The following is a 112446-nucleotide window of genomic DNA, read 5'->3' as shown; positions in this document are numbered from 1 at the left end:
ACCGTGCAGGGGCCCGCGAGCCCCGCGAGCCGCAGCGCCTCGCCCGGACGGGGCGCCGGGAAATCCGGCGCGGCGAACCAGCCCAGCCGCTCCTCCGCCAGGACCGTCCCGCCAGGGCCAGCCTCGTCCTCCGTCCGGAGGATCACCGCGTCGTAGCCGCCCTCGCCGGAGGGTCCGAACGCCGCCGCGAGGTCGCGCGACGGCACGATCCGCACCTCCGTGACGAGCCCGGCCCGATCCAGCCCCAGGCGCCGCAGCAGCGCCGGCAGGTCGGGACCGGCGACGTGGTCGCTGATCCCGAGGCTGAGTCGCGCCGGCACCGCCGTCGCCGCCTCGGCCACGGCGCTGTCATGGGCGTCCAGGAGGCGCCGGGCCGCCGGCAGGAACAGCGCGCCCTGGCGGGTCAGGTCCACATGTCGCGGCGTCCGGTCCAGGAGGCGCGTGCCGAGCCGGTCCTCCAGCCGCTTCAGGCGCAGGCTGATCGCCGCCTGCGACGTCGCCAGCGCTTCGGCGGCCCGCGTGAAGCTGCCGAGATCGACCACGCGGACGAAGGCCAGGACGCCTTCCAGGTCGAGCGGACGCTCCGACATCATATCGCGCCGTTATCGTAGATATCGGATGCGATATGTCGCTGTTATCGTGGCGGCGTGCAAGGCTCAACTCCTCGTCAGGAGTGACCCATGCTGATCGCCCGCTACCGGCACCGTCTGCCGGCCGACTACGCCATGGACAGGATCCGCGCGCGCGTAGCCGCCCGCGCACCCGCCTGGGACGCGGTGCCCGGCCTCGTCTTCAAGGCTTTGACGATCGAGGACCGGGCGCGCGGCGCGGCCGACAACGCCTACAGCTCCCTCTATCTGTGGCAGGATGCCGGCGCCGCCGCCGCCTTCCTGGCCGGCGCCGGGTTCCGCGCCGTGATCGAGAGTTTCGGCCGGCCGCGCATCGAGACGTGGCTGGCCGTCGCCGTCGAGTTCGGCCAGGGCGGCGCGGCAGGCACCCTCTCGGAAGAGACGCGACTCGTCGCGCCCGCGGAGGATCTCGCCGCCCTGCGCGACGACGAGCGGGGACGCGGGCGCGACCTTGCGGCCGAGCGCGACGTCCTCGCGACCGTGGCCGGGCTCGACCCCGACGGGTGGCGGCTCACCCGCTTCATCCTCCGCGCCGAGCCGGCCGCCGGGCCGTCCGGGACCGCGATCGCCCATCTCGCCGCGCCGGGCCTCGCCGCGGCGCGCGGCCGCTGACCGTTGCCTGCCGAGGAGCTGAAGCCATGCCTCTGACCCGCATCTCCCTGCGCGCCGGGACGACTGAGACTTACCGGGCCGCCCTCGTCGCGGGCGTCTACGACGCCATGCGCGAGACCTTCGCGGTGCCGGAGGGCGACCTGTTCGCCCTCGTCCACCAGCACGACCCGTCGGATTTCGCCTACGGCCCCGACTATCTAGGGGTCCGGCGCAGCGACCGGCTCGTGATCGTTCAGATCACCGCCAACGCCACGCGCGGCACCGCGCAGAAGCGCGCCTTCTACGCCGCCGTGGCGCGCAATCTCGCGCGCGATCCCGGCGTGGCGCCGGCGGACGTCTTCATCAACCTCGTCGAGGTCAGCCCGGAGAACTGGTCGTTCGGGGACGGGCTGATGCAGTACGGGCCGCCGGAGCCGTGAGGCGGGCGAAGCCGGCCCGCCGCGGGAGCGGTGCGGCGATGGCAGCCGCGATCCGGGCTTGACCGTTTCGGGGTCCACGTACAGGTCCGGTGCCCGAAACGGCTCTAGGATCGCATGGCTCCCACCGCAAACCTCGCCCTGATCAACCTGTTCATCGGAGACATCCAGGGCGGCCTCGGACCCTTCCTCGGGACTTGGCTGGCACAATCGGCCTCGTGGAGCCCGGCCCGGGTCGGCTTCGTCATCACCCTGGTCGGATTCGGCACGCTGTTCCTGAGCGGTCCGTTCGGCGCCCTGGTGGACCGGTTCCCGCGTCCGCGCCTGCTGATCGCGCTGGCCTGCGGCGCGATCCTGGTGGGAACGCTGCTGCTCCTGCCGGCCCGCAGCTTCCCGGCGGTGCTGGGCGCGCAGCTCCTCGCCGCGGCCGGGGGAACCCTGCTGCTGCCGGCCGTCGCGTCGCTGACCCTGGGGATCGTCGGCAAGGACCGGTTCCCCGCGCAGCAGGGGCGCAATCAGGCCTTCAACCACGTCGGCATCCTGATCGCGGCGGGCGGCATCAGCCTCGGCACCGGCTATTTCGGCCCCGCGATCGCCTTCTGGGTGCTCGGCGGCATGGCGCTGGCGGCGATCGTCGCGACGGTGACGACGCCGGCCGGGGCCTGGAACCGCCGCCGGGCCGTCGGCTGGAAGGAGGACGATTCGGACGAGCCGGAGCGGAGCGGCATTCGCCAAGTCCTGGGCAATCGCCGCCTGCTGGTGCTGACCGTGGCGCTGACCCTGTTCAATCTCGGGAACGGCGGCATGCTCTCGCTGCTCGGCCAGAAGCTGGTCGCGACCGCGGCCGACGCGACCACCTGGACGGCGCGCTACGTCATGGTGGCCCAGCTGGTGATGGTCCCGGTGGCGCTGTTCGCCGGATCGCTCGCCGACAAGCGCGGCCGCCGCCAGCTGCTCATGGTCGCCTTCGCGGTCCTGCCGGTGCGGGCACTCCTGTCCGGCCTGATCGACGATCCGGTCTGGCTGATCGCCGCCGAGGTGCTGGACGGCGTCGCCTCGGGCATCGTCGGGGTGGCCGTGCCGGTGGTGGTCGCGGATCTGACCTGGGGATCGGGCCGGACACAGACGGCGCTCGGCAGCGTCAACGCCGTGCAGGGCGTCGGCGGGGCGCTGTCGGGCTGGTACGGCGGCCTGTCCTACGGGCTGTTCGGCTGGGCCGGCGCCTTCCTGGCCCTCGGCGTGCCGGCGCTCGTCGCCCTGGCGCTGGTGATCTGGCTCGACGCCACGCCCGAGCCCGGCCGGCGCCGCCGCCGGCGCGAGCGGCGCAGCGCCGCCGCTCAGGGAGCCTGAACCGGCCGCCCGAGCGCGGGCTCGCATCGACCCGTCTGCGCGCCACCCGCGCTGACGGCGGAGGACCGAACGTACGGCGCTCCGGAACGCGAAAGCCCGGCCGGGGGCCGGGCTTCGGGACGGTGACGCGGCTGAGGGTCAGCCGATATGCGGGCTGCCCGTGGCGGCGGGGAAGCGGTCGGCCAGGGCGCGGCGCAGCTTCTCGAGCGCGCGGTTCTCGATCTGGCGGACGCGCTCCTTGGAGATGCCGAGCCGCTGGCCCAGGGCTTCCAGGGTCGCCTGATCCTCGGCGAGGCGACGCTCGCGCAGGATGCGCAGCTCGCGCTCCGACAGGACGGTCAGGGCCTGCTGGAGCCAGCTGAGCCGGCGCTCGCCGTCGACCGTGGCGCTCACGGTCTCGTCCGGCAGGTCGGCGCCGTCGACCAGGAAGTCCATCCGCTCCGAGGAGGCGTCGCTGTCCTCGCCCACGGGGGCGTTGAGCGACATGTCGGGACCGGACAGGCGTGCGTCCATCAGCGCGACGTCGTCCCGGGAGACGCCGATGGCGCTGGCGATGCGGCGATGGATCTCGTCGCCGACATGCTCCTCGGTCGATTGCATCAGCCGGGCACGCAGCCGGCGCAGGTTGAAGAACAGGGCCTTCTGCGCCGAGGACGTGCCGCCGCGCACGATCGACCAGTTGCGCAGGATGTAGTCCTGGATCGAGGCGCGGATCCACCACGTCGCGTAGGTGGAGAAGCGGACGTCCCGCTCGGGCTCGAACCGGGCGGCGGCCTCCATCAGGCCGACATGCCCTTCCTGGACGAGGTCGGCCATCGGCAGGCCGTAGTGACGAAAACGCCCCGCCAGGGCGATGACGAGGCGCATATGGGCCGAGATCAGACGGTGGAGGGCCCGCTCGTCGCGCTCGTCCTTCCAGCGGACGGCGAGGCCGCGCTCTTCTTCCCGGGCCAGGAAGGGTGCCTCCATGGCAGTCCGTATGAACTGCCGTCGAATTCCCGCGATCTCAGCCATCCGCCTGCCTCTTGTTGTCGAGTGCTGTTGCGGCGTCGAGCCGATAGCCCGACGCGCAGGCGTCACCGGGAGGCGACGCCAGGCAACCGACAACGGAAGGCAAAACGCGAAAGTTCCGTCCCGATGCCCCACAATGCGACAACCGGGCGGCCACGAATTCGTGTTCTGTCCCGATCACATGGGATCCGGCGCCGCGCCGTCCAGCCCGGACGGCCCGGAACGACCGTGCCGGCGCGGGGAAACTGACTGCGCGAGGCACAAAAAACCCGGCCGCGGGGGCCGGGTTCGGTGTCGTCGGCGGTGCGGCGCGCCTCAGGCGGCCTCCTCCTGGATGTCGTCGCCCTCGCTGTCCCCGTCGGCCTCGGCCTCGGGCTCCGCCTCGCTCTTCGCCCGGCGGGGCGACTTCGCGAGGCTCTGCTCGATCAGCTTCAGGGCCTCGGTCTCGGTGATGCGGTTCACCGACGAGATCTCGCGCACGATCCGGTCCAGCGCGGCCTCGTAGAGCTGGCGCTCGGAGTAGGACTGTTCCGGCTGGGCTTCGGACCGGAAGAGGTCGCGCACGACCTCGGTGACGGCGAGCAGGTCGCCCGAGTTGATCTTGGCCTCGTATTCCTGCGCGCGGCGCGACCACATGGTGCGCTTGATCCGGGCGCGGCCGGTCAGCAGGTCGAGCGCCTTCTTGACCAGCTCCGGCTCGGCGAGCTTGCGCATGCCGACGCTGTTAGCCTTCGCGGTGGGGACGCGCAGGACCATCTTGTCCTTCTCGAACGATACGACGAACAGCTCAAGCTTGTAGCCGGCGATCTCCTGCTCCTCGATCGCGGTGATGCGACCGACGCCGTGGGCCGGATACACGACAGCCTCGCCGGTCTTGAAGCCCTGCCGGCCTGCGGTCGTCGTCTTCTTGGCTGTGGTCATGCGAGAAGGGCCTCCACTGGCGCGCAGCGTTCGGCGCCGCGCGAAACCGTGTTCTTCCGGGCGGGACACCCGGTCTGCCTCGCCGCTCCCGGACCCGGCGCGATGCGCGCGAATCCGGGCGTTCCCCGGCGCGACCGTGCAAACGCCTGGCCCGTCCGCCGAAGTCGCCTTCAGCGGTCGGGCGCGTACTACTCCTAACCCACGAAATTCGAAGGTGTTTCAGCTGGAGGGAGCACGTCAGGCGCGAGCGACGGCAGGCGGATTGTGTACCACAATCCGGCGCGCAGATCAAAGCATCCCTGAAGACGCACGCGCGGACCAAGCGCGGCGCCAAAGAGTTTTACACTGGTGCGGCGGAGCAGGAATGACCTGGCCGCGTATCAGGGCTTCGTATGACGCAGCCCGGCCGCGGGGTTCAGCGGCGGGACGGGCTCGGCAGATCTTCCCGCACTCTGGGAAGCAGGCCGCGGGCCGCTGTCCGAACCTGCGGAGACGGCCCGGGTTCAGTCGCCGGAGCCGGGGTTGGGCGAGAAATGCGCCTCCAGTTTCCCGGTCTTGCCGTCCCACTCCTTGGCGTCGGCCGGCGCTTCCTTCTTCTGCGTGATGTTCGGCCAGGACTTGGCGTAGTCGGCGTTCAGCTTCAGCCACGTGTCGAGATTCGACTCGGTGTCCGGCTTGATCGCCTCGGCGGGGCATTCCGGCTCGCAGACGCCGCAATCGATGCACTCGTCCGGGTGGATGACGAGCATGTTCTCGCCTTCGTAGAAGCAATCCACCGGACAGACCTCGACGCAGTCCGTGTACTTGCACTTGATGCAATTGTCGGTGACGACGTAGGTCATCGGATGTCTTCGTCCTAAAACTCGACTTGGCCCGGGCGGAGCCTGGGGACGGCCCGCGCGCCCGGAGGGTGCTGCGAGGGGAACGCCGGTGAGATCCGGCACGGAGCCGGGCCTCGGAGGCCCACGGCTCTAGACGCTGCCTCCCGGGCTGACAAGCGTGCGGGCGCCGCATGGGGCTGCGTCGGGTCGCTCGCGCGGCCGCTGTGGCGCGGCCTCATCACTCGGAAGGCCCGTCCGGCCGGGTCTCGACCGGCAGGGTTCCGCCGGACAGGTCGTCGTAGAGCAGCCGCGCCTCCGGGGCGGGGCCGCGGCGCAGGCCGAGACCGAGCACCCGCACCGCCAGGGTGGCGTGCGGCGCCGCCACCGTCACCACGTCGCCGATGCCGATCGCCTTCGCGGGGTTCTCGGCCCGGCTGCCGTTCACCCGCACGAAGCCGTCGGAGGCCAGCCGCGCCGCGAGCGAGCGGGTCCGCGCGAACCGCGCGAACCACAGCCACTTGTCGAGGCGCTGCCGATCCTCCCGCATCCGCCGCGGGTCAGCGCTTCCCGCCGTCGCCGGCTTCGAGCTGCGCCTTCAGGGCCGCGAGCTTGGCGAAGGGCGAATCCGGATCGGGTGCCCGCTCGCGCCGCGGCGGCCGCTGGTCGGGCCGCGGGCCGGACTGGCGCTGCTCGGCGTTGCGCTGGTCGTCGCGGCGCTCCGGCCGGCCGCCCTCGAAGCGCTCGCGGCGCGGGCCGCGATCCCGGCCGGGGCGCGGGCCGCCCTCNCGGGGCTTCGTCGGCCGCTGGTGCGTGCTCACCGGCGGCCTCGCCGCCCTCGGCGGCCGGGGCCTCGTCGCCGACCGGCTCGGCGGCGTCCGCCTGCGCGGCGACGGCCTCGTCGGACGACGCCTCGGCGGCGGCGGCGGCCGGCGCGGTGGCGGCGGCCGGGACGAGCGGCACGGTGATGGCCGGGCCGGGGCGCGCCTCGGAATTGTAGCCGAGCGACTTCAGGATCGAGGCGAAATCCTCGCCCGAGCAGCCGACCAGCGAGGTCATGCCGACGGTGGCCACGAAGCCGTCGCCGTCGGCGGTGCCGTCCGGCGGGGCGCCGGGCGTGGTGCCGGGGCGGTAGGCGATGGCCGGGCGGATCAGGTCGGCGAGCCGCTCCAGGATGTCGACGCGCACGGCCCGCTCGCCGCTGACCCGGAAGCCGGCGGCGCGGTAGAGGCCCTTGGCGATCTCGCGGTCGACCTTGATCGAGGTGCGGCCGGAGCCGGCGAGATGCGCGATCTCGTCGAGGCCGCGCTGGTCGAGGCCGCCGTTGCGCAGGGCCCAGAGCTGGGCCGCGAGCGTGCGGGGCGCCGGCTTCAGCAGGGCCGGCAGGAAGATGTGGTAGGCGCCGAACCGGACGCCGTGGCGGCGCAGGGCCCCGCGGCCGTCCTGATCGAGGCTGCGCATCTCGTGCGCCACCTTCGAGCGCTCCAGCACGCCGAGCGCCTCGACCACCTGGTAGCCGATCCCCTTGGCGAGACCGGTCAGGTCGGCCGCGGTCTCGATCTCCATGAGCGGCCCGAGCAGGCGCACGATATAGGCCTTCAGCCACGCGTCGAGGCGCGCCTCGACCTTCTCGCGGTGCGCGCCGGTCAGGCTGTCGTCGGCCAGCAGGCGGATCTGCGGGGCGAAGAGCTTCTCGCCGGGGGTGAGCTTGGCGACGGGTGCGCCGGTCCAGCGAATCGTGCCGTCATGCGACAGCACGAGGGTCGAATCGGCGGTCGCGGCGAATCGATCGGCCCGCGCCTCGATCTCGCCCGCGAGCGCTTTCTCGGCGGCGCTCCTCAGGGTCTTGGCCTCGTGCCCCTCGGCGCTGGCATCGGGAACGAACAGGAATCCGTGAAGGTGGCCGACATGCTGACCCTCGACGGTGACGTCACCGTCGGCGGTGATCTGGGCTTCGAGCATCGTGTTCTCTCTCAGGCGCCGCATCAGGACGCTTGTGCGCCGGTCGACGAAGCGGCTCGCGAGGCGTTCGTGCAGGGCGTCGGACAGCCTGTCCTCTACCCGACGCGTCTCGCCCTGCCAATGTTCTGGGTCGCGCAGCCAGTCGGGACGGTTTGCAACGAACGTCCAGGTGCGTCCCTGAGCGATCCGGCGGGACAGCGTGTCGATGTCGCCGTCGGTCCGGTCGATCATCGCGACCTGCTCGGCGAACCACGTGTCGGGGATGCGCCCGGCCATGCCCTTCATGAGGAATCGGTAGAGCTGCGCCACCAGGTCGGCGTGCACCTGCGGGTGGACCTTGCGGTAATCCGGCACGCCGCAGACGTCCCAGAGCCGGCGCACGCCGGCCGGGTTCCGGGCGAGGTCGCGGATGTCGTCCTCCTTCATGAGGATCTCGAGGGCCTGCTGGTCCTCGCCCATGGGGGCGCGGGTCAGGCCCGATTCGCGCGGGTGCTCGTCGAGGCTCGCCTGCAGCCCCTCCAGGCTGCCGAAGCTCAGATCCGGATTGCGCCATTGCAGGATGCGCAGGGGATCGAAGTCGTGGCTCTCCAGCCGCTCCACCAGCTCGGCCTCGAAGGGCGGGCAGCGGCCGGTGGAGCCGAAGGTCCCGTCCGAGAGGTGTCGCCCGGCGCGGCCGGCGATCTGGCCCATCTCGGCGGGGGTGAGCTTGCGGAAGCGGGTGCCGTCGTACTTCCAGTTGGCCGCGAACGCGACGTGATCGACGTCGAGGTTGAGGCCCATGCCGACCGCGTCGGTGGCGACGAGGTAGTCGACGTCCCCCGCCTGGTACATCTCGACCTGGGCGTTGCGGGTCCGCGGCGACAGGGCGCCCAGCACGACCGCGGCGCCGCCGCGCTGGCGGCGGATCAGCTCGGCGATGGCGTAGACCTCCTCGGCCGAGAACGCCACGATTGCGGTCCGCCGGGGCAGGCGCGACAGCCGCTTCTCCCCCGCGAAGGTGAGCTGCGACAGCCGCGGCCGGGTCGTGGTGTGGACGTTCGGGATCAGGCTCTGGACCAGCGGCAGCACGGTCGAGGAGCCGATCAGCAGGGTCTCCTCCCGGCCGCGCACGTAGAGCAGGCGGTCGGTGAAGACGTGGCCGCGGTCCATGTCGGCGGCGAGCTGGATCTCGTCGATGGCGACGAAGGCGACGTCGATGTCGCGGGGCATCGCCTCGATGGTGCAGATCCAGTAGCGCGGCCGGTCCGGCTTGATCTTCTCCTCGCCGGTGACGAGCGCGACCTTCTCGGGGCCCACCTTGGCGACGACGCGCAGGTAGACTTCCCGGGCGAGCAGCCGCAGGGGCAGCCCGATCATGCCGGTCGGGTGGGCGAGCATCCGCTCGATGGCGAGGTGGGTCTTGCCGGTGTTGGTCGGCCCGAGGACCGCGGTGACACCGCGGGCGCGGGCCTCGCGGGACAGCGAGCGGCTGGGCGTGGGGCGGAGCAGCGCGTCGATGGTCGGCGGTTCCTTCGAGCGGGAAGGCCGTCGCGGCGCCGTTGGGGCGCGGGCGGGGAGGCGGGTTCGACCGGCCGGTCGCGTCAGGGACGGTAGGGCCGGACCGATCCTCCCTCATATGGGATGCCGCCGCCCCCAGGTCCAACCTGCGGCGTGATCATCGGGTAGATGTCGATCTGCGTCGTCGGCGTGCCCGGCTGCGGCGCGAGGTCGGCGCAGAGCGTGTCGGGGGTCGCGACGAGGGGGCCGCGGCGGGGCGGCCTGTTCTCGACGACCTCGGCCGACGAGAAGGCGTCGCCGCCGCAGCCCGGATCGGCGGTCCCCGCGCTCAGGGATTGCGCGGCGGCCGGGCCGGCGAGCGCGGCCAGGGCGAGGACGATTCGGAGTACGGACGGGCGCATCCGCGCATTATCGCCGGGAACGTGAAGATTCCCTCCACCGCCCGGCGGCGGGTCGCCGGATCCGACGCGACGATCCCGGCCCGCGGTCACGGCGCGGGCCGCATCGAGCGACGCGTCGAACTGAAGCGCCGCTCAGTCCACACCCTCGACCAGCACCACCTCGCCGATCCCCGCCGGACGGCGCTTGGCCACGGCGGCCTGATATTCCGGCGAGAAGTAGTAGGCGCGCGCCGCCTCGTAGGACTCGAATTCCAGCACGACGTTGCGCGGACGGCCCTCGCCCTCCAGCGCCTCGCAGCGGCCGCCGCGCACCAGCGGCGTGCAGCCGTACTTGCGCATGGCCTCGGAGGCCATGGCGGCGTAATCCTTGTAGGTGTCCGGGTCGGTGACCGTCATCCGGACGATGATGTAGCCCTTCGGCACTCGCTGACCTCCTTGCGCGGCTGCCGCGCCGCGCCGAGGTGCCGGGAAACCGGCCGCCGGTCAAACGCCTCCGCGCGCCGCTACTGCCCGGGCAGGCTCGCCTGCGCGACGCTGTTGCGGGGGGCGCCGGCCGTCCCGGTCGTGGCCGGATTGCCGCTCTGGCTCCAGCGCGTCGCCTCGATGATGTTGGTGCCGATCGTGGTGAGCACCGAGATGCGCAGCGGGATCAGGACGCGCGTCCCCTCGACGGGGGCGAGCCAGACCGACATCTCCCGGTTCTCTTCCATGAACTTCACCCCGGGCCGGTCCGGGCGGTGGCCCGCGACGGCCTGGTAGCGGGCGTTGCAGACCAGCACCGGGCCGGCATAGCCGGGCTTCTGGACCGGGCGGGTCTCGGCGTAGCTCAGCACTACGTTGAAGCGGGTCGCGCCGTCGAAGACCGGCAGCGTCCGGTTGCAATTCTCCGGATCGAGGGGCTCGCCCCGTCCCTGGGTCGGCATGAGCAGCGCGCTCACCGGATCGATGATGCCGCGCTTGTTGGCCGGGGTGACCGGCACGCGGTCCTGCATGTCGACGAGCGGCGGCGTGATCTCGGCCTGGACCACGTTGCCGTGCGCCAGGGCCATGCGCACCGCGATGCCGGAGCTCGCCGTCTGGGTCGCGATGGCGAAGGCGCCGGGCTGCGGCGCGGCCGAGAAGCTTCCCGAGGCCCGGGCGGAGCCCTTGCCGCCGGTGATCGCGCCGACGAGGCCGGTGAGCACGGCCGACACGTCCATCAGGTAGCGGTCGCGGTCGAAGGAGCCGGCGAGGCGCGCCGTGCCGATCGGGAGGCCGGCGAGGTTGATGCCGTAATCGACTGCCACGGTCGCGGCGGCGGGTGCGGCCCGCTTGCCGCGCGAGGCGCGCGCCCCGGCATCGGTCGGGGCCGCCAGGGCCGCGACCGCGAGGAGGCTGCCCGCGAGGCGCCCGGCGGCGTGCTTCGTCAACGGCTTGATCATCCGACGGACTGGCGTGGCGCTCATGATCCGGATCGCATCCCAGGGCGGGCGGACCGAGACACGCGCTCGAACACACCCTCTCGAACACACCCGCTCGCCGGCATCCTCTGCGACGCACGGAGCGGGGCGAGGCACCTTCCTGCAGGTGGAAGAAGGCTATATCCCGGCATCGTGGTTAACAGATCGTTGGGCGCCCGGAGCCCCGCCTCCGTCCGCCGGCACCTTGACGCGCCGCGCCTTCGTCGCCTATAGGCTCGCGCCTTCAACAGGACTCCGCCGGACCTGGAACACGCAATGGGCGCCGCCCGCTGCGACGAAGATCGCGCCGGCCGCGATCGGGTCTTCACCGGGCGGAACGAGACGGGATCGTTTTTTATCATGGCGCGCCGCTGCGAACTCACCGGCAAGGCCGTTCAGGTCGGCCACCTCGTGAGCCACTCGAACCGCAAGACCAAGTGCCGGTTCCTGCCGAACCTGTGCAACGTTACCCTCCAGTCCGACGCGCTGGGCAAGCGCGTCCGCCTGCGGGTCACCGCGCACGCCCTGCGCTCGGTGGAGCACCGCGGCGGCCTCGACGCCTTCCTGATCAAGGCCGGCGAGGGCGACCTGTCGCAGACCGCCCGCCTCCTGAAGCGCGAGATCCACAAGAAGCTCTCCGAGGCTCCGGCCGCCGCGGCCTGAATCGTCGGGCTTCACCGTTCCTGACCGGATGGTTTCAACCGCCGTGGCCATGAAGGCCGCGGCGGTTTTGCGCTTGTCTGCGGCAGACAGGCCGGTCCGGGCAATCCAGAGCCCGGCCGCAGGCGGCCGTCAATTTCCGGCTGATGCCCCCGCGCCGTCTTTGCGAGCGGAGCGAAGCAATCCGGGCCGCGCCACGTCGACAAGCCCCGCGCTGCCCTGGGTCACCTCGCCGCGCCCGTGATGACGGAGGGGCTTCGACGTCCGAGTCGCGAACACGAACCGTGTGGCGATTCGGCCCGGAGCTGCCGGCTCCCGCGACACGGATCCTCTATCGCGCGCGGCAAGGCGGGACCTGATTACCGCCGGCCGCCCGCCGCGCGCAGCATCCGGCCCGTCGGAGCCGATTCTCCGTTCTCCTCGAACAGCTCGGCCAGCTTCTCGGTCATCGCCCCGCCGAGCTCCTCGGCGTCGATGATCGTCACGGCGCGGCGGTAGTACCGGGTCACGTCGTGGCCGATGCCGATGGCGAGCAGCTCCACGGGCGAGCGCGTCTCGATCTCCTCGATCATCCAGCGCAGGTGCCGCTCCAGGTAGTTGCCGGCATTCACCGACAGGGTCGAGTCGTCCACCGGCGCGCCGTCGGAGATCACCATCAGGATCTTGCGCTGCTCCGGCCGGCCGAGCAGGCGCTTGTGCGCCCAGTCGAGCGCCTCGCCGTCGATGTTCTCCTTGAGCAGCCCCTCGCGCATCATCAGCCCGAGGTTCTTGCGCGCCCGCCGCCAGGGGGCGTCGGCCGCCTTGTAGACGATGTGGCGCAGGTCGTTCAGGCGGCCGGGATTCGGCGGCTTGCCGGCGGCGAGCCACGCCTCGCGGCTCTGGCCGCCCTTCCAGGCCCGGGTGGTGAAGCCCAGGATCTCGACCTTCACGCCGCAGCGCTCCAGCGTCCGCGCCAGGATGTCGGCGCAGGTCGCCGCCACGGTGATCGGCCGGCCGCGCATCGAGCCCGAATTGTCGAGGAGCAGCGTGACGACCGTGTCGCGGAAATTCGTGTCCTTCTCCTGCTTGAAGGAGAGGGGCTGGTACGGGTCGATGACCACGCGCACGAGCCGCGCCGGGTCGAGCTGACCCTCCTCCAGGTCGAAGTCCCAGGCGCGGTTCTGCTGCGCGAGGAGGCGCCGCTGCAGCCGGTTGGCGAGCCGGCCGACCACGCCCTGCAGGTGCGAGAGCTGCTTGTCGAGGTAGGAGCGCAGGCGCGACAGCTCGTCGGCGTCGCACAGCTCCTCGGCGTGGATGACCTCGTCGAAGCGCGGGTTGAACACCCGGTACTCGGGGCCGCGCGCCTCGTTGCCCTGCCGCTGCGGCGGGCGGGACGCCTCCGAGGCCTCCTCGGATTCCGCGTCCTCGGCCTCCTCGGGCAGCTCACCCGAGGGGGCGTCGGCGGATTCCTGGGCGCCGTCCTCGATCTCGTCGGAGGCCTCCTCGGACGTCTCGATCTCGGCGCGCTCGCCCTGGCTCTTCTCCTCCGAATCGCCCTCGCTGGGGTTCTGCTCGTCGTCCTGGGCGTCGTTCTCGTCGTCGTTCTCGTCGTCCTCGGCGTCGAACGGCGTCTCGTCCGACATGTCGAGGGAGGTGAGGAGGTCGCGCACCGAGCGGGCGAACTTGCGCTGGTCCTCGATCGAGCCGAGCAGGCCGTCGAGGTTCGGGCCGGCCTTGGCCTCGATATGCTCGCGCCACAGCTCGACGATCTTGGTGGCGGCCTCGGGCGGCTTCTGGCCGGTCAGGCGCTCGCGCACCATCAGGGCGACGGCGTCCTCCATCGGGGCGTCGGCCCGGTCGGTGATGGTCTCGTACTTGCCGCCGCGGTGGTAGCGGTCCTCCAGCATCGCCGAGATGTTGCTGGCGACGCCCGCCATCCGGCGCGAGCCGATCGCCTCGACCCGGGCCTGCTCGACCGCGTCGTAGACCGCCCGGGCGGCGGCGTTCTCGGGGGCGAGGCGGCGGTGGACGGCCACGTCGTGGCAGCCGAGGCGTAGCGCCATGGCGTCGGCGTTGCCGCGCAGCACCGCGACGTCCTGCGCCGAGAGCTTGCGCGGCGGCTCGGGGAGGCGGGCCTTGTCGCCGGTCAGCGCCGGCCGGTCGGTGGCGTAGGTGACCTCGACCTCGGAGCGCCGGGCGATGGCGCGCAGGCACCCGGCCACCGAGCGCTTGAGGGGCTCGGCCACGGGTTCGCGGCGCTCGCCGGGCTTGCGGTTGGAGATGGACATCAGCGCTACCGGTCGTCCTCGAACGCGAAGGGGCGGTTCAGGATCTCGTCCCAGCTGTAGGGACAGTCCGCGGGCAGGGTTTGGGGCGAGCGCTTCATCTCGCGGGCGGCTCGGATTCGACCGACCCGGTAGCCTTCGTTGACGGCTTCGGCGATGCGCGACTTGAGACCTGGATTTTTGCGCACCTGCCTGTCGATCCGCACGCGCTGTTCCGCAATCGTCAGCGACCAGCTTCGGCTGCGCCGCTCGGGCTGATGATCCCATTTGAGGGCATGGGCCAGAAGCACCTCGATCGCGCTCTCGAGCTTATCGTACTGCTCCGAACCCACGTCGCTCAGCTCCTCGGCGATGTTCTCGAGGTCGAGCGCGTCTACCCGGCCGGCGCGGAGCAGCGCCACCTGCTCCTGAACCCAGGTGTAGAGATCGTCCGCGTAGCGCGTCCGTACCCGTGCGTGCGCAGTCGCCGGGGCGTCCTCGCGCGTCGGGGTCGGATGCGCCACGGGCTCCTCCACGCGGGTCAGCTCAGCGCGACGTTCACCGCGCTCTCGGGCAGCTCCTTGCCGAAGGCGCGCTGGTAGAACTCGGCCACCAGAGTCCGCTCCAGCTCGTCGCACTTGTTGAGGAAGGTCACCCGGAAGGCGAAGCCGATATCCTTGAAGATGTCGGCGTTCTCGGCCCAGGTGATCACCGTGCGCGGGCTCATGACGGTGGAGAGGTCGCCGTTCATGAACGCGTTGCGGGTGAGATCCGCCACGCGCACCATCCGGTTGACGATGTCGCGGCCCTGGTCGCCCCGGTAATGGGTCGCCTTCGAGAGCACGATGTCGACCTCGCGGTCGTGCGGCAGGTAGTTCAGCGTCGTCACGATCGACCAGCGGTCCATCTGGCCCTGATTGATCTGCTGGGTGCCGTGATAGAGGCCCGACGTGTCGCCGAGGCCCACCGTGTTGGCGGTGGCGAACAGCCGGAAGGCCGGGTGGGGCCGGATCACGCGCTTCTGGTCGAGAAGCGTCAGCCGCCCCGACAATTCCAGCACCCGCTGGATCACGAACATCACGTCCGGACGGCCGGCATCGTACTCGTCGAACACGAGCGCGACGTTGTTCTGCAGCGCCCAGGGCAGGATGCCGTCCTGGAAGGCCGTGACCTGCTTGCCGTCCTGCAGGACGATGGCGTCCTTGCCGACGAGGTCGATGCGCGAGACGTGGCTGTCGAGGTTGATCCGGATGCACGGCCAGTTCAGCCGGGCGGCGACCTGCTCGATATGGGTCGACTTGCCGGTGCCGTGATAGCCGGTGACCATCACGCGGCGGTTGCGGGCGAAGCCGGCCAGGATCGCGAGCGTCGTCTCCCGGTCGAAGATGTAGTCCGGGTCGACGTCCGGCACGTGCTCCTCGGGCTCGGCGAAGGCCGGGACCTTGAGGTCGAGGTCGATGCCGAAGACATCGCGGACGGCGACGGTGCGGTCGGGGAGCCGGGCGGGCGTATCGTCAGAGAGCATTCGGAACCTCGTGAGGCGCGGGCGCTCCACTCCCAAACAGTGAAGCATCCGCGCGGAAGAACGTCGAGCCGGGCCTCCGCGGCGGGGCGGAGCCATCCTTAGACGGCGGCGCGCGCGCGCGCCACCGACCGGCATGGATCCCATATAGGGCCGCCCCGCCCGGTTTTCCCTATCCTGGGTGCGAACCGGCGTGCATCCTTCGTGCCGCTCAGCAGAGCCCGGCCGCGCGGAGCACGTCGTGGGCGCGGATGATGTCGCGCAGGCGCTCCTCGAACGACCGGTCGCCGCCGTTCGCGTCGGGGTGGAAGCGCTTCACCAGCACCTTGTACTGCGCCTTGATGGCGGCCGAATCCGCGCCCTCCTCGAGGCCCATCACGTCGAGGGCCCGGCGCACCGTGGCCGAGTGTCTGGGCTTGCGCGGCTCCTCGGGCTGGCGGGCGCGCCGGCGCGCGTCGCCGACGCCCTCGCCGCGCAGGATCCCGAGCGGGTCGACGTAGGCCCAGTCGCGGACCGGCTCGTCGGCGGGCTTGGCCTCGCCGGTGCGGTTCACGCCCATCGCCCAGGTCGGGCGATGCCCGATGATCGCGTCCTTCTGGTAGGCCTGCACGGCGGCGTCGTTCATGCCGTCGAAGTAGTTGTAGGTCGCGTTGTAGGCGCGGACATGGTCGATGCAGAAGCGCCAGTACTGACCCTCCGCCTTCCGCCCCTTCGGCGCCCGGTACAGGCCCGGATGGCTGCAGCCCGGGCTCTCGCAGCCGGCCTCGGCCGCCGCCTTCGGCTCGTCGCAGGACGGTTTGATCCGGATGCTGTCGAACAGGCGCGAGTTGAGATCCATGACGGGCCGATTATGAGGGGGCGGACCTGAGACACAAGGGCGCCGGGCCTGATGACGCATGCGCGGGATCGGGCTTGACGGCGCCCACGAACACGACGTGAGGGCACGATGGCGGACGGTGCGGGCGCGGGCGGCACCCTGCGGGACTGGATGGAGGCGCGGCTGCGGGAGCAGCTCGCGCCGGCGCGGCTCGACGTGATCGACGAGTCGCATCTGCATGCCGGCCACGCCGGGGCGCGGCCGGGGGGCGAGACCCACTACCGGCTCGACATCGTCGCGTCGGCGTTCGAGGGCAAGAGCCGCGTCGAGCGGCACCGCTTGGTGAACGCGCTGCTCGACGACGCGTTCAAGCGGGGCCTGCACGCCCTGGCGCTCCATGCCAGGACGCCGGCCGAGGCGGCCTGAGGCCGACGCGCGGGTCGACGGTGCGCCGCACCGGGCCGCTCCGACGGCGCGCGGTGAGCGGGACGGGAAGCACGGGAAAGATATGGTGATGGGGCCGCCGATCCGCACCTGCCCGATCGTCGGCGCCGCGCCGGATGCCGGGGCGCCGCGCGCCGTCAACACCCTGCCGGGGAGGCCGCCATGTCCCTGCGGGTGACGCCGCGCATCGCCATCGACGAGGACGAGATCGACCTGTCCTTCATGCGCGCCTCCGGCGCCGGCGGCCAGAACGTCAACAAGGTCGAGACCGCGGTCCAGCTCCGCTGGGCGGCGCTGGCGTCACCCGCCATCGACGAGCGGGTGAAGGCCAATCTCGTGCGGCTCGCCGGGCGGCGGATGACCAAGGACGGCGTGCTCGTCCTCGCCGGGCAGCGGCACCGGACGCAGGAGCGCAACCGGGCCGACGTGCTGCAGCGGCTGGTCGATCTCGTGGCGGAGGCGGCCAAGCCGCCGCCGCCGGTCCGCCGGCCGACGAAGCCCACCCGGGGCTCGCAGGAGCGGCGCATCGGCGCGAAGAAGAGCCGCGCCGCGATCAAGCAGGGCCGGGGCAGCGTGCGGGATTCCGACGGCTGACCCAACTCTCGCTCGGTCCGGGCCTCATCCGGGCCTCAGTGGATCGCGTCGATGACCTCGGCCTTCGGGCTGGCATCGGGCGCCGGCGACGAGCCGGCGACCAGGGTGCTGCCCGGCTTGGCGACGGTGAGGGCGATCGCGATCAGGGCCAGGATGGCGGCCAGAGCCGCCGGGAACAGGAAGGCCGATTCGCCGTAGCGCATGTCGAGCAGTCCGCCCACGACCGCGCCGGTGCTGAGCCCGGCCCAGAGCGGCGCCTGGATCCAGAAGGAGGGCGCCACCGTGCCGAGCAGCAGGTTGGCGCAGCCCGTGCCGAAACGCACCACGGCGCCGGTGACGTAGGTGAGCGCCAGCGAGCGGCCGCCTTCGTCCTGCAGCGTCGCGTTCTGGAGGCCCAGCGCCAGGACGATCGGATAGGCGTGCAGCGGGTAGGCGAAGGTGCCCCAGGGCATCAGCAGGCCGCCGGCGAGCAGCAGGGCCTGGAGCGTCAGCAGCACGGCGAGGCGCCAGCGCCCGACCCAGGCGGCGATCAGCGTCCCCAGGAAGGCGCCGAAGCAGAACATGCAGATCGTGCTGGCGACGCGGCTGACGTTCTCCCAGTCGCCGTTGGCCACCGCCACGCCGAAGCGGGTGGTGTTGCCCGACATGAACGACATGAAGAGCTGCGAGAATTCCAGGAAGCCGATGGAATCGGCGCAGCCCGCGAGCGCCGCCAGGGCGATCGCGAAGGGGATGCGGGTTCGCGGATCGGCCGGAAAGGACTTGTCGGCCGGCGGTTCGGGCTTCCGTTCCGGTGCTGCACCGCCTGTCCGACTTCCATATTCCGCCATGCTGATCCCCCGATCGAGCCGCCGCGCCCAGCCGCGGTCGACTGACAATGGACGAATAGCGGGGCGGTTTCATGCGGATGTGCGCCGCAACACAACGACGCGCCCGGGCACCGGCCGTCCACCCTCGCGGCGGACTTCGGCGGGATCCGCCGTCAGGATCTTCAGTCCCGACGCCGCGGCCGTCGCCGCGAGATGGGCCTCCGCGTGGGCGTAGCGGCCGTCATGGCCCAGGACGGAGCCGGGCCCGTCGTGGGATTGCACCGTGACGGCGCCGAGCCCGCCCGGCCGCAGGACCCGCCCCATCCCCGTCAGGAACGACGCGAGATCCGCGACGTAGATCAGGACGTCCGCGGCGAGGCAGAGATCGGCCGAGGCCTCCGGCAGGTCGGCCAGGGTAGCGGTGAGGTCGCCTTCGATCAGGCGGTCGTAGAGCGGCCGGTCCCGCCAGGTCTTGGCCCGCGCCAGCGCCAGCATCCCGCGGGAGAGGTCGATGCCGGTGAGATGGTCGACCCGGTCGCGCACGACTTCGCCCATCAGCCCCGTGCCGCAGCCGAGATCGAGGGCGACCGCGAAGCGCTCCGGGACGCCCGGCAGGGCGTCGCGGACGAGTTGCGGGCCGACATAGCCCAGGCCCTCCACGAGATGGCGCTCGAAGCGCGGCGCGTAGTCGTCGAACAGGGCCCGGACATAGGCCGGCGACAGGACCGGGAGCGGGTCGCCGCCGCCCAGGCGGACGAGATGGGCGCGCACGCCCAGCCCGTCCTCGGGGTCGATCTCGAGGGCGCGGGCATAGGCGCGCGCCGCCGCGGCGCGGAGGGCCGGATCGGTGCCGGCGGCGGCCAGGCCAGGCCGGCGCGTAGCGCGGGGCGCGCTCCAGGACCTGCTCGGCGAGGTCGGCGGCGCCCGCGTGGTCGCCGTCGGCGAGGCAGGCCTCGGCGTAGCGGTAGCGGCGGTCGGCGAGGAGGTCGCCGGAACTGAGCTGCGAGGCCATGCGTCTGTCGGGGCGGGGGCGCCTATATACCGGGGCCACCGGCGGACTCCACCGGCAGCACGGACCCGATGCCGATACGCGCCAGCGATCTCCTCACCCTGACCCGCGAGGGTCTCTACTGCCCCCTCGGGCGCTTCCACGTCGACCCGACCTGGCCGGTCGAGCGCGCGCTGATCACCCACGGGCACGCCGACCACGCCCGCGCGGGCCACGGCCAGGTGCTGGCCACGCCCGAGACCCTGCGCATCATGGCGGTGCGCTACGGCGCGGATTTCTGCCGCCAGCGGCAGGAGGCGCAGCTCGGCGCGGCGCTCCGCGTCGGCGACGTCACCGTGCGCTTCGCCCCGGCCGGCCACGTCCTCGGCTCGGCGCAGATCGCCATCGAGCGGGACGGGGCCCGCGTCGTGGTCTCGGGCGACTACAAGCGCGCCGCGGACCCGACCTGCCTGCCCTTCGAGGTGGTGCCCTGCGACGTGTTCATCACCGAGGCGACCTTCGGCCTGCCGGTCTTCACCCACCCCGACACGCGCGGCGAGGTCCGCAAGCTCCTCGAATCGGTCAGGCTGTTCCCGGAGCGCGCCCACATCGTGGGGGCCTACGCGCTCGGCAAGGCGCAGCGGGTGATGGCGCTCCTGCGCGAGGAGGGCTGGGACCGCCCGATCCACCTGCACGGCGCCATGGAGAAGCTGACGGCGCTGTACAAGGAGGAGGGCGTACCGCTGGGCGACACGCCGAAGGTCGCGGCCGCCGAGCGCAAGGACCTGCACGGGGCGATCGTGCTCTGCCCGCCCTCGTCGATCCAGGACCTGTGGTCCCGCAAATTCCCCGACCCGGTGACCTGCTTCGCCTCCGGCTGGATGCGGGTTCGCGCTCGCGCCCGCCAGAAGGGCGTCGAGCTGCCGCTGGTGATCTCCGACCATTCCGACTGGCCGGACCTGTGCCGCACCATCCGCGACACCGGCGCCGGGGAGGTCTGGGTGACCCATGGCCAGGAGGACGCGCTGGTTCACTGGTGCGGGACGCAGGGCATCCGGGCGAAGCCGCTCCACCTGCTCGGCTACGGCGATGACGGCGAGGTCGAGACGGGCTCAGAAGCGGGCTCAGAGGCCGGCTCCGGGGCGGGCTCCGATGCGGAGGCGGCGGCGTGAACGACTTCGCACATCTCCTCGACCGCCTCGCCTACGAGCCGCGTCGCAACGCCAAGCTGCGGATGCTCCAGGACTACTTCGCGCGCACGCCCGACCCCGAGCGCGGCTACGCGCTGGGCGCCATGACCGGCACGCTGAGCTTCCGCGAGGCCAAGCCGGCCCTGATCCGCGGCCTGGTGGAGGAGCGGATCGACCCGGTCCTGTTCCGGCTGTCGCACAATTACGTCGGCGACCTCGCGGAGACGACGGCGCTGATCTGGCCGGGACCGGCGGAGGCGCCGCGCGAGCCGGGCCCCGGCCACAACAACCCGCCGCCGCACGTCCCGACCCTGGCCGAGGTCGTGGAGACGCTGGCGACCATCCCCAAGCGCGAGCTGCCCCGCCACCTCGCGGAGTGGCTCGACGCCCTCGACGAGACCGGGCGCTGGGCGCTCCTGAAGCTCGTCACCGGCAACCTGCGGGTCGGCGTGTCGGCGCGGCTCGCCAAGACCGCGGTCGGCGCGCTGGGGGACCACGACGCCGACGCCGTCGAGGAGGTCTGGCACGGGCTGACACCGCCCTTCGAGACCTTGTTCGCCTGGGTCGAGGGCCGGGCCGAGCGGCCCGAGACCCTGAACCCGGCGCCGTTCCGGCCGCCGATGCTGTCGCACCCGATCGAGGAGGAGGCCGACCTCGAGAAGCTGGAGGCCGGGGCCTTCTCGGCCGAGTGGAAGTGGGACGGCATCCGCGTCCAGCTCGTCGGCGGTCTCGACCGGGCCGGCCATCAGGTCGGGAAGGTCTATTCCCGCACCGGCGAGGACATCACCGGCGCGTTCCCGGACCTGGCCGAGGCCATCAGCTTCACGGGATCCCTCGACGGCGAGCTGCTGATCCTGCGCGAGCGGCGCGTGCAGAGCTTCAACGTGCTCCAGCAGCGCCTGAACCGGAAGGCCGTGACGGGCAAGCTCCTGGAGGAGTTCCCGGCCCACGTGCGGGCCTACGACCTGCTCACCCTGGAGGGCGACGACCTGCGCGGGGAGCCCTTCGCGGTCCGGCGGCAGAGGCTGGAGGCCCTGGTCACCCGCCTCGACCACGCGCGGATCGACATCTCGCCGCTCGTGCCCTTCGCGGATTGGGAGGCCCTGGCGGCCGCCCGGGCGGATCCGGCCTCGGTGGGGGCCGGCGCGGATGCGGACGCCATCGAGGGCGTCATGCTCAAGCGCCTCAACAGCCCCTACCTGCCGGGCCGGCCCAAGGGACCGTGGTGGAAGTGGAAGCGCGAGCCGCACATCGTCGACGCCGTGATGATGTACGCCCAGCGCGGGCACGGGAAGCGCTCGTCCTTCTACTCGGACTACACGTTCGGCGTCTGGCGCGAGGCGCCCGAGGGCGGGGACGAGCTGGTGCCGGTGGGCAAGGCCTATCACGGCTTCACCGACGCCGAGCTCGCCAAGCTCGACCGCTACGTCCGCAACAACACCACAAAGCGCTTCGGACCGGTGCGCGAGGTCGCCCACGGGCGCGAGGCCGGGCTCGTGCTCGAGATCGCCTTCGAGGGCGTGCAGCGCTCGACCCGGCACAAGTCGGGGGTGGCGATGCGCTTCCCCCGGGTCAGCCGCATCCGCTGGGACAAGCCGCCCGCGGAGGCCGACCGGATCGACGTGCTGGAACGGATCCTCGCCCGCGGCGAGCGCGAGATCGCGCCGGGCGCGGCCCTGATGGAGAAGACCGCATGAGGCAGGGACACGGCAGGATTGGGCCGGTCGAGGCGCTCGCCTCCGGCGCGGTGGAGCGCCACGCGAGCGGGCGCCTCACCATCGCGACCCCGGGTCCGGGCTTCACGGATTTCACCGCCGCGGTGGCGCAGTTCGTGCGCGCCAGCGGCGTCCGGGACGGTCTCGTCACGGTGTTCTGCCGGCACACCTCGGCCTCGCTCACCATCCAGGAGAATGCCGATCCCGACGTCCAGACCGACCTGATGACCGCGCTGGACGGGTTCGCCCCCCGGAATGCCGGCTACGTCCACGGCGCCGAGGGGCCGGACGACATGCCGGCCCATATCCGCACCCTGGTCACCGATTCGGCCCTGACGATCCCGCTTGTCGGCGGGGCGCTGGCGCTCGGCACGTGGCAGGGGATCTACCTGATCGAGCACCGCGACCGGCCGCACCGGCGGGAGATCGTGCTGAGCGTCCTCGGGGCGTGACGCGTTCGCCGGCGTCGCGCGCGCCGGCCCGGCAACACGCGGTCACACACCGTCGGTTAACCATAGTGGGCCCTTATCGGTCTCCGTCGGATCGGGGACCGTGCCGCTCCGGCGAACGGAGACCCCGATGGGCCTTTTCACCGCGCTCTCGAACTCGATTTCCGGCGCCTCGGCGCAGTCGCTGGCCCTGAACAATATCTCGGGGAACATCGCCAACACCCAGACGGTGGGCTTCAAGTCCACCGAGACGCGGTTCGCCGACATGCTGGCCGAGACCGGCGACAGCACGCAGCTGGCCGGGGGCGTGCTTCCGAGCACGCGCAACAGCCTCAACATCCAGGGCACGATGCAGTCGACCGGCGTGGCGACCAACCTCGCGATCTCGGGCAACGGCTACTTCGTCGTCAAGAAGAACACCGGGACGCCGGACAGCCCGGCCTTCGCCGGCGATACCGGCTACACGCGGCGCGGCGACTTCGCGCCGGACGCCAGCGGCTACCTCTCCAACGGCGCGGGTTACTACCTGTTCGCCGGCCCCGCGGCGACGACCCCCGTGCAGGTTCCGACCGGGGCGAGCACCCTGGCGAGCCTCGCGGTCTCGCCCGCCGGCACCCTCACGGGCACCGCCGCGGACGGCAGCACCGTGCCCCTCGGCACGCTGCAGCTGGCGCAGTTCGGCATGCAGGACAACCTCGCCTCGCTCGACGGCGGCACCTACGTGGCCACCGGCCAGTCGGGGACGCCGACCTACGGCCTCAACGGCGCGACCATCACGGCCGGCTCGGTGGAGCAGTCGAATGCCGGGATCTCGGACCAGTTCTCGAAGATGATCGAGACCCAGCAGGCCTACACGGCCAACACCAAGGTCATGAGCACGACCGACCAGATGCTCCAGGACGCCATCGCGATGTACACCTGAGGCGCCCCCGTCACAGGATCTTCAGCGGGTCCTTCTCGGGCGGGGGCGGCGCCACGTCGGCGCGGTTCCACCAGCCGCCGCCCAGGGCCACGAACAGGGCGGCGGTGTCGGCGTACTGGGTGGCGCGCGCCGCCGCCGAGGTCACCAGCGCCGAGAGGTAGCCCTGCTGCGCGATCAGCACCTGCGAGGAGGTGATCGCCCCGGCCGTGTACTGCTTGCGGATCAGCGCGAGGCTCTGATTCGTAGCGCTCACCGCCGCGTCGGCGGCCGCGACCGCCTTCGCGTCGGCCTGGAGCGCGCGCAAAGCGTCCGCGACGTTCTGGAAGGCGGTGATCACCGTCGCCTTGTACTGCGCCTGCGCCTCCGTCAGCGTTTCCTCGGCGGCGCGCTGGCGCCGGAACAGGGTGCCGGCATCGAAGATCGGCGCCGTCGCCTGCCCGATGATCGTGAAGAACGCCGCGCCCGGGCTGGTCACCTGCGCGATCCGCGTGGCGCTGGCGCCGCCCGTGGCGGTCAGGCTGAACTGCGGCAGGCGGTTCGCCACCGCGACGCCGACATTGGCGCTCGCCTGCTGCACCAGGGCCTCCGCCGCCTTCACGTCGGGCCGCTGCTGCACGAGCCGCGAGGGCAGGCTCACCGGGAGCCGGGTCGGCAGGCGCAGGGCGGCGAGGTCGAAGGTCTCGGAGACCTCGTCGGAGGGCAGGCGCCCCGCCAGCGCGGTGAGCAGGTTGCGCTGCTGCGCGAGCGCCTTCTCCAGCGGCGGCAGCAGCTGCTGCGACAGCGCCAGCGCCGCCTGCTGCTGAACCACGTCGGCCCCGGCGATCTGACCCAGCGACAGCTGCTTGTTGTAGAGCTGCAGCACCTCGGTCTGCGCCTGGATCACCTTGCGGGTCGCGTCGATCTGCGCGCGCAGGGACGCCTCCTGGATCGCGGCGGCGACGACGTTGGCGGTGAGGCTCAGGTAGGCCGCCTCCAGCTGGAAGCGCTGGTTCTCGGTGGTGGCCTCCAGGGACTCGATCTGGCGGCGATTCCCGCCGAACACGTCCGGATTGTACGAGACCACCGCCTGCGGCGTGGACAGGCTGTAGAGGTACTGGTTCTGGTTGTTGAGCGGCGATTGCAGGTCGAGGCCGGGCGCCAGGGCTCCCTGGATCTGCGGCGTCGCGGTCAGGCTCGGATAGAGGGTGCCCTTCTGGGCCAGCACGTTCTGCTGCGCCACCCGCAGCGAGGCCTGCGCCGCCTCCAGCGTGGGGTTGTTGGCGAGCGCCTGCTCCACGAGGCGGTTCAGCGCCTTCGCGTGAAACAGCGTCCACCACTGGCCGGGGATGTCGGCGCCGGACACGAAGCTCTGGTCGGCCGAGCCGCCCTGCCGGGTCCGGATCTTGTCGGCCGCGGAGGGGTTCTGCAGCGGTTCCTTGGTGTAGCGGCCGACCGGCGGGGCCTCGGGCGGCACGTAGTTCGGGCCGACCGCGCAGGCCGACAGGCCGAGGGAAGCCGCCAGCCACGCGGTCGCCCGTCCGCACCGTCTCGGCGCAAAGCTCACCATCCCGCCCCCGAAAACCTCACCTCGGTAGAGCGGCGCGACCCGCTGCCAAGTCAATCCGACCGTCCCCAGATGGCGCGCGCGGCGCGGTCCTTGTGGCGCCCCTGCAACGGGCGGCACGCCGGCCCGCGCGATCCTGAGCCGGCTCACGCGGCGGCCCGGTGCGCGGGCCGCGCCTGGGCGTCCGGGTTCGGGCGGCGTCGGGAGAACAGGGAGATCAGCACCGGGACGATCACGAGGATCAGGTTCGGTGCCAGGATGATGCCGCCCACCACCACGAGCGCCAGCGGCTTCTGCACCTGCGAGCCGATGCCGGTGGAGACCGCGGCCGGCAGCAGGCCGACGCAGGCCGCCACGCAGGTCATCATCACCGGGCGCATGCGCACCACGGCGGCGTGCCAGACCGCCTCCTGCCGCTTCCAGCCCTCGTCGAGCAGCTGGTTGTAGTAGGCGAGCAGGATCACGCCCTCCATGGTCGAGATCCCGAACAGCGCGATGAAGCCGATCGCCGCCGAGATCGAGAACGGCGTGCCGGTCAGCGCCAGGGCGAAGATGCCGCCGATCATCGCCATCGGGATGACCGAGAGGGTCAGCAGCATGTCGGCCACCGACGAGAAGTTGATGTAGAGGAGCAGGGCGATCAGCAGCAGCGTGATCGGTACCACGAGGCTCAGCCGGGCGGCCGCCTCCTTCAGGTTGGTGAACTGACCGACCCATTCCAGCCGGTAGCCCGGCGGCAGGTCGACCGCGTCGGCGACCTTGCGCTGGGCCTCGAGCACGGCGCTGCCGAGGTCGCGGCCGCGGACCGAGAACTTCACCGGGATGTAGCGCTGCTGGTCCTCGCGGTAGATGAACGAGGCGCCGGAGACGAGATCGACGTCGGCGATCTCGGAGAGCGGCACCTGGATCACGCCGCCGTTGGGGTTCTGGGCGCCGACCGCGATGTTGCGGATGCCGGCGAGCGAGGAGCGGTACTCCTTGGCGAGGCGGACCCGCATCGGGAAGTGCCGGTCGGAGCCGTACTCGTAGAGGTCGCCCGCCGTCTGGCCGCCGATCGCCGCCTGGATCGTGGTGTTCACGTCGCCGATCGACAGGCCGTAGCGCGCCGCCTTGTGGCGGTCGACGTCGATCCGCACCGTCGGCTGGCCGAGGGATTCGAACACCGACAGGTCGGTGACGCCCTGGACGGTGGCGAGCGCGGCCTTCACGGCGTTGGCGGTCTTGGTGAGCTGCGCGAGGTCGTTGCCGTAGATCTTGACCGAGTTCTCGCCCTTCACGCCCGAGGCGGCCTCCTGGACGTTGTCCTCGATATACTGCGAGAAGTTGAACTCGATGCCGGGGAATTCGGCCTCCAGCTTCTTGCTGAGGTCCTGGATCAGCGTCTCCTTGTCGAGCCCCTTGCGCCACTGGTCGATCGGCTTGAGCGGCGCCAGGATCTCGACGTTGAAGAAGCCGGTGGCGTCGGTGCCGTCGTTCGGGCGGCCCTGGTGCGACAGGACGGTGGTGACCTCCGGGACCTCCTGGAAGATCTTGCGCATGCGCTGGACGTAGGCGTTGCCGGCCTCCAGCGAGATCGAGGACGGCATCGTCCCGCGCACGTAGAGGTTGCCCTCCTCGAGCCGCGGCAGGAACTCGAGGCCGAGATTACGGGCCGTGAGACCCGAGACCAGCAGCACCGCCAGCATCACGGCGATCGCCAGGACGCGGTTGCGCAGGCCGAAGCGCAGAGCCGCCTCGTGGCCGACGCGCAGCACCCGCACGATCAGGGTATCGCGCTCCTCGAGCTTCTTCGGGAGCATCAGGGCCGAGAGCGCGGGCGAGACCGTGAAGGTCGCGAGCAGGCCGCCGAGCAGCGCGTACGCGTAGGTCTTGGCCATCGGGCCGAAGATGTGGCCCTCGACGCCGGTCATCGTGAACAGCGGCAGGAAGCCGACGATGATGATCGTCGCCGAGAAGAAGATCGCCCGGTTCACCTCGCGGCCGGCGACCGCGATGGTGCCGAGCCGGCCCGTCAGGCCGCCGGGCGGGGCCTCGCCCTTCACGTGGTCGGGCTCGGCGATGTGGCGGAACACGTTCTCCACCATGATCACGGTCGCGTCGACGATCAGGCCGAAATCGATCGCGCCGAGCGACAGGAGGTTGGCCGAGTCGCCGCGCACCACCAGGATCAGGATCGCGAAGCCGAGCGCGAACGGGATCGTGGCCGCCACGATGATCGCGCTGGTGAGCGAGCCGAGGAACAGCCACTGCACCACGAAGACCAGCACCACGCCGAAAACGAGGTTGTGCATCACCGTGTGGGTGGTGGTGTGGATCAGGCCCGAGCGGTCGTAGATCCGCTCGATCTTCACGTCGGGCGGCAGGATCGTGGAGCTGTTGATCTTGTCGATCTCGGCCTCGACCCGCTCCAGCGTCGGCAGGCTCTTGCCGCCGCGGGTCATGAGCACGATGCCCTCGACGATGTCGGGCTGGTTGTCGTGGCCGACGATGCCGAGCCGCGGGGCGTTCGACACGCGCACCTCCGCCACGTCCCGCACCAGCACCGGGGTGCCGTTGACGAGGCTGATCATCGTGTCGCGGATGTCGTCCATGTCGCGGATCAGGCCGATGCCGCGCACCACCGCCGATTGCTGCCCGACGTTCAGCGTCTGGCCGCCGACGTTGATCGAGGCGTTGTTCAGCGCGTTGGTCAGCTGCACCAGGGTCAGGCCCTGGGCCTGGAGGCGGTTCAGGTCGACCGCGACCTCGTACTCCTTGGCCTTGCCGCCGAAGGCGGTGACGTCGACGACGCCGGGGATCGCCTTGAACCGGCGCTGCAGCACCCAGTCCTGCAGGGTCTTCATGTCCATGGGCGAGTAGCCCGCCGGGCCGACGAGCTTGTAGCGCATGATCTCGCCCACCGGGCTCGTCGGCGAGATCTGCGGCGTGGCGCCGTTGGGCAGCGTCGGGGCCTGCGACAGGCGGTTGAGCACCCGCTGCAGCGCCTGCTCGTACGTGTACTCGTAGTTGAACTGGACCTTCACGTCCGAGAGGCCGAACAGCGAGATCGTCCGGACCACCTGGGCGTTCGGGATGCCGGCGAGCGCCACCTCCAGGGGGATGGTGATGTAGCGCTCGATCTCGTCGGCCGACTGGCCCGGATTCTGGGTGATCACGTCGACGAGCGGGGGGACCGGATCCGGGTAGGCCTCGATGTTGAGCTGCGTGTAGGCGCCGTAGCCGACGCCGAGCATCACGACGAACAGCAGCACCACCAGCACGCGCTGGCGCAGCGAGAAGGCGATCAGGGCGTTCATCGGACCGGATCCCCGCTCAGGACGCCTTGTCGCCGGTGGCCGCCCGGTCGATGAACAGGGCCCCCCGGGTGACGACCTGCTCGCCCGCGCGCAGGCCCTGGACGACCTGGGCGTTGTCGCCGTTGATCAGGCCGAGCTTGATGTCGCGCGCCTCGACGGCGCCGTCAGGCCGGGCCACCCAGACGTGGGTGCGGTCGCCCTCGTACACGATGGCGGCCACCGGCACGCTCGGGCTCGGCTCGCCCTTGCCGGTGATGATCGTGTAGGTGGCGAACATCTCCGGGCGCAGCACCCGGTCCGGGTTGTCGACCTCGCTGCGCACGGCGAGCCGCCGAGTCGCCGGGTCGAGGCTGGAGGCCATGTAATTCACCCGGGCCTTGAACACCCGCGCGCCGAAGCCCGCCACCTTCGCCTCGACCTCCTGGCCGATGCGGATCTTCGGGATCTCGCTCTCGCGGACGTTGGCCACGAGCCAGACCGTCGACAGGTCGCCGATCACGAAGACGGGGTCGCTGGAGGCCGAGAGAAACTGCCCGATGCCGACCTTGCGCTGGACGATCGTGCCGGCGATCGGCGCGCGGATCTGCGTCTCGGCGCTCATCGTGCCCTTCTTCTCGAAGGCGGCGATCTCGGCGTCGGTCTTGCCCAGCATGCGCAGGCGGTTCTTCACCGCGTCGAGGGCGGCCTCGGCGGTCTTCAGGTCGCTCTGGGCGGCGATGACGTCGTTCTGGGCCGACTGGTAGTCCTTCAGCGCCGTCGCGTGGGCCTGGAACAGCTCCTGCTGGCGCTGCGCGATGGTCTGGTCGAGCTTCAGGAGCGCCTGCTGCTTCTGGAGGTTGTTCACCGCCGCCTGGTAGTCGTTCTGCGCCTGGACCATGTCGGTGGCCTCGAGCGTCAGCAGCACGTCGCCGGCCTTCACGTCGTCGCCGGCGCGGACCAGGACCTTCGTCACCCGGCCGGCATAGGGCGAGACCACCGGGACGTTGTCGTCGTCGTTGAGGGCGATCCGCCCCTCGGCCGACCCTTCGGGCCGGAACACGAGGTTGGCGACCGGCAGGATCTCGAAGGCGGCGCGCTGCTCCTTGGAGGGCCGGAACACCCGCTCCACCGGGCCGGCCTTCTCCGCGTCGATGCCCGGGTCGGGGTTGCCGGAGGCGAACAGCCCGGTCAGGGCCGCGACGAGCTGCGCGGCCGTCTCGCGGGTCCGGTCGGGAAACGCGAAGGCGGCGCCGAGGGCGGCCGCGAGCAGGGCGACGATGACCAGGAGGCCGGGCCACCGGCGCCGGCGCGCGGGCACGGCGACGGCCTCGTCCTGGTCCAGCGGATTTCGGGCGTCCATGAGGATGATCTTCTAGGTCCGGACCGAGAGTCCGGGCTGCGTGACGAGAGTACGGTTCGGGCCCGGACGACGCCTACATCAATGCGATCGCTGGTGCTTTTCTATGGCGCGCCGCGGGAAGATTCTGGCGGTACCGCGTGCCTAGAGCAAAGCTTGTCAGACAGGCAATCGACCCGGCGCCCCAGTCGCGAAACCGTGTGGCCCCGTCTTCCTTTGACGGGATTTGTTACAATATGACAACGCTCGTGGGTCCAGGCCCGCCCGATCCCGCACCTGTCACCGAAGAACCCGTCATGTCCGATACGAGCAACGCTTCCGCCCCGGCCGCATCCGGCTCCGCCGCCGGCAAGATCCCGGTCACCGTGCTCACCGGCTATCTCGGCGCGGGCAAGACCACGCTCCTCAACCGGATCCTCACCGAGAACCACGGCAAGCGCTACGCCGTGATCGTCAACGAGTTCGGCGAGATCGGCATCGACAACGACCTCGTGGTCGGCGCCGACGAGGAAGTGTTCGAGATGAACAACGGCTGCGTGTGCTGCACCGTGCGCGGCGACCTGATCCGGATCATGGACGGGCTGGTCAAGCGCCGGGGCAAGTTCGACGCGATCATCGTCGAGACCACCGGCCTCGCCGACCCGGCCCCCGTGGCCCAGACCTTCTTCGTCGACCAGGATGTCGGCGAGGCGGCCCGGCTCGACGCCGTGGTGACGGTGGCCGACGCCAAGTGGCTGTCCGACCGCCTGAAGGACGCGCCGGAGGCGAAGAACCAGATCGCCTTCGCGGACGTGATCCTGCTCAACAAGAGCGACCTCGTCTCCCCGGCCGACCTGGACCGGGTCGAGGCCGAGATCCGCACGATCAACCCGCTGGCCAAGCTCCACCGCACGCAGAACTGCGCGGTGCCCCTCGACGCCGTGCTGGAGCGCAACGCCTTCGACCTCGACCGCATCCTCGACGTCGAGCCCGACTTCCTGGAGGCGGGGCACCACCACCACCACGATTCCGACATCCGGTCGATCTCGGCGAAGATCGAGGGCGAGGTCGACCCGGACAAGTTCATGCCCTGGATCTCGAACCTGACCCAGTCGCAGGGGCCGGACATCCTGCGGTGCAAGGGGATCGTGGCCTTCCCGAACGAGCCGAAGCGCTTCGTCTTCCAGGGCGTGCACATGATCCTCGACGGCGACGTGCAGGGCGACTGGGGCAGCGACGAGAAGCGCGTCTCGCGGGTGGTGTTCATCGGGCGCAACCTCGATCCGGCGGCGATCAAGGAGGGGTTCGAGGCCTGCCGCGCCTGACGTGACGGGCCGCCCCGCCGGAGCGCCGCCCGCGGCACGGTCCGCACCACGGTCCGCACGGCGGGCCGCGGCGCGCCCCGCCGCGAAGGCGATTCTCAACGTTTGACTGGCATCACGGCCGGTGCGGGCCCGCGTAACCGGCCCGTGGAGCCCGCGTATCCATGGCCCACACCGCAGCGCCCGCAGGCCCGGCCTCGTCCGGGTTCGCGGGCGGAATCCCGCTCATCGCGGCTGTCGAAGGGCTGGCCAAGGCCCTGTTCGCGGCCTTCATCTTCTTCGCCTGCTTCGCCTTCTCCGAGACGTCGCCCTACGACGCCGTCGCGGTCCCCACGATCCTGCTCTGGCTCTGCCTCGGCGTGCGGCTGCACCGCGGGGCGGTGCCCCTGGTGGCGCTCCTCCTGCTCTACCTCGCGGCCATCGTCACCGCGCTGCTGCCCTACCTGAACGAGGAGTTCCCGGTCACCTGGACCGTGCAGCTGATCTATCTCTCGATCACCTGCATCTTCTTCGCCATGTTCTTCGCGGACGACACGCACGCCCGGATGGAGCTGGCGCTCAAGGCCTACACGGCGAGCTGCGTGTTCTCGGCGGCTCTGGGCATCGTCGGCTACCTGCAATGGCTCGGGATCGAGGACCTGTTCTACAAGTACGACCGGGCCTCGGGCACCTTCCAGGACCCGAACGTCTTCGGCTCGTTCCTGACGCTCGGCGCCCTCTACCTGATGCACGGCCTGCTCACCGGCTCCACCCGCCGGCCGCTCGTGTCCCTCGCCGGCCTGCTGATCGTCGTGGCCGGCATCTTCCTGTCGTTCTCGCGCGGCTCCTGGGGCGGGAGCGTCGTGGCGGTGCTCCTGATGGTGGGATCGGTCTATGCCGGCAGCACCTCCCCGCGCCTGCGCCGCCGCATCGTGCTGCTGACCCTCGCGACGGTCGTCCTCGGCACCGTGGCGGTGATCGGGCTGCTCTCGGTCGACCATGTGCACAAGATGTTCGAGACCCGGGCAGCCCTGACCCAGGACTACGATCAGGGCGAGACCGGCCGGTTCGGCAACCAGATCCGCGGCTTCGCGATGCTGCTCGAGCGGCCGTTCGGGATGGGGCCGATGCACTGGCGGCTGACCTTCGGGCTCGAGCCGCACAATTCCTATATCGGCTCCTTCGCCAATGGCGGCTGGCTCGGGGGCGCGGTGTTCATCGGCCTCGTGGTAACGACCGGCCTCGTCGGGTTCCGGCTCCTGGCGCGGCCGTCGCCGTTCCGGGCGCATGCCCAGATCGTCTGGCCGGCGCTCCTGATGTTCTTCCTGCAGGCGGTCCAGATCGACATCGAGAAATGGCGCCACGTCTACATGATGCTGGGCATGGTCTGGGCGCTGGAGGCCGCGCGGCTGCGCGCGGGCACGCCGCGGGGGCGCGCTTGAAACACGGCGCTAGGCGCGGCATCGCTCGGCCGCGGCCGAGCTGCCGATCCGCACCCGGAGACGGTACGTGAATGCACAGCCGGACAACGAGGGCGACCGGCTCGCGGCCCTCGAGGCCCTCGCGATCCTCGGGACCCCGTCGGAGCCGCATTTCGAGGCCGTCTGCCGGACGGCCCGCCGCCTGTTCGGCGTGCGCACCGCGTTCGTGGCCCTCCTCGACGACACGCACCAGTGGCTCAAGACCCCCTGCGCCGAGGTGCCGACCACGCTCCGGCGGGAGGAGACCTTCTGCCAGCACACGATCCGCAGCGACGCCCTCGTGGTCGTCCCCGATGCCCGGCTCGACCCGCGCTTCCGCGACCTGACCATCGCCGCCGCACCGGACGGGATCCGGTTCTACGCGGGGATCGCGCTGAGCCTCCAGCCGGGTCTGCGGATCGGCACCCTGTGCCTCGCCGATCCCGAGCCCCGCTTCGATTTCTCCCCCGAGGAGGCGGCCGCCCTCCGCGACCTCGCCGCGGTCGTCGTGGCGCATCTGCGCCTCGCGGAGGCCAATGTCCGGCGCGACCGGGAGATCGCGCAGGCGGCGATCCGCGAGGCGGTCATCCGGGAGCAGCACCGGGAGATCAACGCGCGGGCCCGCGCCCAGGAGGCGGCGAACCACCAGCTCACCATGGCCGAGCAGCTCGCCAGCGTCGGGAACTGGCGCATCGAGCTCGGGGAGGGGCAGACGGTCTGGTCGGCCAGCCTCTACGCCATCGCGGGCCGTGATCCCGCGACCCCGCCGCCGCACCGCGACGCCTTCGCGCAGATCTACCATCCCGACGACCGCGCCCGGCTCGAGGCGATCGTGGCCGACGCGATCGCCCGCCGGACCCGGTTCGACTTCGAGGCCCGGCTGCTGCGGCCGGACGGCGAACTCCGCGACGTGGTCGTGCGCGGCATGGCCCGGGGGGAGGGGGCGGGCGCCGGCCTCTTCGGCGTGCTGATCGACGTGACCGAGCGACGGCGCGCCGAGGACGAGGTGCGCCGCAGCGAGCTGCGCTACCGGGGCCTCGCCGAGGCTCTGCCGCTCCTGGTCTGGACCATGCGGGTCGGGGACGGTCAGGCGACCTACGTCAACGCGCAGTTCCAGTCCTATTACGGGCCGATCGGGCCCGAGCGCGCGGAGCGCCTCGTCCGGAACCACCCGGAGGATGCCGCCGCCATGGAGGCGGCCTGGATCCGGGCGGTCGAGACCGGCACGGGGTATAGCGGCCAGTGGCGGATCCGGCGTCACGACGGCGTCTACCGGTGGCACAAGCTCTCGCTGATCCCGATCCGCCTCGATCCGGCGGACGGCGCGGTGGCGGAGTGGCTCGGGACCGCGCTCGACGTCGACGACATCGTCACGGCGCGGCTCGCCGTCGAGGAGGCGCGCGGCCTGCTGGACATCGCCCTCGACGCCGCGGAGGCCGGCACCTGGGACTGGGACATGCGCACGGGGCTCGCCGTGCTCAGCCCGGAAAGCGCGCGGATGCACGGGCTGCCGGAGACCGGCGCCGCCCACACGGTCTCGGCCTCCGCGTGGACGGCGCTGATCGATCCCGACGACGTCGCCGATGTCTGGACCGAGATCCGGCGGGCGGTCGAGTCCGGCACCCCCTACGCGGCCGAGTTCCGGGTCGGCCGGCGCTGGCTCTACGCGCGCGGCCGGACGCTCTCCAGCGCCGACGGCCAGCCGCAGCGCATGGTCGGCCTCCACCTCGACATCACCGAGCGCAAGGCGGTCGAGGCGGCCCTGCGCACCGCCACGCGGGACGCCGAGGCGGCCCGCGCCGAGGCGGAGCGAGCCAGCGCGGCCAAGAGCGAGTTCCTCGCCGCCATGAGCCACGAGATCCGCACGCCGCTCAACGGCATCCTCGGCTACGCCGAGCTGCTCCTCGACGGCGCCGCGATCCAGAACGAGGACCGGCGCCGCCTGGAGCTGATCCAGAGTTCCGGCGCGGCCCTGCTCACGGTCGTCAACGACATCCTCGACTTCTCGAAGATCGAGGCGGGCGAGCTGACCCTCGACCCGGTCACCTTCCCGCTGGTCCCGATCGTCGACGGCACGGTCTCGATCGTGCGGGGAAGCGCGCTCCGCAGCGGCCTCGCCATCGAGGCCCGGATCGACCCGGCCCTGCCCACCTTCGTGGTCGGCGATGCCGGACGCCTGCGTCAGGTGCTGCTCAACCTGCTGAACAACGCCGTGAAGTTCACGCCCGCGGGCTCGGTCACGGTGACCGTGGAGCGGGAGGGCGACGGCGTCGCTCCCGACGGCCGTGCCGGCGACGCGGTCCGGTTCTCCGTGGTCGACACCGGCATCGGCATCGCGCCGGCGCACCAGGATCGGCTGTTCAAGCGGTTCAGCCAGGTCGACGGCTCGATCAGCCGGCGCTTCGGCGGCACCGGCCTCGGTCTCGCGATCTCCCGGCATCTCGTGACGCTCATGGGCGGCGAGATCGGCGTCGAGAGCCGCGAGGGGGCGGGCTCGACCTTCTGGTTCCGGCTGGTACTGCCCCGCGGCGAGCCGGGTGCCGAGGCCTCGGGCGCCGCGGCCGATGCGGGCGCGACGCTGCGGCCGCCGGCGGCGGCTCCGACCGCCGGCAATGTCCGGGTCGCGCCGCTGCGGCTGCTCCTCGTCGAGGACGTGCCGCTCAACCAGGAACTCGCCTGCGCGGTGCTCGAATCCCAGGGCTACGCGGTGGATGTCGCCGGGGACGGCGCCGAGGCGATCACGGCGGTCGGGTCGTCGGTCGCGGCCGGCCGCGCCTACGATCTCGTGCTGATGGACGTCCAGATGCCCCGCGTCGACGGGCTCACTGCCACGCGCCGCATCCGCGCCCTTGCGCCGCCCGCCTGCGACATCCCGATCGTGGCCATGACCGCCAACGTCCTGCCGACGCAGATCGAGGAGCTGCGCGAGGCCGGGATGGACGATCATGTCGGTAAGCCGTTCCGGCGCGCCGACCTCTTCGCCACGATCAGCCGCTGGACGGCCCCGGGCGCGCGGCGGCCGGCCCGGGCCGAGGAGCCGCGCCGCCTGCCGCAGGTGGATTCGGCCGTCCTCGACGCGGCGGTGCTCACCGAGATGGAGGCGAGCTTCGGCGCCGACCGCGTCGGGGCGCTGCTCGATCTCCTGGCGAACGAATTGTCCGAGCGGTTCCGGCCGAGCGAGACCGATCGCCTCCAGATCGCCCACGACGCGCACGCGCTGGTGGCGGCGGCCGGGCTGCTGGGCTTCGTCGGCCTGTCGAGCCTGTGCCGCGAGGTCGAGGCCGCCGCCCATGCGGGCGCCGACCTGATGCCGCTGATCCGCCGCCTGGAGATCCAGCGGGCGACCGCGCTCCGCGCCATCCGCCAGCTGCGCGCGGCGTGAACCTGCGCGCGGTATGGAGGACACTTTCCGTCATCACGTGCGGGGCGAAGTGACCCAGGGCCGCGCGACGTGCGCGATCGTGGCGCGGCCCTGGATCGCTTCGCTGCGCTCGCGAGGACGGCGGCCCCGGAGCAATCAGTCGGGAACAGACTCCCCTGGCTCCTCCGCCAGCGGGTCGCCGGTCCAGGTCGTCGCGAAGGCGGCGAGCTCCCGCGCGTCGGCGAAGGCCGCCACGGTGACCTCGCGCGCGGCCGGCTCCGCCCCCGGATAGGGTGCGAGCAGGACGCGCACCCGGGTGAGCCGGCCGCTGGGGGCCTTCTCGGCGATCCAGGCCTGCGCCTCCGGCGTGAAGCGCTCCGGGCCGTCGAGGGCCCGGGCGTCGGTGCGCAGCACGACCACGTAGGTGCCGAGGCTCGGGTCGGCTTCCTGAACCGCCTTGACGATGTCGATCACGGGTTTTCCGCGAAGTCGTTGAGCTGGACCTGGGCCTGCGCCGCGGTGAAGTTCGGGATGTCGGCGAAGATCTCCTCGCCGTGGGCGGCCACGGCCTTCTTGAAGGCGTCGACCGACTCGAAGGTCAGCAGGGCCATGACCTGGAACGGGGCGGCGCCGCCGTCCGGCGTGCCGGCGCCCTTGACGACCTTCGCGTCGTGCAGGCCCAGGGACGACCAGCGCTCGCGCACCAGCGGCATGTGGTGGCCGAGATAGTAGCCCATGTCGAAGCTCGGGCCGGCCGGGTACATCACGCTTACCAGGATCATCGCGTTTCCTTCCTGTGTCGCGCCCGGCGAGCCCGGGCGCCCGTCCGCGGTTCGCGCGGCGACGGTCAGTGCAGCTTCACCCGCGGCTCGGTGCGCCGCGTGAGCGCGCGGGCGAGGGTATCGAGGGCCGTCTTGGCCGTGCCGTGCAGCGCCCGCTCGTGCATCTTGTAGAGGGAGCGGTACATCATCCGGGCGAACAGGCCGGCGATGAGCATGTTCTTGCCGCGGACGAAGCCCATCAGGCTGCCCACGGTCGAGTACTCGCCGAGGGAGACCAGCGAGCCGAAATCCTTGTACCGGAACGGCTTCAGCGGCTTGCCGTCGATCTTCGCCTGGATCTGGCCGATCAGGTGGCTCGCCTGCTGGTGAGCCGCCTGGGCGCGGGGCGGCACCGGCGTGTCGGAGCCGGCCTCGACCAGGTAGGCGCAGTCGCCGATGGCGAAGATGTCGGGGTCGCGGGTGGTCTGCAGCGTCGGCGTCACCACCAGCTGGTTGGTCCGCGTCGTCTCCAGGCCGCCGATACCCTGCAGGAAGGGCGGCGCCTTAACGCCCGCCGCCCAGACGACCAGCTCGGACGGGATGAAGGTGCCGTCCGCGAGTTGCACCCCGTCGGCGCGCACCTCGGTGACCCGCGCCTTCACGCGCACGTCGACGCCGATCTTGTTGAGGAGCTGCATCACCTCCGCCGAGAGGCGCTGCGGCACCGCCGGCAGGATCCGGTCGGCGGCCTCGACCAGGGTGATGCGGATGTCCTTGCCCGGGTCGATCTTGTCGAGCCCGGTGGAGACGACGTGGCGCAGGGTCCGGTGAAGCTCGGCGGCGAGTTCCGTCCCGGTCGCGCCCGCGCCGATCACCGTGACGTGGAGCTGGCCCGGCCGGACCGGGCCGACCTGCGTGTGCGCCCGCAGCGAGGCGTTCACGAGGCGCTGATGGAAGCGCACCGCCTGATCCTGGGTGTCGAGGGCGATGGCGTGCTCGGCGACGCCGGGCGTGCCGAAATCGTTGGTGGTGGAGCCCACCGCCATCACCAACGTGTCGTAGGGGACGGCGCGCTCGGGCGTGACCTCGCGCCCTTCCGCGTCGTAGCTCGCGGCGAGCTGGATCGTGCGCGCCTCCCGGTCGAGCCCGGTCATGCGCCCGATCCGGTAGCGGAAGCCGTGCATGTGGGCGTGGTGCAGGTAATCCACCGCGTGGTGGCCGACGTCGAGGCTGCCGGCCGCCACCTCGTGGAGCAGCGGCTTCCAGATATGCGTCCGGGCGCGATCCACGAGGGTGATGTGCGCGCGCTTGCCGCGCCCGAGCTTGTCGCCGAGCTTCGTCACCAGCTGGAGTCCGGCGGCGCCGCCGCCGACCACCACGATACGATGCAGGCCGGACTCGTTCTCGACGGATGCCATCGACTCTCTTTCTTCCCCCGGACCGGGATTAATCGCCGGCCTCCTTACACGGCCTGCGTTGCCGAATTCCACATCGCCGGCCGCGACCCCGGGTCACGAGTGCGACGTCGCGCGTGCGGCGGGGCGCACGGGGAGGCCCGTCACGCCGGCGGAGCGCCCGGCTGACGCAACGGGTGTGCCTCCGCGACCGCCGGCAGGGCGAGGCAGGCCTCGGCGATTCGCGCGACCGTCGGGTAGGCCGCCGTGTCGATGCCGAAGATGCCCGTCCCGACCCAGAGGCTGACGAGGCAGAGGTCGGCGTGGCTCACCGAATCGCCCTGGCAGAACCGGCCCGTCCCCGGCTCGGCGGAGAGGCGCGCCTCCAGGGTCCTGAGGCCGGTCTCGAAGGCGTTGCGCAGGAAATCCAGCATCCGCTCCCGCGGCAGGCCGTAATGCTCCATCAGGAAGGTGCGCACCCGGGGCACGTAGAGCGGGTGGGTGTCGCACGCCACCACCTGCGCCAGCGAGCGGGCCCGGGCCCGGGCCCGGGGCTCCTCCGGCAGGAGCCGCACGCCGCCCCGCGTCTCTTCCAGGTAGTCCAGGATCGCCAGCGACTGGGTGAGCGGCGGCCCGTCGCCGTCGAACAGGGCCGGCACGGCGCCCTGCGGGTTGATCTTGCGGAACTCCGGCCTGTGCTGGTCCCCCGCGTCGAGGTCGATGAAGGTCTCCTCGTACGCGATGCCCTTCATCTTCAGCGCGATCCGCACGCGGAAGGCCGCGGCCGAGCGCCAATTGCCGTACATGTGCATGGGTCAGCGGTCTCCGACGGGGTCGCACGAGCACAGCCGAGTTTGCCGCGGGCCGCAAGAGGGGCGCGTCCGTCCGGGGGCGACAAGCGGTCCCGCCGAGCCCATATCGGTCTCCCACCCCGGAGAGCCCGCACGATGGCCGATCAGACCGACGCCCGCCGCTTCATCCCCCTGAACATCGCGGTCCTGACCGTCTCCGACACGCGCCGTCCGGAGGACGACCGCTCGGGCGACACCCTGACCCAGCGCCTCACCGAGGCGGGGCACAATCTGGCGGCCCGGTCGATCGTCCCGGACGAGATCCCGGCGATCCGCGAGCGGGTGGAGGCGTGGCTGCGCGATCCCGGCGTCGACGTGGTGATCACCACCGGCGGCACCGGCTTCACCGGCCGCGACGTCACCCCCGAGGCGCTGGAGCCGCTGTTCGAGAAGCGCATGGACGGCTTCTCGGCCGTGTTCCACCGGATCTCGTACGACAAGATCGGGACCTCGACCCTGCAATCCCGCGCCACCGCGGGGGTCGCGCGGGCGACCTACGTGTTCGTGCTGCCGGGCTCGCCCGGCGCCTGCCGGGACGCGTGGGACGGGATCCTGGCCCAGCAGCTCGACTACCGGCACCGGCCCTGCAACTTCGTGGAGATCATGCCGCGCCTCGACGAGCACCTGCGGCGCGGCGCGAGCCTCACCGTGTGAGGCGGCGCTAGGCCAAGGTCCCCTCCTTCCGGCGCAGGACCGAGTGCTTGCGACCGTAGAAGAAGTACACGACGAGGCCGATCGCCATCCAGATCACCAGCCGCAGCCACGTGTCGAGGGGCAGGCCGATCATCAGGAGCAGGCAGGACAGGATGCCGAGGATCGGCACGATCGGCACGGCCGGCGCGCGGAACGGCCGTTCCATGTGGCGCTCGGCCCGCCGCAGGTAGAGCACCGAGCCGCAGACGAGGATGAAGGCGGCGAGCGTGCCGATGCTCACCATCTCGCCGAGGATGTGGATCGGTACCAGGGCCGCCACCACGGCGACCGCGGCCCCGATGAGCGCCTGGCTGCGATACGGCGTCTGGTAGGTCGGGTGGACGTGGGAGAACATCTTCGGCAGCAGGCCGTCCTGGGCCATGGTGAAGAAGATCCGGCTCTGACCGTAGAGCAGGACGAGGATCACCGTCGTCAGCCCCGTCAGCGCCCCGAGCTTGATCAGGAGGGCGAACCAGCCGATGCCGATCGCGTCGACGCCCTTGGCGATCGGGTCCGGGACGTTCAGGTCCTTGTAGGGCACCAGCCCGGTGAGCACGGCGGCGACGAGCACGTACAGGATCGTGCAGACCGCCAGCGAGCCGAGGATGCCGATGGGCATGTCCTTCTGGGGGCGGCGGGCCTCCTGCGCGGCGGTCGAGACGGCGTCGAAGCCGATGAAGGCGAAGAACACCACGCCCGCGCCGCGCAGGACGCCGCTGTAGCCGAAATGCCCGAAGGTCCCGTCATTGTCCGGGATCAGCGGGCTCCAGTTCGCGGTGTCGACATGGCCCCAGCCCAGGATGATGAAGGCGACGACGACGGTGAGCTTCACCGCGACCATGACGTTGTTGAAGCGCGCCGATTCCTTCGTGCCCCGCATCAGCAGGATCGTGATCAGGGCCACGATCAGCACCGCCGGCAGATTAAGCAGCGCGGTCCCGCCGCCGTCGATCGGCGTGCCCGGCGCGTTGGCGAACTGCGCCGGAATCACGATGCCCACATTCTTCAGGATGCTGGTCACGTAGCCCGACCAGCCGACCGCCACGGTGGCGGCGCCCATGGCGTATTCGAGGATCAAGTCCCAGCCGATCAGCCACGCGAAGAACTCGCCCAGCGTCGCGTAGGTGTAGGTGTAGCTCGAGCCGGCGACCGGGATCAGCGCGGCCATCTCAGAGTAGCAGAGGCCGACGAAGGCGCAGGCGATGCCGCCGAGCACGAAGGACAGCATGATCCCCGGCCCGGCATACTGGGCCGCGGCAGTGCCGGTCAGGACGAAGATGCCGGCGCCGATGATCGCCCCGATGCCCATCGCGGTGATCGAGAGGGCGCCGAGCGATTTCGACAGCTGCTGCTCGCCCTCGCCGCTCTCGACGATGTCGTCGACCGACTTGCGCCCCATCAGGCCCGACGAATCCATGGCACCATCCTTCCAGGGCGGGGTGGGTCAGCGCGCGGTCACACGAAGGGGGCGGCGACGTTCCTGCCGCGCTTCCCGTGTTGTAGAGGCGAATCGACCGACAACAACGTGAGCCGGTGCAAGATTCTGCCGGGCACGACTCCTCCGGTCAGGCGCGTTCGATCCGCGCGATCAACGGCCTGACCTTGAGGCGGCCCGCGAACGCGCCCTCGGCGCGCAGGGCCTCGCGCCGGACGACGTCGCCGGCCCGGGCCTGCCGGGCGCCCGCGACGGTCTCAACGCGCCTGACGAGGCGGCCGAGCCAGCTCCCGGCCGGGCGGTGCAGGCGGCCGAGCGCCGTCTCCGGCCGCGCCGTCCCGACGAAGCGGTCGAGGGTGCGGATCCAGCCCTCGGCCGGGACGTCGCCGGCCTCCAGGCACAGGATCCAGTCCCGCCGGGCCGCCGCCGCGCCCGCGGCGTAGGGATTGCCGTCCCGGTGCAGCACGAGGGTCGCGCCCGTGGCCTCCGCGACGGCCGCCACGGCCTCGCTGTCCCGGCCCGCCACGATCACCGCGTCGCCGACGAGGCCGCCGGCCACGCCCGAGACGAGCACGCTGAGCGTGTCGGCCAGGCGATCGATCGCGTCCGGATCGGCCGGGTCGGCCAGATAGGTCACGGCGGAGAGCATGAGCGCGCGCATAGACGATTCTGCGGCGCCGTAAACCGCCCCGCCGCCTCAGGGCGGACGCGCCGCTGCCCGGACGGGCTGCAGAACCGGATTTGCCTGAAAAAGAGGCGGTTGCCGACGGCCTGTTCGCTCTATGTTCTGGTCTGGGCCCGGAAAGGAGACGAGTCGTCATGGAGGACACGCGCGACGGGACCGCGCCCGGGGTCGTGACGCGACTCGGCCCGAGCGCCGCGCATCCGGCCGCCCGGCGCGGGCGCGGCGCGACGGCGAACCCGACGGGCCGGTACGAACTCGCCCGGCGCGAGGCGTTCCACGACGAGACCTGGGTCGCGGACGCTCCGGCGCCCCTGCGCACGCGGGTCACGCCGGAGCGGTCCGCCCGGATCATCGCTCGCAACAGCTCGCCCGACATCCCCTTTGACCGGTCGATCAACCCGTATCGGGGCTGCGAGCACGGCTGCATCTACTGTTACGCGCGCCCCACCCATGCCTGGCTCGGACTGTCGCCGGGGCTCGACTTCGAGTCGCGGATCTTCACCAAGCCCGATGCCGCCCGGCTCCTCGGTCGCGAGATCGCCGCGCCGGGCTACCGGCCCGAAACGATCGCCCTCGGCACCGCCACGGATCCCTATCAGCCGGTCGAGCGGGAGCACCGGCTCACCCGCGCGGTGCTGGAGGTGCTGCGGGAGGCCCGCCATCCCGTCAGCATCACCACCAAATCGGACCTCGTGCTGCGCGATCTCGACCTCCTGGCCGAGATGGCGGCGGACAACCTGGTGCTGGCGGCGATCTCGCTGCCGACGCTGGACCCCGCTCTCGCCCGCCGCCTCGACCCGCGGGCGCCGCGACCGGACAAGCGCCTCGCGGCGATGCGGGCGCTGAGTGCGGCGGGTGTACCTGTCATGGTCAACGTCTCGCCGATCATCCCCGGCCTGACCGATCACGAGATTGAATCGATCCTGGCCGAGGCGCGGGCGCACGGGGCGAGCCGCATCGGCCACGCGCTGCTGCGCCTCCCGGGCGAAGTCGCCGACCTCGTGGCGGATTGGTTCGCCGAGCACTATCCCGAACGGAGGGCGCGGGCCTTCGCACTCCTGCGGGAGAGCCGGGGTGGCCGTGAGAACGACCCGCGCTTCGGCCACCGCTTCCGCGGAGAGGGGGCTTACGCGGCGATGATCGGCCAACGGGTCCGGCTCGCCGGCACCCGGCTCGGTTTCGCCTTCGGGCGGATCGCGCTGAACCGCGACGCCTTCCACAAGCCGGGCACACAGCTGGCGCTGTTCTGATACGCGATTGACGGGGTGCCGCCGGCGCGTGCGGTACCGGACCTGCGCGATATCAGCCTCTCGTGAAGAGATGGAAACTGCTGAGTGAGATCGGAGCGGCAGGCGATTCAGTTATATGTAGTATCGATCTGAGTGACACTAAGTGTTGTGTCAGACCTGGCCGCCTCGCGACCGCCTGATCGCGAAAAACGAGATTGACTTCAGTGCTGATGCGGCTTCAAATGGGCGCGCGAGCGTGAAGTTTTTATCAGAACTACATTGCCTAGTTGGACGATTTCACAATTTATAGAAATTCGGGACCTGTCCATGTGCGATCTTCCGCCTGGTATCCTCGATCGGATCTTCGGTTCTGTTATCCCGACGGTGAGCGGCTTTCCGCGCCCGTCTCGCGTCGGGACGCGGCCCGATATCCGTGGGACGCCGTGTCGGTATCCGCGCGCCGCGGTCGATCGCGGGCGCGCCACGCTCTGCCTCCGTGCCTGAACCCGCCGCTGACGGCGCCCAGCCTTCCTTGAGGCCTGGGCTGCCGGAATCCCGGCTTCCCGGGCCGGCGAGACAACCTTCCCGTGCGACGACCAAGCTCGGATCGACGGCGAGCCCGCGACGTCGTGCCCTCCGCGCGCCGGGTCGGTCCCGCTTCGGGCTTCGACATGGCCCTGATCGTTCCCGGACCGCGCGCCGACGCGGCCGAGCCCGCGGTCACCACCGCCTCGAACCTTCCGTGTCACCCCGACTCCCCGTCGATCGAGGTCGACCGGTCCCCTGCTCGATCCGGGCAGCCTCGCGGCCGGCTTCACCCCTCGACGCACCGCGAACAGAAATCCCGACCCTCATGCTGCATCTTCCGCGTCTGTCGATCGGCACGATCCTGTGCGCGATCCTGTTCTCCCTCAGCGCCATGCTGCTGGCCGCGGGCGCCCGGACGGCGCTGGATGCCCGCGCGCAGGAGCGTGAGAGCCGCCGCGTGGTCGCGCTCACGGAAGGCAGCCGGATTCTCCTCGAGGTCCTGCTCGCCGTGCGCCTCGAGCGGGCGCGGACCCTGCAGGCGCTGATCGCCGCGGACAGGATCCCGCCCGCCGACGCGGCCCTGATCGCCCGACAGCGCGCGACCCGGACCGAACGGCTGGAGGCTCTCCTGACCCTGGTGCGCGCGATCGACACCGCCGCGGTGGCGAAGACGGTCGATCCGCTCCGACGCGCGCACGAGGCTGTCACCGGCCTGTCCTCGCGGATCGACGCGGCCCTCTCGGTCCCGATCGCGGAGCGCGCCGCCGCGACCGCGGAGGTCGCCGCGACGGCCTTCCAGGATCTGCTCGACGCGCTCACGGCGGCCAGCGGGGCCGTCGACGGCGCGATCCCGCGCCGCGACGCGGCGCTGGCCCGCGCCCTGGACATCAAGCGCGCCGCTTGGCTCACGCGGGTCGCGATCGGCGGCAACGTGGCGCGGGCCGAGACGGCCGTGACGCGGGGCGTGGGCTGGTCCGAGGCGGAGCGCCTCGCCGAGGCCGAGGAGCGCGGGCGCGTCGCGGCGAACTGGGCGAACCTCGTCGATCACATGGACGACACGGTGCCGAAGGCGGTCCAGGAAGCCTTTCGGAGGGTCGGTGCCAGCAACTTCGAGGGCGCGGTCGCGGCGCGGCGGCAGGCCCTGCGGACGGCCCTGAGCCAGAGCAAGCTGCCGAGCATCGCGCTTCAGGAATTGCGCGACCGCAACACGCGGGAGGTCAACACCGTCGCCGACCTCGCGCAGGCGGCCCTGAACGCGATGGTCGCCCGCGCGCAGGCGCTCGCCGCGGAGGCGGGGGTGACGCTGCTCCACACCGGCCTGTTCCTGGCCGCGTCGGTGCTGCTCGCCGGTGCCGGCGCCGCCATCGTCGTCCGCCGCGTGCTCGGGCCGCTGCGGGCCATGATCCGGGCGATGCGGGCGCTCGCCTCCGGTGACGTCGCCGTGGAGATCCCGGCCCGCGCGCGGCGGGACGAGATCGGCGCGATGGCGGCGGCCGTGCAGGTCTTCCGGGACAACCTCGTCCGCGCCCGGGCCCTGGAGGCGGACGCGGCCGAGGCGGCGCGCGCCGCGGAGGCGCAGCGCCGGACCATGACGCACGCGATGGCGCAGGCCTTCGAGGCGGCGGTGGCCGGCATCGTCGGGAAGGTCTCCGCCGCCGCGTCCGAACTGCAGACCACGGCCTGGCAGATGACCACGACCGCCCAGGAGACCGCCAGCCGGTCCGATACCGTGGCCGCCGCCGCCGAGGAGGCCTCCGCCGGTGTCAGGACCGTGGCCGCCGCGGTGGAGGAACTCGGCACCTCCGTCCAGGAGATCGGGCGGCAGGTCCAGGGCTCGTCCGAACTGGCCCGGAGCGCGGTCGGAGAGGCCGATCAGACGGCCGCCCTGGTGGCGGCGCTCAACGCGTCGGTCGCCCGGGTCGACGCCGTCGTCGAGCTGATCGCCGGCATCGCGGCGCAGACGAACCTGCTGGCGCTCAACGCCACGATCGAGGCGGCGCGGGCCGGCGAGGCCGGGCGCGGCTTCGCGGTGGTCGCCGCCGAGGTCAAGGAACTCGCCGCCCAGACCGGACGCGCCACCGACGAGATTGGCCGGCAGATCGGCGAGATCCGGACCGTGACCGGTCAGGCGGTGCAGGCGATCGGCACGATCACCGGCCGCATCGGCGAGATCAGCACCGTGGCCGCCGCCATCGCGGCGGCGGTGGAGCAGCAGGGGACGGCCACGCAGGAGATCGTCCGCAACGTCGTCCAGGCCAATGCCGGTACCCAGGAGGTGACCGGCAACATCGCCGGCGTGGCCGAGGCGGCCGATCAGACCGGGCGCGCGGCCGACCACGTGCTCACGGCCGCCACCGCGCTCACGCGTCAGTCGGAGGAGCTCGCCGCAGAAGTCGAGCGCTTCCTGACGGGTCTCCGGGCCGCCTGAGCCGTCGCCCGGCTCAGTCGAAGCCGCGGGTGAAGCTCAGCCGGTGGTGCGGGCTGCGCCCCAGCTGCGTCAGGCCGGCGCGGTGGAGGGCCGTGCCGTAGCCGACATTGCGCTCCCAGCCGTAGCCGGGGTGGCGCCGGGCGAGGCGCCGCATCAGCTGGTCCCGGAGCACCTTGGCGACGATCGAGGCGGCGGCGATCTGCGGCACGACGCGGTCGCCGCCGACGACGGCGCGACCCGGGAGGCCGGGCAGGGCGTCGCGCCCGTCGACCAGCACGGGCGCGGCGAGGCCGAGCCGCGCCACCGCCCGCGCCATGGCGTCGTGGGTCGCGCCGCGGATGTTGATCCGGTCGATCAGGGCGCGCGACCCCGCCGCCACCGCGACCCGCGCGTGGGCGCGGATCAGCGGCGCCAGCCGGTCCCGCACGGGCTCGGGGACGCGTTTGCTGTCGTCGAGGGAAGCGAGCAGGTCCGCCGGGATCGCCGCCGGATCGAACCAGACGGCGGCCACCACGACGGGGCCGCAGAGCGCGCCGCGCCCGACCTCGTCGCAGCCGATCGCCGTCGGATAGGTGGCGGCCCGGGCGGGATCGAAGGGCGGCCGGGCCGCGATGGTCCGGCCGCCGGCGGGCGCACCGGCCGGCGACTTGGCCGGCGACTTGGCGGGCGTACCGACCGGCGGCTTGGCGGGCGGCTTGGCGGGCGATCTGGCGGGCGGCATGGCGCCGTCCTGCCATTCCGCGCCGTCGCCGTCACCCGTCAGGCGGCGTCCCGGGTGCTCCGGGCACCGCCATGTGCCTCGACGATGTTGCCGAAGAACTGCCGGGCGCTCACGTCCCAGCCGCAGCGCAGGGCCTCGGCCCGGCACTCGGCGCGCGACAGGCGCAGCGCCGCCAGCGCGGCGACCCGCAGATCCAGATCGAGGATCCCGACCCGGGTGCCGCCGACGACGTCGTTGGGGCCCGGGACCGGGAAGGCCGCCACCGGAAGGCCGCTCGCCAGGGCCTCCAGGAGCACGATGCCGAACGTGTCGGTGAGGCTCGGGAAGACGAAGACGTCGCAGGCCGCGTAGACCGCCGAGAGGTCCGCGCCGGTGCGGGTGCCGAGGAAGCGGGCCTCCGGCGCGAGCGCCTGCAGCCGCGCGCGGTCCGGCCCGTCGCCCACCACCACCTTCGTGCCGGGCAGATCGAGGCTGAGGAAGGCCGCGACGTTCTTCTCGACCGCCAGCCGCCCGACATAGAGGAACAGCGGCCCCGGCAGGCCGGCGAGCTCCGCCGGCCGGGGCGTCCCGGGCTCGGCCGGCCGGAACCGCTCCGTGTCCACGCCCCGGGTCCAGCGCATCAGCCGGCCGAAGCCCCGCGCCGCGAGCTCGCCCTGAAGCGAGGCCGTGCTGACCATCGTGCCCCGGGCGGCGCCGTGGAACCGGCGCAGATACGCGTAGGACCACGCCTCCGGCACCGGGGCCCGGGCGGCGAGGTATTCCGGGAAGCGCGTGTGGTAGCTCGTCGTGAATGGCAGGTCGTGGGCCAGGCAGTGCCGGCGCGCCGCGAGGCCCACCGGACCCTCGGTGGCGATGTGAACGTGGCTCGGCCGCTCGGCCCGCCAGCGCGCCGCCACCCGCTCGCGCCCGGCATAGGCGAGGCGGATCTCGGGGTAGCCCGGCAGCGGCAGCGAGCGGAAATCGGCCACCGTGAGCAGGGCCGTGCCGAAGCCGTGCTCCGGCGCGCGCCGGACCATCTGCTCGAGGGAGCGCACGACGCCGTTCACCTGGGGGTGCCACGCGTCGCTGGCGATCAGGAGCTTCACGGCGGCGCCCTCACGCCACCGCACGCCGGCCCGGCAGGGGCTGCGGCACGACCTCGGCCGCCTGCGCCCGCAGGAGGCTCGGATAGTGCAGCACCTCGATCCGGCCGTCGTAGTGCTCCACGAGACCGGTGCAGGATTCCACCCAATCGCCGGTGTTGAGGTAGCGCAGGTCGCCGATCGGCCGGTCCGCGGCGTGGTGGATGTGGCCGCAGATCACCCCGTCGGCGCCCTGGCGGCGGGCCTCCTCGGCCAGGATCGTCTCGAACCGGCCGATGAAGCTCACGGCGTTCTTCACGCGCAGCTTCGCCCAGGCGGAGAGCGACCAGTAGGACAGGCCGAGGCGCCGCCGCACCTTGTTGATCAGCGTGTTGAGGGAGAGGGCCAGCGTGTAGGCGCCGTCCCCCAGATGGGCGAGCCACGGCGAGTGGCGCACCACCATGTCGAACTGGTCGCCGTGGATGACGAGGTAACGTTTGCCGTCGGCCGCCTCGTGGATCGCGGTCTCGGCCAGCTCGATGCCGCCGAAGCTCGTCCCCACGTAGTCGCGCAGGAACTCGTCGTGGTTGCCGGGCAGGTAGACGATCCGCGCGCCCTTGCGGACCTTGCGCAGGAGCTTCTGCACCACGTCGTTGTGCTCCTGCGGCCAGTACCATCCGGAGCGCAGCTGCCAGCCGTCCACGATGTCGCCGACGAGGTAGATCGTGTCGGCGTCGTAATCCTTCAGGAACGACAACAGCAGGCCGGCCTGGCAGCCGCGCGTGCCGAGATGCAGGTCGGACAGGAACAGCGTCCGCACGCGGACCGGCATCTCCTCAACCTCGGCCACGGCACCCTCTCCCGGCGGCTGAACGGTGACGGGATCCAGAGCGGGATCCCATCTCAGTTTGATGACGCGGGTTTCGGAGGGAGCGGCCGGAAAGGCGGTGCGCTGCGGCGAAGGCTCTCAACCGGAGCTCGACTTCGTTGCGGCGCACAAAAAATTTTTTTGCCAAGTTCCGGAAGTTTTTCCGGTTTTCCTTTCGAGCACGGCCGCCTCATAATACCAGGAACCGGCGGCTCGGCACGAGTTCGGCCGGACCTTGACAGGAAGGCGGCGAGGACGGCCCTGAGGCCGTAGGGCGGGACGGCATTTCGGAGGCGACCGGCACGCGGGGGCGTGCCGCGACGCGAGCGGCGTGAGGCCGCCTGCCGCTCCGCGGAGGCCCCCCGATCACGGCAGAGGATGGCGTTCGAGGGGGTGCGGCGCGAGCCGCTTTCGACGGCGCCGGACCGACTCCCTGACGACGCTTGGACAACCCGGCGCGGGTTCACGCTCGCGCGCAAAGGACTTTTCGGAGGAAACATCATGGCCGCAACCCGGCGCCCCGGTCGCAACCACCTCTTCATCCCGGGCCCCACCAACATCCCGGAGCGCGTCCTGCGCGCCATGCACGTGCCGTCGGAGGATCACCGCTCGCCGAGCTTCCCCGAGCTGGTGAAGCCGCTGCTGCAGGACTCCAAGATGGTGTTCGGCTCGACCAACGGGACGGTGATCCTGTTCCCGTCCTCGGGCACCGGCATCTGGGAATCGGCCCTGTCCAACACCCTGTGCCGCGGCGACAAGGTGCTCACCGCCCGCTACGGCCAGTTCAGCCACCTCTGGGTCGACATGGCCCAGCGCCTCGGCCTCGACGTGATCGTCCAGGACGAGGAGTGGGGCGCCGGCGCCGATCCGCAGAAGATCGAGGAGGCCCTGCGGGCCGACAAGGAGCACGCCATCAAGGCCGTGATGGTCGTCCACAACGAGACCGCCACGGGCGTCACCAGCGACATCGGCGCGGTGCGCAAGGCGATCGACGCCGCCGGCCACCCGGCGCTGCTGTTCGTGGACGGCATCTCGTCGATCGGCTCGCTGCCGTTCTACATGGACGACTGGAAGGTCGATTGCGCCATCGCGGGCTCGCAGAAGGGCTTCATGCTGCCGGCCGGCCTCGGCCTGATCTGCATCAGCCCGAAGGCGCTCAAGATCGCCGAGGGCGGCACCGGCCGCAACGACCGGCTGGGCCACGCCTACTTCGCCTGGAAGGACCAGCTGGCCGCCAACGCCACCGGCTACTTCCCCTACACCCCCGTCCTGCCGCTGCTCTACGGCCTGCGCGAGGCCCTGGCGATCGTGAAGGAGGAGGGGCTCGAGAACGTCTACCACCGCCACCACGTGCTCGCCGAGGCGACCCGCCAGGCCGTGGCGGCCTGGGGCCTCAAGCCCTGCGCCAAGGAGCCGAAGTGGAACTCCGACACGGTCACGGCGATCGTGGTGCCGGAGGGCGCCGACGCCGCCAAGGTGATCACCCACGCCTACGAGCGTTACAACCTCTCCCTGGGCGCCGGCCTGTCGAAAGTCGCCGGCAAGGTGTTCCGCATCGGTCACCTGGGCGACCTGAACGAGCTGTCGCTGCTGGGCGCCATCGCGGGCGCCGAGATGGCCATGATCGATTGCGGCATCAAGGTCACGCCGGGCTCGGGCGTCGCCGCCGCCTCCAGCTACCTGCGCGAGAATCCGCTGCATAAGGCGTAATCTGCGCACGCGATCGGGGCGGGACCGGGTTGCCGGGCCCGCCCCGACGCGCAAGTAAGAACAAGACTATCGAGGAAACCGCCCGTCGTCCGAGAGGGGTTCTATGACCAAGAAGATCGTGTTCCTGGATCGTGAATCCCTCGATGCCAGGGTCCGACCGTTCAACTTCCCGCACGAATACGTCGAGCACGAGTCGACCTGGACGCCGGAAGAGATCGTCTCCCGCCTCCAGGGGGCGGAGATCGCGCTGATCAACAAGGTCCCGATGCGGGCCGAGACGCTGAAGCAGCTCCCCGACCTGAAGCTGATCGCGGTCGCCGCCACCGGCACCGACGTGGTCGACAAGGCCCAGGCGAAGGCGCAAGGGGTCACGGTCGTCAACATCCGCAACTACGCGTTCAACACCGTGCCGGAGCACGTGGTCGGGCTGATGTTCGCCCTGCGCCGGGCGATCGTGCCCTACGCCAACTCGGTGCGGCGCGGCGACTGGGCGAAGTCCAAGCAGTTCTGCTACTTCGACTACCCGATCTACGACATCGCCGGCTCGACGCTGGGCATCGTCGGCTACGGGGCGCTCGGCAAGTCGATCGCTAAGCGCGCCGAGGCGCTGGGCATGAAGGTCATCGCCTACGACGTGTTCCCGCAGGACGGGCTCGTCGATTTCGAGACGATCCTCGCGCAGTCCGACGTGATCACGCTGCACGTGCCGCTGACCCCCGACACCAAGGGGATGATCGGCGCGGCCGAGCTCAAGAAGATGAAGAAGAGCGCCATCCTCATCAACACGGCCCGGGGCGGGCTCGTGGACGAGGCGGCCCTTCTCGAAGCGCTCAAGGACGGCACCATCGCGGGCGCCGGCTTCGACGTGGTGGCGCAGGAACCGCCCAAGGACGGCAACATCCTGTGCGAGGCCGATCTGCCGAACCTGATCGTCACGCCGCACGTCGCCTGGGCGAGCAAGGAGGCGATGCAGATCCTGGCCGACCAGCTCGTCGACAACGTCGAGGCCTTCGTGGCGGGCAAGCCGCAGAACGTGGTCGAGTAGGCGCGACAGGCCTCTTCTCCCGCACGGGAGAGAGGGCGCGCCGCGCCGAATAAACCATCTGAAAGCTCGGGCGGACGACGACGCGAATGGGTCGCTCGGTGCGACCGCCCTTTGAAAGCAAGACGATAGCGCCGCAGGGCGCGACAGAAAGGTCCGAAACGTGACGAAGAAGCTGCTGTTCCTGTTCGACACCGACGCCGTGCCGAACGTGTTCGACACGGTCGTCGGCTACGACGGCGGCGCGGATCACATCACCGGCTACGGCGGCGTGAACCCCGACAATGTCGGCGCGCTGGTCGACGGCACGATCTACACCCGCGGCGGCTCCGAGAAGAAGTCGACGGCGATCTTCGTCGGCGGCGGCAGCATGGCGGCCGGCGAAGAGCTGTTCACCGCGGTCAAGAAGCGGTTCTTCGGCCCGTTCCGGGTCTCGGTGATGCTCGACTCCAACGGCTCCAACACCACGGCCGCCGCGGGCGTCGCCCTGGTGGCCAAGGCCGCGGGCTCGCTCCAGGGCAAGAAGGCCGTCGTGCTGGCCGGCACCGGCCCGGTCGGCATGCGCTCGGCCGCGCTCCTCGCCGGCGAGGGTGCCGAGGTCACCATCGCGGGCCGCGCCCTCGACAAGACCCAGGCCGCCGCGGACCAGATCAACAAGCGCTTCAAGGTCAACGTGAAGGCCGCCGCGACCCCCGACGAGGCCTCCCGCGTCGCCCTGGTGAAGGGCACGAACCTCGTGTTCACCGCCGGCGCCATCGGCGTCGAGCTGCTGCCGGAAGCGGCCTGGGCACAGGAATCGTCGATCGAGTTCGTCGCCGACTACAACGCCCAGCCCCCGACCGGCATCGGCGGCATCGACGTGATGGACAAGGGCAAGGAGCGCAACGGCAAGCAGGCCTTCGGCGCCCTCGGCATCGGCGGCCTGAAGCTCAAGCTGCACCGCGCCTGCGTCGGCCAGCTCTTCGAGAGCACCGACAAGGTGCTCGATGCCGAGGAGATCTACGCCCTCGCCAAGACGATGGCCTGAGGAGGTGCCGGTGACCGAGACGCATCGCCCCGAGACCGACAGCATCGAGACGTTCCTGACGGAGCTGGCGAGTGCCGCCCCGACCCCCGGGGGCGGCGGCGCGGCGGCGATCTCCGGCGCCATGGGCGCGGCGCTGGTCTCGATGGTCTGCAACCTCACCATCGGCAAGAAGAAGTACGTCGAGGTCGAGGCCGAGCTGAAGGAGGTCCTGGCCAAGTCCGAGGGCCTGCGGGTCGTCCTCACCGGCATGATCGGCGAGGACGTGCAGGCCTTCGACGCCGTGATGGGTGCCTACGGCCTGCCGAAGACCACCGACGACGAGAAGGCCGCGCGTGCGGAAAAAATCCAGGCGGCGCTCAAGACCGCCTGCGACGTCCCGCTCGCCTGCTGCCGGGCCTGCCGCGCGGTGATCGACCTCGCGGCGATCACCGCCGACAAGGGCAACCTCAACGTCGTGTCGGATGCCGGTGTGGCGGTGCTCTCGGCCTATGCCGGGCTGCGCAGCGCGGCTCTCAACGTGTACGTGAACGCCAAGGGCCTGGAGGACCGGGACTTCGCCGACGAGCGCCTGAAGGAGCTGGAGGAGCTGCTCGGCGAGGCCGGCGCGCTGACCGAGAAGATCTACGGGGTCGTGAAGGCCAAGGTGAACTGAACCGGCGACGTCCGTCCTCTCTCGCAGAGGAAGGGCGCGCGCCCGCTGGGGCAGCGCCAAGCTTAACAGCGGGTTCGGTTTGATGACGTCGACACCGCCGTCTTTGCGAGCGAAGCGAAGCAATCCAGTCGGCGCCGCGATCTCAGAGGTCGCGCTGCCCTGAGGCACTGCCCTGCGCCCGTGATGACGGAGCGGGCGCCTCAAACGAAGCGTTCGGACGAAAACCCTATCGGTTCAACAATTGAGGCCGGGTGCATCACGCCCCGGCCTCGTTGTTTTTCTGTATGGTGCATCGCAATATCGAATACGAGCTGTGCTGCGACCGCGAAAAAGTCGCGATCAATCAGGAGCTTAAAAAATTTGACGGGCGTAATCTTTCGACTCAACTAAAGTGATGGCGTCAACGGCGGCAACGAACCGCGGAGGAGGCGCCGAATGGACGTCCACGAGTATCAGGCCAAGGAGCTGCTCGCGAGCTTCGGCGTGGCCGTCCCGAAAGGCGCCATCGCGTTCAGCCCGGACCAGGCGGTCTACGCGGCCACCGAGCTCGGCGGCTCGTTCTGGGCCGTGAAGGCGCAGATCCACGCGGGCGCCCGCGGCAAGGCCGGCGGCATCAAGCTGTGCCGGACCTACAACGAGGTCCGCGACGCCGCGAAGGATCTGCTGGGCAAGCGCCTCGTCACGCACCAGACCGGCCCCGAGGGCAAGCCGGTGCAGCGGGTCTACGTCGAGACCGCCGACCCGTTCGAGCGCGAGCTCTACCTCGGCTACGTGCTGGACCGGAAGGCCGAGCGCGTCCGGGTCATCGCCAGCCAGCGCGGCGGCATGGACATCGAGGAGATCGCCGCCAAGGAGCCGGATTCGCTCATCCAGGTGGTGGTCGAGCCGGCGGTCGGCCTGCAGCAGTTCCAGGCGCGGGAGATCGCCTTCCAGCTCGGGCTCAACATCAAGCAGGTCTCGGCCGCGGTGAAGACGATCATGAACGCCTACCGGGCGTTCCGCGACTGCGACGGCACCATGCTGGAGATCAACCCGCTCGTCGTCACCAAGGACGACCGGGTGCTGGCGCTCGATGCCAAGATGAGCTTCGACGACAACGCGATGTTCCGCCGGCCGGGCATCGCCGACATGCACGACCCGTCGCAGGGCGATCCCCGCGAGGCCCAGGCCGCCGAGCACAACCTCAGCTACATTGGCCTCGAGGGCGAGATCGGCTGCATCGTCAACGGCGCCGGGCTGGCCATGGCCACGATGGACATGATCAAGCACGCGGGCGGCGAGCCGGCGAATTTCCTGGATGTCGGCGGCGGCGCGTCCCCTGAGCGGGTGGCCACGGCCTTCCGGCTGGTCCTGTCGGACCGCAACGTGAAGGCGATCCTCGTCAACATCTTCGCGGGCATCAACCGCTGCGACTGGGTCGCCGAGGGCGTCGTCCAGGCCGCCCGCGAGGTGAAGATCGACGTGCCGCTGGTGGTCCGGCTCGCGGGCACCAACGTCGAGGCGGGCAAGAAGATCCTGGCGGAGAGCGGCCTGGATCTCATCACCGCCGACACCCTGGCGGAAGCGGCCAAGAAGGCGGTCGACGCCTGCGCCGCCGCCAAGGGCCACCACGACACGACGCAGCACTGAGAGGGGAGACCGCGCCAATGAGCATCCTCATCGACGAGACCACCCCGATCATCGTCCAGGGCATCACGGGCGACAAGGGCACCTTCCACGCCAAGGAGATGCTCGACTACGGCACGAACGTCGTCGGCGGCGTCACCCCCGGCAAGGGCGGCCGCACCCATCTCGGCCTGCCGGTGTTCAACACCGTCAAGGAGGCGGTGGCGGCCACAGGCGCCACGACCTCGATCACCTTCGTGGCGCCGCCCTTCGCGGCGGACGCCATCATGGAGGCGGCCGATGCCGGCCTGCGGCTGGTCTGCTCGATCACCGACGGCATCCCGGCCCAGGACATGATGCGGGTGAAGCGCTACCTCTACCGCTACCCCAAGGAGCGGCGGACCATGGTGGTCGGCCCGAACTGTGCCGGCATCATCTCGCCCGGCAAGGCGATGCTCGGCATCATGCCCGGCCACATCTACCTCCCGGGCAATGTCGGGGTGATCTCGCGCTCGGGCACGCTGGGCTACGAGGCCGCCTCCCAGCTCAAGGAGCTGGGTCTCGGCATCTCGACCTCGGTGGGCATCGGCGGCGACCCGATCAACGGCTCGTCGTTCCTCGACCACCTCGCCCTGTTCGAGACCGATCCGGACACCGACGCGGTGCTGATGATCGGCGAGATCGGCGGCCCGCAGGAGGCCGAGGCCTCGGCCTGGATCCGCGAGAACATGTCAAAGCCGGTGATCGGCTTCGTCGCCGGTCTCACGGCCCCCAAGGGCCGGCGGATGGGCCATGCCGGCGCGATCATCTCGGCGGCCGGCGACAGCGCCGCCGAGAAGGCCGAGATCATGCGCTCCTACGGGCTGACCGTGGCGCCGGACCCGGGCTCCTTCGGGCAGACCGTGGCCGACGTGCTGGCCCGGGCGGCGTAGCCGCAGCCAGCCTGCCGCACAGTCTCGGAATGCGGCGCGGTTCCGTCTCTCGTGGGGGAGAGGGACAGGGTGAGGGATCGGGTCCTTCCGGAGACAGCGCGGTCCATCGGCGTACCGGCGGCGCGCTCGATCCTGAACCATCGCGTCCCTCACCCCGACCCTCTCCCCCACGGGAGAGGGGGCTCGTCGCGCTGGGCACCGGCCGATGCGCGGACCTCCCGAGCCGGCGGTGACGACGCTTCGCGCTGAACATCCTCCAAGAAAACCATGCGCCACGAGGTGGCCCGATGACCCGCACCCTTCACGCAACCCCCAGTCTCGTCGACGCCACGGCCTTCGCGCCGCCGGTGATCGTCGGCACGTCGTCGGAGCAGGCGCTGGATATCCTGTTCCAGGCTTTGCTCGACGTCGCCCGCCGGCACGACCCCGACCTCGAGGCGGTCCTGCACGGCACGGCCGACATCTCGCGCTTCTCCCCGCAGATGCTCGCGCGCGCGCTGCAGGTGCAGGGCATCTGGTTCCAGCTGATCTCCATCGCCGAGCAGAACGCCGCGATGCGCCGCCGCCGCCACGTGGAGCGCACGGAGGGGCGGGCCGCGCTCGGCGGCTCCTTCGCCAAGGTGTTTTCCGACGCGCGCAAGCAGGGCGTGCCCCCTGAAAAAATCCAGGCGCTGCTCAGCGACCTGCGCATCCGCCCGACGCTGACCGCCCACCCCACCGAGGGCAAGCGGGTCACGGTGCTGGAGAAGTTCCGCCGGATCTACCTCGTGCTGCGCGAGCTGGAGATGCCGCGCTGGACCGACCGCGAGCGCAACGGGCTCATGAACGAGCTGCGCGACCAGATCGAGCTGGTCTGGATGACGGGCGAGCTGCACCTGGAGAAGGCCACCGTCGAGCGGGAGGTGGCCTGGGGGCTGCACTTCTTCGACGAGACCCTGTTCGAGATGCTGCCCGAGACCCTGGAGACCCTGCACGAGGCCCTCGCCGAGACCTATCCGGGCACCGACTTCAAGGTGCCGCCGTTCTTCCAGTTCGGCTCGTGGATCGGCGGCGACCGGGACGGCAACCCCTACGTCACGGCCACGGTCACCCGGCAGACCCTGCACCGCAACGCGCTGGCCTCGCTCACCCGCTACCGCGACGGCGTGCGCGAGCTGGGCCGGACCCTGTCGCTGACCGAGCGGTCGCTGCCGCTGCCCGCGGATTTCCGCGCGGAGCTCGACCGGCAGCTCGCCGAGAGCGGCCAGGCCCGGGCGATCACCCGGCGCAACCCGGGCGAGCCCTACCGCCAGTACCTGTCCTGCGTCCTGCGCAAGATCGAGGCGACGATCGCCCGCAACGAGGGCGAGCACCCGTCCGGCCCCGACTATGCCAGCGCGGACGGGCTGATCGAGGATCTGCGCACCCTGGAGCGCGGCCTGACCGAGGCCAAGTGCGGGGCGCTGGCGCGCGACCTCGTCCGCCCGGTGCGGCGGATGGTGGAGATCTTCCGCTTCTCGACGGTCCGGCTCGACCTGCGCGAGAACACCACCCGGACCACCGACACGCTCCACGCCCTCTGGCGCCAGCGCCACGGCGACGGCGAGCCGCCGGCCCTCGGCTCGGCCGCGTGGCGCCAGTGGCTCGACACGGAACTCGCCCGGCCGCGCGACCCCGAGCGGTCCTTCGAGGACCTGCCCGACGCCGCCCGGGAGACGCTCGCCACCTTCGCCCTCGTGGCGGAGATGCGCGAGGCCCTCGACCGCGAGGCGTTCGGCGCCTTCGTGCTGTCGATGACCCGCTCGGTGGAGGACGTGCTCGGCGCCTACCTGCTGGCCAAGGAGGCGGGGGTGTTCCTCGACTCGGCCGGCACGGAGATCTGCCCGCTGCCGATCGTGCCCCTGTTCGAGACCATCGACGACCTCCGCGCCGCCCCGGCGATCATGCGCGCGCTGCTCAACGTGCCGGTGGTCCGGCGCTCCACCCGCTGGCAGGGCGGCGTGCAGGAGGTGATGATCGGCTACTCGGACTCCAACAAGGACGGCGGCTTCGTCGCCGCCAACTGGGAGCTCTACAAGGCGCAGAGCAAGCTGACCCGGCTCGGCGAGGAGCTCGGCGTCGGCATCGCCTTCTTCCACGGGCGCGGCGGCTCGGTGAGCCGCGGCGGCGTGCCGACCCAGAAGGGCATCATGGCCCAGCCGCCGGGCTCGATCCGCGGCCGGTTCCGGACCACCGAGCAGGGCGAGGTCGTCTCGTTCAAGTACGCCAACCGCGGCACGGCCGCCTACCAGATGGAGCTGCTGGCGGCCTCGGTGTTCGAGCACGCGCTCGCCGGCGACGGCGAGCGGGTGGGCCCCGGCCACGACGACGCCCTCGAGGCGCTCGCCGGCGCCTCGCGGGCGGCCTACGTCCAGCTGCTTCAGACCGACGGCCTCGTCGACTACTTCCAGGCGGCGAGCCCGCTCGACGAGATCTCCCTTCTCAACATCGGCTCGCGTCCGGCCCGCCGCTTCGGCGCGCGCTCGCTCTCGGACCTCCGCGCGATCCCCTGGGTGTTCGCGTGGTCGCAGAACCGGCACGTGATCACCGGCTGGTACGGCGTCGGCTCGGGGCTGGCGAGCTTCATCGACGTGCGCGGCCGCGACGGCGAGGCGACGCTCAAGCGGCTGTTCAACGAATCCCGCGTCCTCCGCCTCGTCCTCGACGAGGTCGAGAAGACGCTGATGATGGTCGATCTCGACATCGCCCGCGCCTACGCGGGCCTCGTCCCGGACGCGGGCGTCCGGGACCGGATCTTCTCGATGATCGAGGCCGAGTACGCGCTGACCCGCGAGATGGTGCTGCGGGTGAGCGGCGGCACGGAGCTGGCCGAGCGCTTCCCGCTGTTCCGGGATCGCCTGAAGGGCCGGCTCCCGACCATCAACCAGGTCAGCCGCGAGCAGGTCGAGCTGCTCGCCCGCTACCGCGCCGAGACCGACGAGGACCGGCGCGAGGCGGTGAAGTCGGCCCTGCTCCTGTCGATCAACTGCATCGCGGTCGGCTTCGGGGCGACCGGTTAGGACGGGGCGCAACAGGCTCTGTCTCCTGCACGGGAGAGGAAGCCCGCGCCCGAGACGAACCGCGATGGAGCGAACCGAAACACGCCTCCCCGCCCTGTCAGGGACCGAGGGACGCGCCATTTGCCGCCGGTGAACGGGATCGCATCCCGCAACGGCACCAGAACCGTCACTAGGAGAGAGAACCCGAGATGAGCTTCACCCTGATCCAGCAGGCCAAGCCGCGCCTGCACCGGTCCGAACTCGCCGTCCCCGGCTCCAACCCGACCTTCATGGAGAAGTCGGCCTCCTCGGCGGCGGACGTGATCTTCCTCGACCTCGAGGACGCGGTCGCCCCCGACGACAAGGAGAAGGCCCGCACCAACATTATCCAGGCGCTGAACGACCTGGATTGGGGCAACAAGACCATGATGATCCGCATCAACGGTCTCGACACCCACTACATGTACCGGGACGTGGTCGACATCGTCGAAGCCTGCCCGCGGCTCGACATGATCCTGATCCCCAAGGTCGGCGTGCCGGCCGACGTCTACGCCATCGACGTGCTGGTCACCCAGATCGAGCAGGCCAAGAAGCGCGACAAGCAGATCGGCTTCGAGGTGCTGATCGAGACGGCGCTCGGCATGGCCAATGTCGAGGCGATCGCCCAGTCGTCCAAGCGCCTGGAGGCGATGTCCTTCGGCGTCGCCGACTACGCCGCCTCGACCCGCGCCCGCTCCACCGTCATCGGCGGCGTGAACCCCGACTTCTCGGTGCTCACCGACAAGGACGAGTCCGGCAATCGCCAGACCCACTGGCAGGACCCGTGGCTGTTCGCCCAGAACCGCATGCTGGTGGCCTGCCGCGCCTACGGCCTGCGCCCGATCGACGGACCGTTCGGCGACTTCTCGGATCCGGACGGCTACCGCTCGGCGGCCCGCCGCTGCGCCGCCCTGGGCTTCGAGGGCAAGTGGGCGATCCACCCGAGCCAGATCGAGCTCGCCAACGAGGTGTTCACCCCCTCGGAGGCCGAGGTCACCAAGGCCCGCCGCATCCTCGAGGCCATGGAAGAGGCCGCCAAGGCCGGCCGCGGCGCCGTCTCCCTCGACGGTCGCCTCATCGACATCGCCTCGATCCGCATGGCCGAGGCGCTGATCGAGAAGGCGAACGCCATGAAGGGCTGAAGACAGCTCCGAGGCGGGCGGATCCTGGCCCCGTACCGGGATCCGCCTCTCGCCCTGCGACGACGGCGGCGCCGCGTGTGGCCCGGAGTCCCCTCAGAACGGCCGGTCGTCCGGCAGCCGTGCCGCTGTCAGCTCGTCCGGCGTCGGGTCCCGGTGAACCACGATCCCGTTCGACCGATCCGCCGCGATCAGCCCGAGCCGCGCGAACCCGTCGAGCCAGCCGTCCATCGGCCAGAGCCCGTGGCGGTCCCGAAAGCGGGCCGCGTTGGCGACGATGTCGCGGAAATGCTGCAGCGGCGGGTCGTAGCCCGGATGATGCTGGTGGTAGGCCCGGGGTCCTCCGAGGAACAGGATCGGCACGCCCGCCTTGTCCGCCCGGAACGCGAGGTCGGTGTCCTCCGCGCCGTAGCCCGAGAAGGTCTCGTCGAAGCCGCCGAGCCGGTCGTAGGTCGCGGCCCGCACCGCGAAGGCGAGGGACCAGAACAGGCCGGGCTGCGGCGCCGGCGCCACCGCGCCGGCTGGCGGGAAGACCCGCACCGGGTGCGGCTGGCCGAGGCGCTCCAGATCCGTCTCGCGCCATCCCTCCGCGACCGCGCCGGCCGGCAGGTAGCCGATCTCGCAGCAGATCAGGCCGTCTTGCTCGGCCACCGCCCGCGACAGGCCGGCGACCAGTCCCGCCGAGGGGATGCAGTCCACGTCGAGGAAGATCAGCGTGTCGGCGCGGGCCGCCCGGCGCCCGGCATTGCGGGCCGCGGCGAGCGGCAGGCCGGCATGCGGGAACGCGACGCGCTCCACCGGGAAGGGCAGGGCCGGGTAGGGCGCCGCGTCGCCGCCGATCTCGACGACGACGCAGCGATCGGGCGGATCGCCGCGGCCGAGACCTTCGAGCAGGCGGGTCAGGTGCGCGCGCCGGCCCTTGTTGAGAGTGATGACCGCGACACTCACGGGGCGTCTCCGGCGCTCAGGACATCGATCCGGTAATCGGCAGTCCGCGCCTGATTCCGGACTTGGAGGAAGGGCGCCGAGAGCCGGATGAACCCCTCGGCGGCGCCGTCGCCCGACAGCGGGTAGTCGGTCTCGCCCAGCCAGTGGACGAGCACGATGTCGCCGCCCGGCTCGATCGTCTCGCCGGCCCGGCGGACGAGCGCGGCGAAGTCCGGCGGCGCCAGGAAGTACAGGAACTCGGAGAGCACGATCAGGTCGAACCGTTCCGCGGGCCAGTCCGCAGGCATCGCGCCTTGCCGGACCTCGACGTGTGGGCGATCCGCGCAACGCGCCCGGGCGGCCTCCACGGCGGCCGGGACCAGATCGGTCGACAGGACCCGGTCGCAGCGCTCAGCCAGGGCGCGCGTGAAGACGCCGATGGAGCAGGCCGGCTCGAAGGCGGCCCGGTACCGCCCCCGCGGCAGCGCCGCCAGCGTCGCCGCGTATTTGTCGCGCTCGTAGGGCGAGCTGGTGAAGCGCCAGGGGTCCGGGTCGCTGGCGTAGATGCCGAGGAAGTAATCCTCCGGCAGGGTGTGCGTCCGCCGGGTCATGCCGGGACGGCGACGAATCGCTCGTAGGGGCCGCAGAGCCGGTCGATCATGGCGGGCTCGAGCCGGAAGCCTTCGGGATCGTCCGAGATCAGGTCGGTGGTCTGCGATTCGTGTGCGGCGACGGCCCGGGCCTTGGTCTCGCGATAGGCGGAGACGTCGAGGCGCAGGCCGGCCGGGCTCGGCCCGACCTCGGTCTCGGGCGGCAGGGTCCAGCCCCAGACGGGGTACTCGTAGACGCGCACCCCCGGCATCAGCGGCCGGGCGAGGGCGACGATCGCGGCGGCCGCCTTGTGATCGCAATGGGGATCGTGGCGCCACGTGACGAAGACCGCGCCGGCCCCGATGGCCGCGGCCGCGCGGGCGACCGCGGACGCGGCCGCCTCGGCTTCCGGGCCGTCGCTCGGGACATGCGCGTCCGGCAGGCGCAGGAAGGTCACGGCGTCGGGCCCGAGGCCGAGCACCGCCACGGCGCGCTGCGTCTCCGCCTCGCGCAAGGTGCGCAGCTTCTCCGGCGGGTAGAGGCGCGAATGGGTGTGTGAGCCGCAGCCGTCGCTGACAACGACGAGGTGCACGGGCCGCCCGGACGCCCGGGCGGCGGCGATCAGCCCGCCGCATCCGAGGCTCTCGTCGTCGGGGTGGGGCGCGACGACAACGAGCCCCCGACTCCCCAGCAGGGCGTCGAGGCTCGCCACGGGCAGCGCGTCGGCCGCGGCCAGGAACGCGTCGGCGCGCATCAGCGGCCTCCCGTCCGGTCGGCAGCCAGGGGGAAGGCGGCCAAGGAAAAGCGCTGGTCGCACCGCGACGGGCTGCTGACGGGATCGATCACGGGACGCTCCAGGAACGGTGCGCGGCTACGGACGTCCCCGGTTCTCCAGCGCGGCGCATGAACGCGCCATGAGCGGCGCGCGGGATGGCCGGCGGGCGTTACCGATCGTTCTCGGTGGTGAGGGCGTCGGCGCGGGTGCCCTCGTCGACGCCCCGCCCCGCCGCGAGGCGGACGCCGGGCGTCGGCGCGTCGCTGAACACCGCACCGGCCGCGGCGAGGGCGCTCCGCAGCGCCTCGATCTGCCCGCTCGGCGGATCGCTGTAGCCGCCCTCGAAATCCCTCACCAGCCGCTCGTCCAGACCGACCTTGCCGGCGAGATCGGCCTCAGACCAGCCGAGCAGCCCGCGGGCCGCCCGCGACTGCCCCGGGGTCATGGCGGGGGCCTGGGTCCCGCTCTGCGCACCCTCGTCCGATCCTGCCAAGGTCATCCTCCTGTCTCGCGATGATCAACAACGATCGCGGTCGCGGATCGTTTCCGGGCGGTCTTCGGCCGGGCGCGACCATAATTGTGCTGAAATCCTGTCGCATCCGCCAAGGCGCAAGGATTCGGAGCGGCCTCGCGAGGGGCCGGACCGCGCGGCCGGCGCGGCGCTTCCGGACCGGGATGACCTGCGCGCGGCGCGCGCGACATGGGGACTGGACGATGAGAGGGGTGCTGATCGCGAGCTTGGCCTGTGCCGTGCTGGCCATGGACCTCGCCGCGGCGACGCAGGCGCAGGCGCAGATGGGCGGCTCGCCCACGGGCTTCGGCCGGGGCAACCGCCGTCCCGGCGGCGAGGAAGAGAAGAAGCCCCAGTACGTGCCGGGGACCAAGGCCAGCGAGAAGATGTTCCCGCTGGACTCGACTTGGACCGCCGTGAGCCTGAACGGCAAGCCGTTCACGGGCGGCGACCGGCCGAGCTTCATCATCGACAAGCAGTACCGCGCCCGCGGCTACGGCGGATGCAACACCTTCGCGGCCACCGCCTTCCCGCTCAAGGAGCAGCACATCGCCGTGGGCCCGCTCGCGCTCACCAAGAAGAGCTGCGACAAGGGACTCGCGGCCTCCGAGCAGGCCTTCTTCATCGCCCTGCGCACCTCGGCGGTGTGGGACCTGGTCGGTTCGCAGCTCGTCCTGAAGAGCCCGAACGGTGAGCTGAAATTCGACCGGGCCCTTTAAGGACCGGTTCACCACGCCGGACGAAGGCGGCCGCCGATTCAGACAGCCTTGAGGGGCGCCGGGGCTCACTCCTCCCGTGTCGAGGAGGCCACGGATGCCAGTCGGGATCGGGATCGGACGCGCGGACCCCTCGCGTCCCGCGGTGACGCGGACCTTGCGCTTCTCGGGACCCGAGGGTTTCCACTCCGGTGCCCTGTGGCTCGCCACGGCGGTCCCTGTCCTGGCGACGCTTCTCCTGCTCGTCCGGCTCGCCGCCTGAGGCGGATGCCGCGCCGAGCGGGCCGCCGATCACCGGGTGTGGGTCATGTCCTGCGCCCGGGCGGCTCCGGAGGGGCGACGCGGTTCGGGCGCCGCCTCCGATCGCAGCATCACCGGCGGGTACAGGGCCGCCAGACCCGCGGCCACGCCGTACAGGACAGGATCGGCGCTTGGGCCGGCCTCGGGCGGACGGAGATCGCTCGTCAACCCCGTGCGCCTGCGGGCATCGCGCGCGCTCGCGAGCATCTGTCCGCGTCCCCGTTGTTCACCTATTCGCGACCGATCAATGCCGCGTTCCGCGTTTCGTTGCCGCGGAGACCGGAATTTTCTCCCGGAGCGCGGGCGCGGCGGGATCTCAGCCGCGGCGCCGGAGGATCGTCACGGGTCGCCCCACGGATAGCGGGCAGGCGGCCGGAACGACGTCGACGATCGCCGCGCTGGGGCACCGCGCGCGGCAGGCCTGGGTCGCCGCGATCTGATCGCCGCCACAGGCATCGGCGAAGCAGAAGGTCCCGAGATCCTCGCAGGTTGCCCGGAACCGGCCGACCGGCCCGGACTCCCGCAGATCTGCGGCCCCCGCCCCCTGCGTCAGCAGGAGGGCCGTCAGACCGATCAGGGCCGGGAGCCGTGCCATCTCTGTTTCCATTCCAGGTCGCGAACGCTTGCGAAGCCAGCCTAGCATCGGCAGCCTGGACGCGCCGTACCATTCCCGCGACAGAGGGGGCCCGTCATCTGTCGCGATCCCGGCCGCACCGCGCGGCCTTGAGGACCGATCCCCCCGAAAGGCCGCCATGCCGCTCTACGCCCTCGACGATCACGTCCCCGACCTCGCCGACCCCGCCCGGGTCTGGATCGCGCCCGACGCGCAGGTCGTCGGGCGCGTGCATCTCGGCCTCGATGTCGGGATCTGGTTCGGCGCGGCCCTGCGCGGCGACAACGAGCCGATCCGCATCGGCGACCGCACCAACGTCCAGGAAGGCGTGATCATGCACGTCGATCCCGGCTTTCCCCTCGTCATCGGGGACGACGTCACGATCGGCCACGGCGCGATCGTGCACGGCTGCACCATCGGGGACGGCAGCCTCGTCGGCATGGGGGCGACGGTCCTGAACGGGGCCCGGATCGGCCGCGGCTGCCTCGTCGGCGCCAACGCGCTGGTCACCGAGGGCAAGGAATTCCCGGATCACAGCCTGATCGTCGGGGCTCCGGCCAAGGCCGTGCGCACCCTCGACGAGGCCGCGATCGAGGGTCTCCGGCAGGCCGCCCTGCGCTACGTGGAGAATGCCCGGCGCTACCGGGCCGGGCTGCGCCGCATCGACGGCTGAGGCGGACGGGCCGCTCCCGGCGGGAGCGGCCGGGCCGCTTACTTCTTGGCCTTGCCGCGCTCGATCGCTTCCTCGATCAGCCGGTGGGCCTCCTCCTTGTCGCCCCAGCGGACGAACTTGACCCACTTGCCGGGCTCCAGATCCTTGTAGTGCTCGAAGAAGTGCTGGATCTGCTGGATCGTGATGTCGGGCAGGTCGGTGTAGTTCTCGACCCGGTCGTAGCGCTTGGTCAGGTGGCGCGAGGGCACCGCGATGATCTTCTCGTCCTCGCCGCCCTCGTCCTGCATCACCATCACGCCCACGGGGCGCGCGCTGATGATCGCGCCCGGCAGCACCGCGCGGGTGTTGGCCACCAGCACGTCGCAGGGATCGCCGTCGCCCGACAGGGTGTGGGGGATGAAGCCGTAATTGCCCGGGTAGAACATCGGCGTGTAGAGGAAGCGGTCGACGACCAGCGCGCCGGATTCCTTGTCCATCTCGTACTTGATCGGCTCGCCGCCGAGCGGCACCTCGACGATCACGTTGACGTCGTGCGGCGGCTTCTTGCCGAGCGGGATGGCGTCGATCTTCATGGCGTATCGCTTCCGGAATGCGGGCTCGTCCGCTTCCCGGCTCTCTTAGAGGCGCAGCTAGGCAAAGCAAATCGGCCGATGGTGCGGCCCGGCAACGAGCGCTGGAAAACGTTAGCCGAACAGAAATCCGACCTTGGGGAGCGGCAGGCCCGCCACGCGGTCCAGCACCCGCGGGCCGGCGACCCCGCCGAGGCCCTCGTAGAAGGCGCTGGCGCGGGCGTTGTCCTCCAGGCTCCACACGCCGAGCCGCGTGAGGCCGTGATCCGCGAGGTCGTTGCGCACCGCCCGGAACAGGCGCCGGCCGAGGCCGACACCCTGGTATTCCGGAAGCAGGTAGAGTTCGTCGATCTCGGCCTCGGTGCCGAGCGACCGGCTGCGCGTCCGCCCGTAGGCCGCGTAGCCGACGACGCGCTCGCCCGTCTCGACGACGGCGATCGGACGCCCGCGGCGCAGGGCGCTCCGCCACCACGCCCGGTCTCGGGCGGAGATCAGCCGCTCCAGGGCGACGCCGGGGATGATGCCGCGATAGGCCTCGCGCCACGACGCATCGAACACCTTGGACAAGCCGCCGAGATCGGCCTCGCGGGCCCGGCGGATGCTCGTGGTGCGCGTGCTCATGGGCTTCGGGCCTCCCGTCGTCCGACCGGCGGATAACCCGCGCGGTCCGCGCAGGTTCGATGCCGATCCAGGCGGAGTGAAGGCAAGAATGACGCCGCCTCTCGGCGCCCGCCCGCCAAGGCGCCGCCCCGCGAATTGCCGGGCTGCCGGGTGGCTGCTAGAGCCCGGGCTGGTACCCTCGGCAGCACGGCCTTGTTCAACCGCTTCCTCAAGCCCGAGACGCGCTACGCGCGGCGCATGGCCCGGATCGCCCGCTTCGAGCGGCCGATCGCCGGCCCCGGCGACCGGCTGATGGCCTGGGCCAACATGCTGCTGATCGATCACGGCGTCTTCCGGCTCGCCTATCTCAACCGGCACCGCGTCGGCGCGGGCGCCCTCTGGCGCTCGGCCCAGCCCGGTCCCCACCAGCTCGCCCGCTTCCGGGCCGAGGGCGTGCGGACGATCATCTCCCTGCGCGGCGGGCGCGAGCACGGGTCCTGGCCGCTGCAGCGCGAGGCCTGCGAGCGCCACGGGCTCACCCTCGTCGAGTTCGTGCTCCGCTCGCGGGAGGCGCCGGACCGGGCCACCATCCTCGGCGCCAAGGCGTTCTTCGCCGGCATCGAGTACCCGGCCGTGATGCACTGCAAGTCCGGCGCCGACCGGGCCGGCCTCGCCTCAGCCCTCTACCTGATCCTGCACGAGGGCCGCCCCGTCGCCGAGGCCGCGCGCCAGCTCTCCGCCCGCTACGGCCATCTCCGCTTCGCCAAGACCGGCATCCTCGACGCGTTCTTCGCCCGGTACCGCGCCGAGGGCGAGGCGAAGGGCCTCGACTTCCTGACCTGGGTCGAGACCGTCTACGACCCCGAGGCGCTCAAGCGCGACTTCCGGCCGGGCTTCTGGTCGGATCTGGCCGTCGACCGGGTCCTCCGGCGGGAGTGAGGATCACTCCGCCGCCGGCCGCGCCACCTCGCGGAACGGGTGGGCCGGGTAGGTCCCGATCACCCGCAGCTCGCGCGAGAAGAAGCCGAGTTCGTCGAGCGCACGGGCAAGGCCCGGATCCTCGGGATGGCCGTCGACCTCGGCGTAGAATTGCGTGGCGGTGAACTCGCCGTCGACCATGTAGCTCTCGAGCTTCGACATGTTGACGCCGTTCGTCGCGAAGCCGCCGAGCGCCTTGTAGAGGGCGGCCGGGATGTTGCGGACGCGGAACACGAAGCTCGTCACGCAGGGCCCGGTGCCCTGGGCCACCGGCTCGGGCTCGGGCGAGAACACCACGAACCGGGTCGTGTTGTGCGCCTCGTCCTCGACGTCGCGCTCCAGGATGTCGAGGCCGTAGACCTGCGCCGCGAGGGCCGGCGCCAGCGCTGCCCGGCTCGGGTCGCCGATCTCGGCGATCTCGCGCGCCGCCCCGGCGGTGTCGCCGGCGACCACGGCCTTCAGGCCCATCCGCCGGATGATCCGGCGGCACTGGCCCAGCGCGTGGACGTGGCTGTGGACGCTCTTCAGCGCCTCGCGCTTCGTGCCCGGCAGGACCATCAGCTGGAAGTGGATCGGCAGGAAGTGCTCGGCCACGATGTGCAGCGGCGAGATCGGGATCAGGTGGTGGATGTCCGCGACGCGGCCCGCGATCGAGTTCTCGATCGGGATCATCGCCCGCTGGGCCCGCCCCTCCGTCACCGCCGCGAAGGCGTCCTCGAAGGTCGGGCAGGGGAGGGGCGTCCAGTCCGGGTAGGCCTCCGCGCAGATGATGTGCGAGTTGGCCCCGGGCTCACCCTGGTAGGCGATGGTGCGGTCGGTCATGGCGGCGTGAATCGCTCGTCGGGTCAGTTCAGGCGCCGGCTCTGCAGCAGCGCGCGGGCCCGTTCCAGGTCGGCGGGGGTGTCGACGCCGAGCGGCAGGTCGTCGACGATGGCGGCATCGATGCGCATGCCGGCCTCGAGGGCCCGCAGCTGCTCCAGCTTCTCCCGCACCTCCAGCTCGCCGGGCGGCAGGGCCACGAAGCGGCTCAGCGCCGTGCGCCGGTAGGCGTACAGGCCGATATGGTGCCAGAGCGGACCGTCGCCCCAGGGCGCGCGGGCGCGGGTGAAGTACAGGGCGCGCAGGCGCCCGGGGCCGACCGTGTGGCCGACGAGCTTGACCACGTTCGGGTTGTCGGCCTCGTGCGGATCGGTGATCGGCGCGCAGAGGGTGACGATGTCGACGGTCCGGTCGGCGAGCGGCGCGACGGAGGCGCCGATGATCGCCGGGTCGATGGTCGGCAGGTCGCCCTGGACGTTCACGACCACGTCGTGACGGCCCTCCGGATCGACGATCTCGAGCGCCTCGGCGAGCCGGTCGGAGCCCGACGGGTGGTCGGCCCGCGTCATCACCGCGAGTCCGCCCGCGGCCTCGACCGTTCGGGCAATCTCCGCCGTGTCGGTGGCGACCACCACGGGGCCGATGCCGGCCTCCACGGCCCGGCGCCAGACATGGACGATCATGGCCTCGCCGGCGATGTCGGCCAGCGGTTTGTTCGGCAGCCGGGTCGCGGCGAGGCGGGCCGGAATCAGGACCAGGGGATCGGACATCGAGATTCGGATCCGGATGCGCGGATCTGGGGCCGCGGGGGAGGCGGCCGGCTGCTTAACAGGCCGGCCCCCGGTTGTCGTCCCCGGGGACGGGCGGAAACGGGCCGGGCCGCGGTGGAGAAAAGGTGCCACCTGGTGACAAGCTGGGCAATTCGGTGGAACAATCCTGCGCTGGAGCGACGCGGAGCGCCCCCGCGGCATTGTCAGGAACCGCCCGAAACCGCTAAGGCAACCTCGAAATCTTCCAATGTCCGGTGTCCGAGCCCGCTCGCCCGTGTCAGGCGCGCGATCGGCACGGCCGAGTTGCGAGAAGAGCATGAACTCGTTCGAGGTGAACAAGGTCCTGGGTGCAGTCCTCGGCGCCCTTCTGTTCGCGGCCGGATCGGGTTTCGTCGCTGAATTGATCTACCACCCGAAGCCGGCGGGCAAAGCCGGCTACGACCTGCCCGAGCCGCAGCCCGAAGCCGCCGCCGCGGCGCCCGAGGCCAAGGTCGAGCCGATCGCCGTCCGCCTCGCCAGCGCCGATGTCGAGAAGGGTGAGGCCGGCACCAAGGCCTGCCACGCCTGCCACAATTTCGAGAAGGGCGGCCCGAACAAGGTCGGTCCCGACCTGTACGGCGTCGTCGAGCGGCCGAAGGGCGCGCATCCGGGCTTCGACTATTCCGCGGCCATGAAGGAGAAGGGCGGCACCTGGACCTACGCCGACCTCGACGAGTTCCTGACGAGCCCGAAGGCGTACGTGAAGGGCACCAAGATGGCCTACGCCGGCATCGCCTCGCCGCAGGAGCGGGCCAACGTCATCGCCTACCTGCGGACGCTCGCCGAATCGCCGAAGCCGCTGCCGGCCGTCGAGAAGAGCGACGCCGCGCCGGCGGCCGCGCCCGCCGCGGCCAAGCCCGAGAACAAGCCCGCCGCCGACAAGGCCGCCGACAAGCCGTCCGCCGACAAGCCCGCCGCCGGCAAGGCGTCCGAGGGCAAGGACAGCCCCGCCAAGCCCGCCGATACCGAGACCGCTAAGCCGGTGGAGGCGAAGTCGCCCGGCAGCCCGCGCACGACCGGCGAATCGAGCGATCGCAACGCGCCGGCCCCGCCGGCCAACGCCCATGACGGCGACCAGCAGGGCCAGCCCTCGAGCCTGATCCCCGCCGAGCCGACCGCGCCGACGGCGCCGGCCGCCAAGGAGCCGCCCGCCCAGGCGAATCCCGAGGCTGTCGACCGGGCGAAGGATCTCGAGGTCGGCGGCCCGACCAAGGACCTGAACGCGCCGCTCCCGACCCCGCAGCCGCTTCCGAAGGAGTAGGGGGCGCGGCCGGGGCTGGGCTGAGGACGGTCCCGCCTCTCGCGTGCCTGGCGCGTTCCGCCGGCATGGCTCCGGGCGCGGCCCTTGCTCTAAGGCGGCCGCGCCCCGGCATCCTGCCGGATTGAAAACCGCGTAGGACCCCTTGGCTGATCGAAGTCCCGATGTGGCGGAGCGCCGGGCCCCGCTGCCGCTCCTCGTCGCCGTGACCATGACCGGAACGGTGGCGCTGCACATCTTCGTGCCGGCGCTGGCGGCGGCGGCCGTCGATCTCGGCACCAACGCCGCCGGCGCCCAGCTGACGATCACCGTCTACCTGATCGGGCTCGCGGGCGGTCAGCTGCTCTACGGGCCGCTCTCGGACCGGTACGGGCGGCGCCCGATCCTGATCGGGGGACTCGGGCTCTACCTCGCCGGTCTGCTGCTCGCGATCCCCGCGCCGAATATCGGCGTCCTGCTCGTCGCCCGCGTCCTGCAATCGCTCGGCGCCTGCGGCTCGCTGGTGATCGGCCGGGCGATGGTCCGCGACGTCTCGACCCGCGAGGACGCCGCCCGGAAGCTCGCGATCCTCACCACCGCGATGACGCTCACGCCCGCGCTGGCCCCGGCGATCGGCGGCGTGGTGAACGAGGCCTTCGGCTGGCGCGCGGTGTTCGTGGTGCTGGCCGGCCTCGTCGCCGTGCTGGGCGCGCTCGTGGTCTTCACCCTGCCCGAGACCAACCGCCACAAGGTGGCGCTGCCGGGCTTCGTCGCGGTGCTGGCGGGCTACCTGCGGCTGGTGAGGGTCCCGGTGTTCCGCGCCTACCTGGTGGCGGGGGCCTGCGGCGGCACCAGCCTCTACGCCTTCCTGGCCGTGGCGCCGTTCCTCCTCGTGGACCGGCTCGGGCGCTCCTCGCAGGAGGTCGGCTTCGACTGCCTGATCGTCGTGTTCGGCATGGTCGGCGGCGCCGTCCTGGCGAGCCGGCTCGCCGCCCGGGTGCCGATCCGCAAGGCGGCGCGGAGCGGCAACCTCCTCTGCATCGTGGCGGCGCTGTCGCTGCTGATCGTGGATCGCACCGGCATGCTCGGCGTGGTCAGCCTGATCGTGCCGCTCTTCGCCTACGCGGTCGGCGTCGGCCTGCTCAGCCCCAACGCGGTGGCGGGGCTGATGAACGTCGATCCGCACGCGGCCGGGTCGGCCTCCAGCCTCTACGGCTTCACCCAGATGACGTTCGGGGCGCTGTTCACGGCCGCCGCCTCCGCGTGGCCCGCGACCTCGGCGACGCCGGTGGCGCTGGCGCTGCTCGCGGCCGGCCTGATCGCCGCGCTGGCGCTCCGGCGGGCCTGAACGGGACGCCGGCGCGGCGGCACGGGACCGTGTCCCTCACCGGGTCGGGCCGAGCGCCTCCACGGGGCCCGAGGCGCCGGCGCCGAAGCCGTCGGCCAGTTCCAGCCACAGCAGGCGCGCCGGGTCGACCGGCCCCGGCAGGGTCAGGCGCCCGGGCGGAACCGGTGTGAACCCGAAGCGCGCGTAGTAGGGCGCGTCGCCGACGAGGATCACGAGCCCCTCGCTCGCCCGCCGCGCCCCCTCGATCGCCGCGCGGGTCAGGGTGCCGCCGATGCCGCGGCCCTCGAAGCTCGGATCGACCGCCAGGGGGCCGAGCATCACGAAGGGGGTCGCCCCGGTCCGCACCGGACCCATCCGGACCGAGCCGACGAGGAAGCTGCCGACCGAGGCTGTGATGCCGAGATCGATCCGCTCGGCCGCGCCCTCGCGGAGGCGGTAGGCGGTGCGGGCGAAGCGGCCGGGGCCGAAGGCCCGGGCATGGAGGCGCTCGATGGCGGGGCCATCCTCCGGCCGCTCCGGCCGGATGACGAGGGACAGGTCGGTCACGGGGTGCTCGCGGGTCGGACGGGCGCCGCGTAGCAGCGCCGGGCCCGAGCCGCAAACCGTCGCGCTACTCGGCGGCGGCCAGGGCGGGCCGTTCGCCGCCCTGCGTCAGCCTCAGGAAGCCCAGGGCCGCGAGCCAGATCACCGCGCCGCAGGCGGAGGCGACGCCGAGGACCAGCGCGAAGCCGCCGCGGTCGTGCAGGAGGGCGATCGCCGGCACCACGAAGCCGCTCGCCGTGAAGCCCACGAAGTAGCGCACGCTGTAGGCGCGGGCCCGGTAGGCGGGCGGCACGTAGCGGGCGATCATCGCGTCGTTGATCACAACCTGCCCGTAGATCGCCGTCATGGCGAGGACGAGCCCGGCGAGCAGCGGCAGGCCGGTGGAGGCGGCCGCGATCCCGAGCCCCAGCGGCTGCAGCACCGAGAGCGCCACGAACAGGGATGGCAGGCTGTAGCGGTCGATCAGCCGGCCCATGGCGAGCTGCATCAGCGCGCCGAACAGGAAGACGCCGGTGGCGATCGAGCCGGTCAGCGCCAGCGGCAGCGCCTGCCCGACGCCCTCGTCGATCACCTTGGGCAGGCTGATCGTCGTCAGGTTGAAGGTCAGGCCGCCCGCGAAGATCGACAGGGCGAACATCGCCATGAGCGCCCAGGGCCGGGTCACCGGGATCACCGCGGCGCCGCCGGCCTTCCGGCCCGCGGCGTCGCCGTCGCCCGGGACCAGGGCCGCGAAGGCGGCCCCGCAGGCGAGGCAGACGAGGCCGGGAACGACGAAGGCCGCGCGCCAGCTGACGGCGGCGGCGAGGAGCGCCGTGAGGCCGGAGGCCGAGGCCGCGCCGAGATTGCCCCAGACGCCGTTGACGCCGAGATCGCGGCCGAGCCGGCGGGCATGGGTCACCAGCATGGCCGAGCCGACCGGGTGGTAGATCGCCGAGGCGAGTCCGAGGACGCAGAGCCAGAGGGCGAAGCCCAGCGGCGTCGAGGCGCTCGCCACGCCGAGGCAGGACAGGCCGTAGCCGAAGAAGAACACCGCCAGCATGTTGCGCCGCCCGAACCGGTCGGCGAGCGAGCCCATCGGCAGCGAGCACAGGCCGAAGGCCACGAAGGCGCCGGTGGCGAGCCCGATCAACTCGCCGTAGCCGAGCCCGGTCTGGGCCGCGATGGCGATCACCGCGGTCGGGTAGATCAGCAGCACGAAATGGTCGAGGGCGTGCGCGACGTTGACGAAGCGCAGGGTGCGGCGGGACAGCGTGTCCGAATCCATCGCGGCGTATCCTCCGGGACGGCCCCCTGATAGCCTGACCCGATGGCGGTGTTGGGCCGGATATGTATGCGAACGGGCCAATCTCGACGGAGGCGCGCGGCGCCGCGGGGCGGTCGACCGAGGCGGCCGACTATCAGGACGTGCCGCGCCCGGTCGCGGTGATGCCCAAGACCTACGCGGCCGGAATGCACCTCGCCCGGCACTTCCATCCCCGCGCGCAGCTGCTCTACGCCACGTCCGGGCTGATGATGGCGTTCGCGGAGGACGGCACCTGGGTGGTTCCCGAGGGGCACGCCCTCTGGATCCCGCCGCTTCTGCCGCACGCGGTCGCGACCCACGGCGCGGTCGCGATGTGCTCGGCCTATCTCGATCCCGCCGCGGTCCGGTCCTTCCCGGCGAGCTGCCGGGTGATCGCGGTGTCGCGGCTCCTCGCCGCCGCGCTCACGGCGCTGGCGGAGGAGCCGGTGCTCTACGCAGAGGCGGGCCGCGGCGGCCACCTCGCCGCCCTGGTGCTCGACGAGATCGGCCGCGCCCCCGCGACGCCGCTCGCGCTGCCGCTCCCGCGCGACGCGCGCCTGCGCCGGGTCTGTCTCGCGCTGATCGAGGATCCGGCCTCGGAGGCCGATCTCGACGCCTGGGCCGGCAGCATGGGCATCGGCTCGTATTATTGCGGGCGCCAGATCGAGCACATCGTCGGTCCGGTGGGCCTGACCCTGCTGGCGCTGGTAGTGTTCGGCGGCCTGGCCCTGTGGCTGTTCGTGCGCCGTCACGAGGCGCGCCTGNGAGACGGGCCTCAGCTTCGGCGACTGGCGGGCCCGGGCCCGCGTGATCCGGGCGCTGGCGCTCGCGGCCGAGGGGCGGCCGCCGCGGGCGGTCGCGGCGGCCGTGGGTTACCGGAGCGCGCAGGCGCTGCGGACGACCGTAGCGCGGGTGCTCGGCCCGGAGCACCCGCTCCGCGGCGACGGGAGGGTGTGAGCGCCGTCTAGGCCGCCTGCCGGGGCTCCTCGAAGAGCTCGTCGGCCGGGCCGAAGAACTCGAACTTCACCCGCTCGGCCGGGACGCCGCGGCGCAGCAGGCCGGTGACGAGGTCCCGCAGGAACGGCTTGGGACCGCAGAGATAGTAGGTCGCGCGGTCGTGCGGCGTGTGCTCCGCGAGCCAGTCCGCCGTGATCAGGCCCTGGACGTCGTAGTCCGCGCCCTGCCGGTCCGCGGGTTCGGGCTCCGCGTAGAAGGTCACGAGCGTGGTGTTGCGGGCCCGCGTCGCGAGTGACCGGGCCTGGTCGCGCAGGGCGTGCACGCGGCCGAACAGGGCGCCGTGCACGTACCAAGTCGGCCGGTCCGGACTGTCCGCCGCGATCGTCTCCAGCATGCTGATCATCGGGGTCAGCCCGACGCCGCCGCTGACCAGCACAGCGGGTTCGTCGCCCTGGCCGTCGAGGGCGAAGTCGCCCGCGGGGGCGGCGACCTTCAGCACGGTGCCGGGCCGCGCGTGGTCGTGCAGCCAGTTCGAGGCGATCCCGGCCGGTCGGCCCGGCGCCGCCTCGCGCTTGACGGTGATGCGGTAGGCCCGGTCGCTCGGCGCGCAGGATACCGAGTAGTTCCGCTTCAGCACGCCGCGGCCCGGCAGGTCCAGGAGGAAGCCGAGATACTGCCCCGGCCGATGCCGCAGCACCGGGCCGCCATCGGCCGGGACCAGGACGAAGGAGCGGATCGTCTCGCTCTCCTGAGTCACGCTCTCGACCACGAAGTCGCGCCAGCCGTTCCAGCCGCCCGGCTTGCCGGCATGGTCGCGATAGATCGCGGCCTCCCGGCCGATCAGCAGCTCCGCCAGGAACCAGTAAGCCTCGCCCCAGGCCGTGGCGATCTCCGGCGTGGCGGCATCGCCGAGGACGTCCCCGATCGCGCCGAGGAGGGCGTCGGCCACGTAGGGATAGTGCTCCGGCAGGATGTTCAGGGCGACGTGCTTCTGCGCGATGCGCTCGACGGCCCCCGCCAGGACGCCGAGATTGTCGATGTTGCGGGCGTAGGCGAGCACGGCCTGGGCCAGCGCCTTCGGCTGCGATCCGGTCTCGCCGTGATGGGACTGGTTGAAGAGGTCGCGGATCTCCGCATTCTCGAACAGGCGCCCGTACATGCGCTTCGTGATGGTCAGGCCGTGGGCCTCCAGGGCCGGCACGGTGGCCTTGATGAGAGCGACGGTGGCGGGGGACAGGGGCGCGGGCATGGCACAGCTCAAAAGGTGCATCTGACATGCTCCTTTTAGCGCGCCTCTCGAAAAGATGCAATGCCGATACATCTTATAGGGATGACGTTCGTCCCCATGCCGGTGGTGGTGCCGATCCTCCGCAGGGCTTACGGACCCAGACCGCGGCGGACCTGGCATCGCCTCACGGTACGGATCGCCTTCTGGAGTTGAAATGCGCCTGACCCGCTACACGGATTACGCGCTGCGCACGCTGATCTACGTCGGGCTCCACGAGCCCCAGCAGAGCTCCATCGCCGCGATCGCGCGCGCCTACAGCATCTCGGAGAACCACCTGACCAAGGTGGTCCACCAGCTGGGACGGCTGGGCCTGATCCGGACGATCCGCGGCCGGGGCGGCGGTCTGCGGCTGGCGAAGCCGCCGGAGGAGATCGTCGTCGGTGCCGTGGTGCGTCAGACCGAGGACGACTTGGCGCTGGTCGAGTGCTTCGGGGGCGGGGCCTGCGCCATCACGGCCCCGTGCCGGCTCCGGCGGGTGTTGGGAGAGGCCCTCGCGGCGTTCCTCGCCGTCCTCGACCGCTGCACCCTGGCGGACCTCCTCGGCTCGCCGGACGGCGACGCGATCGCGGCCCTTCTGGGCCTCGCCGGCTCTCCGCCCGTCGCGCTGCCGCCGGTCGACGCGGTGAGCGTCCCGGAGACCTGACGGCCCGCGCGCCGCGCGGTCAGGTCGCCCGCGCCGAGAAATCGATCCGCGGGTCGATCCAGACGTAGATCAGGTCGGACAGCAGGTTCACCGCGAGCCCGAGCAGCGAGAAGATGTAGAGCGTGGCGAACACCACCGGATAGTCGCGCCCGACGATCGCCCGGAACGACAGCTCGCCCAGGCCGTCGAGGGAGAAGATCGTCTCGATGAGCAGCGAGCCGGTGAAGAAGGCCGAGATGAAGGCGCCCGGAAAGCCCGCGATCACGATCAGCATGGCATTGCGGAACACGTGCCCGTAGAGCACGCGCCGCTCGGAGAGACCCTTCATCCGCGCGGTCAGCACGTACTGCTTGCGGATCTCGTCGAGGAACGAGTTCTTGGTCAGCAGGGTCGAGGTGGCGAAGGCGCCGATCACCAGGGCGGTCAGCGGCAGCACCATGTGCCACGCGTAGTCGGTCACCTTGTGCCAGGGCGAGAAGCTCTCCCAGCCCTCGCTGGTCAGGCCGCGCAGCGGGAACCACTGGTAGAACGAGCCGCCGGCGAACAGGATGATGAGCATCAGCCCGAACATGAAGCCCGGGATCGCGTAGCCGATGATCACCACGAAGGAGGTCGCGCGGTCGAACCGCGTGCCGTCGGCCACCGCCTTGCGGATGCCGAGCGGGATCGAGATTGCGTAGGACAGGAGCGTCATCCACAGGCCCAGCGAGATCGAGACCGGCAGCCGCTCCTTGATGAGCTGAATGACCGTGACGTCGCGGAAGTAGCTGCGGCCGAAATCGAACCGGACGTAGTCCCACAGCATCTTGGCGAAGCGCTCGGGCGCCGGCCTGTCGAAGCCGAACTGCTTCTCGAGCTTGGCGATGAATTCCGGGCTCAATCCCTGGGCGCCGCGATAGCGGGAACTGGCGTCGCCGCCGCCGCCCGACGGTCGGCTGGCGCCGCCGAGGTCGCCCGAGCCGCCGGTGACGCGGGACATGGCCCCGTCGCGCTGGCCCTGGAGCTGCGACAGAACCCGCTCCACCGGGCCGCCGGGAGCGAACTGCACGATGGTGAAGGTGATCAGCATGATCCCGAACAGGGTCGGGATCATCAGGCCGATGCGGCGCAGGATGTAGGCGAGCATGGCGTCAGTCCCGCCCGATCCGCTTGGCCTTGTCGGCGTCGAACCACCACGTCCCGGGGGCGCCGAGGTCGTATTTCGGCGGCGTCGCCGGGCGGCCGTACACGTCCCAGAGGGCGAGGCGGTGGGTCGAGGCGTACCACATCGGCACCCAGTAGCGCCCGGCCCGCAGGACCCGGTCCAGGGCCCGGCAGGCGGTGGTCAGCTCCGCCCGCGACGTCGCGTCGGCGACGGCGGTGAGCAGCGCGTCGATCGCCGGGTTCGCGATCCCCGAGAGGTTGTTGGAGCCCGCGGTCCCGGCGGACCGGGAGCCGTAGGTCTCGCGCAGCTCCACGCCGGGGGTGAGCCCGCTGCTGTAGCGGCGCGGCGTGACGTCGAAGTCGAAATCCTTCAGCCGGGCCTGGTACTGGGACGGGTCGACCGTGCGCAGGCTCGCCCTGATGCCGAGCAGCCCCAGGTTGCGGATGAAGGGCTGCGTGACCGCCTGGAAGACCGGATCCTCGTCGAGGAACTCGAGCGTCAGGGGCTGACCGCCGGGGAGCAGGAGACTGCCACCCTGGCGTGTGCAGCCGGCCTCCCGCAGGAGCGCGTCGGCGCGCTTCAGCAGCGCCCGGTCCTGGCCGGACCCGTCGGAGACCGGCGGCGCCCAGGCCTCGCCGAACACCTCGGGCGGCAGGTCCTTGAACGGCTCCAGCAGGGCGAGCTCCTCGGCCGAGGGCTTGCCGGTCGCCTTGAGGTCGGAATTCTCGAAGAACGAGGCCGTGCGCGCGTAGGCGCCGTACATCAGGTTGCGGTTCGACCACTCGAAATCGAAGCACAGGCCGATCGCCTCGCGCACCCGCGGGTCGCGGAACGCGGCGCGGCGGGTGTTGATCCACCAGCCCTGCGTCCCGCTCGGCCGCGCGTCCGGCACCGTCTCGCGGACCAAGCGGCCCTCATTCATCGCCGGGAAGTCGTAGCCGGTGGCCCAGACCCGGGCGGTGAACTCCTCGCGGAACGTGAAGGCACCGCTCTTGAACGCCTCGAAGGCCACGGTGCGGTCGCGGAAATACTCGTAGCGGATCGCGTCGAAGTTGTTCTGGCCGACATTCACCGGCAGTTCGGCGGCCCAGTAATCCGGCACGCGCTCCAGGCCGATGCTCCGGCCCGGATCGACCGCGCCGACCCGGTAGGGGCCGGAACCCAGAGGGGCCTCCAGGGTCGAGGCCTCGAAGTCCCGGCCGGCGTAGTAGGCGGCGGAGAAGAGCGGCAGCTGCGCGACGAACAGCGGCAGGTCGCGGGCGCGGCCCGGCTCGAAGGTCACCACGAGCCGCCCGTCGCCGTCGGCCCGGGCGTCCGTCATGGGACGGATGACCTCGGCGATCTCGGGGTGGCCCTTGTCGCGCAGGAGCTTGAGGCTGAAGGCGGCGTCCCGCGCGGTCAGCGGCGAGCCGTCGTGGAACCGCGCCTGCGGGCGCAACGCGAAGGTGTAGGTCAGGCCGTCCGGACTGACCGTGACGGCGCGCGCCACCAGCCCGTAGAGGGCGTCCGGCTCGTCGAGGGCCCGGACCATCAGGCTGTCGAAGGTCAGGGGCATGCCGGCGGCCCCGTCGCCGCGCAGCACGAAGATGTTGAGCGTGTTGAAGGTGTTGAGCGACTGGTTGCCGGTCGTCGCGGCGAGCTGCGCCGAGAAGCGCCCGCCGCGGGGTGCCATCGGGTTCACGTAGTCGAAATGCGCGAAGTCGGGACCGTATTTCAGCTCGCCGAAGCTGGATAGGCCGTGGCGCTCGGCGGCGTCGGCCGCCCGGGCGCGGCGCCACGGCGGCAGCGCCCGGCGCCACGGCGGCAGCGCCGCGAGGGCGCCGGCCCCGAGGACCAGCCCGCGCCGGGTCGGCATCCCGGGCGCCCCCGTCAACGGGGCGCCCCGGTCTTGGCCGCGAGCTTCTCGTCGTACCACCACGTCGTCGGGAAGCCGGAGCTGGCGTAGAGCGGCAGGATCGCCGGGTGGCCGAACCGGTTCCAGCGCAGGGTCCGCTGCTGGTCGGACGACCATTGCGGGACGACGTAGTCGTGCGCCAGGAGCACCCGGTCCAGCGCCCGCGTCGCCGCGATCACGGTGTGCCGGTCCTTGGCAAAGATGACCTTCTCGATCAGGGCGTCGATGCCGGGATCCTTGATCCCGATCAGGTTGCGCGAGCCCGGCTTGTCGGCCGCCACCGAGCCCCAGTACTCGCGCTGCTCGTTGCCGGGCGAGAGCGACTCGCCCCACGACGACGTGGTGACGTCGAAGTCGAAGTTGCGGATTCGGTTCTGGTACTGCGCCTGGTCGATCACCCGCAGGGTGGCGTCGATGCCGATCAGCTTCAGCTGCGCCGCGAACGGCAGGATGACCCGCTCGAAGGTGTTCTGGAACTCCAGGAACTCGACGGTCAGCGGCTCGCCGGTGGCCTTGCTGACCATCTTGCCGCCGCGCAGCTCGTAGCCGGCCTCGCGCAGCAGGCCGACGGCCTCGCGCAGGTTCCTGCGCACCGCCTCGGGGCCGTCGTTGACCGGGTTGGCGTAGGGGGTGGTGAAGACCGAGGCCGGGACCTTGTCCCTGACGCTCTCGAGGATCGCCTTCTCCTCGCCCTCGGGTAGGCCCGAGGAGGCCAGCTCCGAGCCGAAGAAGTAGGAGTTGATCCGCTTGTACAGGCCGTAGAACAGCGCCTTGTTCATCTCCTCGTAGTTCATCGCCAGGTTGAAGGCCCGGCGGACGCGCGGATCCCTGAACTTGTCCCGGCGCGTGTTGAACGCGAAGGCCTGCATGATGCCCATGCCGCGCTCGGGGAACGCCTCCTTGATCAGCCGGCCCTCCTTCACGGCGGGGAAATCCTCGTAGGCGGTCGCCCAGTTCCGGGCGATGTTCTCGACCCGGAAATCGTAGAGATCGCCCTTCAGCGCCTCGACCAGCACGGTGCCGTCGCGGAAATACTCGTAGCGCTCGGTGTCGAAGTTGTAGCGCCCGGCATTCACCGGCAGATCCTTGCCCCAGTAATCGGGCACGCGGGTGTAGGTGGTGGTGCGGCCCGGCTCGAACTTCGCGAGCCGGTAGGGGCCCGAGCCCAGCGGCGGCTCCAGGGTCGTCTCGGTGACGCTGCGCGGCTTGCCGTTCGCGTCCTTGGCGGTCCACCAGTGCTTGGGCAGGACGCGCAGCTGCCCGATCACCTGCGGCAGCTCGCGGTTGCCGGTCTCGGTGAAGGTGAAGGTCACCTCGCGCGGCCCGGTCACCTCTGCCTTGGCCACGGTCTGGTAGTAGGCGGCGTAGAACGGGCTGTTGGCCTTGAGCACGTCGAAGGACCAGACCACGTCCTCGGGCGTGATCGGCTTGCCGTCGTGCCAGCGGGCGTTCTCGCGCAGCCGGTACGAGACCGAGCCGAGATCGGGGGCGATCCGCACCGCCTCGGCGAGCAGGCCGTAGGAGGTGAACGGCTCGTCCGACGACTCGGTCATCAGCGGGTCGTAGATCTGCTGGATGCCGTTCTCGAGGTCGCCCTTCAGGCCGGCGACGACGATGTTGAAATTGTCGAACCCGCCCTGGGCCCCGAAGCGGACCGTCCCGCCCTTGGGGGCGGCCGGGTCGGCGTAGTCGAAATGCGTGAAGTCAGGGCCGTATTTCGGCTGGCCCATCAGCGTGATCGCGTGGGTCCACTGGCCGTTGGCGGCCGGCAGGGTGGCCGGCACGGCGGGCGGCGTCGACGGCATCGCGGCCGGTTCCTGCGCACGGGCCGGGGCGAGCTGGAGGCAGGCGACGAGGAGTGTCGCGGCGAGGAGGCGTCCAGTCACGGTCTGCGCTGTCACGGGCAGGCTGTCTCCGTTGCGTCGGGCCCGCGCGCGGCGCGGGCATCTCGAGAGTACCGGGGTCATAGGACGCGGGCGGCCACCCGTCGACCATGCGGGAGCGCACGGGGCCGCACGCGCGCCGCGCGCGACCCGCCGCGGGTCCGCGTCACGCCNTGAAGGTCGTGGCCGACGGGTCGGGCGGCTCGGTCCGCCGAGTCGCCGAGACCGGCGGCATCCAGGTGCCGCGCCTCGCGCTGGTGCGCGGCGGCCGCCTCGCCGGCAGCGACTGGATCGGCTTCCGTCCGAGCGCCAGCGGGTAGACCTCGACGCCGCGGATATTGGCGCTGTCGCTCGGACGGAAGCCGATCCAGTCGCTGCCGGCGAGGCGGCCGCCGCGCACCAGCGCGAGGCGCGGCACCTGGATGCCGCCGGTCTCGGCGACTCGGCGGACCGAGCCGCCCGACCCGTCGGCCACGACCTTCAGCCGCTCGGTGTCGCTGAACACGTCGGCGAGCTCGCGCGGGTTGGCCGGCCCGACGCTGACGAAGGCCACGAGGTTGCCCGACCGCAGGGTGTGCAGGCCCAGGGTCTCCGCGTCGAAGGTCGCGGTGAACAGGCCGGGCTCCTTGGGCTTGAGCGTCAGCGTCGTCACCTTGCCGGCCGGGCCCGTGACGGTGACCGGCTCGGCCTGGTCCGCCATCGTCTGGCGCTCGACCCGCACCTCGCGGCCGCGTCCGGTGGTCTGGGCGCGCAGGGCCTCCTCCTCCAGGGCCGGCTCCTTCATCAGCCAGTGGCCGAGGCGGCGCAGCAGGTCGAGATAGGGGCCGCCCTCCTGGTAGCCCCGCGCCCAGAGCCAGGCGTGGTCGGACAGGAGCAGGGCGACGCGGCCCTTGTCCTCGCGCGACAGCGCGAGCAGCGGCAGGCCCTCGGCCCCCGACAGGATCGGCTGGATTCCCGGCCGGGTGCGCGCCTCGATGATGCGCAGCCAGTCGCCCCAGGCCGGAGGGTTCGCGTCCGAGCCCGGCAGGTCGCGGGTCACCGGGTGGCGCTGGCCGACTTGAGTCGGCGTCGCCTTGTAGGGCTTCTCGACGACCCGGCCGTCGGGATCGCCGGGCAGGATGCCGGCGAGCCGCGTGCGGGCGAGGCTCGCCGGTCCGGCGAATTCGGGTCCGGCGGCGATCAGCAGGGCGCCGCCCTCGCGGACGTAGCGGACGATGTTGTCGAAATAGGCCTGCGGCAGCACGCTCTGGTTGGCGTAGCGGTCGAAGATGATCAGGTCGAAATCCTTGATCTTCTGGACGAACAGCTCGCGCGTCGGGAAGGCGATCAGGGAGAGTTCCGAGATCGGCGTGCCGTCCTGCTTCTCCGGCGGGCGCAGGATGGTGAAGTGGACGAGGTCGACGTTGGCGTCCGACTTCAGGAGGTTGCGCCAGGTGCGCTCGCCCTGGTGCGGCTCGCCTGAGACGAGCAGCACCCGGAGCTTCTCGCGGATGCCCTCGATCGGCAGGACCGCCCGGTTGTTGACCGTGGTGAGCTCGCCCGGCAGCGGCTCGACCTCGATCTCCACCACGTTCGGGCCGCCGTGCTCGATGCGCAGGTTGAGGGCGAACGGCTTGTCGGTGGCGACGTCCCGCCGGCCGATCTCCTCGCCGTCGCGGCGCACCGTGACGACGGCGTGGCCGGTCCCGCCGCGCTCCATGACCTCGGCGCGGATCGTCAGGTCCTTGCCGACGATGCCGAAGCGGGGCGCCTCCAGGAGCTTGATCTGCCGGTCGCGCTCGTCCGGGTGCCCGGTGACGAGGACGTGGAGCGGCGCCTTGATGCCGAGCTGGGCCAGGGAGGCGGGGACGTCGTGCACCACGCCGTCGGTGAGCATCACGATCCCGGCGAGGCGCTCCGGCGGCACGTCGGCGAGCGCCTGGCTCAGGGCCGTGAACAGCTTGGTGCCGTCGTCGCCGTCCTTGGAATCCGGCACGTCGATGAAGCGGGGCTCGATATCGGTGAGCGCGCCGAACCGGCGCTGCAGCTCGGCGCGGACCGCGTCGGTCATCTGCGGCCGGTCGCCGAGCTGCTGCGACCCGGACCGGTCGACCACGATGGCGGCCACGTCCTTCACGGGCTCCCGGTCCTCGCGCACCAGCGCCGGGTTGGTGAGCGCCGCGAGCACCAGGGCGAGGACGAGGACGCGCAGCAGCGCGGTCCGGCCGCGCGCCAGCACGGCGAAGACCGCCAGGACGGCGACGACGGCGCCGAGGACGGCGATCGCCGGCCAGGGCAGGAGGGGCGTGAAGCTGAGGCTCAGCATGGGGCGGAGCGCTCCGGATCCGTGAGGCGAGGCTGCGCATCATTCCATGAACCGCCACGCTCACGCAGGGGCGCGGGCGGCCGCGACGGGCTCCCTCTCCCGTGCGGGAGAGGGTTGGGGTGAGGGATACGGCGCATCCGTGCCCAGCACACCCGCGACGCCCGACCGGGACGCGCCACGTGCGGACAGGTCTCATCCCTCACCCTGTCCCTCTCCCGCACGGGAGAGGGGGCCCGCGCCCTGTCCTGCCGCCGCATCGGCGCGCGCCCGGTTCGGATCTGCAGGCGCGCAGAGGCGGGAGAGGATGCGGCCGCGCGCCGCGTGCCCGAGGCCATCACTGTCCCAGCCGCTCCAGCAGCGCGGGCACGTGGACCTGGTCCGCCTTGTAGTTGCCGGTGAGTGTGTACATCACGATGTTCACGCCGCCCCGGAACGCCATCTCGCGCTGGCGCTGGTCGCCGCCGACGACCGGGTAGAGCGGTTCGCCCCGGCGGCCCACCGCCCAGGCGGCGGCGAGGTCGTTGCCCGTGATGATGATCGGGCTCACGCCGTCGCCCGCGCGGGCCGGGCGGCGCTCGGCGCCCTCGGCGGCCGGCGGCAGCGCCTCCACCCAGGTCTGGCCGGTGGCGTAGCGGCCCGGGAAGCTGTCCACGAGGTAGAAAGCCTTGGTCAGCACGTGGTCGAGGGGCACCGGCTCCAGTTCCGGCACCTCGAGAGTCGCCAGCATCTTCCGGAGATAGGCCCCTTCCGGGCTGGGCGGCCCGCCCGGCCGCGCGGTGAGCGCGTCGCGGGTGTCGAACAGGACCGTGCCGCCGTTGCGCATGAACGCGTCGATCTTGCGGATCGCGACGTCCGAGGGCTGCGGCCGGTTCGGGGCGATCGGCCAGTAGATCAGCGGGTAGAAGGCCAGCTCGTCCTTCGCCGGATCGATCCCGGCCGGCTCGCCCGGCTCCAGCGCGGTGCGCGCGGCCAGCATCTGGGTCAGACCGGTGAGGCCGGTGCGGCTCGCCTCGTCGACGGCGGTCGAGGAGCAGGTGCGGGCGCTCGACATCCTCGTCCAGCACGGCCACGTCCGCTACGTCGGCGTCTCGAACTGGGCGGCGTGGCAGGTCGTGAAGGCGCTGGGCATCAGCGCGCGGGCCGGGCTCGCCCGCTTCGAGACCCTGCAGGCCTACTACTGGAAGCCGCCGAGCCACAGCCCCGCCAGGGTGTCGAGCGCCAGCAGCAGCAGCGCCAGGGTGAACAGGCTCGGCCGCAGGTCCAGGGTCTCGGCGCCGGCGAGGGATCCGAACCGGGCGCCCTCGAGCGCGGCGGTGTCGAGGGGCTTCAGCCGGTCATCCGGTTTCAGGGCGTTCACGCTGATGCCTCCGTCCGGCGGGCCGTAGAAGCCCGGCGGATGTTCGAGGTTCGCCCGGTCGGCGTAGTCGGCCGACACCGCGGTGGCCGAGGCCGGCGGCGAGCCCAGCGCGCCGAACCCGTCCAGCGTCACCCGCGGCGCGAGCACCGGGGCCGCGGCCCGCGTCGCGTCCCCCTGGACCGGCGCCGCGGCGCCGGCCAGCGCCACGACGCGCCGGAGCATGTCGATGAACAGGCCGGAGAGCGGCAGGTTCGACCACGTCGTGTCGGCGGTCACGTGGAACAGCACGATCGTGCCCTGGCCGCGCTTCTGCGCGGTGACGATCGGCGTGCCGTCCTGGAGCGACGCCCAGGTCCGGTTCGGCAGGTCGCCGTCCGGCTCGGCCAGGATCTGGCGGCGCACGCCGATATCGGCCGGCGGCGTCAGGCCCGCGAAGGGGCTTTCGGGCGGGAAGGGGGCCAGGGTCTTGGGGCTGTCCCAGGAGAGCGTGCCGCCGAGGGTCCGGCCGCCCCGCCGCAGCCGCACGGGCACGAGCGGATCGTTGCCGGCGGCGAGCCGCGGGCCGGCGAAGCGCAGCAGCATCCCGCCGTCCTTCACGAAGCTCTCGATCCGCGCGGTGGTCTTCTCGTCGAGCGCGCCGACATCGGCCAGCACGAGGACCGAGACCTGATTGTCGAGGAGCTGGTTGATCGAGTCCGCCGTGCCCTTGGCGCCCCGCGGCTCCTGCACGTCCGCGAAGGGCTGGAGCGCCCGCGACAGGTAGTAGGTCGGCGCCAGGAGCGGCTGCGCCTGGTCGAGGGTGCCGCCGAACACGAGCCCGACCCGGCGGCGCTTGCCGCGCTCGTCCTGCAGCACCACGGCGCCGGCCGAGCGCTCGCCCGCGATCTCCAGCCGGCTGATGCTGTTGCGCAGCTCCACCGGCATCTCGAAGGTCGCGTCCGCCTCGGTGGCGTCGGCCGCGAAGGCGAAGTCGCGCTCGGCGAGCGGCAGGCCCTTCTGGTCGAGCGCCCGGATCACGCCCGCGTCGCGCCCGTTCGGCGCCGCCCGCAGGGCGTGGGTCACGAGCTTGCCGGCGTTCTCGGTGGCGGTCAGGGCGAGGGCCGGCGGCCTGTCGGCCCGCAGCACCGTGAGGGCCGCGCCCCTGTCGCCCGCGAGATCGGCGAGCCCCTTGGCGAAGCGCGTGTCGCCCGCGCCGGCGACGCCGTCGCTGATCCAGACGAGGCCGGCGCCGCGGTTCTTGTCGAGGAAGGTCTCGATCGTCGCGAGATGCGTGTCGCGGGCGGGGAGGATCGGCCGCGGCGCGAGGGCGCGCAGCCGCTCCAGGGCGGCGGCCGGCGTCTTCGCCTCGAAGGCCGCGGGGGCGTCGGCGAGGCCGATCACCGCCACGGGCCGGCCGTCGCGGGCCGCGCCCTCGACGGCGTCGGTGGCGACGCGCAGGCGGTCGCGCCAGTCGTGGGCGGCCGGGAAGCCGTTGTCGAGGAGCACGAGGAGCGCGCTGCGGCCACCGCCGGCCCCGACGCCCCCGGCGTTCCAGACCGGGCCGGCGACCGCGAGGATCAGGGCGGCGGCGATCAGGAGCCGCAGGATCAGCAGCCAGGGCGGCGTGCGCGCCGGCGTCTGCCGCTGCGGGATCAGGTCGGCGACGAGCTTCAGCGGCGGGAAGTTGATCCGGCGGGGGCGCGGCGGGGTCACCCGCAGCAGGAACCAAAGGGCCGGCAGGCCGATCAGGGCGGCGAGCGCCAGCGGCGCCGCGAAGGTCAGACCCAGCATGGCGGCCTCACTCCGTGCCGCGGGCGGCGATCAGCGTGGCGAGCCGCAGGGCCGCCTCGCTCGCCGGCCGGTCCGTGCGGTGGATCGTCAGCGTCCAGCCCTGTCCGCGGGCGATGGCGGCGAGCGCCGCCCGGTGCTCGGCGATCCGGGCGCGGTAGCGCGCGCCCCAGGCGTCGGCGTCGCCGATATCGAGGCTGAGGCCGCCCTCGAGATCGTGCAGGACGGCCTGGCCGGTGAACGGGAAGGTCTCCTCGATCGGGTCCGCCACCATGAGGAGATGGCCGCGGCTGCCGCGGCCGGCGAGGCTCTGCACGGAGGCCGCGATCCGGTCGGGCTCGGTCAGGAAGTCGCCGATCAGCACCACCTCGTCGAAGCGGGCGGGGCTGGCCCGGGGCGGCAGGTCCTGGGTCAGGCCGGCCGTGTCGGCCACGAGCGCCTGGGCCAGGCGCTCGACGATCCCGCGGGAGGCGCTCGCGCGGGTCAGGCCGAGCAGGCCCACCCGCTCGCCGCCCTCCACGAAGGCGTCGGCCAGGGCGAGGCCTAGGATCAGCGCGCGCTCGATCTTCGGGGCCGAGGCGAGGTCCGAAACGAAGCCCATCGAGGCCGAGCGGTCGATCCACAGCCAGATGTTGTGGGCGGCCTCCCATTCGCGCTCGCGGACGTAGAGCCGGTCGTCGCGGGCCGAGCGGCGCCAGTCGACGCGGGCCGCGGCCTCGCCGGTGACGAAGGGGCGGAACTGCCAGAAGCTCTCGCCCGGCCCGGCGCGGCGGCGGCCGTGGAGGCCGTGGGCCAGCAGGCTCGACACGCGGCGAGCCTCCAGGACGAGGCGGGGCATCTTGTCGGAGAGGGCGGTCGCGCCCTCGCTCTCGCGCCGGCCGGGGGTGCGCCTGCCGGCGTCGAGGGCGTTCGTCGCGACCAAAGTCAGAGCTTCTCCGCGAGCTTGGCGATCAGGCCCTCGATGGTCTCGCCGTCGGCGCGGGCGGTGTAGCTCAGCGCCATCCGGTGCTTGAGCACCGGCTCGGCGAGCGCCTTCACGTCGGCCACCGACGGCGCGACCCGGCCCTCGATCAGCGCCCGGGCGCGGGCTGCGAGCGTCAGCGCCTGGCTGGCGCGGGGGCCGGGCCCCCAGAGGAGCTTGTCCTTCACGATGGCGTCGCCGCTGTCCGGCCGGGCGGCGCGCACGAGGTCGAGGATCGCCTCGACCACGGCCTCGCCCACCGGCAGCCGGCGCACGAGGCGCTGGGCGGTGAGCAGCTGCTCGGTGGACATCACGGCCCGCGGGCGCGCCTCGTCCACGCCGGTGGTCTCGATCAGGATCCGCCGCTCGGCGGCGCGGTCGGGGTAGCCGACGTCGATCTCCAAGAGGAAGCGGTCGAGCTGCGCCTCGGGCAGGGGATAGGTGCCCTCCTGCTCGATCGGATTCTGGGTGGCGAGCACGTGGAACGGCCGCGGCAGGTCGTGGCGGGCGCCCGCCACCGAGACGTGGCCCTCCTGCATGGCCTGCAGCAGGGCCGACTGCGTGCGCGGGCTCGCCCGGTTGATCTCGTCGGCCATCAGGAGCTGGGTGAAGACCGGCCCCTGCACGAACCGGAAGGCGCGGCGGCGGTCGGCATCCTCCTCCAGGATCTCGGTGCCGAGGATGTCGGAGGGCATCAGGTCCGGGGTGAACTGCACGCGCCGCGCGTCGAGGCCGAGCACCGTGCCGAGGGTCTCGACCAGCTTGGTCTTGGCGAGCCCCGGCAGGCCGACCAGCAGGCCGTGGCCACCGGCCAGGATGGTCACGAGTGCGAGATCGACGACCTCCTCCTGGCCGAAGATCACCCCGTGGATCGCCTCGCGCGCCGCGCCGACGGCGGCGAGGCAGGTCTCCGCCGTTGCCACGATGCCGTCGTCGAGGGTGGTGGCCGGGCTGATCCCCTGCGTCATGCCGATATCCATCTCCTGCCCGGAGCCCCGCGGGACCCCGCCGGCCAATGCCGCAAGTGTGGGGCTTCAGGTGCCGGGCTGGCAAGGTCGGGATCGCCGCACGCCCGTTCGCGGCCGTGTTCGCGACGTCCGACGCCCTCGCCGAGGCCGGAGCCGCCCGCGATGGGTCGGACGCCGATCCCGCCCCGCTCTTGGCGTGGGCGACCCGGACCTTTAGGAAGGCGCCCAAGCCGGGGCGATCCTCACCCGCGACCGCCGGACCGGCCGAACCCTCTGATGTCTCTCGCGGATCGCGGCGTGGGCAGCTTTGCGGGCTTCCCGCGTATCCGGACCTGACCATGCGCCTTCGAGATGTGTTCGTCGGATCGTCGGAGAAGGCCGGCCTCGCCGGCGCGGCGCAGACCCTCGCCCGGCCGCTGACCCGGCGCCTCAAGGGCCGCCGCCGCGGCGAGCCCCGGCAGGCGGACCTCGTCCGCGCGGTCAAGGAATCCGGCCTGTTCGACTCGGCCTGGTACGCGAGGCGCTACCCCGACGTGGTCGGCGAGGGGATCGATCCGGCGGTGCACTACGCGGTCCACGGCGGCCGCGAGGGGCGCTGGCCGCACCCGCTGTTCCACGGTGACCTCTACCTCGACTCCGTTCCGGGCCTCCGGGCCGAGGGCATCAACCCGCTGCTCCACTACCTCGACCGCGGCGCCGCGTCGGGCATCCGCCCCAACCCGCTGTTCGACCCGGACTGGTACGCGGCGCGCTACCTCGGCGGCGCCGAGCACCGCGCCCGGGCGTTCTCCGACTTCCTCTCGCGGGGCGACACCGACCCGTCGCCTCAGTTCGACACCGCCTGGTACCTGTCCCGCTACCCGGATGCCCGCGCGGCCGGCGGCAACGCCCTCAGCCACTTCTTCGAGACCGGCCGGAAACAGGGCTACCTGCGCAACCCGGAGGAGTTCGCTGGCCTGTCGCGGCACGTCGACCTGATCCGGCGGTCGGGGCTCTTCGACGCCGCGTTCTACCGCGAGCGCTGCCCCGAGGCCGAGACCAGCGGGCTCGAGCCCCTGGAGCACTACGTGATGGCCGGCGGCTACCGCCGCTACGCGCCCCACCCGCTGTTCGATCCCGACTGGTACGCGGCCCAGTCCGCCGCCGTGCGGGCCGACAGCCTCAACCCGCTGGTCCATTACCTGGAGCACGGCGCCGCCGAGGGCCTCGACCCGGGGCCCTGGTTCGACACGCGCTGGTACACCGAGACCTACTTGCTCGACGACGCGGCCGGGCAGAACCCGCTGGCGCATTTCCTCGCCGACGGGGGCCGCACGACGAGCCCGTCGCCGCGCTTCGACGCGCCCTGGTACCGCGCCCGCTACCCGAAGGTCGCGGCGCTCGGCCTCAACCCGCTGGTCGACTACGTCACGACCGGCCTGGAGGCGGGCCGCCTGACCCGCCGCGTCCCCGGGGCCGCGGTGCCGGAAGCCTCCGACGCGCGCCTCTCCTGCCTGAAGCGCGAGCCCCGGCGGCACGGCCGCACGGCCCTGTTCATCACCCACTGCCCGGAGGGGCGGATCCGCGGCCATGTCGAGCCCTACCTGCGGGCCTTCGCGGAGAACGGGACCGACCTCGTCCTGATCATCGCCGCCGACCAGCACAAGAACGCCGTGCCCCAGGCGATCCTGGATCTCTGCGCCTCGGTCTACCTGCGCGAGAACAGCGGCTTCGACTTCGCCGCCTGGGCGCATGTCCTCCTGGAGGACACCGACCTCCTCGATTCCGAGACGCTCTACCTCGCCAACGACAGCCTCGTCGGGCCCCTCGACCGCGACGACTTCGCCGGCCTGCTCGCCAAGATCGACGCCTTCCCGGAGGCGGTGATCGGCCTCGCCGACAATTTCTATTACAGCCACCACCTCCAGAGCTTCTTCCTGGCCCTGAAGCGGCGCTGCCTGTCCTCCTACGCGTTCAGCCACTTCCTCCTGTCGGTGGCGAACTGGCCGGACAAGAACGCGGTCATCACCGAATACGAGCTGACCTTCTCGCAGCGGATGCGGGCGGCCGGGCTCGGGATGCGCAGCCTGTTCTCGGCCCAGAACAAGCACATGTCGCTGGTCAACGACCCGCGCAACAACCGCACCCTGTTCGACTGGGAGAACATGCTCAGCCAGGGCTTCCCGTTCGTGAAGCGCTCGCTGCTGGGCGAGCACGCCGCGATCGGCGGGGCGGCGGTGCGGGAGGCGATCGCCGAGCGCGGCTTCGACCTCGACCGGCTCGACGTGACCTACACGTATCCGGGCGCCAAGATCTGGGCCGACCTGCGCCGGCCCCGGGCGCCGGAGCGGCCGCTGCGCGTCGCCTACGTCTCGCCGATGAACTACGCCAACGGCCTCGGCGTCGCGGCCCGCAGCTACGCCCGCGCCCTGCATCGGACCCCCTTCGCGCTGAACGTCCACCCGATGGAGCGGCCGTTCCACGTCCACGCCCGGGTCGCGCCGGCGTGGCAGGCCCGGACCTTCTCGGGCCCCGCCGACGTCGCGCTGGTGCATTTCAACGGCGACAGCTGGCACTCGCTGATGAGCGACCGGCAGCGGGCGATCGCCGCCGAGGCGCGGCTCAAGATCGGGCTGTTCGTCTGGGAGACCTCCCACGTGCCCGGCGGCTGGCTGCCTACCGTCGACGGTCTCGACGCGATCTGGGCGCCCACGGAGTTCTGCGCGGCGATCTTCCGGCAGATCACCGACATCCCGGTCGACGTGGTGCCCTACGTGGTCGAGAACGAGGCCGGCGAGCCGCCGAGCGCCGCCGCCAAGGCGAACCTGCGCAAGGCCTTCGCGATCGATCCGTCCAGGCGGGTGATCCTCTACGCCTTCGACGGCTCGAGCTACCTCGCCCGCAAGAACCCGCACGCGCTGATCCGCGCCTTCCGGGCGGCCGGGCTGGGGCAGGCGGGGTGGCAGCTCGTGCTCAAGACCAAGCACGTCTTCGACCTGCCCGAGGAGGGCAAGAAGCTCCTCGACCTCGTGGGCACGTCCGGCGACGTGGTGGTGATCGACCAGCCGCTCTCCCAGAACGAGCTCGGCGCGCTCTTCGACCTCTGCGCGGTCTACGCCTCGTCGCACTCCTCGGAGGGCTTCGGCCTAACGATCGCGGAGGCGATGGAGATGGGCAAGGTCGTGGTCGCCACCGATTACGGCGGCTGCCGCGACTTCCTCGACGCCGCCTGCGGCTTCCCCGTCAAGGCGGAGGTCACGGCCCTCGACCAGACCTACGGCCCGTACCTGCGCGGCGCCGAGTGGGGCCAGGTGGACGAGTCGGACCTGACCCGGGCCCTCAACGACGCGGCCCGGGCGGTGACCGGCGGCGACGCGGCCCGGATCGGCGCCGCCGCCCGGGCGCGCATCCGCGAGCGGCTGTCCATCGGCGCGGTGGCGCGCGCCATGGAGGCGAGCCTGACCCGCCTCCTGGCGGCCGAACGGTCCTGATTCCCCGGAGACGCGACCCGTGTTGAAGAAGAAGCCGGTTCCGGCCCCGTCGGCCTCGTGGGGCGCGCTCCCCTGGCCGAACGCGATCCTGCCGCTGCCGCTCGACGCGCAGGTCCGCCCCCTCGACGAGCGCCGGCTCGGCCAGGTCAGGGCCGGACAGCTCCCCGCCTGCCGGGCGGTCTTCGTCGCCCCCGCGGCCTCCGAGCTGCGCCCCGATCTCGTGGCGCACCTGACGCGCGCGCTGGCGGAGCGGCCCGATATCGGCATCTTCTACGGCGACGACGCCGTGGTGGACGGCGCCGGCCAGGTCCGCAGCGTCCACTGCAAGCCGGCCTTCAACCCGGCGCTCCTCATGGCCGACGACTATATCGGCTTCCCGCTCCTCGTCCGCGTCTCGGCCCTGGCCGGCCTGAGCCCGGATTTCGGCCTGCGCCACGGCAGCGCCGCGTGGTTCCGGTTCCTGCTCGGCGCGATCTCCGCGGGGATCGGCATCGACCGGATCCCCCAGACCCTGATCGCCTCGCCGCTGGAGCGCCCGAAGGCGACGCGCACGGCCCGCGCCCACGCCCTCGACCGGTGGTTCGAGACGTCCGGCATACCGCTCCGCGCCGCCCCGGGGCTGACCGCGGACACGCTGGAGATCCGCCGGAGCTTCGACGCGCGGCCGGCCGTGACCCTGGTCGTGCCGACCAACCAGAGCCGCCCGAAGGACGACCAGGGCCGCGCCGTGGAGGGCGCCAAGCCCCACGTGATCAACCTGCTCGACAGTCTCGGCCGCAGCACCTACCCGGCCGACCGGATCCGCGTGCTGATCGGCGACGACGTGGCCGACGACGCGATCTACCGCGGACGCTCCGACCGCTTCGCCGTGACCCGCCTGCTGACGACCCGGGCACGGGGCGAGCGGTTCAACTACGCGGCCAAGATGAACACGCTCTGGCGCGCGGCCGAGACCGACCTCGTCATCCTGATGAACGACGACTTGGTCGTGCGCCGTCCCGGCTGGATCGAGGCGCTCCTGACCTTCGCGCTGGACCGCGGCGTCGGCGGCGCCGGCGGCCGGCTGCTGTTCCCCACGGGCAAGATCCAGCATGCCGGCATGACCGGCGGCATCTTCGACGTGTTCGCCCATCCCTGGTACAACCGGGACGCGGCCGAGCCGACCTACGGCGACTGGGCTCTGACGCAGCGCGACTGCTCGGCGGTGACCGGGGCGCTCTTCGCCACCCGCAAGGCGGTGCTGGAGGCGGTCAACGGCTTTGACGAAGGCTTCGCCCTCGACTTCAACGACGTGGACCTGTGCCTGAAGATGCGTCAGCTCGGCTACCGCATCGTCTACACGCCCTTCGCCGAGATGGCGCATCACGAGAGCGCCTCGCGGCAGACCAGCTTCGCGCCGGGCTCGCAGATCGCGCGCTTCCTGCGGCGCTGGGGCGACGTCATCGCGGAGGATCCGGCCTACAGCCCGCAGCTGCGCATCGACACCGACGTGGTCGCGCCGCGGGCCGAGGCGACGCGCTGGATCACGGAGCGCCGGGCGAACGCGGCCTGATCGGCCGGCGGACCCGGGTTAAGCTAAACGCGCGAAGTTCGGCGCGGCGGGCTGGAACGGGACAGTACCAGCCTCTACCCCCTTGGGCGGGATCCGCGGACAGATTCGTCCGCGCCGGGGTGGGGAGCCGACCGTGAAGAAGCTGCTCGCCGCCGCTCTCCTCGTCGGCCTCGCCCTGATCGGCCTCGCGGCGGAGATCCGGCTGCACGAGCGGGGCCGCCCCGTCGCCAGCACGGCGGTCCGGTCGGGCGGCGCCGCCTTCGTCCCGGCGCCGATTCCGGCGGCCTGGGTCGTCACCGGCGACCCCGTCACCGAGGTCGCGGAGGTCTCGCAGACCCATGACGGGAGCGCGCAGGTCTACCTGTGGCGCACCACGGCCAGCACGTTCCGCTGGACCCACCACGCCGACGAGATCGTCACCATCCTCGACGGCGAGGTCTTCGTCACCGACGCGGACGGCAGCCGCCACCACCTGACGCCGGGCGACGTGGCGCATTTCCCGGTCGGCTCCGTCCAGCTCTGGGAGGTGCCCCGGACGCTGCTGAAATCGGCGATCCTCAAGCACCGCAGCCCGACCCTCGTCGAGGCGTCCCTGCGCTGGCTGCGCCGGGCCCGGGCGCTCGTCGCCGGCTGAGGCGCCGGGACCGGCGTCCCCCGACGCGCGGAGCCGAAGAGGTACCGTCTAGGTTGAGTCCCGCAATCTGGTGACACGGCTTGCTAAGGCTTGGCGCCGCATCATCGGATCCCCGATGCCGCGAACCGACCCGATGGCTCCATCCCGCGACCTGCAGCTCGACGCCGCGCGCGGCCTTGCCGTGCTGCTGGTCCTCCTCGGCCACCTGCTGCAGCCCGTCTTCTACGGCCCGTCGGGGCTCGAGCCGGGGCCGGCCCTCGCGGTCTGGCGGGTCATCTACGCCTTCCACATGCCGTTCTTCTTCCTGCTCTGCGGGATGGTCGACCGGATCAAGGGGGAGGCGGGTCTCGGTGCCGCCTGCCTCTCAGCGCTGAAGCTCGCGGTGGTGGCGCTAGCGTTCGGCACCCTCGCGCTGGTCCCCCAGGCCCTTGACGGCACTCTGTCGCCCGCGGACGCGCTTCGCGACGCGCTGTACGGCCGCAATTTCGGCCTGGGCGTGCTCTGGTTCCTGGTTGCCCTGGGGCTGGTGCGGGTGATCGACGCCGCGGCGCGCGCGGCGACTTTTCCCCAAGCCTACTGGGTCGTGTTGGGCGGCGCCCTGGCCCTGTCGTGGATCTGCAGCGCGCAGGCGTTCCGGTTCTGGCAGGTCCACGCACTCGTCGGCGCCCTGCCGTTCTACGTTGCGGGCCGGCGGCTCGGGCCACGCGCGTTCGACGTCTCCGCGTTGCTGGGCGCCTGCGGCCTCGCGGTGCTTTTGCTCTGCGCGCCGCGGAACTTCGTCCACGTCGCGACCGGGCAGTACGGCGACCCGGCGCTGTTCGCCGTGACGGCCGTGGCGGGCTCGGCGTTCGCGCTGGCGATCGTCGGCCGGCTGCGCGGCCCGCCGCGCGCCGCGGCGGCCCTGCTCGGGCGGGCGAGCTTCGAACTCTACATCGTCAGCGGCTTCTTCCTCCTCCTGGCGCCGCACTGGCCCGACTGGGACCGGTGGGACCGCCTGGCGCTGCTCGCCGCCCTCGGCCTGCCCCTGCACCTGATCGTGGCCCGGGCGCTGCGCGGGCCGATCCGGGCCGTCCGCAGGGCCTCGGACGGCGTAGTCGACGGCTTGGCCGACAGGCTCGCCGGGCGTCGGCGTCGCGCGCGGCCGCCGGATTCCGCGACGCGGCCGCGGTTCTCCGGGGCGGATCCTTAAGAGTATTGCGGGACGATCGGCCCGCATTCCGGCCGCAAGACCTTCGATGACAGCGCCACACGCGACGGGCCCCGATGTTCGCTGAGCGCCCGCGCGGCGGCGCCGGCGCGTGGCCCCTGATCGCCGCCACGCTCGTCGCGACCCTCGTCTGGATGGCGGTCGCCGGGCTGCACTTCGCCTGGGACAGTGCCCTCGTCACCGTCGGGGCCTGCGGCGGGCTCGAGGCCCTGGCGCAGCTCTACCGCACGCGCCGCCCCGAGCCGCGCATCGCCGCGACGCTCAGCGCGCTGGCGCAGGTCATCGCCTTCAGCGCCTGTGCGGCCGCCCTGTCGTATACGGTCGCGAGCACCGGCGGCCCGCTCTGGGACGCGACGTTCCACGCCTGGGACCGTCGGCTCGGTCTGGACTGGCGCGCCTACCTGGCCTTCGTGGACGGCCATCCGCGTCTCGGGCTGGCGCTCTCGCTCGCCTACCGGAGCCTGATCCTGCAGACCATGCTGGCGATCATCCTGCTCGGCTTCAGCGGCCGGCTGCGGGCCCTGCAGGACTTCGTCCTGGCCTTCGCCCTCGCCGGAACGGTGACAGTCCTGGTCTCCGCGCTGACGCCGGCCCTGGCGAACTTCGTGTTCCTGGGCCTGTCGCCGGCGGACTTTCCCAACCTGCACCCGGCCGCGTCCTACGTCCACGTCGCGGACCTGACCGGCCTGCGCGACGGCACGCTCCGGACGATCTCCCTCGACCACGTCGAGGGCATCATCACGTTCCCGAGCTTCCATGCGGCGCTGGGCGGCCTCTACATCCGGGCCTTCTGGAGCCTGCGCGCGGCCCGGATCCCGGCCCTTCTCGTCAACGGCCTCCTCATCGCCGCCACGCCGATCGATGGGGGCCACTACTTCGTCGACGTGATCGCCGGGCTGATCATCGCCGCCCTGGCGATCTGCGCCGCGCGGGCGCTCGGGCGGCGAGCCCCGAAGGCGCTCCGATCCGGAGCACCCGATGCCGGGCCCGCGCCCGGGCCGGCCTGAGGCCCGCGGCCGGCGGGCGCCTCAGAGCGCCTCGCCCCGNCGGCCCAGGACCAGGAATTCGTTCTGGCCCATTGCGACAGCCTCCAGGCGACCGGCTCTGGTTCACCCTCCGGCAGGGAACGAACACGCACCGCTCGCTCCAGAGCGCGTGGACTGCGCATGGAGCGGAGGCGTTCAGCTTCGAAATCGTCGAGCGGTTGGACGCTGAAGAGATCGGGTATGTCCGCGACCGGGTGATGAAAGAGCATCTCGTTCAGTGGGCGGAGTGTCTCCAGGCCATCCGGATATGAGCCCAGAACACTCGTCTGGCCGTGTGGCGACCAACGGCATCACCCTGGCCTACCACAGCTTCGGCGACGAGGCGGCCGAGACGATCCTTCTCATCGCTGGGCTCGGCCTCAATCATGTGGGCGAAGGGCTCGCCGTCGTCGCCCTCATCCTCCGCCTCGCGGCCGAAGGTCAGGAAGACCGGCCGCACCGGGTCGGCGAGGCGGCTGTCGCTGATCACCATCTCGGTGATCGGCTCGGCGGCGTCGGCGACGCCGGCCCACACGCCGAGTCGGGTCAGCATCCGCCGGCCGCCCGCCGCGAGCGCGTAGGCGCGGCCGCGGTGCCGGGCGGGATCCGCGGCGCCCGGGTCGATCACCGTCACGGCCAGCGCCGGGCCGTGGGCCTGCTTCAGGGCGAGCGCCAGGGCGAGGCTGGGCAGGCCGCCGCCGGCGATCAGGAGGCTGCGGCTGCCGGGGCGGGGCGTCTCGGCCGTCATCGTGGCGGATCTCCTCGGTTCCCGCGCGCGGGGCGCGTGGATTGGTTCGTCCAGAAAGCCTATGTCGCACGCGGGCAACGAACGGAAACCCCGCGGGTCATGACCGACGCCAACACCGACGCGATGACGGACGCCGTCGCCGAGCTGATCGCCATCCTCGATCTGGAGCGGCTGGAGGTCGACCTGTTCCGCGGCCAGAATCCCAGGACGGGCTGGCGACGGGTCTTCGGCGGGCAGGTGGTGGCGCAGGCCCTGGTCGCCGCGACCCGGACGGTGCCGGACGACCGCCCGGCCCACTCCCTCCACGCCTACTTCATGCTGCCCGGCGACCCGCGGACGCCCATCGTCTACGAGGTCGAGCGGATCCGGGACGGGCGCAGCTTCACGACCCGTCGGGTCAAGGCGATCCAGCACGGGCGCGCGATCTTCGCCACGACGGTCTCCTATCAGGTCGTCGAGGAGGGGCTGACGCACCAGCCGGCGATGCCGGCGGTGGCCGGACCCGACGGGCTCCTCGACGGCAAGGCCCTGGCGGCGGCCGGCGGGACCGGGATGCCGGAGGCGATCGCCGCCTATTTCGGCCGGGAGCGGCCGATCGCGCTGCGGCCGGTCGATCTGAACCGCTACCTGCCTGCCGGTGCGGGCGGCCGGGCGCCCGACCCGATCTTCAATGTCTGGCTGCGCGCGGCCTCCGCGCTGCCGGACGATCCGGCGCTCCACCGGGCCGTGCTGGCCTACGCCTCCGACATGACCCTGCTCGACGTCTCGCTGATCCCGCACGGTCGGTCGGTGTTCGATCCGACGATCCAGGCCGCGAGCCTCGACCACGCGCTCTGGTTCCACCGGCCGGTCAAGATCGACGAGTGGCTGCTCTACGCGCAGGACAGCCCGGTCGCGGGCGGGGCCCGCGGTTTCGCGCGCGGCCAGATCTTCGACCGTGCCGGCAACCTCGTGGCCTCGGTCGCCCAGGAAGGATTGATCCGCCCGACGCGGGATTAAAGCGCGATCCCGCACGTGTGTTGCCGGTATGCCACACGGTGCCGTGCACGGAATTGGGCAGAATGCCTCGTCTTTGTGCGCCGTTGCGGCGGGGCCTGCCCGTGATCTGACCGTGCCGGGCTAATCCATAGGCAAAATGACGATCGGCAAAAATGTTCCCGGCCGAGCTTGCCTGGCATAGTCCTTGAATAGCGGCCTTCGACCGCGGGTCATCCCGAGCCTGCGGACGGTCCGTGTCGGCTCGTCCCGCAGGTCGGGTGACGGCAACGGTTCCCAAGGACTTCGAAGGGGGCGTCGCCCATGAAAATCGTGATGGCCATCATCAAGCCGTTCAAGCTCGAGGAGGTGCGCGACGCGCTCACCGGAATCGGCGTCCACGGCCTGACGGTGACGGAGGTGAAGGGCTATGGCCGCCAGAAGGGCCACACCGAGATCTACCGCGGCGCGGAATACGCGGTCAGCTTCCTGCCCAAGCTGAAGATCGAGGTCGCCGTCGCCTCGGACCTGACGTCCAGCGTGATCGACGCCATCGCGGGGGCCGCGCGGACCGGCCAGATCGGCGACGGCAAGATCTTCGTCATGCCGCTGGAGAAGGCGGTGCGCATCCGGACCGGCGAGACCGACGCCGACGCCCTCTGATCCGCGGCCCGGCGCGCCCGGGCCCGCCGATCCCCAGACCCTCTGAAACACTACGGACTTGAGACCGGGAGCCACGTGCCCATGAAACTTCGTCATGCCCTCATGCTCGGCTTGGGAGGGGCGGCGATCGCCGCCCTCCTGATCGAGCCGTCCCTCGCGCAGACTCCGACACCGGAAGCCGCCTCGCCGCCGCCCTCGCCGATCCCCAACAAGGGCGACACGGCGTGGATGATGATCTCGTCGGCCCTGGTGCTGATGATGAGCATCCCCGGCCTCGCGCTGTTCTACGGCGGCCTCGTGCGCACCAAGAACATGCTGTCGGTGCTGACCCAGGTGTTCGCGATCGTGTCGATCGTCGGCCTGCTCTGGGTGTTCTACGGCTACAGCCTCGCCTTCACCAGCGGCGGCGGCCTCAACGACTTCGTCGGCGGCTTCTCGAAGGCGTTCCTGAAGGGCGTCGACGCGAACTCGACGGTCGCGACCTTCTCGAACGGCGTCGTGATCCCGGAATACGCCTATCTGTGCTTCCAGATGACGTTCGCCATGATCACGCCCGCGCTGATCGTCGGCGCCTTCGCCGAGCGGATGAAGTTCTCCGCGCTGGTGGTGTTCACGATCCTCTGGGTCACGATCATCTACTTCCCGATGGCCCACATGGTCTGGTACTGGGCCGGCCCGGACGCCGTCGGCAACGCCGCCAAGGCGCTGGCCGCCGCCACCGACGACGCCTCGAAGGCGACCGCCCAGGCGGCCCTCGACGCCGTCAACAAGGATGCCGGCTTCCTCTTCCAGAAGGGCGCCCTCGACTTCGCGGGTGGCACCGTGGTCCACATCAACGCAGGCATCGCCGGCTTCGTCGGCTGCCTGATCATGGGCAAGCGCATCGGTTACGGCCGCGACCTGCTCGCCCCGCACTCCCTGACCATGACCATGATCGGCGCCTCGCTGCTGTGGGTCGGCTGGTTCGGCTTCAACGCCGGCTCGAACCTCGAGTCCAACGGCACCGCCGCGCTCGCCATGCTCAACACCTTCGTGGCGACCTGCGGCGCCGCGGTGGCGTGGCTGTTCGCCGAGTGGGCCCTCAAGGGCAAGCCGTCCCTGCTCGGCATGCTGTCGGGCGCGGTCGCCGGCCTCGTCGCGGTCACCCCGGCCTCCGGCTTCGCCGGCCCGATGGGCTCGATCGTGCTCGGCCTCGTCGCCGGCGTGGTCTGCTTCGTGATGTGCTCCACCGTGAAGAACGCCCTCGGCTACGACGACTCGCTGGACGTCTTCGGCGTCCACTGCATCGGCGGCATCCTGGGCGCGCTGGCGACCGGCATCCTGGTCGACCCGAACCTCGGCGGCGTCGGCATCCCCGACTACACCTCGAAGCCGGGCGAGCTGGCGGTCGGTGCCTACGACATGATGAGCCAGCTCATCGTCCAGGCGGAGGCGGTCGGCCTGACGCTCCTGTGGTCGGGCATCGGCTCGGCGATCCTCTACAAGCTCGTTGACGTGACGATCGGCCTGCGCGTCACGCAGGAGGAGGAGCGCGAGGGTCTCGACATCGCCGATCACGGCGAGCGCGCCTACAACTACTGAGATGGACGGCGCGGCCCCGCGGGGCCGCGTCCGCGCATGAGAAAACCCCGGCTCCGCGAGGACCGGGGTTTTTTCACGTCAGGCCGTCATCGCGAGCGCAGCGAAGCGACCCAGGGAAGCGCTGCAGGCGGAATCGGAGCGAGGCCTTGGATTGCTTCGCTCCGCTCGCAAAGACGATGCGGGGCGGCGATCGGGCATCGACCCCGAAGCGCTCACGCCGCCCGCGTCAGCGCCGCCTTCTCCTCCGCGAAGGCCCAGTCGAGCCAGGGCGTCAGGGCCTCGAGATCGGCGGTCTCCACGGTGGCGCCGCACCAGATCCGCAGGCCCGCCGGCGCGTCGCGGTAGGCGCCGATGTCGAGGGCGACGCCCTCGCGGTCGAGGCGCTCGACGATCCCCGCCGCGAAGGCCGAGACCGCCGCGTCGCCGCGGGCGAGCACGTCCGGATCGGCGATCACGAGGCAGACGCCGGTGTTCGAGTAGGTCGCGGGATCGGCGGCCAGCGGCGCGATCCAGGATGTCCGGGCGACCCAGTCGTAGATCACCTTGGCGTTGGCATCGGCCCGCGCGTGCAGCGCCTTCAGACCGCCGATCCGCTCGGCCCAGTCCAGGGTGTCGAGATAGTCCTCGACGGCCAGCATCGAGGGCGTGTTGATCGTGTCGCCCTTGAAGATGCCCTCGATCAGCTTGCCGTCCTTGGTGAGGCGGAAGATCTTCGGCAGGGGCCAGGCCGGCGTGTGGCTCTCCAGCCGCGCCACGGCGCGGGGCGAGAGGATCAGCATGCCGTGCGCCGCCTCGCCGCCCATGACCTTCTGCCAGGAGAAGGTCACGACATCGAGCTTGTCCCAGGGCAGGGGCTGGGCGAAGGCCGCCGAGGTCGCGTCGCAGATCGTCAGCCCCTCGCGGTCGGCCGCGATCCAGTCGCCGTCCGGCACCTTCACACCGGCCGCGGTGCCGTTCCACGTGAAGACCACGTCGCTGCGCTTCGTGTCGATCGCGGCGAGGTCCGGCAGGATTCCGTAGGGGGTCTGGTGGATGCGGGGCGCGATCTTCAGCTGCTTCAGCGCGTCCGTGACCCACTCCTTGCCGAACGCCTCCCAGGCGGCGACCTCCACCGGCTTCGGCCCGAGCAGCGTCCACATCGCCATCTCGACGGCGCCGGTATCGGAGGCCGGCACGATGCCGATCCGGTACTCGGCGGGCACCTGCAGCACCGCGCGCGTCAGGTCGATGGCCCGTCCCAGCTTGGCCTTGCCGAGGGGGGAGCGGTGCGACCGGCCGAGCGCGGCGCCGGCCAGGGCGGCCGGAGTCCAGCCGGGGCGCTTGGCGCAGGGGCCGGAGGAGAAGTGGGGCACGTGCGGGCGCTGCGTGGGGCGGCTGGTCATGGCGGATCCATCCTTGCAGAGGGACGCGCTCCCGCCGGGAGGCGCGTCCCGGCCCGCGCATGCGCCGAAACCGGCCGGCTGGCAAGCGCCTGTCCCGCCAGCAGTCTTCGCGGCGCTGCCCCCGGCCGGGACAGCGCCGCGCGCGGCGGGGAACAGTCGATTAATCCGGGCTGGTTAGCCTTAATGAGGTGCCGCGTTGCGTTTGAGGTGCGCCGATGTCTTTCCACAGCGCCGCGATATTTGCGGTCTGGTCCGCTCTTCTCTTGGTTATTGGGGCCTTAATACCCCGTATCGTGCCGTCTCGCCGGGCGCCGCGGCTCGTGCCGCGGCCTCTGCAGCTCGACCCGCTGGATTACGACCGGGACGGCCCGGTGATCGACCTCGAGCCGGCCTGACCGGGACCGGTCCCGCCGAGCAGGTCCGGCCGCCGCTCGGCGGTGATCCGCTCGGCCTCCGCCCGCCGCCAGCGGGCGATGGCGGCGTGGTTGCCGCCGGAGAGGACGTCGGGGATCGCTCGGCCCTCCCAGTCACGGGGGCGCGTGTAGTGCGGATACTCGAGGAGCCCGCCCTCGAAGCTCTCCTCGACGCCGGATTCGATCTTGCCCATCACGCCGGGCAGGAGCCGCACGCAGGCGTCGAGCACCACCAGGGCGGCGATCTCGCCGCCGGACAGCACGTAGTCCCCGATCGAGACCTCCTCCAGGCCGCGCCCGGCGATCACGCGCTCGTCGACGCCCTCGAAGCGGCCGCAGACGATCAGCGCGCCCGGTCCGGCGGCGAGGTCGCGGACGCGGGCCTGGGTGAGCGGCCGGCCCCGCGGGGACATCAGCAGGCGCGGGCGGGCGTCGTCGGGCCCGGCGCTGGCGCCCCCGGGCGCGCCCGCCGCCGCCTTCCCCAGGCCCGACCGGCCCGTGGCCGAGATCGTCGCGCCGCGCTGGTCCTCGGAGGCCGAGCGCGACAGGGCGGGCGAGTTCGAGCAGGTGGCCGAGGGGATGGGCATCGCGCCCGGCGAGACGGTGGCGGATATCGGCGCCGGCAGCGGCTACTACGCGGTGCGGTTGAGCCCCCGGGTCGGGCCGCGGGGCCGCGTGCTCGCCGAGGACGTGACGCCGTCCTACTTGGCGGCCTTAGAGAAGCGGGTGAAGGCGCTCGGGAACGTCACGGTCGTGCGCGGCGAGCCGCACGACCCGCGCCTGCCCCCGGCCTCGGTGGACGCGGCAATCCTCGTCCACATGTACCACGAGATCACCCAGCCCTTCGGCCTGCTCCACAACCTCGCCGCCGCGATGCGTCCGGGCGGCCGGGTCGGGATCGTCGATGCCGACGCGATCCCGTCGCGGCACGGCACGCCGCCGGCGCTCCTGAGCTGCGAGCTCGCCGCCGCGGGCTACCGGGAGACCGGCTTCCGGCCGCTCGCGGACGGGGCCTACCTGGCGGTGTTCGCGGCGCCCGCGCCGGATTCCCGCCCGAGGCCGGAGACGATCCGGCCCTGCCGGGACGACGCGACGGCGCGGTAGCGGCGCCTCAGGAGCGCCAGCGCAGCTCGCGGCGCTCCAGCGGGTTGGCGAACGGGCGCCCGTCGCGAGCCGATTCGAGGGCCTCGCGCTTGAGCCGGAAATACCATTGCGAGGGCAGGTCGCCCTGGCCGAACAGCACCATGGTGGGTTTGCGGTCGAGCCCGTCCTGCGCGTGCTGGAGCACCTGCTGGTCCTGGGTCAGGAACTGCCGCATCAGCGGGCGCGCGACCGGCCTGAGCAGGTTCAGGGCCGGCATGCTCCAGTAGAGGGCGTTGGTGAGCAGCGTCCGGTCCGGCGTCAGCGGCGTCGCGAAGGTGTAGTTCGCCACCCGCTTCTCGCCCGCGCGGATGCGCTCCAGCCGCACGCCGGGCAGGCGGAACTCGATCTCGACCTCGGGGATGCCGCCGAGCAGGCGGTAGACCGGCGAGCTCGTCGTCGTGGCGTGGCTCGTCATCACGAAGCCGTGGGGCACCGGCTGGAAGGTCTTCACCTTCTCGCGGAGCTGCTTCGAGGGCCGGAACCACCACGTGTCGTGGACGAAGGCGACGTGCCCGGGATCGACGAGGCTCAGCGTCGTCAGGTCAAAGGAGGCGTCGACCTCCAGCTCGACCACGAGGGAGCCGGCGGGCTCGAAATCCAGCGCCGGCACCTCCGGCGCCGCGCCGGCGGCGGGGCCGAGATGCGGGTTGACCCAGAGGAAGCCGGCGCTCTCGCGGACGGGGAAGCGCTGAACCTGGATGCGGGAGAAATCGGCGGCGTCGTGCTCCGACAGGGTCGGGACGTCGCGGCAGCGCCCGTCGGTGCCGAAGCGCCAGCCGTGGAACGGGCACATCAGGGTGTCGCCGTCGAAGCGGCCCCTCGACAGGGCCATGCCGCGATGGGGGCAGCGGTCGCGCAGCGCGAACGGCTTGCCGTCGGGCGCGCGGCCCAGCACGATCTGCTCGCCGTTCAGCGCCACGGACCGCAGGGCCGACCGGCCGCCCGCCTTGCCGAGGCTCCGGGACTGCCCGACGCAGTACCACGCGTTGCCGAGCGGCTGGCGCATCGCGTCGGGATCGAGCGCGGCCTCGTCGGCGGGGCGCGGCGGGTTGGCGAAGGGCGCGTTCAAGGCTGTTCGGGCAGACTTCGGGGCGCCCGTCATACGCCCCGCCGCCGGGGCGGGGAAGCGCCGGCCGGGGGAGGACAAACGGGCGCAGGCGCGGGGCTTCACAAGCCGGGCGCGGCCACCTACCTTCGCTTCACCCGCAACCAACGAAAGGAGGTGATCCAGTGTCTCATTGTCATCAGCCGTGTGTCTCGGCTCATCGGACCTGGACCGTCGCCTCCGGCGCGTCGCTCTAAGACGCGTCTGAGACCCGATCTCGGGACAGTTCCGCCGGACAGCACGGTTCGGCAATGGAAGGGCCACCCTCGCGGGTGGCCCTTCGGCGTTTCAGGGTCCGGTCGTGCCGTCAGCGCCGCTGGGACTGGAACAGCGGCTGGGCCAGGGCCTCGGTCCGGGCGCGCCACAGGTCGCGCTCCTCGCGCAGGGCGTCGCGCTCGCCGGCCAGGGTCAGCCGCTCGGCCCGCAGCGCGTCCCGCTCCGCGACCGCCCGGTCGCGCTCGGCGCGCAACTCCTCGCGCTCGGCCCGGAAGCGCTCCCGCTCCCCGCGGAACTCCTCGCGCTCGACGCGGACCTCTTCCTGCTCGGCGCGGAGGTCCTCCAGCGAGCCGATCTCGTCGCGGATGTGCTCGCGCAGGGTCCGGATCTCGTCGGCCAGGATGGCCTGCAACTCGTCCTGACGCTCGGCCTCCACGCGGAGCTTGGCCTTGAGCATCATGTTCTCGGCCATCAGCTCGGCGATGTCGGGGTCCTCGGCCGCAACCCGCGGGGCCTCGGGAGCCGGAACGACGCGGGGCGACCACGCCGTCTCGCCGCCGCGGGGCCGCTTCGCCTCGGGCAGGGCCTCCGCCGGGCGCGCCTCGCCGCGGGTCTCGACCGGCGCCTGAGCCTTCATCGCCGTCAGCCAGTCGCGGAGCGGACCGGTCGCGGGAAAGCTGCCGGACTCGGTCGGCGAGTGAGAGCGGGCGGGTTCCGACATCTGCGGGCGTCCTGAGCGAATATGGCCCGAAGACAATCCCAACATGCTTAACGATCGGTAAAAGTTAACACGGTTCGTCCCGCCCGTTTCGGCACCGCGGCGCGCCGGCCTTGCCCGGAACAGGCGTAAAAATTGACTTTCCGGCCGGCTGCCGCTACGCCCCGGCCTCCCGATCCGTTGCAGATCGACCGATACCAAGCCGACCGGTCCCGCGAGACCGGAGGTCAACGCCCGACAGCGCGTCCGCGCCCTCGGGCGCGATGGGCGTTGGCAGATATGCGATGACGGGATCCGCCGGCCGAGGCACCCGCATGACGCGAGATCAAGAAGCGTTGAAGATCGAGGACGCGATCAACGAGACCTGCCCGTGGTCGGGCAAGCCGATCTCGGCCGACTCGCTGACGCTCTACAACGGCGCCGTGGTGGGCTTCTGCAACCCGGAGTGCCGGGACAAGTTCGCCAAGGCGCTGCGCAGCTTCGAGGCCGCCCTCCAGGCGCGCCGCGTCGAGCGCGCCGGGCTCGAACAGTAACGGCGAGGCGTCAGGATCATGTTCGAAGGCCTGTCCGATCGCCTCTCCGGCATCCTCTCGGGACTGACGCGCCGCGGCGCGCTCACCGAGGCCGACGTCACCGCCGCCATGCGCGAGGTGCGCCGCGCCCTGCTGGAGGCCGACGTCGCCCTGGAGGTGGTGCGCGGCTTCACCGACCGGGTGAAGGAGAAGGCCGTCGGCGCCGTCGTGCTCAAGTCGGTGACGCCCGGCCAGATGGTCGTGAAGATCGTCAACGACGAGCTCGTGGCCATGCTCGGCACCGACGCCGAGACCGTCGACCTCAACGCCCCCGCCCCGGTGCCGATCCTGATGGTCGGCCTTCAGGGCTCGGGCAAGACCACCACCACCGCCAAGATCGCGAGGCGCCTCTCCGAGCGCGAGAAGCGCAAGGTGCTGCTCGCCTCCCTCGACACGCGCCGCCCGGCCGCCATGGAGCAGCTCGCGGTGCTGGCCAAGCAGGTCGGCGTCGAGTCCCTGCCGATCATCGCCGGCCAGTCGGCGGTGCAGATCGCCAAGCGCGCCATGGACGCCGCCCGCCTCGGCGGCTTCGACGTGGTGATGCTCGACACCGCCGGCCGCACCACGGTGGACGAGGGCCTGATGGCCGAGGCCGCCGAGGTGAAGGCCGCGACCCGGCCGCACGAGGTGCTGCTCGTCGCCGACGCGCTGACCGGCCAGGACGCGGTCAACACCGCGCGCGCCTTCGATCAGCGGCTCGGCGTCACCGGCATCGTCCTGACCCGGATGGACGGCGATTCCCGCGGCGGCGCGGCCCTGTCGATGCGCGCCGTCACCGGCAAGCCGATCAAGCTCGTCGGCGTCGGCGAGAAGGTCGACGCGCTGGAGGAGTTCCACCCGGCCCGGGTCGCCAACCGCATCCTCGGCATGGGCGACATCGTCTCGCTCGTCGAGAAGGCCGCCGAGACCATCGACCACGAGCAGGCGCTCCGCACCGCGGAGAAGATGCGCAAGGGCAAGTTCGACCTGGAGGACCTCTCCATGCAGCTTGCCCAGATGGAGAAGATGGGCGGCATCGGCGGCCTGATGGGCATGCTGCCCGGGATGGGCCAGATCAAGAAGCAGGTCGAGGGCGCCAACCTCGACGAGAAGATGTTCAAGCGCCAGCGGGCGATCATCTCGTCGATGACCCCGCAGGAGCGGAAGAACCCCGACCTCCTCAAGAACAGCCGCAAGAAGCGCATCGCGGCGGGCTCGGGCGTCGACGTCTCGGAGATCAACAAGCTCCTGAAGATGCACCGGACCATGGCCGACATGATGAAGGCGATGGGCTCTGGGAAACGCGGGATCGGGCAGGCGCTCGGCTCGATGTTCGGCCTCGGCGGCGGTGGCATGGGCGGCGGCATGCCCGGTCTCCCGCCCGGCATGCCGGAGCCGACGCCGGAGCAGATCGCGCAGCTCGAGAAGCAGTTCGGCGGCAAGCTGCCGCCGATGCCGCCGGGCCTGGGCGGCGGGGGCGGCATGCCGAAGCTCCCGGGGCTTCCCGGTCTCGGTGGCCCGAAGCTGCCCGGCCTCGGCGGGTTCTTGCCGGGGAAGAAGAAATGAGCGTGCTCGCGGCGCAGGCCGTCGATCCCGAACTCGCGCGCCTGCGGGACAGCATCGACAACTTCGATGCGGCGCTGATCCACCTCCTCGCCGAGCGTTTCCGCTGCACGCAGCGGGTCGGCGAGCTCAAGGCCCGAAAGGGGATTCCCCCTTCCGATCCGGACCGGGAGGCCCGTCAGGTCGCCCGGCTCCGCAAGCTCGCGGTCGAGGCCAAGCTCGACCCCGACTTCGCCGAGAAGTTTCTGGCCTTCGTGGTCAAGGAAGTCATTCGGCACCACCAGTCGATCAAGGCGGACCACGAGTCCCAGATCGAGCAACAGCGAAAGTAGTCAGACCATGGCCCTCAAGATCCGTCTCACCCGCGGCGGCGCCAAGAAGCGCCCCTACTACCGCATCGTCGTCGCCGACGCCCGCGCCCCGCGCGACGGCCGCTTCATCGACAAGGTCGGCGCCTACGACCCGATGAAGGCCAAGGACGATCCGGCCCGCATCGTGCTCGACAACGAGAAGATCCAGAGCTGGCTCGCCAAGGGTGCGCAGCCGACCGACCGCGTCCTGCGCTTCCTCGACCAGGCCGGTCTCGCCAAGCGCCCGACCCGCAACAACCCGCAGAAGGCGGAGCCGGGCGAGAAGGCCAAGGAGCGCGCCGCCAAGCGCGCCGAGAAGGCCGCCGCTCCCGCCGAGGACGCCGCCGCGTAAGGCGCACCGGTCATGGCGCGCCGCCCCGCAGGTCCCACTTCCCGCGACGGCGGCCGCCGAGGCCGCACGAGCTCGGCGATCGGCAAGATCGCGCCCGACGCGGCGACCTCGCCCAAGGCGCCGGCCCCCAAGCCGGCGCCCCGGCCCGCGCCGCCCGATCCGAACCTCGTCCTGCTGGGCGAGTTCGGGCGGGCGCACGGCCTCACCGGCGAGGTCCGGCTCAAATCCTACACCGGCGATCCGCAGGCGATCGCCGGCTACGGAACGCTCCAGACGACCGACGGCCGGACGCTGACGCTCGCCGACGTGCGTCCCGCCCCCGGCCCGTCGCCCGACATGCTGATCGCCCGGGTCAAGGGCGTCTCGGGCCGCAGCGCCGCGGAGGCGCTCAACCGCGTCGCCCTGTACGTTCCCCGCGACCGTCTGGCCGCGCCCGAGGACGACGACGAGGTCTACGCCGCCGACCTGATCGGCGCCGCGGCGGTGGACGAGGCTGGGACCCTCGTCGGGACGATCGTGGCCGTGCCGAATTACGGCGGCGGCGACCTCCTGGAACTGCGCCCGCCGAACGGCGGCGCCACCGCGCTCCTGCCCTTCACGAAGGCCTTCGTGCCGGTCCTCGACGTGGCGCAGCGCCGCGTCACCGTGGTCGCGCCGGAGGACCTGTTCGCGGCGCCGGGCGACAAGCCGGCCGACGATCCGGGCTAGGGACCGGGGCCGGGCCGCACGCCGGCGGCGCGTCCGGTGCCCGGGCGGGCCTCAATGCCCCCCGGCCGGCGCCCCGCCGCCGAGCTTGACGCTCTTCAGGCTCAGGGCCAGCGGCACCGCGCAGGCCGCGACGAGGCCGAGCACCCAGAACACGTCGATATAGGCCCAGTAGGCCACCTGCGTGCTGAGCACGCTCCCGATCCACGCCGTCGCCTGGTTCTGGGCCTCGATCCCGGCGTAGCCGTGCTCGGAGAAGTACTGCGTCGCCTGCCGCATGGTCTCCTGGTAGGCCGGCGAGGCCGGGTTGACGCTCTCCACCAAGCGGCTCTGATGGAACTGGCTCCGGTAGGCCAGGATGTTCTGGGCGAGCGAGACACCCATCGAGCCGCCGACGTTGCGGGCGACGTTGATCAGCGCCGAGGCCTGATCGGTCTGGTCCTTGCGGATCCCCTCGTACGAGGCCGAAGTGATCGACAGGAACACCATCGGCAGGCCGATGCCGATATAGACCCGTGACCACGCGAAGAACGCGAAGGTCGTGCTGCCGTCGATCCGCGTCAGGTCGTACATGCCCAGCGCCACGATGGTCATGCCGGTGGCGATCAGCCATTTCGGCTGGACGTAGGACGAGATCCGGCCGGTGAGGAACATCATCACCACCGTGACGATGCCGCCGGGGCCGAGGACGAGGCCCGACAGGGTGGCGGTGTAGCCGTAATATTCCTGCGTGATCTGCGGGATGAACTGCGTGGTGGCGATCAGGATCGCCCCGGTGAACATCATCACCAAGAAGCACGAGCCGAACTGTCGGTTGCCGATGAGGCGGAGGTCGACGGCCGGGTTCTCGCGGGTCAGCAGCCACGGGATCATGGCGATGAACGAGACGACCATCAGCACGCCGGACACATTCATCAGCGTCGAGGTGCCGAACCAGTCCTTCCGCTGGCCCTCGTCGAGGATCACCTCCAGCGAGCCGAGGAACAGGGCCACCAGCACGAAGCCGACGATGTCGAAGCGGATGCCCTTGCGCACCAGGGCGCGGCGCTCCTTCTTGGCCGCGTCGCTGTCCTCGATCAGCCAGTACATCAGCCCGAGGGCGATGACCCCCACCGGCCCGTTGATCAGGAAGCACCAGTGCCAGGAGGCGTTGTCGGAGAGCCAGCCGCCGAGCGTCGGGCCGATCACCGGCGCCACCACGATGGCGACCCCGTAGAGCGCGAAGGCCTGGCCGCGCTTTTCCGGCGGGAAGGAATCCGCCAGGATCGACTGCGCGAGCGGCGCCATGCCGCCGCCGCCGAGCCCCTGCATCACCCGGAACAGCAGCAGCGATTCCAGGCTCCAGGCGAAGCCGCACAGGATCGACGAGACGGTGAACAGCGCCACCGACCACATGAAGAACGCCTTGCGGCCGTAGCGCTTGGCCAGGAAGCTCGACGCCGTCAGCGTGATCGCGTTGGCCACGAGGTAGCTCGTCACCACCCAGGCCGCCTCGTCGGGGCCGACCGCGAGCCCGCCCGAGATGTAGCGCAGGGCGACGTTGGCGATGGTGGTGTCAAGCACCTCCATGAAGGTCGCCAGCGCCACCACACCGGCGATCAGCCACGGATTGTGGCCGCCCGGGGCCTTGCCGGCCTTGGATTTGCCGGCCTCGGATTTGCCGGCGCCGGGTTTTCCGCCCTGGGGCTTGCGGCCGGGCGCCGGTGCGCTCGCTTGCCCGGCCACGGCGCTCACCGCACCGTGACGGTCGGGACGATCGACATGCCCGGGCCGATCGAGACGTCCGTCGGCCAGGTCTTGACCACGATCTTCACCGGGATGCGCTGCGTCACCTTCACGTAGTTGCCGGTGGCGTTCTGCGCCGGCAGGAGACTGAAGGCCGTGCCCGAGCCCGGCTGCACCGAGGCCACCGTGCCCTGGATCTTGCGGCCCGGATACGCGTCGATCTCGATGTCGACCGGCTGGCCCGGTCGCATATCGGTGATCTGCGTCTCCTTGAAGTTCGCCGTCACCCAGATGTCGTCGGGCACGAACATCGCCAGGGTCTGGCCGGCCTGGGCGAGTTGGCCGACCCCGCCGGTGAGCCGCACGACGCGGCCGCCCTGGACGGCGCGGACGGTCGTGTAGCCGAGGTTCAGCTCGGCCTGCTCGACCTGCGCCCGGTCGCGCCCGAGCTGCGCCTGGGTCGAGGCCTTCTGGGCCTGGAGCGAGCCGACCTGCTTCTGCGCGGCGACCACGCCGGCATTGGCGCTCTGGAGGGCCGCCTGCCGCTGCTGCAGCGTCGAGGTCGCCGACTGCGACTGCTGGACCGAGCCGGAGCCGCGCTCGGCGAGGTCCTTGTAGCGGGCCGCGTCCTCCTGGGCGAATTTCAGCGCCGCCTCGGCGGTGGCGACCTGCGCCTTGGACACGTCGATATTGGCGTACTGCGCCTGGATCTGCGCGTCGATGTTCTTGATGCCGGCCTCGTCGGCCGCGACCTGCGCCTTCGCCTGGTCGAGGGCGATGTCGTAGTCGCGCTGGAAGATCTGGAACAGGATCTGCCCGGCCTCGACATGCTGGTTGTCGGTGACCGGCACGTCGACGAGGTAGCCGCCGACCTTCGGCTGGATCGAGACGCTGCGCGCGTCGACGAAGGCGTCGTCGGTGCTCTCGTAGGGATGCATGTACAGCAGCCAGTAGAAGAACACCCCGACGCAGAGCGCGACGAGAGCGAGCCCGCCGAGCAGGAACGCGAGCGGGTGGCGCCGCAGGATGTTGGGCCGCCGCGCCTCGTCCCCGTCGCCGTCGTCGGAGTTCTCCGCGTCGTCGCCGGCCTGCCCGTCCTGCGCCTCGGGCGCGTCGTCGGCCTCCTCCGCGCCGGGCTTGCGCGCGGTCTCGCGGTCGGACGCGCGGTCCGCGGCCGGCGCNCGGCGCGGCCGAGATCGAGCACGTCGCGCTCGCGCGCGACGGTCCGGCCGTCGGCCGGCCGCGGGCGCGCCTCGTCCTCGGAGAGGTGCCGCTGATCGTCAAACATGGGAAGTCGTCGCCCGATGGGCCGGCCACCCGGAGGGTGACCGGGCTTGTCGCATCGCCCGCCTCAGGCAGCAAAAGCCGGCCGCAGGCCCAAGGTTCCACGCGCAGATCAGACCGCCTAGGAACGCATGCCGCACTGCGGCGTTCTGCGCCCGGAACCTTTGCCGTTCTCGGCCCAAGGCCCAGGAGTTCGCCATGACCAGCAGCCCATCCCCGACGCCGAATCGACCCGGATCCGGTCCCGCGACCACGCCCTCCGGCATCCCGCTCGTCGGGGTGGCGCGCCTCGACGCGATGAGCGCGGCCCTGGCGCGGAACTGGTGGCTCGTCGCCCTGCGCGGCGTCATCGCGATCCTGTTCGGGGCGGTCGCGTTCATCGCACCGGGCGCCTTCGTGCTCTCCCTGGTCCTGTTCTTCGCCGCCTACATGCTCGTCGACGGCGTCGTCGCCGTCATCGGCGCGGTCCGGGCCGCGCAGCGCCACGAGCGCTGGGGCTTCCTGCTGCTCGAGGGCCTCGTGGATATCGTGGTGGGCGTCGCGGCGGTGCTGGTGCCGGCCGCGGCCGTCTGGGCGTTCGTGCTGCTGCTCGCCGCCTGGGCGCTGGTGACCGGCGGCCTGATGATCGCCGCGGCCTTCCGCCTGCACCTCCATTACGGGCGCTGGTGGCTGGTCCTCGGCGGGGTCGTGTCGATCCTGTTCGGCCTCGCGCTGCTCATCAACCCGGGCATGTCGGCCCTGGTGCTGACGTGGTGGATCGGCTCCTACACCTTCGCCTTCGGCATCCTCCTGCTGATCCTGGCCTTCCAGCTGCGCAGCCGGCACGGTGCCGCGGGCCCGGGGGCGTCGCTCGGCCGGTGACCCGGCCCGGGACCGGATCGGGCCCCGTGGCCCGATCCACACGGTCGCGGCGCGATCGACGCGCCTGCCGTCCTGCGTCCCCGCTCCGGCGGGACACGCGACCCGATGCGGCTTAGAAGTCTCGGTCGGCCGGATCGGCCGGCCCCGGAACACGCACCACGATGACACCCGACGCGCCGGAACGCGCCCCGGCCGGCGGGCCGAAACCGCCGAGGCCGGACCCCACCGACGCCCCGGACCCGCGGCTCGCCGCCCGGGAGGCC

Annotated in this window: 96 protein-coding genes and 8 pseudogenes; 49 read left to right on the top strand and 55 right to left on the bottom strand. The window is 71.7% G+C overall.

Annotated features, from left to right (window positions below; genetic code table 11):
• Positions 1 to 452: 452 nt before the first annotated feature.
• Positions 453 to 590, bottom strand: a pseudogene (locus MOTC310_RS31170) (helix-turn-helix domain-containing protein); the annotation flags it as partial.
• Positions 591 to 680: 90 nt separating this feature from the next.
• On the opposite strand from MOTC310_RS31170, the gene MOTC310_RS31165 reads away from it, so the two are divergent.
• From MOTC310_RS31165 to MOTC310_RS31155, 3 genes are all read left to right on the top strand, one after another.
• On the top strand, positions 681 to 1241 hold the full coding sequence (locus tag MOTC310_RS31165; protein ID WP_331304575.1) for a DUF4865 family protein: 561 nt from the start codon (positions 681 to 683) through the stop codon (positions 1239 to 1241).
• A gap of 26 nt (positions 1242 to 1267) precedes the next feature.
• A complete protein-coding gene (locus MOTC310_RS31160; protein ID WP_331304574.1) occupies positions 1268 to 1660 on the top strand; it encodes a tautomerase family protein in 393 nt (130 codons plus the stop codon).
• Between the two features lie 114 nt (positions 1661 to 1774).
• A complete protein-coding gene (locus MOTC310_RS31155; protein WP_331304573.1) occupies positions 1775 to 3007 on the top strand; it encodes an MFS transporter in 1233 nt (410 codons plus the stop codon).
• Between the two features lie 138 nt (positions 3008 to 3145).
• Here MOTC310_RS31155 and MOTC310_RS31150 read toward each other — a convergent pair whose 3' ends face one another.
• The 8 genes and pseudogenes from MOTC310_RS31150 to MOTC310_RS31115 all read right to left on the bottom strand — a co-directional run bounded on the left by MOTC310_RS31150 (position 3146) and on the right by MOTC310_RS31115 (position 11038).
• Positions 3146 to 4021 carry an RNA polymerase factor sigma-32 gene (locus MOTC310_RS31150; RefSeq protein WP_012320644.1) on the bottom strand — a complete coding sequence of 292 codons (876 nt, stop codon included), beginning with the start codon at positions 4019 to 4021 and terminating at the stop codon, positions 3146 to 3148.
• A 312-nt stretch (positions 4022 to 4333) separates the two neighbouring features.
• Positions 4334 to 4939: a CarD family transcriptional regulator gene (locus MOTC310_RS31145; protein WP_012320643.1), complete on the bottom strand. Its 606-nt coding sequence runs from the start codon at positions 4937 to 4939 to the stop codon at positions 4334 to 4336.
• Positions 4940 to 5442: 503 nt separating this feature from the next.
• Complete coding sequence (gene fdxA / locus MOTC310_RS31140; protein ID WP_012320642.1) at positions 5443 to 5781, bottom strand: ferredoxin FdxA; 339 nt, start codon at positions 5779 to 5781, stop codon at positions 5443 to 5445.
• Positions 5782 to 5998: 217 nt separating this feature from the next.
• Positions 5999 to 6307, bottom strand: coding sequence for an RNA-binding S4 domain-containing protein (locus tag MOTC310_RS31135; RefSeq protein ID WP_331304572.1), 309 nt, complete (start codon positions 6305 to 6307; stop codon positions 5999 to 6001).
• 10 nt (positions 6308 to 6317) lie between these two features.
• A pseudogene (locus tag MOTC310_RS31130) lies at positions 6318 to 9207 on the bottom strand (helicase-related protein).
• Positions 9208 to 9299: 92 nt separating this feature from the next.
• Positions 9300 to 9617 (bottom strand): hypothetical protein, encoded by a 318-nt coding sequence (locus MOTC310_RS31125; RefSeq protein ID WP_331304571.1) that lies wholly within the window; start codon positions 9615 to 9617, stop codon positions 9300 to 9302.
• A gap of 132 nt (positions 9618 to 9749) precedes the next feature.
• Complete coding sequence (locus tag MOTC310_RS31120; protein WP_331293904.1) at positions 9750 to 10040, bottom strand: DUF1330 domain-containing protein; 291 nt, start codon at positions 10038 to 10040, stop codon at positions 9750 to 9752.
• A gap of 80 nt (positions 10041 to 10120) precedes the next feature.
• Entirely contained in the window at positions 10121 to 11038 is a 918-nt protein-coding gene (locus tag MOTC310_RS31115; protein WP_331304739.1) for a DUF3108 domain-containing protein, read from the bottom strand.
• A 378-nt stretch (positions 11039 to 11416) separates the two neighbouring features.
• Between MOTC310_RS31115 and rpmB the strand changes: the two genes are divergently transcribed.
• Positions 11417 to 11719, top strand: a complete 303-nt coding sequence (gene rpmB / locus MOTC310_RS31110; protein ID WP_331304570.1) for a 50S ribosomal protein L28 — start codon at positions 11417 to 11419, stop codon at positions 11717 to 11719.
• A 356-nt stretch (positions 11720 to 12075) separates the two neighbouring features.
• On the opposite strand, the gene cobT is transcribed toward rpmB, so the two are convergent.
• From cobT to MOTC310_RS31090, 4 genes are all read right to left on the bottom strand, one after another.
• A complete protein-coding gene (gene cobT, locus MOTC310_RS31105) occupies positions 12076 to 13983 on the bottom strand; it encodes a cobaltochelatase subunit CobT (RefSeq protein ID WP_331293901.1) in 1908 nt (635 codons plus the stop codon).
• Positions 13984 to 13988: 5 nt separating this feature from the next.
• Positions 13989 to 14483 carry a DUF29 domain-containing protein gene (locus tag MOTC310_RS31100; protein ID WP_331304569.1) on the bottom strand — a complete coding sequence of 165 codons (495 nt, stop codon included), beginning with the start codon at positions 14481 to 14483 and terminating at the stop codon, positions 13989 to 13991.
• 17 nt (positions 14484 to 14500) lie between these two features.
• On the bottom strand, positions 14501 to 15484 hold the full coding sequence (cobS, locus tag MOTC310_RS31095; RefSeq protein ID WP_331293898.1) for a cobaltochelatase subunit CobS: 984 nt from the start codon (positions 15482 to 15484) through the stop codon (positions 14501 to 14503).
• Positions 15485 to 15692: 208 nt separating this feature from the next.
• Positions 15693 to 16319: a J domain-containing protein gene (locus MOTC310_RS31090; protein WP_331304568.1), complete on the bottom strand. Its 627-nt coding sequence runs from the start codon at positions 16317 to 16319 to the stop codon at positions 15693 to 15695.
• A 108-nt stretch (positions 16320 to 16427) separates the two neighbouring features.
• Between MOTC310_RS31090 and MOTC310_RS31085 the strand changes: the two genes are divergently transcribed.
• Together MOTC310_RS31085 and arfB are read left to right on the top strand one after the other, a co-directional pair.
• Complete coding sequence (locus MOTC310_RS31085; RefSeq protein WP_331304567.1) at positions 16428 to 16724, top strand: BolA family protein; 297 nt, start codon at positions 16428 to 16430, stop codon at positions 16722 to 16724.
• Positions 16725 to 16904: 180 nt separating this feature from the next.
• Complete coding sequence (arfB, locus tag MOTC310_RS31080) at positions 16905 to 17336, top strand: alternative ribosome rescue aminoacyl-tRNA hydrolase ArfB (RefSeq protein ID WP_331304566.1); 432 nt, start codon at positions 16905 to 16907, stop codon at positions 17334 to 17336.
• 35 nt (positions 17337 to 17371) lie between these two features.
• On the opposite strand, the gene MOTC310_RS31075 is transcribed toward arfB, so the two are convergent.
• Both MOTC310_RS31075 and MOTC310_RS31070 read right to left on the bottom strand, forming a co-directional pair.
• Complete coding sequence (locus tag MOTC310_RS31075; protein WP_012320629.1) at positions 17372 to 18166, bottom strand: YoaK family protein; 795 nt, start codon at positions 18164 to 18166, stop codon at positions 17372 to 17374.
• Between the two features lie 69 nt (positions 18167 to 18235).
• Positions 18236 to 19157: pseudogene (locus MOTC310_RS31070) on the bottom strand (class I SAM-dependent DNA methyltransferase).
• A gap of 68 nt (positions 19158 to 19225) precedes the next feature.
• Here MOTC310_RS31070 and MOTC310_RS31065 point away from each other — a divergent pair.
• The 5 genes and pseudogenes from MOTC310_RS31065 (at position 19226) to MOTC310_RS32940 (ending at position 23409) form a co-directional block, all read left to right on the top strand.
• Positions 19226 to 20305 carry a ligase-associated DNA damage response exonuclease gene (locus MOTC310_RS31065; protein ID WP_331304564.1) on the top strand — a complete coding sequence of 360 codons (1080 nt, stop codon included), beginning with the start codon at positions 19226 to 19228 and terminating at the stop codon, positions 20303 to 20305.
• Entirely contained in the window at positions 20302 to 22020 is a 1719-nt protein-coding gene (locus MOTC310_RS31060) for a cisplatin damage response ATP-dependent DNA ligase (protein WP_331304563.1), read from the top strand. The genes MOTC310_RS31065 and MOTC310_RS31060 overlap by 4 nt, the downstream gene beginning before the upstream one ends.
• Entirely contained in the window at positions 22017 to 22490 is a 474-nt protein-coding gene (locus MOTC310_RS31055) for a secondary thiamine-phosphate synthase enzyme YjbQ (protein ID WP_331304562.1), read from the top strand. The genes MOTC310_RS31060 and MOTC310_RS31055 overlap by 4 nt, the downstream gene beginning before the upstream one ends.
• A gap of 127 nt (positions 22491 to 22617) precedes the next feature.
• Positions 22618 to 23049: pseudogene (locus MOTC310_RS32945) on the top strand (flagellar hook-basal body complex protein); the annotation flags it as partial.
• A 21-nt stretch (positions 23050 to 23070) separates the two neighbouring features.
• Complete coding sequence (locus MOTC310_RS32940; protein ID WP_419539200.1) at positions 23071 to 23409, top strand: flagellar hook-basal body complex protein; 339 nt, start codon at positions 23071 to 23073, stop codon at positions 23407 to 23409.
• Positions 23410 to 23419: 10 nt separating this feature from the next.
• Here the strand turns inward: MOTC310_RS32940 and MOTC310_RS31045 are convergent, their stop codons facing one another.
• The 3 genes from MOTC310_RS31045 to MOTC310_RS31035 form a co-directional block, all read right to left on the bottom strand.
• Positions 23420 to 24955 carry an efflux transporter outer membrane subunit gene (locus tag MOTC310_RS31045; protein ID WP_331304561.1) on the bottom strand — a complete coding sequence of 512 codons (1536 nt, stop codon included), beginning with the start codon at positions 24953 to 24955 and terminating at the stop codon, positions 23420 to 23422.
• Positions 24956 to 25098: 143 nt separating this feature from the next.
• Positions 25099 to 28248: an efflux RND transporter permease subunit gene (locus MOTC310_RS31040; protein ID WP_331304560.1), complete on the bottom strand. Its 3150-nt coding sequence runs from the start codon at positions 28246 to 28248 to the stop codon at positions 25099 to 25101.
• A 16-nt stretch (positions 28249 to 28264) separates the two neighbouring features.
• Positions 28265 to 29587 carry an efflux RND transporter periplasmic adaptor subunit gene (locus tag MOTC310_RS31035; protein ID WP_331304559.1) on the bottom strand — a complete coding sequence of 441 codons (1323 nt, stop codon included), beginning with the start codon at positions 29585 to 29587 and terminating at the stop codon, positions 28265 to 28267.
• Positions 29588 to 29880: 293 nt separating this feature from the next.
• On the opposite strand from MOTC310_RS31035, the gene MOTC310_RS31030 reads away from it, so the two are divergent.
• The 3 genes from MOTC310_RS31030 to MOTC310_RS31020 all read left to right on the top strand — a co-directional run bounded on the left by MOTC310_RS31030 (position 29881) and on the right by MOTC310_RS31020 (position 35706).
• Complete coding sequence (locus MOTC310_RS31030) at positions 29881 to 30888, top strand: CobW family GTP-binding protein (protein ID WP_331304558.1); 1008 nt, start codon at positions 29881 to 29883, stop codon at positions 30886 to 30888.
• A 161-nt stretch (positions 30889 to 31049) separates the two neighbouring features.
• Positions 31050 to 32306: an O-antigen ligase family protein gene (locus MOTC310_RS31025; protein ID WP_331304557.1), complete on the top strand. Its 1257-nt coding sequence runs from the start codon at positions 31050 to 31052 to the stop codon at positions 32304 to 32306.
• Between the two features lie 67 nt (positions 32307 to 32373).
• Entirely contained in the window at positions 32374 to 35706 is a 3333-nt protein-coding gene (locus tag MOTC310_RS31020; RefSeq protein ID WP_331304556.1) for an ATP-binding protein, read from the top strand.
• A gap of 135 nt (positions 35707 to 35841) precedes the next feature.
• Here MOTC310_RS31020 and MOTC310_RS31015 read toward each other — a convergent pair whose 3' ends face one another.
• The 4 genes from MOTC310_RS31015 to maiA form a co-directional block, all read right to left on the bottom strand.
• The gene (locus MOTC310_RS31015; protein WP_331304555.1) at positions 35842 to 36159 is read right to left on the bottom strand and encodes a hypothetical protein; all 318 of its coding nucleotides are present in this window, start codon (positions 36157 to 36159) and stop codon (positions 35842 to 35844) included.
• Entirely contained in the window at positions 36156 to 36467 is a 312-nt protein-coding gene (locus MOTC310_RS31010) for an EthD family reductase (RefSeq protein WP_091976741.1), read from the bottom strand. The genes MOTC310_RS31015 and MOTC310_RS31010 overlap by 4 nt, the downstream gene beginning before the upstream one ends.
• A gap of 65 nt (positions 36468 to 36532) precedes the next feature.
• Complete coding sequence (locus MOTC310_RS31005; RefSeq protein ID WP_331293879.1) at positions 36533 to 37864, bottom strand: NAD(P)/FAD-dependent oxidoreductase; 1332 nt, start codon at positions 37862 to 37864, stop codon at positions 36533 to 36535.
• Between the two features lie 140 nt (positions 37865 to 38004).
• On the bottom strand, positions 38005 to 38652 hold the full coding sequence (gene maiA / locus MOTC310_RS31000; RefSeq protein WP_331293878.1) for a maleylacetoacetate isomerase: 648 nt from the start codon (positions 38650 to 38652) through the stop codon (positions 38005 to 38007).
• A gap of 135 nt (positions 38653 to 38787) precedes the next feature.
• Here maiA and moaB point away from each other — a divergent pair, with 135 nt between their 5' ends.
• Positions 38788 to 39345: a molybdenum cofactor biosynthesis protein B gene (gene moaB, locus MOTC310_RS30995; RefSeq protein WP_331304554.1), complete on the top strand. Its 558-nt coding sequence runs from the start codon at positions 38788 to 38790 to the stop codon at positions 39343 to 39345.
• A gap of 7 nt (positions 39346 to 39352) precedes the next feature.
• Here moaB and MOTC310_RS30990 read toward each other — a convergent pair whose 3' ends face one another.
• Entirely contained in the window at positions 39353 to 40801 is a 1449-nt protein-coding gene (locus MOTC310_RS30990) for an amino acid permease (RefSeq protein ID WP_331304553.1), read from the bottom strand.
• A gap of 148 nt (positions 40802 to 40949) precedes the next feature.
• A complete protein-coding gene (locus MOTC310_RS30985) occupies positions 40950 to 41480 on the bottom strand; it encodes a hypothetical protein (RefSeq protein WP_331304552.1) in 531 nt (176 codons plus the stop codon).
• Positions 41481 to 41638: 158 nt separating this feature from the next.
• Between MOTC310_RS30985 and MOTC310_RS30980 the strand changes: the two genes are divergently transcribed.
• Entirely contained in the window at positions 41639 to 42754 is a 1116-nt protein-coding gene (locus tag MOTC310_RS30980; RefSeq protein ID WP_331304551.1) for a PA0069 family radical SAM protein, read from the top strand.
• An 832-nt stretch (positions 42755 to 43586) separates the two neighbouring features.
• Positions 43587 to 45689, top strand: coding sequence for a methyl-accepting chemotaxis protein (locus MOTC310_RS30975; RefSeq protein ID WP_331304550.1), 2103 nt, complete (start codon positions 43587 to 43589; stop codon positions 45687 to 45689).
• Positions 45690 to 45702: 13 nt separating this feature from the next.
• On the opposite strand, the gene MOTC310_RS30970 is transcribed toward MOTC310_RS30975, so the two are convergent.
• Genes MOTC310_RS30970 through MOTC310_RS30960 form a run of 3 tightly spaced genes read right to left on the bottom strand, consistent with a single transcriptional unit; the run spans position 45703 to position 48303 of the window.
• Entirely contained in the window at positions 45703 to 46410 is a 708-nt protein-coding gene (locus tag MOTC310_RS30970) for a ribonuclease HII (protein ID WP_331304549.1), read from the bottom strand.
• A gap of 38 nt (positions 46411 to 46448) precedes the next feature.
• Positions 46449 to 47495: a glycosyltransferase family 4 protein gene (locus MOTC310_RS30965; protein ID WP_331293873.1), complete on the bottom strand. Its 1047-nt coding sequence runs from the start codon at positions 47493 to 47495 to the stop codon at positions 46449 to 46451.
• A gap of 10 nt (positions 47496 to 47505) precedes the next feature.
• Positions 47506 to 48303, bottom strand: a complete 798-nt coding sequence (locus tag MOTC310_RS30960; RefSeq protein ID WP_419539199.1) for a UDP-2,3-diacylglucosamine diphosphatase — start codon at positions 48301 to 48303, stop codon at positions 47506 to 47508.
• A 537-nt stretch (positions 48304 to 48840) separates the two neighbouring features.
• Here MOTC310_RS30960 and MOTC310_RS30955 point away from each other — a divergent pair.
• The 8 genes from MOTC310_RS30955 to MOTC310_RS30920 all read left to right on the top strand — a co-directional run bounded on the left by MOTC310_RS30955 (position 48841) and on the right by MOTC310_RS30920 (position 59505).
• Positions 48841 to 50049 carry an aminotransferase class V-fold PLP-dependent enzyme gene (locus tag MOTC310_RS30955; RefSeq protein WP_331293871.1) on the top strand — a complete coding sequence of 403 codons (1209 nt, stop codon included), beginning with the start codon at positions 48841 to 48843 and terminating at the stop codon, positions 50047 to 50049.
• A gap of 103 nt (positions 50050 to 50152) precedes the next feature.
• Positions 50153 to 51094: a D-2-hydroxyacid dehydrogenase gene (locus tag MOTC310_RS30950; protein ID WP_273559897.1), complete on the top strand. Its 942-nt coding sequence runs from the start codon at positions 50153 to 50155 to the stop codon at positions 51092 to 51094.
• Positions 51095 to 51254: 160 nt separating this feature from the next.
• On the top strand, positions 51255 to 52118 hold the full coding sequence (locus MOTC310_RS30945; protein WP_149310230.1) for an NADP-dependent methylenetetrahydromethanopterin/methylenetetrahydrofolate dehydrogenase: 864 nt from the start codon (positions 51255 to 51257) through the stop codon (positions 52116 to 52118).
• Positions 52119 to 52128: 10 nt separating this feature from the next.
• On the top strand, positions 52129 to 52770 hold the full coding sequence (gene fchA, locus MOTC310_RS30940; protein ID WP_331304548.1) for a methenyltetrahydrofolate cyclohydrolase: 642 nt from the start codon (positions 52129 to 52131) through the stop codon (positions 52768 to 52770).
• Positions 52771 to 53205: 435 nt separating this feature from the next.
• Positions 53206 to 54399 (top strand): malate--CoA ligase subunit beta, encoded by a 1194-nt coding sequence (locus tag MOTC310_RS30935; RefSeq protein WP_331304547.1) that lies wholly within the window; start codon positions 53206 to 53208, stop codon positions 54397 to 54399.
• A gap of 17 nt (positions 54400 to 54416) precedes the next feature.
• Complete coding sequence (gene sucD, locus MOTC310_RS30930; protein WP_331293864.1) at positions 54417 to 55307, top strand: succinate--CoA ligase subunit alpha; 891 nt, start codon at positions 54417 to 54419, stop codon at positions 55305 to 55307.
• 287 nt (positions 55308 to 55594) lie between these two features.
• A complete protein-coding gene (locus MOTC310_RS30925; RefSeq protein ID WP_331304546.1) occupies positions 55595 to 58345 on the top strand; it encodes a phosphoenolpyruvate carboxylase in 2751 nt (916 codons plus the stop codon).
• Between the two features lie 188 nt (positions 58346 to 58533).
• Positions 58534 to 59505, top strand: coding sequence for an HpcH/HpaI aldolase/citrate lyase family protein (locus MOTC310_RS30920; RefSeq protein ID WP_331293860.1), 972 nt, complete (start codon positions 58534 to 58536; stop codon positions 59503 to 59505).
• Positions 59506 to 59598: 93 nt separating this feature from the next.
• Here the strand turns inward: MOTC310_RS30920 and MOTC310_RS30915 are convergent, their stop codons facing one another.
• The 4 genes from MOTC310_RS30915 to MOTC310_RS30900 all read right to left on the bottom strand — a co-directional run bounded on the left by MOTC310_RS30915 (position 59599) and on the right by MOTC310_RS30900 (position 62288).
• Positions 59599 to 60450, bottom strand: coding sequence for a glycosyltransferase family 2 protein (locus tag MOTC310_RS30915; protein ID WP_331304545.1), 852 nt, complete (start codon positions 60448 to 60450; stop codon positions 59599 to 59601).
• Positions 60447 to 61040, bottom strand: a complete 594-nt coding sequence (locus MOTC310_RS30910) for a class I SAM-dependent methyltransferase (protein WP_331293856.1) — start codon at positions 61038 to 61040, stop codon at positions 60447 to 60449. Before MOTC310_RS30910 ends, MOTC310_RS30915 begins: the two co-directional genes overlap by 4 nt.
• On the bottom strand, positions 61037 to 61774 hold the full coding sequence (locus MOTC310_RS30905; protein WP_331304544.1) for a PIG-L deacetylase family protein: 738 nt from the start codon (positions 61772 to 61774) through the stop codon (positions 61037 to 61039). Before MOTC310_RS30905 ends, MOTC310_RS30910 begins: the two co-directional genes overlap by 4 nt.
• A gap of 190 nt (positions 61775 to 61964) precedes the next feature.
• Positions 61965 to 62288, bottom strand: coding sequence for a helix-turn-helix domain-containing protein (locus MOTC310_RS30900; protein ID WP_331304543.1), 324 nt, complete (start codon positions 62286 to 62288; stop codon positions 61965 to 61967).
• A 221-nt stretch (positions 62289 to 62509) separates the two neighbouring features.
• On the opposite strand from MOTC310_RS30900, the gene MOTC310_RS30895 reads away from it, so the two are divergent.
• Positions 62510 to 63025 carry an META domain-containing protein gene (locus MOTC310_RS30895; RefSeq protein ID WP_331293849.1) on the top strand — a complete coding sequence of 172 codons (516 nt, stop codon included), beginning with the start codon at positions 62510 to 62512 and terminating at the stop codon, positions 63023 to 63025.
• Positions 63026 to 63119: 94 nt separating this feature from the next.
• Complete coding sequence (locus tag MOTC310_RS30890) at positions 63120 to 63284, top strand: hypothetical protein (RefSeq protein WP_331304542.1); 165 nt, start codon at positions 63120 to 63122, stop codon at positions 63282 to 63284.
• Between the two features lie 29 nt (positions 63285 to 63313).
• Here the strand turns inward: MOTC310_RS30890 and MOTC310_RS30885 are convergent, their stop codons facing one another.
• Together MOTC310_RS30885 and MOTC310_RS30880 are read right to left on the bottom strand one after the other, a co-directional pair.
• Positions 63314 to 63490 (bottom strand): hypothetical protein, encoded by a 177-nt coding sequence (locus MOTC310_RS30885; protein ID WP_331304541.1) that lies wholly within the window; start codon positions 63488 to 63490, stop codon positions 63314 to 63316.
• A 148-nt stretch (positions 63491 to 63638) separates the two neighbouring features.
• The gene (locus MOTC310_RS30880) at positions 63639 to 63917 is read right to left on the bottom strand and encodes a hypothetical protein (RefSeq protein WP_331293843.1); all 279 of its coding nucleotides are present in this window, start codon (positions 63915 to 63917) and stop codon (positions 63639 to 63641) included.
• A 157-nt stretch (positions 63918 to 64074) separates the two neighbouring features.
• Here MOTC310_RS30880 and MOTC310_RS30875 point away from each other — a divergent pair, with 157 nt between their 5' ends.
• Complete coding sequence (locus MOTC310_RS30875) at positions 64075 to 64608, top strand: gamma carbonic anhydrase family protein (RefSeq protein ID WP_331293841.1); 534 nt, start codon at positions 64075 to 64077, stop codon at positions 64606 to 64608.
• Positions 64609 to 64646: 38 nt separating this feature from the next.
• Here the strand turns inward: MOTC310_RS30875 and ppa are convergent, their stop codons facing one another.
• Together ppa and MOTC310_RS30865 are read right to left on the bottom strand one after the other, a co-directional pair.
• Entirely contained in the window at positions 64647 to 65180 is a 534-nt protein-coding gene (gene ppa, locus MOTC310_RS30870) for an inorganic diphosphatase (RefSeq protein WP_020092642.1), read from the bottom strand.
• Positions 65181 to 65291: 111 nt separating this feature from the next.
• Complete coding sequence (locus tag MOTC310_RS30865; RefSeq protein WP_331293838.1) at positions 65292 to 65798, bottom strand: GNAT family N-acetyltransferase; 507 nt, start codon at positions 65796 to 65798, stop codon at positions 65292 to 65294.
• 192 nt (positions 65799 to 65990) lie between these two features.
• Here MOTC310_RS30865 and MOTC310_RS30860 point away from each other — a divergent pair, with 192 nt between their 5' ends.
• Positions 65991 to 66716 carry a tyrosine-protein phosphatase gene (locus tag MOTC310_RS30860; protein ID WP_331293836.1) on the top strand — a complete coding sequence of 242 codons (726 nt, stop codon included), beginning with the start codon at positions 65991 to 65993 and terminating at the stop codon, positions 66714 to 66716.
• 3 nt (positions 66717 to 66719) lie between these two features.
• On the opposite strand, the gene MOTC310_RS30855 is transcribed toward MOTC310_RS30860, so the two are convergent.
• Positions 66720 to 67577 carry a prephenate dehydratase gene (locus MOTC310_RS30855; RefSeq protein ID WP_331293834.1) on the bottom strand — a complete coding sequence of 286 codons (858 nt, stop codon included), beginning with the start codon at positions 67575 to 67577 and terminating at the stop codon, positions 66720 to 66722.
• A 23-nt stretch (positions 67578 to 67600) separates the two neighbouring features.
• A complete protein-coding gene (locus tag MOTC310_RS30850) occupies positions 67601 to 68344 on the bottom strand; it encodes a 3-deoxy-manno-octulosonate cytidylyltransferase (protein ID WP_331293832.1) in 744 nt (247 codons plus the stop codon).
• 316 nt (positions 68345 to 68660) lie between these two features.
• Here MOTC310_RS30850 and MOTC310_RS30845 point away from each other — a divergent pair, with 316 nt between their 5' ends.
• Together MOTC310_RS30845 and MOTC310_RS30840 are read left to right on the top strand one after the other, a co-directional pair.
• The gene (locus MOTC310_RS30845; protein WP_331304540.1) at positions 68661 to 69644 is read left to right on the top strand and encodes a c-type cytochrome; all 984 of its coding nucleotides are present in this window, start codon (positions 68661 to 68663) and stop codon (positions 69642 to 69644) included.
• A 163-nt stretch (positions 69645 to 69807) separates the two neighbouring features.
• On the top strand, positions 69808 to 70968 hold the full coding sequence (locus MOTC310_RS30840; protein WP_419539984.1) for a multidrug effflux MFS transporter: 1161 nt from the start codon (positions 69808 to 69810) through the stop codon (positions 70966 to 70968).
• Positions 70969 to 71004: 36 nt separating this feature from the next.
• Here MOTC310_RS30840 and MOTC310_RS30835 read toward each other — a convergent pair whose 3' ends face one another.
• Both MOTC310_RS30835 and MOTC310_RS30830 read right to left on the bottom strand, forming a co-directional pair.
• A complete protein-coding gene (locus tag MOTC310_RS30835; protein WP_331304538.1) occupies positions 71005 to 71514 on the bottom strand; it encodes a GNAT family N-acetyltransferase in 510 nt (169 codons plus the stop codon).
• Positions 71515 to 71578: 64 nt separating this feature from the next.
• Positions 71579 to 72775, bottom strand: a complete 1197-nt coding sequence (locus MOTC310_RS30830) for an MFS transporter (RefSeq protein ID WP_331304537.1) — start codon at positions 72773 to 72775, stop codon at positions 71579 to 71581.
• 62 nt (positions 72776 to 72837) lie between these two features.
• On the opposite strand from MOTC310_RS30830, the pseudogene MOTC310_RS30825 reads away from it, so the two are divergent.
• Positions 72838 to 73750, top strand: a pseudogene (locus MOTC310_RS30825) (AraC family ligand binding domain-containing protein).
• 7 nt (positions 73751 to 73757) lie between these two features.
• Here the strand turns inward: MOTC310_RS30825 and hmpA are convergent.
• A complete protein-coding gene (hmpA, locus tag MOTC310_RS30820) occupies positions 73758 to 74999 on the bottom strand; it encodes an NO-inducible flavohemoprotein (RefSeq protein ID WP_331304535.1) in 1242 nt (413 codons plus the stop codon).
• A gap of 193 nt (positions 75000 to 75192) precedes the next feature.
• Between hmpA and MOTC310_RS30815 the strand changes: the two genes are divergently transcribed.
• Complete coding sequence (locus MOTC310_RS30815; RefSeq protein WP_331304534.1) at positions 75193 to 75681, top strand: Rrf2 family transcriptional regulator; 489 nt, start codon at positions 75193 to 75195, stop codon at positions 75679 to 75681.
• Between the two features lie 19 nt (positions 75682 to 75700).
• Here MOTC310_RS30815 and MOTC310_RS30810 read toward each other — a convergent pair whose 3' ends face one another.
• The 5 genes and pseudogenes from MOTC310_RS30810 to MOTC310_RS30790 all read right to left on the bottom strand — a co-directional run.
• On the bottom strand, positions 75701 to 76807 hold the full coding sequence (locus tag MOTC310_RS30810) for a microcin C ABC transporter permease YejB (protein WP_012320577.1): 1107 nt from the start codon (positions 76805 to 76807) through the stop codon (positions 75701 to 75703).
• A gap of 4 nt (positions 76808 to 76811) precedes the next feature.
• Positions 76812 to 78680: an extracellular solute-binding protein gene (locus MOTC310_RS30805; RefSeq protein ID WP_331304533.1), complete on the bottom strand. Its 1869-nt coding sequence runs from the start codon at positions 78678 to 78680 to the stop codon at positions 76812 to 76814.
• A 14-nt stretch (positions 78681 to 78694) separates the two neighbouring features.
• Entirely contained in the window at positions 78695 to 80620 is a 1926-nt protein-coding gene (locus MOTC310_RS30800; RefSeq protein ID WP_331304532.1) for an extracellular solute-binding protein, read from the bottom strand.
• A 148-nt stretch (positions 80621 to 80768) separates the two neighbouring features.
• Positions 80769 to 82907, bottom strand: a complete 2139-nt coding sequence (locus tag MOTC310_RS30795; protein WP_331304531.1) for a hypothetical protein — start codon at positions 82905 to 82907, stop codon at positions 80769 to 80771.
• A 334-nt stretch (positions 82908 to 83241) separates the two neighbouring features.
• Positions 83242 to 83928 (bottom strand): annotated as a pseudogene (locus tag MOTC310_RS30790) (DUF4159 domain-containing protein); the annotation flags it as partial.
• Here MOTC310_RS30790 and MOTC310_RS30785 point away from each other — a divergent pair.
• Positions 83924 to 84085 (top strand): annotated as a pseudogene (locus MOTC310_RS30785) (aldo/keto reductase); the annotation flags it as partial. The pseudogenes MOTC310_RS30790 and MOTC310_RS30785 sit on opposite strands and share 5 nt — an antisense overlap.
• Here MOTC310_RS30785 and MOTC310_RS30780 read toward each other — a convergent pair.
• The 3 genes from MOTC310_RS30780 to MOTC310_RS30770 are packed head-to-tail and all read right to left on the bottom strand — an operon-like array spanning position 84082 to position 87960.
• Positions 84082 to 86034 (bottom strand): BatA domain-containing protein, encoded by a 1953-nt coding sequence (locus MOTC310_RS30780; RefSeq protein WP_331304530.1) that lies wholly within the window; start codon positions 86032 to 86034, stop codon positions 84082 to 84084. The pseudogene MOTC310_RS30785 and the gene MOTC310_RS30780 sit on opposite strands and share 4 nt — an antisense overlap.
• A 7-nt stretch (positions 86035 to 86041) precedes the next feature.
• Positions 86042 to 86953 carry a DUF58 domain-containing protein gene (locus tag MOTC310_RS30775; protein ID WP_331304529.1) on the bottom strand — a complete coding sequence of 304 codons (912 nt, stop codon included), beginning with the start codon at positions 86951 to 86953 and terminating at the stop codon, positions 86042 to 86044.
• 2 nt (positions 86954 to 86955) lie between these two features.
• A complete protein-coding gene (locus MOTC310_RS30770) occupies positions 86956 to 87960 on the bottom strand; it encodes an AAA family ATPase (protein WP_331304528.1) in 1005 nt (334 codons plus the stop codon).
• 338 nt (positions 87961 to 88298) lie between these two features.
• Here MOTC310_RS30770 and MOTC310_RS30765 point away from each other — a divergent pair, with 338 nt between their 5' ends.
• From MOTC310_RS30765 to MOTC310_RS30745, 5 genes are all read left to right on the top strand, one after another.
• Positions 88299 to 91430 carry a rhamnan synthesis F family protein gene (locus tag MOTC310_RS30765; RefSeq protein ID WP_331304527.1) on the top strand — a complete coding sequence of 1044 codons (3132 nt, stop codon included), beginning with the start codon at positions 88299 to 88301 and terminating at the stop codon, positions 91428 to 91430.
• 19 nt (positions 91431 to 91449) lie between these two features.
• Positions 91450 to 92982, top strand: coding sequence for a glycosyltransferase family 2 protein (locus MOTC310_RS30760; RefSeq protein ID WP_331304526.1), 1533 nt, complete (start codon positions 91450 to 91452; stop codon positions 92980 to 92982).
• A gap of 133 nt (positions 92983 to 93115) precedes the next feature.
• Positions 93116 to 93616 carry a cupin domain-containing protein gene (locus tag MOTC310_RS30755; protein WP_331293071.1) on the top strand — a complete coding sequence of 167 codons (501 nt, stop codon included), beginning with the start codon at positions 93116 to 93118 and terminating at the stop codon, positions 93614 to 93616.
• Positions 93617 to 93731: 115 nt separating this feature from the next.
• Positions 93732 to 94805 carry an acyltransferase family protein gene (locus MOTC310_RS30750; protein ID WP_331304525.1) on the top strand — a complete coding sequence of 358 codons (1074 nt, stop codon included), beginning with the start codon at positions 93732 to 93734 and terminating at the stop codon, positions 94803 to 94805.
• 74 nt (positions 94806 to 94879) lie between these two features.
• Positions 94880 to 95830 carry a phosphatase PAP2 family protein gene (locus tag MOTC310_RS30745; RefSeq protein WP_331304524.1) on the top strand — a complete coding sequence of 317 codons (951 nt, stop codon included), beginning with the start codon at positions 94880 to 94882 and terminating at the stop codon, positions 95828 to 95830.
• 388 nt (positions 95831 to 96218) lie between these two features.
• On the opposite strand, the pseudogene MOTC310_RS30740 reads toward MOTC310_RS30745, so the two are convergent.
• Positions 96219 to 96596: pseudogene (locus tag MOTC310_RS30740) on the bottom strand (2-octaprenyl-6-methoxyphenyl hydroxylase); the annotation flags it as partial.
• 99 nt (positions 96597 to 96695) lie between these two features.
• Here MOTC310_RS30740 and tesB point away from each other — a divergent pair.
• The 3 genes from tesB (at position 96696) to MOTC310_RS30725 (ending at position 99815) form a co-directional block, all read left to right on the top strand.
• Positions 96696 to 97595: an acyl-CoA thioesterase II gene (gene tesB, locus MOTC310_RS30735; RefSeq protein ID WP_331304523.1), complete on the top strand. Its 900-nt coding sequence runs from the start codon at positions 96696 to 96698 to the stop codon at positions 97593 to 97595.
• Between the two features lie 300 nt (positions 97596 to 97895).
• A complete protein-coding gene (locus MOTC310_RS30730; protein ID WP_010683623.1) occupies positions 97896 to 98234 on the top strand; it encodes a P-II family nitrogen regulator in 339 nt (112 codons plus the stop codon).
• 81 nt (positions 98235 to 98315) lie between these two features.
• The gene (locus MOTC310_RS30725; RefSeq protein WP_024829209.1) at positions 98316 to 99815 is read left to right on the top strand and encodes an ammonium transporter; all 1500 of its coding nucleotides are present in this window, start codon (positions 98316 to 98318) and stop codon (positions 99813 to 99815) included.
• A gap of 212 nt (positions 99816 to 100027) precedes the next feature.
• Here the strand turns inward: MOTC310_RS30725 and MOTC310_RS30720 are convergent, their stop codons facing one another.
• On the bottom strand, positions 100028 to 101197 hold the full coding sequence (locus tag MOTC310_RS30720; RefSeq protein ID WP_331304522.1) for a phosphoserine transaminase: 1170 nt from the start codon (positions 101195 to 101197) through the stop codon (positions 100028 to 100030).
• A gap of 352 nt (positions 101198 to 101549) precedes the next feature.
• Entirely contained in the window at positions 101550 to 102197 is a 648-nt protein-coding gene (trmD, locus tag MOTC310_RS30715) for a tRNA (guanine(37)-N(1))-methyltransferase (protein ID WP_419539980.1), read from the bottom strand.
• Between trmD and MOTC310_RS30710 the strand changes: the two genes are divergently transcribed.
• Entirely contained in the window at positions 102109 to 102714 is a 606-nt protein-coding gene (locus MOTC310_RS30710; protein WP_419539979.1) for a class I SAM-dependent methyltransferase, read from the top strand. The two genes, trmD and MOTC310_RS30710, sit on opposite strands and share 89 nt — an antisense overlap.
• 7 nt (positions 102715 to 102721) lie before the next feature.
• Here the strand turns inward: MOTC310_RS30710 and MOTC310_RS30705 are convergent, their stop codons facing one another.
• Positions 102722 to 103759, bottom strand: a complete 1038-nt coding sequence (locus tag MOTC310_RS30705) for an aromatic ring-hydroxylating oxygenase subunit alpha (protein ID WP_419539983.1) — start codon at positions 103757 to 103759, stop codon at positions 102722 to 102724.
• A gap of 406 nt (positions 103760 to 104165) precedes the next feature.
• The gene (locus MOTC310_RS30700; protein WP_331304519.1) at positions 104166 to 104795 is read right to left on the bottom strand and encodes an ATPase; all 630 of its coding nucleotides are present in this window, start codon (positions 104793 to 104795) and stop codon (positions 104166 to 104168) included.
• Positions 104796 to 105106: 311 nt separating this feature from the next.
• Here MOTC310_RS30700 and MOTC310_RS30695 point away from each other — a divergent pair, with 311 nt between their 5' ends.
• The 5 genes from MOTC310_RS30695 to rimM are packed head-to-tail and all read left to right on the top strand — an operon-like array spanning position 105107 to position 108316.
• Complete coding sequence (locus tag MOTC310_RS30695; protein WP_331304517.1) at positions 105107 to 105325, top strand: glutathione S-transferase; 219 nt, start codon at positions 105107 to 105109, stop codon at positions 105323 to 105325.
• 18 nt (positions 105326 to 105343) lie between these two features.
• On the top strand, positions 105344 to 106909 hold the full coding sequence (gene ffh, locus MOTC310_RS30690; protein ID WP_331304516.1) for a signal recognition particle protein: 1566 nt from the start codon (positions 105344 to 105346) through the stop codon (positions 106907 to 106909).
• Entirely contained in the window at positions 106906 to 107238 is a 333-nt protein-coding gene (locus MOTC310_RS30685) for a chorismate mutase (RefSeq protein WP_012320554.1), read from the top strand. The genes ffh and MOTC310_RS30685 overlap by 4 nt, the downstream gene beginning before the upstream one ends.
• Before the next feature lie 7 nt (positions 107239 to 107245).
• On the top strand, positions 107246 to 107608 hold the full coding sequence (gene rpsP, locus MOTC310_RS30680; RefSeq protein ID WP_020092607.1) for a 30S ribosomal protein S16: 363 nt from the start codon (positions 107246 to 107248) through the stop codon (positions 107606 to 107608).
• Positions 107609 to 107620: 12 nt separating this feature from the next.
• A complete protein-coding gene (gene rimM / locus MOTC310_RS30675) occupies positions 107621 to 108316 on the top strand; it encodes a ribosome maturation factor RimM (RefSeq protein WP_331304515.1) in 696 nt (231 codons plus the stop codon).
• Positions 108317 to 108367: 51 nt separating this feature from the next.
• On the opposite strand, the gene MOTC310_RS30670 is transcribed toward rimM, so the two are convergent.
• The gene (locus MOTC310_RS30670; RefSeq protein ID WP_331304514.1) at positions 108368 to 110047 is read right to left on the bottom strand and encodes a DHA2 family efflux MFS transporter permease subunit; all 1680 of its coding nucleotides are present in this window, start codon (positions 110045 to 110047) and stop codon (positions 108368 to 108370) included.
• Positions 110044 to 111000 carry an HlyD family secretion protein gene (locus MOTC310_RS30665; protein WP_419539660.1) on the bottom strand — a complete coding sequence of 319 codons (957 nt, stop codon included), beginning with the start codon at positions 110998 to 111000 and terminating at the stop codon, positions 110044 to 110046. The genes MOTC310_RS30670 and MOTC310_RS30665 overlap by 4 nt, the downstream gene beginning before the upstream one ends.
• 520 nt (positions 111001 to 111520) lie before the next feature.
• Here MOTC310_RS30665 and MOTC310_RS30660 point away from each other — a divergent pair.
• On the top strand, positions 111521 to 112183 hold the full coding sequence (locus MOTC310_RS30660) for an HdeD family acid-resistance protein (RefSeq protein ID WP_331304513.1): 663 nt from the start codon (positions 111521 to 111523) through the stop codon (positions 112181 to 112183).
• Positions 112184 to 112446 lie beyond the last annotated feature (263 nt).

Origin of the sequence: Methylobacterium oryzae, assembly GCF_036441375.1 — a bacterium.
GTDB classification, from domain to species: Bacteria; Pseudomonadota; Alphaproteobacteria; order Rhizobiales; family Beijerinckiaceae; genus Methylobacterium; species Methylobacterium oryzae_A.
The sequence above is the reverse complement of the archived record's forward strand: the minus strand, read 5'-3'. Positions and strand labels throughout refer to the sequence as shown.

What these genes read in the sequence shown, in the direction of transcription:
- ppa (WP_020092642.1), bottom strand. Translation starts at nt 65,180, where the DNA reads ATGAAGATCGACGCCATCCCGCTCGGCAAGAAGCCGCCGCACGACGTC.
- MOTC310_RS30880 (WP_331293843.1), bottom strand. Translation starts at nt 63,917, where the DNA reads ATGGCACGGCTCCCGGCCCTGATCGGTCTGACGGCCCTCCTGCTGACG.
- MOTC310_RS30960 (WP_419539199.1), bottom strand. Translation starts at nt 48,303, where the DNA reads ATGCCGGTCCGCGTGCGGACGCTGTTCCTGTCCGACCTGCATCTCGGC.
- MOTC310_RS31030 (WP_331304558.1), top strand. Translation starts at nt 29,881, where the DNA reads ATGTCCGATACGAGCAACGCTTCCGCCCCGGCCGCATCCGGCTCCGCC.
- rpmB (WP_331304570.1), top strand. Translation starts at nt 11,417, where the DNA reads ATGGCGCGCCGCTGCGAACTCACCGGCAAGGCCGTTCAGGTCGGCCAC.
- MOTC310_RS30660 (WP_331304513.1), top strand. Translation starts at nt 111,521, where the DNA reads ATGACCAGCAGCCCATCCCCGACGCCGAATCGACCCGGATCCGGTCCC.
- MOTC310_RS31035 (WP_331304559.1), bottom strand. Translation starts at nt 29,587, where the DNA reads ATGGACGCCCGAAATCCGCTGGACCAGGACGAGGCCGTCGCCGTGCCC.
- MOTC310_RS30925 (WP_331304546.1), top strand. Translation starts at nt 55,595, where the DNA reads ATGACCCGCACCCTTCACGCAACCCCCAGTCTCGTCGACGCCACGGCC.
- MOTC310_RS30850 (WP_331293832.1), bottom strand. Translation starts at nt 68,344, where the DNA reads ATGTCCGATCCCCTGGTCCTGATTCCGGCCCGCCTCGCCGCGACCCGG.
- cobS (WP_331293898.1), bottom strand. Translation starts at nt 15,484, where the DNA reads ATGCTCTCTGACGATACGCCCGCCCGGCTCCCCGACCGCACCGTCGCC.
- arfB (WP_331304566.1), top strand. Translation starts at nt 16,905, where the DNA reads ATGTCCCTGCGGGTGACGCCGCGCATCGCCATCGACGAGGACGAGATC.
- MOTC310_RS30905 (WP_331304544.1), bottom strand. Translation starts at nt 61,774, where the DNA reads ATGCGCGCCGACGCGTTCCTGGCCGCGGCCGACGCGCTGCCCGTGGCG.
- MOTC310_RS31165 (WP_331304575.1), top strand. Translation starts at nt 681, where the DNA reads ATGCTGATCGCCCGCTACCGGCACCGTCTGCCGGCCGACTACGCCATG.
- MOTC310_RS30970 (WP_331304549.1), bottom strand. Translation starts at nt 46,410, where the DNA reads ATGCCGCCCGCCAGATCGCCCGCCAAGCCGCCCGCCAAGCCGCCGGTC.
- MOTC310_RS31075 (WP_012320629.1), bottom strand. Translation starts at nt 18,166, where the DNA reads ATGGCGGAATATGGAAGTCGGACAGGCGGTGCAGCACCGGAACGGAAG.
- maiA (WP_331293878.1), bottom strand. Translation starts at nt 38,652, where the DNA reads ATGCACATGTACGGCAATTGGCGCTCGGCCGCGGCCTTCCGCGTGCGG.
- MOTC310_RS31010 (WP_091976741.1), bottom strand. Translation starts at nt 36,467, where the DNA reads ATGATCCTGGTAAGCGTGATGTACCCGGCCGGCCCGAGCTTCGACATG.
- moaB (WP_331304554.1), top strand. Translation starts at nt 38,788, where the DNA reads ATGGCCGATCAGACCGACGCCCGCCGCTTCATCCCCCTGAACATCGCG.
- MOTC310_RS30980 (WP_331304551.1), top strand. Translation starts at nt 41,639, where the DNA reads ATGGAGGACACGCGCGACGGGACCGCGCCCGGGGTCGTGACGCGACTC.
- MOTC310_RS31055 (WP_331304562.1), top strand. Translation starts at nt 22,017, where the DNA reads ATGAGGCAGGGACACGGCAGGATTGGGCCGGTCGAGGCGCTCGCCTCC.
- MOTC310_RS31065 (WP_331304564.1), top strand. Translation starts at nt 19,226, where the DNA reads ATGCCGATACGCGCCAGCGATCTCCTCACCCTGACCCGCGAGGGTCTC.
- MOTC310_RS30975 (WP_331304550.1), top strand. Translation starts at nt 43,587, where the DNA reads ATGCTGCATCTTCCGCGTCTGTCGATCGGCACGATCCTGTGCGCGATC.
- MOTC310_RS30705 (WP_419539983.1), bottom strand. Translation starts at nt 103,759, where the DNA reads ATGCGCCAGCCGCTCGGCAACGCGTGGTACTGCGTCGGGCAGTCCCGG.
- MOTC310_RS31025 (WP_331304557.1), top strand. Translation starts at nt 31,050, where the DNA reads ATGGCCCACACCGCAGCGCCCGCAGGCCCGGCCTCGTCCGGGTTCGCG.
- trmD (WP_419539980.1), bottom strand. Translation starts at nt 102,197, where the DNA reads ATGCCCATCCCCTCGGCCACCTGCTCGAACTCGCCCGCCCTGTCGCGC.
- tesB (WP_331304523.1), top strand. Translation starts at nt 96,696, where the DNA reads ATGACCGACGCCAACACCGACGCGATGACGGACGCCGTCGCCGAGCTG.
- rpsP (WP_020092607.1), top strand. Translation starts at nt 107,246, where the DNA reads ATGGCCCTCAAGATCCGTCTCACCCGCGGCGGCGCCAAGAAGCGCCCC.
- MOTC310_RS30770 (WP_331304528.1), bottom strand. Translation starts at nt 87,960, where the DNA reads ATGACGCAGGGGATCAGCCCGGCCACCACCCTCGACGACGGCATCGTG.
- MOTC310_RS31135 (WP_331304572.1), bottom strand. Translation starts at nt 6,307, where the DNA reads ATGCGGGAGGATCGGCAGCGCCTCGACAAGTGGCTGTGGTTCGCGCGG.
- MOTC310_RS31125 (WP_331304571.1), bottom strand. Translation starts at nt 9,617, where the DNA reads ATGCGCCCGTCCGTACTCCGAATCGTCCTCGCCCTGGCCGCGCTCGCC.
- MOTC310_RS31005 (WP_331293879.1), bottom strand. Translation starts at nt 37,864, where the DNA reads ATGGCATCCGTCGAGAACGAGTCCGGCCTGCATCGTATCGTGGTGGTC.
- MOTC310_RS30830 (WP_331304537.1), bottom strand. Translation starts at nt 72,775, where the DNA reads ATGGATTCGGACACGCTGTCCCGCCGCACCCTGCGCTTCGTCAACGTC.
- MOTC310_RS31040 (WP_331304560.1), bottom strand. Translation starts at nt 28,248, where the DNA reads ATGAACGCCCTGATCGCCTTCTCGCTGCGCCAGCGCGTGCTGGTGGTG.
- MOTC310_RS30910 (WP_331293856.1), bottom strand. Translation starts at nt 61,040, where the DNA reads ATGACCCGGCGGACGCACACCCTGCCGGAGGATTACTTCCTCGGCATC.
- MOTC310_RS30865 (WP_331293838.1), bottom strand. Translation starts at nt 65,798, where the DNA reads ATGAGCACGCGCACCACGAGCATCCGCCGGGCCCGCGAGGCCGATCTC.
- MOTC310_RS30695 (WP_331304517.1), top strand. Translation starts at nt 105,107, where the DNA reads ATGACGCGAGATCAAGAAGCGTTGAAGATCGAGGACGCGATCAACGAG.
- MOTC310_RS30950 (WP_273559897.1), top strand. Translation starts at nt 50,153, where the DNA reads ATGACCAAGAAGATCGTGTTCCTGGATCGTGAATCCCTCGATGCCAGG.
- MOTC310_RS30875 (WP_331293841.1), top strand. Translation starts at nt 64,075, where the DNA reads ATGCCGCTCTACGCCCTCGACGATCACGTCCCCGACCTCGCCGACCCC.
- MOTC310_RS30765 (WP_331304527.1), top strand. Translation starts at nt 88,299, where the DNA reads ATGCGCCTTCGAGATGTGTTCGTCGGATCGTCGGAGAAGGCCGGCCTC.
- MOTC310_RS30720 (WP_331304522.1), bottom strand. Translation starts at nt 101,197, where the DNA reads ATGACCAGCCGCCCCACGCAGCGCCCGCACGTGCCCCACTTCTCCTCC.
- MOTC310_RS31150 (WP_012320644.1), bottom strand. Translation starts at nt 4,021, where the DNA reads ATGGCTGAGATCGCGGGAATTCGACGGCAGTTCATACGGACTGCCATG.
- rimM (WP_331304515.1), top strand. Translation starts at nt 107,621, where the DNA reads ATGGCGCGCCGCCCCGCAGGTCCCACTTCCCGCGACGGCGGCCGCCGA.
- MOTC310_RS30730 (WP_010683623.1), top strand. Translation starts at nt 97,896, where the DNA reads ATGAAAATCGTGATGGCCATCATCAAGCCGTTCAAGCTCGAGGAGGTG.
- MOTC310_RS30750 (WP_331304525.1), top strand. Translation starts at nt 93,732, where the DNA reads ATGCCGCGAACCGACCCGATGGCTCCATCCCGCGACCTGCAGCTCGAC.
- MOTC310_RS31090 (WP_331304568.1), bottom strand. Translation starts at nt 16,319, where the DNA reads ATGGATCTCAACTCGCGCCTGTTCGACAGCATCCGGATCAAACCGTCC.
- MOTC310_RS31160 (WP_331304574.1), top strand. Translation starts at nt 1,268, where the DNA reads ATGCCTCTGACCCGCATCTCCCTGCGCGCCGGGACGACTGAGACTTAC.
- MOTC310_RS30920 (WP_331293860.1), top strand. Translation starts at nt 58,534, where the DNA reads ATGAGCTTCACCCTGATCCAGCAGGCCAAGCCGCGCCTGCACCGGTCC.
- fdxA (WP_012320642.1), bottom strand. Translation starts at nt 5,781, where the DNA reads ATGACCTACGTCGTCACCGACAATTGCATCAAGTGCAAGTACACGGAC.
- MOTC310_RS30855 (WP_331293834.1), bottom strand. Translation starts at nt 67,577, where the DNA reads ATGACCGACCGCACCATCGCCTACCAGGGTGAGCCCGGGGCCAACTCG.
- MOTC310_RS30890 (WP_331304542.1), top strand. Translation starts at nt 63,120, where the DNA reads ATGCCAGTCGGGATCGGGATCGGACGCGCGGACCCCTCGCGTCCCGCG.
- MOTC310_RS31115 (WP_331304739.1), bottom strand. Translation starts at nt 11,038, where the DNA reads ATGATCAAGCCGTTGACGAAGCACGCCGCCGGGCGCCTCGCGGGCAGC.
- MOTC310_RS31155 (WP_331304573.1), top strand. Translation starts at nt 1,775, where the DNA reads ATGGCTCCCACCGCAAACCTCGCCCTGATCAACCTGTTCATCGGAGAC.
- MOTC310_RS30845 (WP_331304540.1), top strand. Translation starts at nt 68,661, where the DNA reads ATGAACTCGTTCGAGGTGAACAAGGTCCTGGGTGCAGTCCTCGGCGCC.
- MOTC310_RS30725 (WP_024829209.1), top strand. Translation starts at nt 98,316, where the DNA reads ATGAAACTTCGTCATGCCCTCATGCTCGGCTTGGGAGGGGCGGCGATC.
- cobT (WP_331293901.1), bottom strand. Translation starts at nt 13,983, where the DNA reads ATGTCCATCTCCAACCGCAAGCCCGGCGAGCGCCGCGAACCCGTGGCC.
- MOTC310_RS30990 (WP_331304553.1), bottom strand. Translation starts at nt 40,801, where the DNA reads ATGGATTCGTCGGGCCTGATGGGGCGCAAGTCGGTCGACGACATCGTC.
- MOTC310_RS31145 (WP_012320643.1), bottom strand. Translation starts at nt 4,939, where the DNA reads ATGACCACAGCCAAGAAGACGACGACCGCAGGCCGGCAGGGCTTCAAG.
- MOTC310_RS30815 (WP_331304534.1), top strand. Translation starts at nt 75,193, where the DNA reads ATGCGCCTGACCCGCTACACGGATTACGCGCTGCGCACGCTGATCTAC.
- MOTC310_RS30985 (WP_331304552.1), bottom strand. Translation starts at nt 41,480, where the DNA reads ATGCGCGCGCTCATGCTCTCCGCCGTGACCTATCTGGCCGACCCGGCC.
- MOTC310_RS30780 (WP_331304530.1), bottom strand. Translation starts at nt 86,034, where the DNA reads ATGCTGGGTCTGACCTTCGCGGCGCCGCTGGCGCTCGCCGCCCTGATC.
- MOTC310_RS30810 (WP_012320577.1), bottom strand. Translation starts at nt 76,807, where the DNA reads ATGCTCGCCTACATCCTGCGCCGCATCGGCCTGATGATCCCGACCCTG.
- MOTC310_RS31045 (WP_331304561.1), bottom strand. Translation starts at nt 24,955, where the DNA reads ATGGTGAGCTTTGCGCCGAGACGGTGCGGACGGGCGACCGCGTGGCTG.
- MOTC310_RS30745 (WP_331304524.1), top strand. Translation starts at nt 94,880, where the DNA reads ATGTTCGCTGAGCGCCCGCGCGGCGGCGCCGGCGCGTGGCCCCTGATC.
- MOTC310_RS30700 (WP_331304519.1), bottom strand. Translation starts at nt 104,795, where the DNA reads ATGTCGGAACCCGCCCGCTCTCACTCGCCGACCGAGTCCGGCAGCTTT.
- MOTC310_RS30895 (WP_331293849.1), top strand. Translation starts at nt 62,510, where the DNA reads ATGAGAGGGGTGCTGATCGCGAGCTTGGCCTGTGCCGTGCTGGCCATG.
- MOTC310_RS30955 (WP_331293871.1), top strand. Translation starts at nt 48,841, where the DNA reads ATGGCCGCAACCCGGCGCCCCGGTCGCAACCACCTCTTCATCCCGGGC.
- MOTC310_RS30685 (WP_012320554.1), top strand. Translation starts at nt 106,906, where the DNA reads ATGAGCGTGCTCGCGGCGCAGGCCGTCGATCCCGAACTCGCGCGCCTG.
- MOTC310_RS31085 (WP_331304567.1), top strand. Translation starts at nt 16,428, where the DNA reads ATGGCGGACGGTGCGGGCGCGGGCGGCACCCTGCGGGACTGGATGGAG.
- MOTC310_RS30935 (WP_331304547.1), top strand. Translation starts at nt 53,206, where the DNA reads ATGGACGTCCACGAGTATCAGGCCAAGGAGCTGCTCGCGAGCTTCGGC.
- hmpA (WP_331304535.1), bottom strand. Translation starts at nt 74,999, where the DNA reads ATGCCCGCGCCCCTGTCCCCCGCCACCGTCGCTCTCATCAAGGCCACC.
- MOTC310_RS30805 (WP_331304533.1), bottom strand. Translation starts at nt 78,680, where the DNA reads ATGCCGACCCGGCGCGGGCTGGTCCTCGGGGCCGGCGCCCTCGCGGCG.
- sucD (WP_331293864.1), top strand. Translation starts at nt 54,417, where the DNA reads ATGAGCATCCTCATCGACGAGACCACCCCGATCATCGTCCAGGGCATC.
- ffh (WP_331304516.1), top strand. Translation starts at nt 105,344, where the DNA reads ATGTTCGAAGGCCTGTCCGATCGCCTCTCCGGCATCCTCTCGGGACTG.